Origin of the sequence: Neobacillus niacini (genome assembly GCF_023715415.1) — a bacterium.
GTDB classification, from domain to species: domain Bacteria; phylum Bacillota; class Bacilli; order Bacillales; family Cytobacillaceae; genus Neobacillus; species Neobacillus niacini_C.
The window spans coordinates 1-115,343 of sequence record NZ_JAMBOB010000011.1; the positions used below are offsets into that span (position 1 = coordinate 1).

104 protein-coding genes, 4 tRNA genes, 1 rRNA gene, 2 pseudogenes and 1 riboswitch (1 of these 112 running past the window's edge) are annotated in these 115,343 nt (G+C 38.0%); of the genes and pseudogenes, 85 read left to right on the plus strand and 26 right to left on the minus strand.

Going from position 1 to position 115,343, the window contains the following annotated elements:
* The 8 genes from M3189_RS22005 to dnaA form a co-directional block, all read right to left on the minus strand.
* Nucleotides 1-104, minus strand: a 16S ribosomal RNA gene (locus M3189_RS22005); the annotation flags it as partial.
* 316 nt (nucleotides 105-420) lie between these two features.
* Nucleotides 421-2,997, minus strand: coding sequence for a DNA gyrase subunit A (gyrA, locus tag M3189_RS22010; RefSeq protein WP_251638006.1), 2,577 nt, complete (start codon nucleotides 2,995-2,997; stop codon nucleotides 421-423).
* A 116-nt stretch (nucleotides 2,998-3,113) separates the two neighbouring features.
* Nucleotides 3,114-5,036, minus strand: coding sequence for a DNA topoisomerase (ATP-hydrolyzing) subunit B (gyrB, locus tag M3189_RS22015; RefSeq protein WP_251638014.1), 1,923 nt, complete (start codon nucleotides 5,034-5,036; stop codon nucleotides 3,114-3,116).
* Between the two features lie 69 nt (nucleotides 5,037-5,105).
* The gene (remB, locus tag M3189_RS22020; protein WP_251638016.1) at nucleotides 5,106-5,354 is read right to left on the minus strand and encodes an extracellular matrix regulator RemB; all 249 of its coding nucleotides are present in this window, start codon (nucleotides 5,352-5,354) and stop codon (nucleotides 5,106-5,108) included.
* A 9-nt stretch (nucleotides 5,355-5,363) separates the two neighbouring features.
* Complete coding sequence (recF, locus tag M3189_RS22025) at nucleotides 5,364-6,482, minus strand: DNA replication/repair protein RecF (RefSeq protein WP_251638018.1); 1,119 nt, start codon at nucleotides 6,480-6,482, stop codon at nucleotides 5,364-5,366.
* 20 nt (nucleotides 6,483-6,502) lie between these two features.
* Complete coding sequence (gene yaaA / locus M3189_RS22030; RefSeq protein ID WP_251638020.1) at nucleotides 6,503-6,718, minus strand: S4 domain-containing protein YaaA; 216 nt, start codon at nucleotides 6,716-6,718, stop codon at nucleotides 6,503-6,505.
* A 103-nt stretch (nucleotides 6,719-6,821) separates the two neighbouring features.
* The gene (dnaN, locus tag M3189_RS22035; protein WP_251638022.1) at nucleotides 6,822-7,958 is read right to left on the minus strand and encodes a DNA polymerase III subunit beta; all 1,137 of its coding nucleotides are present in this window, start codon (nucleotides 7,956-7,958) and stop codon (nucleotides 6,822-6,824) included.
* 209 nt (nucleotides 7,959-8,167) lie between these two features.
* Nucleotides 8,168-9,514 carry a chromosomal replication initiator protein DnaA gene (gene dnaA / locus M3189_RS22040; RefSeq protein WP_251638023.1) on the minus strand — a complete coding sequence of 449 codons (1,347 nt, stop codon included), beginning with the start codon at nucleotides 9,512-9,514 and terminating at the stop codon, nucleotides 8,168-8,170.
* Nucleotides 9,515-10,210: 696 nt separating this feature from the next.
* Here dnaA and rpmH point away from each other — a divergent pair.
* The 11 genes from rpmH to M3189_RS22095 all read left to right on the plus strand — a co-directional run bounded on the left by rpmH (nucleotide 10,211) and on the right by M3189_RS22095 (nucleotide 20,345).
* Nucleotides 10,211-10,345, plus strand: a complete 135-nt coding sequence (gene rpmH / locus M3189_RS22045; protein WP_063255153.1) for a 50S ribosomal protein L34 — start codon at nucleotides 10,211-10,213, stop codon at nucleotides 10,343-10,345.
* A gap of 83 nt (nucleotides 10,346-10,428) precedes the next feature.
* The gene (gene rnpA / locus M3189_RS22050) at nucleotides 10,429-10,773 is read left to right on the plus strand and encodes a ribonuclease P protein component (protein WP_251638026.1); all 345 of its coding nucleotides are present in this window, start codon (nucleotides 10,429-10,431) and stop codon (nucleotides 10,771-10,773) included.
* Between the two features lie 146 nt (nucleotides 10,774-10,919).
* Complete coding sequence (spoIIIJ, locus tag M3189_RS22055) at nucleotides 10,920-11,696, plus strand: YidC family membrane integrase SpoIIIJ (RefSeq protein WP_251638028.1); 777 nt, start codon at nucleotides 10,920-10,922, stop codon at nucleotides 11,694-11,696.
* Entirely contained in the window at nucleotides 11,693-12,313 is a 621-nt protein-coding gene (gene jag, locus M3189_RS22060; RefSeq protein ID WP_251638030.1) for an RNA-binding cell elongation regulator Jag/EloR, read from the plus strand. The genes spoIIIJ and jag overlap by 4 nt, the downstream gene beginning before the upstream one ends.
* 283 nt (nucleotides 12,314-12,596) lie before the next feature.
* A complete protein-coding gene (gene mnmE, locus M3189_RS22065) occupies nucleotides 12,597-13,982 on the plus strand; it encodes a tRNA uridine-5-carboxymethylaminomethyl(34) synthesis GTPase MnmE (RefSeq protein WP_251638032.1) in 1,386 nt (461 codons plus the stop codon).
* 44 nt (nucleotides 13,983-14,026) lie between these two features.
* Nucleotides 14,027-15,916 (plus strand): tRNA uridine-5-carboxymethylaminomethyl(34) synthesis enzyme MnmG, encoded by a 1,890-nt coding sequence (mnmG, locus tag M3189_RS22070; RefSeq protein ID WP_251638034.1) that lies wholly within the window; start codon nucleotides 14,027-14,029, stop codon nucleotides 15,914-15,916.
* Nucleotides 15,917-15,943: 27 nt separating this feature from the next.
* Nucleotides 15,944-16,660, plus strand: a complete 717-nt coding sequence (gene rsmG / locus M3189_RS22075; protein ID WP_251638036.1) for a 16S rRNA (guanine(527)-N(7))-methyltransferase RsmG — start codon at nucleotides 15,944-15,946, stop codon at nucleotides 16,658-16,660.
* A 112-nt stretch (nucleotides 16,661-16,772) separates the two neighbouring features.
* Entirely contained in the window at nucleotides 16,773-17,660 is an 888-nt protein-coding gene (gene noc, locus M3189_RS22080) for a nucleoid occlusion protein (RefSeq protein WP_251638038.1), read from the plus strand.
* A 240-nt stretch (nucleotides 17,661-17,900) separates the two neighbouring features.
* Entirely contained in the window at nucleotides 17,901-18,662 is a 762-nt protein-coding gene (locus M3189_RS22085; protein ID WP_251638041.1) for a ParA family protein, read from the plus strand.
* Nucleotides 18,655-19,512, plus strand: a complete 858-nt coding sequence (locus tag M3189_RS22090) for a ParB/RepB/Spo0J family partition protein (RefSeq protein WP_251638043.1) — start codon at nucleotides 18,655-18,657, stop codon at nucleotides 19,510-19,512. Before M3189_RS22085 ends, M3189_RS22090 begins: the two co-directional genes overlap by 8 nt.
* 110 nt (nucleotides 19,513-19,622) lie before the next feature.
* Nucleotides 19,623-20,345, plus strand: a complete 723-nt coding sequence (locus tag M3189_RS22095) for a DUF554 domain-containing protein (RefSeq protein WP_251638045.1) — start codon at nucleotides 19,623-19,625, stop codon at nucleotides 20,343-20,345.
* Nucleotides 20,346-20,402: 57 nt separating this feature from the next.
* Here the strand turns inward: M3189_RS22095 and yyaC are convergent, their stop codons facing one another.
* Nucleotides 20,403-21,020, minus strand: a complete 618-nt coding sequence (gene yyaC, locus M3189_RS22100) for a spore protease YyaC (protein WP_251638047.1) — start codon at nucleotides 21,018-21,020, stop codon at nucleotides 20,403-20,405.
* Nucleotides 21,021-21,350: 330 nt separating this feature from the next.
* On the opposite strand from yyaC, the gene M3189_RS22105 reads away from it, so the two are divergent.
* The 11 genes from M3189_RS22105 to dnaB all read left to right on the plus strand — a co-directional run bounded on the left by M3189_RS22105 (nucleotide 21,351) and on the right by dnaB (nucleotide 32,331).
* On the plus strand, nucleotides 21,351-22,235 hold the full coding sequence (locus M3189_RS22105) for a mechanosensitive ion channel family protein (protein WP_251638049.1): 885 nt from the start codon (nucleotides 21,351-21,353) through the stop codon (nucleotides 22,233-22,235).
* A 15-nt stretch (nucleotides 22,236-22,250) separates the two neighbouring features.
* Entirely contained in the window at nucleotides 22,251-22,448 is a 198-nt protein-coding gene (locus M3189_RS22110; protein ID WP_095247385.1) for a DUF951 domain-containing protein, read from the plus strand.
* A 75-nt stretch (nucleotides 22,449-22,523) separates the two neighbouring features.
* Nucleotides 22,524-24,521, plus strand: a complete 1,998-nt coding sequence (locus tag M3189_RS22115) for a molybdopterin-dependent oxidoreductase (protein ID WP_251638051.1) — start codon at nucleotides 22,524-22,526, stop codon at nucleotides 24,519-24,521.
* Between the two features lie 166 nt (nucleotides 24,522-24,687).
* A complete protein-coding gene (ychF, locus tag M3189_RS22120) occupies nucleotides 24,688-25,788 on the plus strand; it encodes a redox-regulated ATPase YchF (RefSeq protein WP_251638058.1) in 1,101 nt (366 codons plus the stop codon).
* Nucleotides 25,789-25,964: 176 nt separating this feature from the next.
* A complete protein-coding gene (rpsF, locus tag M3189_RS22125; protein ID WP_045519104.1) occupies nucleotides 25,965-26,252 on the plus strand; it encodes a 30S ribosomal protein S6 in 288 nt (95 codons plus the stop codon).
* Nucleotides 26,253-26,318: 66 nt separating this feature from the next.
* Complete coding sequence (gene ssb / locus M3189_RS22130; protein ID WP_251638217.1) at nucleotides 26,319-26,852, plus strand: single-stranded DNA-binding protein; 534 nt, start codon at nucleotides 26,319-26,321, stop codon at nucleotides 26,850-26,852.
* A 55-nt stretch (nucleotides 26,853-26,907) separates the two neighbouring features.
* On the plus strand, nucleotides 26,908-27,150 hold the full coding sequence (gene rpsR, locus M3189_RS22135) for a 30S ribosomal protein S18 (protein ID WP_221827735.1): 243 nt from the start codon (nucleotides 26,908-26,910) through the stop codon (nucleotides 27,148-27,150).
* A gap of 250 nt (nucleotides 27,151-27,400) precedes the next feature.
* A complete protein-coding gene (locus M3189_RS22140; protein WP_251638060.1) occupies nucleotides 27,401-28,348 on the plus strand; it encodes a YybS family protein in 948 nt (315 codons plus the stop codon).
* A 23-nt stretch (nucleotides 28,349-28,371) separates the two neighbouring features.
* Entirely contained in the window at nucleotides 28,372-30,345 is a 1,974-nt protein-coding gene (locus M3189_RS22145) for a DHH family phosphoesterase (protein WP_251638062.1), read from the plus strand.
* Nucleotides 30,342-30,791: a 50S ribosomal protein L9 gene (rplI, locus tag M3189_RS22150; protein ID WP_251638064.1), complete on the plus strand. Its 450-nt coding sequence runs from the start codon at nucleotides 30,342-30,344 to the stop codon at nucleotides 30,789-30,791. Before M3189_RS22145 ends, rplI begins: the two co-directional genes overlap by 4 nt.
* 190 nt (nucleotides 30,792-30,981) lie before the next feature.
* Nucleotides 30,982-32,331 (plus strand): replicative DNA helicase, encoded by a 1,350-nt coding sequence (dnaB, locus tag M3189_RS22155; protein WP_251638066.1) that lies wholly within the window; start codon nucleotides 30,982-30,984, stop codon nucleotides 32,329-32,331.
* 316 nt (nucleotides 32,332-32,647) lie between these two features.
* Here the strand turns inward: dnaB and M3189_RS22160 are convergent, their stop codons facing one another.
* A complete protein-coding gene (locus M3189_RS22160; RefSeq protein WP_251638068.1) occupies nucleotides 32,648-33,550 on the minus strand; it encodes a nuclease-related domain-containing protein in 903 nt (300 codons plus the stop codon).
* Between the two features lie 195 nt (nucleotides 33,551-33,745).
* Between M3189_RS22160 and M3189_RS22165 the strand changes: the two genes are divergently transcribed.
* The 17 genes from M3189_RS22165 (at nucleotide 33,746) to M3189_RS22245 (ending at nucleotide 50,894) form a co-directional block, all read left to right on the plus strand.
* Complete coding sequence (locus M3189_RS22165; protein ID WP_251638070.1) at nucleotides 33,746-35,038, plus strand: adenylosuccinate synthase; 1,293 nt, start codon at nucleotides 33,746-33,748, stop codon at nucleotides 35,036-35,038.
* 270 nt (nucleotides 35,039-35,308) lie between these two features.
* Nucleotides 35,309-35,384 (plus strand) — tRNA-Lys (locus M3189_RS22170).
* Nucleotides 35,385-35,440: 56 nt separating this feature from the next.
* Nucleotides 35,441-35,512: transfer RNA gene (locus M3189_RS22175), tRNA-Glu, on the plus strand.
* Nucleotides 35,513-35,576: 64 nt separating this feature from the next.
* A tRNA-Asp gene (locus tag M3189_RS22180) sits at nucleotides 35,577-35,653 on the plus strand.
* A gap of 8 nt (nucleotides 35,654-35,661) precedes the next feature.
* Nucleotides 35,662-35,734: transfer RNA gene (locus M3189_RS22185), tRNA-Phe, on the plus strand.
* Nucleotides 35,735-36,127: 393 nt separating this feature from the next.
* Nucleotides 36,128-37,588 carry a peptidoglycan DD-metalloendopeptidase family protein gene (locus M3189_RS22190; RefSeq protein ID WP_251638072.1) on the plus strand — a complete coding sequence of 487 codons (1,461 nt, stop codon included), beginning with the start codon at nucleotides 36,128-36,130 and terminating at the stop codon, nucleotides 37,586-37,588.
* A 163-nt stretch (nucleotides 37,589-37,751) separates the two neighbouring features.
* The gene (gene yycF / locus M3189_RS22195) at nucleotides 37,752-38,462 is read left to right on the plus strand and encodes a response regulator YycF (protein WP_251638074.1); all 711 of its coding nucleotides are present in this window, start codon (nucleotides 37,752-37,754) and stop codon (nucleotides 38,460-38,462) included.
* 8 nt (nucleotides 38,463-38,470) lie between these two features.
* The gene (gene walK / locus M3189_RS22200; RefSeq protein ID WP_251638075.1) at nucleotides 38,471-40,294 is read left to right on the plus strand and encodes a cell wall metabolism sensor histidine kinase WalK; all 1,824 of its coding nucleotides are present in this window, start codon (nucleotides 38,471-38,473) and stop codon (nucleotides 40,292-40,294) included.
* A complete protein-coding gene (locus tag M3189_RS22205) occupies nucleotides 40,291-41,613 on the plus strand; it encodes a YycH family regulatory protein (protein ID WP_251638076.1) in 1,323 nt (440 codons plus the stop codon). The genes walK and M3189_RS22205 overlap by 4 nt, the downstream gene beginning before the upstream one ends.
* A complete protein-coding gene (locus tag M3189_RS22210; RefSeq protein WP_251638077.1) occupies nucleotides 41,600-42,385 on the plus strand; it encodes a two-component system regulatory protein YycI in 786 nt (261 codons plus the stop codon). Before M3189_RS22205 ends, M3189_RS22210 begins: the two co-directional genes overlap by 14 nt.
* An 18-nt stretch (nucleotides 42,386-42,403) precedes the next feature.
* Nucleotides 42,404-43,198, plus strand: coding sequence for an MBL fold metallo-hydrolase (locus tag M3189_RS22215; protein WP_251638078.1), 795 nt, complete (start codon nucleotides 42,404-42,406; stop codon nucleotides 43,196-43,198).
* Between the two features lie 128 nt (nucleotides 43,199-43,326).
* Nucleotides 43,327-44,556: a S1C family serine protease gene (locus M3189_RS22220; RefSeq protein WP_251638079.1), complete on the plus strand. Its 1,230-nt coding sequence runs from the start codon at nucleotides 43,327-43,329 to the stop codon at nucleotides 44,554-44,556.
* A 256-nt stretch (nucleotides 44,557-44,812) separates the two neighbouring features.
* Nucleotides 44,813-45,292, plus strand: a complete 480-nt coding sequence (gene rlmH / locus M3189_RS22225) for a 23S rRNA (pseudouridine(1915)-N(3))-methyltransferase RlmH (protein ID WP_095247402.1) — start codon at nucleotides 44,813-44,815, stop codon at nucleotides 45,290-45,292.
* A 172-nt stretch (nucleotides 45,293-45,464) separates the two neighbouring features.
* Complete coding sequence (locus M3189_RS22230) at nucleotides 45,465-46,544, plus strand: CdaR family transcriptional regulator (RefSeq protein WP_251638080.1); 1,080 nt, start codon at nucleotides 45,465-45,467, stop codon at nucleotides 46,542-46,544.
* 141 nt (nucleotides 46,545-46,685) lie between these two features.
* The gene (locus M3189_RS22235; RefSeq protein WP_251638081.1) at nucleotides 46,686-47,861 is read left to right on the plus strand and encodes a glycerate kinase family protein; all 1,176 of its coding nucleotides are present in this window, start codon (nucleotides 46,686-46,688) and stop codon (nucleotides 47,859-47,861) included.
* 157 nt (nucleotides 47,862-48,018) lie between these two features.
* Entirely contained in the window at nucleotides 48,019-49,479 is a 1,461-nt protein-coding gene (locus tag M3189_RS22240; protein ID WP_251638082.1) for a glycoside hydrolase family 5 protein, read from the plus strand.
* A gap of 110 nt (nucleotides 49,480-49,589) precedes the next feature.
* Complete coding sequence (locus M3189_RS22245; RefSeq protein ID WP_251638083.1) at nucleotides 49,590-50,894, plus strand: extracellular solute-binding protein; 1,305 nt, start codon at nucleotides 49,590-49,592, stop codon at nucleotides 50,892-50,894.
* A gap of 16 nt (nucleotides 50,895-50,910) precedes the next feature.
* Here M3189_RS22245 and M3189_RS22250 read toward each other — a convergent pair whose 3' ends face one another.
* On the minus strand, nucleotides 50,911-51,111 hold the full coding sequence (locus tag M3189_RS22250; RefSeq protein ID WP_251638084.1) for a hypothetical protein: 201 nt from the start codon (nucleotides 51,109-51,111) through the stop codon (nucleotides 50,911-50,913).
* 758 nt (nucleotides 51,112-51,869) lie between these two features.
* On the opposite strand from M3189_RS22250, the gene M3189_RS22255 reads away from it, so the two are divergent.
* From M3189_RS22255 to pdxA, 8 genes are all read left to right on the plus strand, one after another.
* Nucleotides 51,870-53,201 (plus strand): ABC transporter substrate-binding protein, encoded by a 1,332-nt coding sequence (locus tag M3189_RS22255; protein WP_251638086.1) that lies wholly within the window; start codon nucleotides 51,870-51,872, stop codon nucleotides 53,199-53,201.
* An 80-nt stretch (nucleotides 53,202-53,281) separates the two neighbouring features.
* Nucleotides 53,282-54,232: a carbohydrate ABC transporter permease gene (locus M3189_RS22260; RefSeq protein ID WP_251638087.1), complete on the plus strand. Its 951-nt coding sequence runs from the start codon at nucleotides 53,282-53,284 to the stop codon at nucleotides 54,230-54,232.
* Entirely contained in the window at nucleotides 54,233-55,075 is an 843-nt protein-coding gene (locus M3189_RS22265; protein WP_251638089.1) for a carbohydrate ABC transporter permease, read from the plus strand.
* Between the two features lie 46 nt (nucleotides 55,076-55,121).
* The gene (locus M3189_RS22270) at nucleotides 55,122-56,654 is read left to right on the plus strand and encodes an alpha-N-arabinofuranosidase (protein ID WP_251638091.1); all 1,533 of its coding nucleotides are present in this window, start codon (nucleotides 55,122-55,124) and stop codon (nucleotides 56,652-56,654) included.
* A 210-nt stretch (nucleotides 56,655-56,864) separates the two neighbouring features.
* Entirely contained in the window at nucleotides 56,865-57,491 is a 627-nt protein-coding gene (locus tag M3189_RS22275; RefSeq protein ID WP_251638093.1) for a YesL family protein, read from the plus strand.
* Between the two features lie 158 nt (nucleotides 57,492-57,649).
* Entirely contained in the window at nucleotides 57,650-59,383 is a 1,734-nt protein-coding gene (locus M3189_RS22280) for a sigma-54-dependent Fis family transcriptional regulator (RefSeq protein ID WP_251638094.1), read from the plus strand.
* A 237-nt stretch (nucleotides 59,384-59,620) separates the two neighbouring features.
* Nucleotides 59,621-60,928 (plus strand): four-carbon acid sugar kinase family protein, encoded by a 1,308-nt coding sequence (locus M3189_RS22285; RefSeq protein ID WP_251638096.1) that lies wholly within the window; start codon nucleotides 59,621-59,623, stop codon nucleotides 60,926-60,928.
* Nucleotides 60,929-60,998: 70 nt separating this feature from the next.
* Entirely contained in the window at nucleotides 60,999-62,006 is a 1,008-nt protein-coding gene (gene pdxA / locus M3189_RS22290) for a 4-hydroxythreonine-4-phosphate dehydrogenase PdxA (protein ID WP_251638098.1), read from the plus strand.
* Nucleotides 62,007-62,058: 52 nt separating this feature from the next.
* Here pdxA and M3189_RS27030 read toward each other — a convergent pair whose 3' ends face one another.
* On the minus strand, nucleotides 62,059-62,121 hold the full coding sequence (locus tag M3189_RS27030) for a hypothetical protein (RefSeq protein WP_285889783.1): 63 nt from the start codon (nucleotides 62,119-62,121) through the stop codon (nucleotides 62,059-62,061).
* A gap of 54 nt (nucleotides 62,122-62,175) precedes the next feature.
* Here M3189_RS27030 and M3189_RS27345 point away from each other — a divergent pair.
* The 3 genes and pseudogenes from M3189_RS27345 to M3189_RS22305 form a co-directional block, all read left to right on the plus strand.
* Nucleotides 62,176-62,295 (plus strand): annotated as a pseudogene (locus tag M3189_RS27345) (GntP family permease); the annotation flags it as partial.
* Between the two features lie 266 nt (nucleotides 62,296-62,561).
* Nucleotides 62,562-64,493 (plus strand): fructose-1,6-bisphosphatase, encoded by a 1,932-nt coding sequence (fbp, locus tag M3189_RS22300; protein ID WP_251638101.1) that lies wholly within the window; start codon nucleotides 62,562-62,564, stop codon nucleotides 64,491-64,493.
* A gap of 96 nt (nucleotides 64,494-64,589) precedes the next feature.
* Nucleotides 64,590-65,603: an alpha/beta hydrolase gene (locus M3189_RS22305; protein ID WP_251638103.1), complete on the plus strand. Its 1,014-nt coding sequence runs from the start codon at nucleotides 64,590-64,592 to the stop codon at nucleotides 65,601-65,603.
* A 182-nt stretch (nucleotides 65,604-65,785) separates the two neighbouring features.
* On the opposite strand, the gene M3189_RS27235 is transcribed toward M3189_RS22305, so the two are convergent.
* Both M3189_RS27235 and M3189_RS22310 read right to left on the minus strand, forming a co-directional pair.
* Entirely contained in the window at nucleotides 65,786-65,980 is a 195-nt protein-coding gene (locus tag M3189_RS27235; protein ID WP_353057483.1) for a hypothetical protein, read from the minus strand.
* Nucleotides 65,981-66,010: 30 nt separating this feature from the next.
* Nucleotides 66,011-67,663 (minus strand): M20/M25/M40 family metallo-hydrolase, encoded by a 1,653-nt coding sequence (locus tag M3189_RS22310; protein ID WP_251638105.1) that lies wholly within the window; start codon nucleotides 67,661-67,663, stop codon nucleotides 66,011-66,013.
* 184 nt (nucleotides 67,664-67,847) lie between these two features.
* Nucleotides 67,848-68,030: riboswitch (Lysine riboswitch) on the plus strand.
* 81 nt (nucleotides 68,031-68,111) lie between these two features.
* On the opposite strand from M3189_RS22310, the gene M3189_RS22315 reads away from it, so the two are divergent.
* From M3189_RS22315 to phaC, 7 genes are all read left to right on the plus strand, one after another.
* Nucleotides 68,112-68,912, plus strand: coding sequence for an ABC transporter substrate-binding protein (locus M3189_RS22315; protein ID WP_251638107.1), 801 nt, complete (start codon nucleotides 68,112-68,114; stop codon nucleotides 68,910-68,912).
* A gap of 70 nt (nucleotides 68,913-68,982) precedes the next feature.
* Nucleotides 68,983-69,666 (plus strand): amino acid ABC transporter permease, encoded by a 684-nt coding sequence (locus M3189_RS22320; protein ID WP_353057480.1) that lies wholly within the window; start codon nucleotides 68,983-68,985, stop codon nucleotides 69,664-69,666.
* Nucleotides 69,663-70,385 carry an amino acid ABC transporter ATP-binding protein gene (locus tag M3189_RS22325; RefSeq protein ID WP_251638109.1) on the plus strand — a complete coding sequence of 241 codons (723 nt, stop codon included), beginning with the start codon at nucleotides 69,663-69,665 and terminating at the stop codon, nucleotides 70,383-70,385. Before M3189_RS22320 ends, M3189_RS22325 begins: the two co-directional genes overlap by 4 nt.
* 255 nt (nucleotides 70,386-70,640) lie before the next feature.
* Nucleotides 70,641-71,276, plus strand: a complete 636-nt coding sequence (locus tag M3189_RS22330) for a YczE/YyaS/YitT family protein (RefSeq protein WP_251638110.1) — start codon at nucleotides 70,641-70,643, stop codon at nucleotides 71,274-71,276.
* 244 nt (nucleotides 71,277-71,520) lie between these two features.
* Nucleotides 71,521-71,925: a polyhydroxyalkanoic acid synthase subunit PhaR gene (locus M3189_RS22335; protein WP_251638112.1), complete on the plus strand. Its 405-nt coding sequence runs from the start codon at nucleotides 71,521-71,523 to the stop codon at nucleotides 71,923-71,925.
* A 48-nt stretch (nucleotides 71,926-71,973) separates the two neighbouring features.
* Nucleotides 71,974-72,717, plus strand: coding sequence for a 3-oxoacyl-ACP reductase (locus M3189_RS22340; RefSeq protein WP_251638115.1), 744 nt, complete (start codon nucleotides 71,974-71,976; stop codon nucleotides 72,715-72,717).
* A gap of 80 nt (nucleotides 72,718-72,797) precedes the next feature.
* Complete coding sequence (gene phaC, locus M3189_RS22345) at nucleotides 72,798-73,874, plus strand: class III poly(R)-hydroxyalkanoic acid synthase subunit PhaC (protein WP_251638117.1); 1,077 nt, start codon at nucleotides 72,798-72,800, stop codon at nucleotides 73,872-73,874.
* 216 nt (nucleotides 73,875-74,090) lie between these two features.
* Here the strand turns inward: phaC and M3189_RS22350 are convergent, their stop codons facing one another.
* From M3189_RS22350 to M3189_RS22360, 3 genes are all read right to left on the minus strand, one after another.
* Complete coding sequence (locus tag M3189_RS22350) at nucleotides 74,091-75,755, minus strand: peptide ABC transporter substrate-binding protein (RefSeq protein ID WP_251638119.1); 1,665 nt, start codon at nucleotides 75,753-75,755, stop codon at nucleotides 74,091-74,093.
* A gap of 184 nt (nucleotides 75,756-75,939) precedes the next feature.
* Nucleotides 75,940-76,347 (minus strand): cupredoxin domain-containing protein, encoded by a 408-nt coding sequence (locus M3189_RS22355; protein WP_251638121.1) that lies wholly within the window; start codon nucleotides 76,345-76,347, stop codon nucleotides 75,940-75,942.
* Between the two features lie 112 nt (nucleotides 76,348-76,459).
* Nucleotides 76,460-77,158 (minus strand): peptidoglycan recognition protein family protein, encoded by a 699-nt coding sequence (locus M3189_RS22360; protein ID WP_251638123.1) that lies wholly within the window; start codon nucleotides 77,156-77,158, stop codon nucleotides 76,460-76,462.
* Between the two features lie 162 nt (nucleotides 77,159-77,320).
* Here M3189_RS22360 and M3189_RS22365 point away from each other — a divergent pair, with 162 nt between their 5' ends.
* Nucleotides 77,321-77,461 (plus strand): YrzI family small protein, encoded by a 141-nt coding sequence (locus tag M3189_RS22365; RefSeq protein WP_251638126.1) that lies wholly within the window; start codon nucleotides 77,321-77,323, stop codon nucleotides 77,459-77,461.
* A gap of 51 nt (nucleotides 77,462-77,512) precedes the next feature.
* Here the strand turns inward: M3189_RS22365 and M3189_RS22370 are convergent, their stop codons facing one another.
* Nucleotides 77,513-77,881: a VOC family protein gene (locus M3189_RS22370; RefSeq protein WP_251638127.1), complete on the minus strand. Its 369-nt coding sequence runs from the start codon at nucleotides 77,879-77,881 to the stop codon at nucleotides 77,513-77,515.
* Between the two features lie 26 nt (nucleotides 77,882-77,907).
* On the minus strand, nucleotides 77,908-78,273 hold the full coding sequence (locus tag M3189_RS22375) for a DUF3899 domain-containing protein (protein ID WP_251638129.1): 366 nt from the start codon (nucleotides 78,271-78,273) through the stop codon (nucleotides 77,908-77,910).
* Between the two features lie 338 nt (nucleotides 78,274-78,611).
* On the opposite strand from M3189_RS22375, the gene M3189_RS22380 reads away from it, so the two are divergent.
* From M3189_RS22380 to M3189_RS22400, 5 genes are all read left to right on the plus strand, one after another.
* The gene (locus M3189_RS22380) at nucleotides 78,612-80,285 is read left to right on the plus strand and encodes a peptide ABC transporter substrate-binding protein (protein WP_251638131.1); all 1,674 of its coding nucleotides are present in this window, start codon (nucleotides 78,612-78,614) and stop codon (nucleotides 80,283-80,285) included.
* A gap of 175 nt (nucleotides 80,286-80,460) precedes the next feature.
* The gene (gene opp3b, locus M3189_RS22385) at nucleotides 80,461-81,387 is read left to right on the plus strand and encodes an oligopeptide ABC transporter permease (protein ID WP_251638133.1); all 927 of its coding nucleotides are present in this window, start codon (nucleotides 80,461-80,463) and stop codon (nucleotides 81,385-81,387) included.
* A gap of 4 nt (nucleotides 81,388-81,391) precedes the next feature.
* A complete protein-coding gene (gene opp3C, locus M3189_RS22390) occupies nucleotides 81,392-82,546 on the plus strand; it encodes an oligopeptide ABC transporter permease (protein ID WP_251638135.1) in 1,155 nt (384 codons plus the stop codon).
* 19 nt (nucleotides 82,547-82,565) lie between these two features.
* Nucleotides 82,566-83,621 (plus strand): ABC transporter ATP-binding protein, encoded by a 1,056-nt coding sequence (locus M3189_RS22395; protein WP_251638137.1) that lies wholly within the window; start codon nucleotides 82,566-82,568, stop codon nucleotides 83,619-83,621.
* Nucleotides 83,618-84,547: an ABC transporter ATP-binding protein gene (locus M3189_RS22400; RefSeq protein ID WP_251638140.1), complete on the plus strand. Its 930-nt coding sequence runs from the start codon at nucleotides 83,618-83,620 to the stop codon at nucleotides 84,545-84,547. The genes M3189_RS22395 and M3189_RS22400 overlap by 4 nt, the downstream gene beginning before the upstream one ends.
* An 85-nt stretch (nucleotides 84,548-84,632) precedes the next feature.
* Here M3189_RS22400 and ilvA read toward each other — a convergent pair whose 3' ends face one another.
* Together ilvA and M3189_RS22410 are read right to left on the minus strand one after the other, a co-directional pair.
* Nucleotides 84,633-85,862, minus strand: coding sequence for a threonine ammonia-lyase (gene ilvA, locus M3189_RS22405; protein ID WP_251638142.1), 1,230 nt, complete (start codon nucleotides 85,860-85,862; stop codon nucleotides 84,633-84,635).
* 146 nt (nucleotides 85,863-86,008) lie between these two features.
* Nucleotides 86,009-87,844: a M6 family metalloprotease domain-containing protein gene (locus M3189_RS22410; protein ID WP_251638144.1), complete on the minus strand. Its 1,836-nt coding sequence runs from the start codon at nucleotides 87,842-87,844 to the stop codon at nucleotides 86,009-86,011.
* 243 nt (nucleotides 87,845-88,087) lie between these two features.
* On the opposite strand from M3189_RS22410, the gene M3189_RS22415 reads away from it, so the two are divergent.
* From M3189_RS22415 to M3189_RS22425, 3 genes are all read left to right on the plus strand, one after another.
* Nucleotides 88,088-88,549 (plus strand): DUF3052 domain-containing protein, encoded by a 462-nt coding sequence (locus M3189_RS22415; protein WP_251638221.1) that lies wholly within the window; start codon nucleotides 88,088-88,090, stop codon nucleotides 88,547-88,549.
* Nucleotides 88,550-88,888: 339 nt separating this feature from the next.
* On the plus strand, nucleotides 88,889-90,067 hold the full coding sequence (locus tag M3189_RS22420; RefSeq protein WP_251638146.1) for a ParM/StbA family protein: 1,179 nt from the start codon (nucleotides 88,889-88,891) through the stop codon (nucleotides 90,065-90,067).
* Nucleotides 90,068-90,079: 12 nt separating this feature from the next.
* Nucleotides 90,080-90,670 carry a hypothetical protein gene (locus M3189_RS22425; RefSeq protein WP_251638148.1) on the plus strand — a complete coding sequence of 197 codons (591 nt, stop codon included), beginning with the start codon at nucleotides 90,080-90,082 and terminating at the stop codon, nucleotides 90,668-90,670.
* 40 nt (nucleotides 90,671-90,710) lie between these two features.
* On the opposite strand, the gene M3189_RS22430 is transcribed toward M3189_RS22425, so the two are convergent.
* The gene (locus tag M3189_RS22430; protein ID WP_251638158.1) at nucleotides 90,711-91,427 is read right to left on the minus strand and encodes a sulfite exporter TauE/SafE family protein; all 717 of its coding nucleotides are present in this window, start codon (nucleotides 91,425-91,427) and stop codon (nucleotides 90,711-90,713) included.
* A 267-nt stretch (nucleotides 91,428-91,694) separates the two neighbouring features.
* Between M3189_RS22430 and M3189_RS22435 the strand changes: the two genes are divergently transcribed.
* Nucleotides 91,695-92,915: a dicarboxylate/amino acid:cation symporter gene (locus M3189_RS22435; protein WP_251638160.1), complete on the plus strand. Its 1,221-nt coding sequence runs from the start codon at nucleotides 91,695-91,697 to the stop codon at nucleotides 92,913-92,915.
* 36 nt (nucleotides 92,916-92,951) lie between these two features.
* Here the strand turns inward: M3189_RS22435 and gdhA are convergent, their stop codons facing one another.
* Nucleotides 92,952-94,334, minus strand: a complete 1,383-nt coding sequence (gene gdhA / locus M3189_RS22440; protein WP_353057481.1) for an NADP-specific glutamate dehydrogenase — start codon at nucleotides 94,332-94,334, stop codon at nucleotides 92,952-92,954.
* A 143-nt stretch (nucleotides 94,335-94,477) separates the two neighbouring features.
* Here gdhA and M3189_RS22445 point away from each other — a divergent pair, with 143 nt between their 5' ends.
* Entirely contained in the window at nucleotides 94,478-95,383 is a 906-nt protein-coding gene (locus tag M3189_RS22445; protein WP_251638162.1) for a LysR family transcriptional regulator, read from the plus strand.
* Between the two features lie 30 nt (nucleotides 95,384-95,413).
* Here M3189_RS22445 and pepT read toward each other — a convergent pair whose 3' ends face one another.
* On the minus strand, nucleotides 95,414-96,640 hold the full coding sequence (pepT, locus tag M3189_RS22450; protein WP_251638164.1) for a peptidase T: 1,227 nt from the start codon (nucleotides 96,638-96,640) through the stop codon (nucleotides 95,414-95,416).
* Between the two features lie 111 nt (nucleotides 96,641-96,751).
* On the opposite strand from pepT, the gene M3189_RS22455 reads away from it, so the two are divergent.
* On the plus strand, nucleotides 96,752-96,922 hold the full coding sequence (locus M3189_RS22455) for a hypothetical protein (RefSeq protein WP_251638165.1): 171 nt from the start codon (nucleotides 96,752-96,754) through the stop codon (nucleotides 96,920-96,922).
* 109 nt (nucleotides 96,923-97,031) lie between these two features.
* Here M3189_RS22455 and M3189_RS22460 read toward each other — a convergent pair whose 3' ends face one another.
* Nucleotides 97,032-97,979 (minus strand): nuclease-related domain-containing protein, encoded by a 948-nt coding sequence (locus M3189_RS22460; RefSeq protein WP_251638167.1) that lies wholly within the window; start codon nucleotides 97,977-97,979, stop codon nucleotides 97,032-97,034.
* A 162-nt stretch (nucleotides 97,980-98,141) separates the two neighbouring features.
* Here M3189_RS22460 and M3189_RS22465 point away from each other — a divergent pair, with 162 nt between their 5' ends.
* The 13 genes and pseudogenes from M3189_RS22465 to M3189_RS22525 all read left to right on the plus strand — a co-directional run bounded on the left by M3189_RS22465 (nucleotide 98,142) and on the right by M3189_RS22525 (nucleotide 111,533).
* On the plus strand, nucleotides 98,142-98,765 hold the full coding sequence (locus M3189_RS22465; RefSeq protein ID WP_251638169.1) for a TetR/AcrR family transcriptional regulator: 624 nt from the start codon (nucleotides 98,142-98,144) through the stop codon (nucleotides 98,763-98,765).
* Nucleotides 98,766-98,777: 12 nt separating this feature from the next.
* Entirely contained in the window at nucleotides 98,778-99,662 is an 885-nt protein-coding gene (locus M3189_RS22470; protein ID WP_251638172.1) for an ABC transporter ATP-binding protein, read from the plus strand.
* A gap of 6 nt (nucleotides 99,663-99,668) precedes the next feature.
* A complete protein-coding gene (locus M3189_RS22475; protein ID WP_251638180.1) occupies nucleotides 99,669-100,466 on the plus strand; it encodes an ABC transporter permease subunit in 798 nt (265 codons plus the stop codon).
* Between the two features lie 20 nt (nucleotides 100,467-100,486).
* Nucleotides 100,487-101,284 (plus strand): ABC transporter permease subunit, encoded by a 798-nt coding sequence (locus M3189_RS22480; protein WP_251638182.1) that lies wholly within the window; start codon nucleotides 100,487-100,489, stop codon nucleotides 101,282-101,284.
* Between the two features lie 69 nt (nucleotides 101,285-101,353).
* The gene (locus M3189_RS22485) at nucleotides 101,354-101,698 is read left to right on the plus strand and encodes an ASCH domain-containing protein (RefSeq protein WP_251638183.1); all 345 of its coding nucleotides are present in this window, start codon (nucleotides 101,354-101,356) and stop codon (nucleotides 101,696-101,698) included.
* A gap of 104 nt (nucleotides 101,699-101,802) precedes the next feature.
* Nucleotides 101,803-103,533, plus strand: coding sequence for an ABC transporter ATP-binding protein (locus tag M3189_RS22490; protein ID WP_251638185.1), 1,731 nt, complete (start codon nucleotides 101,803-101,805; stop codon nucleotides 103,531-103,533).
* Nucleotides 103,534-105,393 (plus strand): ABC transporter ATP-binding protein, encoded by a 1,860-nt coding sequence (locus tag M3189_RS22495; RefSeq protein ID WP_251638187.1) that lies wholly within the window; start codon nucleotides 103,534-103,536, stop codon nucleotides 105,391-105,393.
* A gap of 48 nt (nucleotides 105,394-105,441) precedes the next feature.
* Entirely contained in the window at nucleotides 105,442-106,641 is a 1,200-nt protein-coding gene (locus M3189_RS22500) for an MFS transporter (protein WP_435368115.1), read from the plus strand.
* A 296-nt stretch (nucleotides 106,642-106,937) separates the two neighbouring features.
* Nucleotides 106,938-108,116, plus strand: a complete 1,179-nt coding sequence (locus tag M3189_RS22505) for an ABC transporter substrate-binding protein (RefSeq protein WP_251638189.1) — start codon at nucleotides 106,938-106,940, stop codon at nucleotides 108,114-108,116.
* Nucleotides 108,117-108,203: 87 nt separating this feature from the next.
* Nucleotides 108,204-109,082 carry a branched-chain amino acid ABC transporter permease gene (locus tag M3189_RS22510; RefSeq protein ID WP_251638191.1) on the plus strand — a complete coding sequence of 293 codons (879 nt, stop codon included), beginning with the start codon at nucleotides 108,204-108,206 and terminating at the stop codon, nucleotides 109,080-109,082.
* Nucleotides 109,083-109,096: 14 nt separating this feature from the next.
* Nucleotides 109,097-110,072, plus strand: a pseudogene (locus M3189_RS22515) (branched-chain amino acid ABC transporter permease).
* The gene (locus tag M3189_RS22520; protein ID WP_251638195.1) at nucleotides 110,047-110,826 is read left to right on the plus strand and encodes an ABC transporter ATP-binding protein; all 780 of its coding nucleotides are present in this window, start codon (nucleotides 110,047-110,049) and stop codon (nucleotides 110,824-110,826) included. The pseudogene M3189_RS22515 and the gene M3189_RS22520 overlap by 26 nt, the downstream one beginning before the upstream one ends.
* Nucleotides 110,826-111,533, plus strand: a complete 708-nt coding sequence (locus M3189_RS22525; protein WP_251638197.1) for an ABC transporter ATP-binding protein — start codon at nucleotides 110,826-110,828, stop codon at nucleotides 111,531-111,533. Before M3189_RS22520 ends, M3189_RS22525 begins: the two co-directional genes overlap by 1 nt.
* 53 nt (nucleotides 111,534-111,586) lie before the next feature.
* Here the strand turns inward: M3189_RS22525 and M3189_RS22530 are convergent, their stop codons facing one another.
* A complete protein-coding gene (locus M3189_RS22530) occupies nucleotides 111,587-113,395 on the minus strand; it encodes a TIGR04190 family B12-binding domain/radical SAM domain protein (RefSeq protein WP_251638199.1) in 1,809 nt (602 codons plus the stop codon).
* A 277-nt stretch (nucleotides 113,396-113,672) separates the two neighbouring features.
* Here M3189_RS22530 and M3189_RS22535 point away from each other — a divergent pair, with 277 nt between their 5' ends.
* The 3 genes from M3189_RS22535 to M3189_RS22545 form a co-directional block, all read left to right on the plus strand.
* Complete coding sequence (locus M3189_RS22535; RefSeq protein WP_435368116.1) at nucleotides 113,673-114,086, plus strand: transporter; 414 nt, start codon at nucleotides 113,673-113,675, stop codon at nucleotides 114,084-114,086.
* A gap of 98 nt (nucleotides 114,087-114,184) precedes the next feature.
* Nucleotides 114,185-114,661, plus strand: a complete 477-nt coding sequence (ybaK, locus tag M3189_RS22540) for a Cys-tRNA(Pro) deacylase (RefSeq protein ID WP_251638200.1) — start codon at nucleotides 114,185-114,187, stop codon at nucleotides 114,659-114,661.
* A gap of 80 nt (nucleotides 114,662-114,741) precedes the next feature.
* Nucleotides 114,742-115,343 carry the 5' portion of a PRK06851 family protein gene (locus tag M3189_RS22545; RefSeq protein ID WP_251638203.1) on the plus strand. It continues 520 nt past the right edge of the window, so only the first 602 of its 1,122 coding nucleotides appear in the window; its start codon is at nucleotides 114,742-114,744; its stop codon lies beyond the right edge, outside the window.

Genomic DNA, 115,343 nt, shown 5'->3' on the forward strand with positions numbered 1-115,343 from the left:
CCGCCGCTAACCAAGAGGTGCAAGCACCTCTTGATTCGCTCGACTTGCATGTATTAGGCACGCCGCCAGCGTTCGTCCTGAGCCAGGATCAAACTCTCCAAGAAAGTTGATATAGCTCATTTGTTACGTTGGCTTAGCTTTTAAAAAAAAGCTAAAAAATTGTTTGTTGACGTTCTTGTTTGTTTAGTTTTCAAAGACCAATCTTTCAATATCGCTCAGAAGCGACTTTATTAATATATCATCTATTAATATGAATGTCAACGTTTAATTGTTTATATGTTGCTTTACAATTAATTATCTTGCCGACTCAAATGAGTATACCAGCATTAATACTATCAATCAAGAGAAAAATATCAAATAGCGAAAAATTAATGAAAAAGGAGCACCTAGCTTAACTAGATACCCCTTTTTCATTATTATTTATTCTTCAGTAGTATCAGAGCTATCATCATTAGAATTTAACTCATTTCCTGCAGTATCTTCTTCTGTTTGAGTTACTGCCTCTATGCCTTCTGTTCCATCTATTTCTTCAGTATCCTCAAAATCTGCTTCTTCTGAAACATCTTCTTTTTCTACTTTCGCAACAGTGGCAACAAAATCATGCTCGTCGCCTTTGATGCTAATTAATTTAACACCTTGAGTGTTACGTCCCATAGTCGAAATGCCAGCTACATCAATACGAATAAGGACACCGCCAGTAGTGATTAACATTAAGTCTTCTTCACCTGTAACAGCTCTTACAGAAACTAGAGGACCATTTTTTTCAGTAACGTGGCATGTTTTAATACCTTTTCCGCCTCTTCCTTGAATGCGGTATTCCTCTGCTGGTGTTCGTTTACCATAGCCGTTCTTCGTAACAATAAGGACGCTGCTATTTTCCTCGAGCACCTCCATACCAACTACCTCATCATCACTGTCTAGGGTAATCCCTTTAACACCCGTTGCAGTTCTGCCCATTGACCTGACATCTGTTTCTGGGAAACGGATTAGCATTCCCTTTTTAGTCCCAATGATCATATGTTTGGACCCATCGGTTAAACGTACAGAGATGAGTTCATCCCCTTCACGAAGACTTAACGCTATGAGACCATTATTACGAATATGTGCAAATGATGTTAGAGGTGAACGTTTAGAAACACCCTCTTTGGTTGTAAAGAATAAGTACCAGTCATCCACAAATTCCTCAATCGGAATGATGGCATTAACCCATTCTCCCTTTTCCACTCCAAGAAGATTGATAATTGGCAGACCTTTAGCCGTACGGCTGTACTCAGGAATTTCATATCCCTTTGAACGATAAACCTTTCCTTTGTTGGTAAAGAAAAGAATAGTATCATGGGTAGAAGTCGTGATTAAATGCTCAACAAAATCATCTTCGTTTGTCCCCATCCCTTGTATACCTCGGCCGCCTCTCTTTTGGGCGCGATATGTTGAAACAGGGAGACGTTTAATATAGCCATTATGTGTTAAAGTAATAACAATATTTTCACGTGGAATGAGATCCTCATCTTCAATATTCTCAATTCCTCCTGTTACAATTTCAGTTCGGCGCTTATCATTAAAACGCTCTTTGATTTCAAGTAATTCTTCACGAATGATTTCAAGTACCTTTTCTTCATCCGCTAAAATAGCTTTAAGCTCAGCGATTAGCTTTACTAAGTTTTGGAATTCTTCCTCAATTTTCTCTCTTTCTAAACCAGTTAAACGCTGCAAGCGCATATCTAGAATTGCTTGAGCTTGCTTTTCAGAAAGGTTGAATTGTGTCATCAAACCTTCGCGTGCAATATCTGTTGTCTGCGAGCCTCGAATTAAACTAATAACAGCATCCAGATTGTCCAATGCAATCCTTAAACCATCCAAAATATGCGCACGTGCCTCTGCTTTACGAAGCTCAAACTCTGTCCTTCTACGAATAACTACGATTTGATGGTCTAAATAATAGACTAAGCATTGTTTTAGATTTAACACCTTTGGATGGCCGTTTACAAGAGCTAATGTATTGATTCCAAAACTAGTTTGCAGTGATGTTTGTTTATAGAGATTATTTAAGAGGACATTTGCATTTGCATCTTTACGAACCTCAATAACAATCCTCATTCCATTACGGTCTGATTCATCCCGTAAATCTGTAATGCCTTCAATTTTTTTATCGCGATGTAATTCTGCAATTCTCTCAACTAATTTTGCTTTATTAACTTGATATGGCAGCTCATTAACAATGATAACTTCTTTGCCATTTGATTTTTGTTCAATTTCTACTTTTCCGCGAATGGTTATAGACCCTCTGCCTGTTTCATATGCTTTACGAATACCACTCCTGCCAATGATGATTCCTCCGGTTGGAAAATCCGGACCAGGAATGATTTCCATTAACTCTTGAATCGAAATTTCCGGATCACGAGAAACGGCTAAGACACCATCAATAACCTCGCCAAGCTGGTGTGGTGGAATATTCGTAGCCATACCTACAGCAATACCCATAGAACCATTTACTAGCAGGTTAGGGAATCTAGCAGGTAAAACGGAAGGCTCTCTTTCCTCACCATCATAGTTATCTTGAAAATCAATCGTATCTTTGTTTAAATCTCTTAATAATTCCATTGATATTTTAGACATTCTCGACTCTGTATAACGCATCGCTGCAGCCGAGTCACCATCTACTGATCCAAAGTTACCATGACCGTCAACAAGCATATAACGATAGTTAAAGTCTTGCGCCATCCGTACCATTGTTTCATAAACGGCAGAATCTCCATGAGGGTGATATTTACCGATTACATCCCCAACAATACGAGCTGACTTTTTATAAGGCTTATCAGCATGTATTCCCAAATCATGCATAGCGTATAAAATACGGCGATGAACTGGTTTTAATCCATCTCGAACATCTGGAAGGGCACGAGAAACAATAACACTCATTGCATAATCAAGAAATGATGTTTTCATTTCTGTACTGATATTAATATCTTTTATTTGAGAATTTGGTGTTTCTGCCATAATAGTACCTCCTATTTTGGTGACAATCTGCCTTTTACTAGTCATCCTAGTTCCAAGATAAACGAAAAAAGGAGGATAGTGGTCACCCCTCTATCCTTTTCTATATACGCTTTTCTTTAAATATCTAAATTCTTAACGTATTGTGCGTTTGCTTCTATGAAGTTACGACGTGGTTCTACTTTGTCACCCATTAACATTTCGAATGTTTCATCTGCTTCAATCGCATCTTCAAGACTTACTTGAAGCAATGTTCTATTAGAAGGATCCATTGTCGTTTCCCATAATTGTTCAGGATTCATTTCTCCTAAACCTTTATAACGTTGGATATTAGGCTTTGGCTGACTTGGAAGCTCAGCGAATATTTTCTCCAGCTCTTTGTCATCATAAGCATATCGAATCTTTTTCCCCTGCTGTACTTTATATAAAGGCGGCTGTGCGATATAGACATAGCCAGCTTCTAAAATTTTTCGAATATAACGGTAAAAGAAAGTTAACAATAGAGTTCGAATATGAGCACCATCAACATCCGCATCCGTCATAATGACTATTTTATGATATCTGGCTTTTGCAATATCAAAATCTTCTCCAATACCTGTTCCAATTGCCGTTATCATCGAACGAACCTCGTTATTAGATAGAATCCTGTCTAAACGCGCCTTCTCAACATTAAGAATTTTTCCTCTTAATGGCAGAATAGCTTGGAAATGACGGTCACGGCCTTGTTTTGCTGAACCACCTGCAGAATCACCCTCAACGATGTACAATTCACTAATTGAAGGGTCCTTTGAAGAACAATCTGCTAATTTCCCGGGTAAACTTGAAACTTCTAAAGCACTTTTACGGCGCGTCAGCTCTCTTGCTTTCTTTGCAGCCATTCTCGCTCTTGCAGCCATTAATCCTTTTTCAATAACTTTTCTTGCTACTGAAGGATTTTCCAATAGAAATTTATCAAAGTGGCTAGAAAATAATGAATCAGTAATGGTCCTAACTTCAGAGTTCCCAAGCTTTGTCTTTGTTTGCCCTTCAAATTGTGGGTCAGGATGTTTAATCGAAACAATAGCTGTTAATCCCTCTCGAACATCTTCTCCGGTTAGGTTCGTATCATTTTCTTTTATCAAATTATTTTTTCTAGCGTAATCATTAATCACTCGGGTTAAACCTGTTTTAAAGCCTGACTCATGTGTCCCGCCTTCATAGGTATGGATGTTATTAGCGAAAGAATATATGCTTTCGGTATAACCCTCATTGTATTGAAGGGCTACTTCAACGCTGATGCCATCGCGTTCACCCTCAATAAAGATTGGTTCATCATGAACGACTTCTTTTGTGCGGTTTAAATGCTCTACATAGGATTTAATCCCGCCTTCGTAGTAGTATTCATTCTGTTTATTTTCCACACGGTTATCTTTAATCGTAATTTTAATCCCTCGATTTAAGAATGCGAGTTCGCGGAGACGAGTTGCCAGAATATCAAACTCATATTCCAATGTTTCAGTGAAGATTTCTCCATCTGGTTTAAAGTGAGTAATCGTACCTGTTTTATCCGTCGTTCCAATTACCTCTAGTTCTTTAGCTACAGCTCCACGTTCGAATTTAATGGCGTAAATATTACCGTCACGATGGACATAGACCTCTAAATTGGTAGAAAGCGCATTAACAACTGACGCACCTACACCATGCAGACCACCAGAAACCTTATATCCGCCGCCGCCAAATTTACCTCCGGCATGAAGAACAGTCATAATAACTTCAACCGCTGGCCTGCCCATTTTTTCCTGAATGCCAACAGGAATCCCACGTCCATTATCTTTAACCGTTATACTATTATCTTCTTCAATGATGACATTGATTTCGTCGCAATAACCAGCCAAAGCTTCATCAATACTGTTATCTACTATTTCCCAGACAAGATGATGAAGGCCTTTTCCACTAGTTGAACCAATGTACATACCAGGTCTTTTTCTAACAGCTTCTAGACCTTCGAGAACTTGTATTTGATCGGCACCGTATTCTTGTTCCTCGACTAATTTTTGTTCCATTGTCATATTGTTCACCCCGCACTTTCATTCAAAAAATACTCTATACACCTAAAATGAAAAATAATAATTTCAAAATTCCTGCATTTCCTTTTGATTTGAACGTTTTTTTAATGTTCCGGAAGATATAGGGGATAAATAAACCTTGTCATATGTAATTACGACGGATTTAAAGGGGTTTTTTGAAAGGTTAACGAGCTTTTCCTTATGCTGTTTTAAGAATTCCTCAAGTAAGTTTGATGAATTCACGCACCCTTTATCAAGAATGGCGATGATATCCTTCGCCCTGATATTTAAATCTTCCCCAACATGTATATACACACTTCCACCTCAATTAACTTTTTTGATAAAACCAGACTCTACTTCAAAAGTCGAAGCCTCTTTTAATGTTTGATGATGGATGCCGTCAACGCTAGTTGTTGTAACGAATGTTTGGACTTTCCCCTGTATGGTATTAAGCAAGTGTGACTGACGATAGTCATCTAATTCAGATAGGACATCGTCAAGGAGTAAGATTGGATATTCGCGAATTTCTGAATGAATTAACTCAATTTCGGCAAGTTTAACAGAAAGCGCGGTTGTTCTTTGCTGGCCCTGTGAGCCAAACGTAGAGACATCTCTCTCATTGACAAAAAACAACAAATCATCACGATGAGGTCCGAATAGGGTTGTTCCTCGTTCTATTTCCCTTGTTCTGACTTTGCTGAATTTTTCTTCGAAGCATGCTTTCATTTTCGACAAATCTTGATCTTCTAATACATCCACTGATGGTTTATAGACAATTTCCAATGATTCTAGTCCTCGAGAAATGCCTTTATGAATAGGTTTAGCCCAATTTTCAAGCAAATGAAGAAATTCAAATCTTTTTAGTACAATTCTCACAGCCATATCGATAAACTGTTCCGTGAGAATTTCAAGCATGGTTTGGTCGGTCTGTTTTTTTATTTGCAGCATCTTCAAAAAATGATTACGTTGTTGAAGTATTTTTTGATACTGACTCATATCATGTAAATAAATGGGCGAAACCTGCCCAATTTCCATATCAATAAATCGCCTTCTTATTTGAGGGCTGCCTTTAACTAAATTTAAATCTTCTGGTGCAAACATGACTACATTCATGTTCCCAACATATTGGCTTAATTTTCGCTGCTCCATATGATTGCATCTAGCTCTTTTACCCTTTTTAGAAATAATTAATTGCAAGGGCAAAGAATTGTACTGTTTTTGGACCCTTCCCTCTATTTTAGCATACTCCTGATCCCAGCGAATAAGATCTTTATCATTTGAGGTTCGGTGGGATTTAGCCATTGCTAAAACATAGATAGACTCCATGACATTTGTTTTCCCCTGGGCATTTTCCCCAAGTATCACATTAACTTTATTTTCAAATTCAACTGATAGGCTCTCATAATTTCGATAATCTCTTAGCGCTAATTGTTCAATATACATGAAAACGACACAACCTTTAGTTACTCGGTTATCAAAAATTCTCCGTGACCAGGAATCCTCACTTTATCTCCCACTCGAAGCTTTCTACCTCTTCTTTGATCTTGTTCACCATTAATAAAAATATCGTTTTCACCTAAAAACCATTTGGCCATACCGCCAGATTGGATGACGTCAGCTAATTTAAGAAATTGTCCTAACGTAATAAACTCAGTATTTAGCTTTATTTCTTCGGGCAATGTTTTTCACTCATTTCTAAAATGGTCTCAATACTTTATTTTACTAAAAAAAGATAAATAAAGAAAGTCACCAAAATCATGGTGACTATTTGTAAAGTTCATCCTAGTAAGTTCTAACTGGCAAAATCAACTGAAGTGTTGTCTCGTCATGCAGCGGTTTAATAACAAACGGGCGCATAGCACCAGTAAAACTCACTCTAATATCTGTACCTTCGAGTGCCTTTAAGGCATCCATCATATATTTAGCGCTAAAGGAAATCTTTAATTCTTCTCCATCAATCGACTGACTTTGAATTTCCTCGACAACTTTTCCTACTTCAGGTGTGTTAGAAGAAATTTCAATTACACCGCTATCTATCGTTGAAAGTTTGACTACATTGTTTCTACCTTCACGAGCTAATAGGGAAGCACGATCAATGGCATGAAGGAATTCCTTCGTATTAACAATGATTTCTGTTTTACTTTCATCTGGAATTAGTCTAGAAGTATCAGGATAATTCCCTTCAAGCAGCCTTGAGAAAAATAACAGATGCTTCGCTTTAAACAAAATTTGATTTTCAGTAATAACGATATCAATTAATTCATTCGAGTCATCAATGATTTTACTCAATTCATTCAAACTCTTACCAGGAATTACTACATTGTAGCTTTCGTTATTTTCCGTTTCAATTTTTGCCTTTCGTAATGCCAGGCGGTGACTATCTGTTGCAATACAGTTTAATTCACCGTTTTCGATCTTCCAGTTTACACCTGTCAAGATGGGACGTGTTTCTGAGGTGGACACTGCGAAAAAGGTTTGGCGAATCATCATTTTTAACAAATCGGTAGCTATGTGAAACTTATTACTTTCTTCGATTTGTGGCAGGTGTGGGTATTCCTCTGCATCAAGTCCGTTCAAGTTAAATTCTGATTTACCAGAACGAATAACAGTCTGTAAAGACCCTAGTACTTCAATTTCAACACTATCTGTCGGTAATTTCTTAACAATCTCACTAAAGAATTTTGCTTGAAGGACAATGGAACCACTTTGTTTAATCTCAACGATTTCGTCTCCATCTTCCTCATTAGGAATAAATGATTCAATTGAAATATCTGAATCACTTCCTGTAAGGGTGACTCCCTCGCTTGTAGCTGTAATTTTAATTCCCGTCAGTATTGGAATGGTTGTTCTTGATGTAACAGCCTTCATTACATCTTGGACACTTTGAACAAGACGGTCCCTTTGGATGATAAATCTCATATCAAAATCCTCCCAGCAATTTTTTATTTCTAAGTACGAATAAATCTAATTTCTGCAACATATAATAATAAGTTTTTTAAAAGAAAAAATAGTAGAAGTACTAGTAGGGCCTGTTAGTATGTGGATAACCCACTCTTTGCAATGGAAACACAGTCTATCAACATGTGGACAGACTGTGTATAAACAGGGATGAGTTATTCACAATTACACTAAACTTTCAACAGCTCATTTAATTCTTTCATCTGCTTTTGCAGCTGTAAGTCAGTTTGCATTAGCTTGGATATCTTTTCATGGGCATGGATGACAGTCGTATGATCACGTCCTCCAAACTCTTCTCCAATTTTTGGCAGAGAATAATCGGTTAATTCCCGTGACAAATACATAGCAATTTGTCTAGGAAAAGCGACAGATTTTGTCCGTTTTTTCGCTTTAAAATCCTCAAGCTTAACACTGAAGAGTTCACCGACTGTTCTTTGGATTTCATGAATCGTGATTACCCTTGGCTTTGAACTTGGAATGATATCTTTTAAAGCTTCGGATGCTAGATCTGCATTAATATCCTTATTGATTAAAGAGGAATAGGCAACAACACGGATTAATGCGCCCTCTAGCTCTCTGATATTTGTATCAATTTGATTTGCGATATAGAGCATTACTTCGTTTGGAATATCTAAACCTTCTGCCTTTGCCTTTTTCCTAAGGATGGCAATTCTTGTTTCCAAATCTGGTGGAGTAATATCCGTAATTAATCCCCATTCAAAGCGTGAACGAAGGCGATCCTCTAGTGTCGGGATTTCCCTTGGCGGACGGTCACTTGAGATGACGATTTGTTTGCTCTCTTCATGAAGAGTATTAAAAGTATGGAAAAATTCCTCTTGTGTTGATTCTTTTCCTGCCAAAAATTGAATATCATCAATTAACAGCACATCGACATTTCGATATTTATTGCGGAATTCTACCGCTTTATTATCACGAATAGAATTAATAAATTCATTCGTGAATTTTTCTGAAGATAAATAAACCACCTTAGCGTTCGGTTTATGCTCTAAGACGTAATGGCCAATTGCATGCATTAAGTGTGTTTTACCTAATCCAACGCCCCCATAAATGAATAAGGGGTTATAGGCTTTTGCTGGTGCTTCAGCTACAGCAAGGGATGCAGCATGAGCAAATCTGTTGCCAGAACCAATAACAAACGTATCAAACAAGTATTTAGGATTTAATATATTTTGCGGAAACTCATGTTGATCTTCCTCTTTTTTTGCCTTTTTTGCTGGCAATAATAAGTCTGGGTCTTCCTCTTTTTGATTTTGCGGAATAATGAACTTAACTGATAGCTCTTCACCAGTAATTTCGTACAGAATACCAGCAATTAACTGGGAATAACGCTCCTCGAGCCAATCACGTGCAAATTCATTAGGAGCAGTGATCACAAGTAGATTGCCTTGAAGGGAATGGGCCTTTGTAGACTTCAGCCAGGTGTCATAACTAGGTTTGCTAATTTTCTTCTCAATATTGGCTAGAGCAGCATTCCAAAGATCCGCAATATTCTCCAACGGTTGTCCCTCCTTTTTTTTCTTTTATCTATCTATAGAAATGCAATTTGCAGTTTGTTTTTCGTCTAGACTCCATATATAGTGATATTTTTTCACAAAGAGTTAGGAAGTATCCTCATTCGAAATGAACAAAAGTTCTGTGAAAAAACAACGTTATACAAGCTGTATAACCTATTAATTTATAAATATACGAAACATTGGTTGTGGAAAAACATATTATAGGAAATAAAGTGGAGTTTCGACAATATCCACCGCTTGTGGACAAGTTTCTGCAGTATGCCAGAATAACTTGTCCACACCTTATCCACAATTTGTGGATAACATTTATTTGAGACGAAGTTATTCAGAGTGAAAACACAAATATAATATCAAATAAAAGGCAGACGTGCAATGCCTTTTCATAGTTTATCCACAATGAAAGCAGTCTGTGATTAAAACTTGTCCACAAGTAGTGTGTCTTGTGCAAAAACTGTCAATATCTTGTGAAACTGTGTAAAAAAAGTCGAAAAAAATATCCACAGGTTAATTTTTAATAGGATTTTTGGAAAATGAAAATTTCATGAAGGAAAAAGATCTCACTGCAAAAAATTTAGATGCTGGGGAACAATATTATAGGGACGGTTGACAATATTGGGGTCACTCTTTATAATAAGTTAGACTGTCTTTAACAGCTATTCCTCAGGGAGGTGTCATATAATGAAAAGAACGTATCAACCAAATAAACGTAAACATAGTAAAGTTCATGGTTTCCGTAGTCGTATGAGCAGTGCTAACGGACGTAAAGTTCTAGCACGCCGTCGCCAAAAAGGAAGAAAAGTATTATCAGCTTAGGCCACTGAAACATCAGTGGTCTTTTTTCTAATAAAAGTATCTTTCAGAGTGGAAAGATTTTTGTATAGATGGAAGGTGTTTTCATGAAGAAAGAATTACGGATTAAGAAGAATAAAGAATTTCAAGAGGCATTTCAAAAGGGACAATCATTCGCAAATCGACAATTTGTTGTTTATAGTCTGAAGAAAGAGGATCAAGACTATTTTCGAATTGGCCTGTCTGTCAGCAAGAAAATTGGAAATGCTGTAATGAGGAATCAAATAAAAAGATACATAAGACAAGCTGTTTTCGAATTGTCAGATTTACTTTTACCAGGTAATGATTACGTCATTATTGCTAGAAAACCTGCTGCCGAAATGGACTTTTTCGAAGTGAAAAAGAGCTTAACCCATGTTTTTAAGGTTGGTAAGGTTTTAAAGAAGAAGTAGTCAGCCAAAATAATGGTGCACACTTAAAATTTATAAGACAAATTATTCTAAAAGATGGTAAAATACCTATGAAATATTCAATTAGATATTTATTAAAAAGGGTATTACTTAAATAGTATATATATTGTTCAAGGAGGAAAATTCGGTTGAAGAAACGAATATTACTTTTGATTGGTATCGTTTCTGTTTTTCTGTTTTTAACAGGGTGTACAGAAATTAATAAACCAATTGATGCTGAAAGTACAGGTTTTTGGAACGAATATATTGTATATCCGCTCTCCTGGGTAATTGTGAAAGGGGCAGAAATCCTTGGTGGCAGCTTTGGATTTTCATTGATTGTCGTTACCATCCTAATTCGATTAGCCATTCTACCATTAATGATAAAGCAGACGAGAAGCTCCAAAGCCATGCAGGCATTGCAGCCAGAAATGAAGGCTCTTCGAGAAAAATACAGCTCCAAAGATCAAAAGACACAACAGAAATTACAACAAGAGACGATGGCACTTTTTCAAAAGCACGGAGTAAATCCGATGGCGGGATGTTTTCCATTAATCGTCCAGATGCCTATCTTAATTGGTTTCTACCATGCCATTTCAAGAACAAGAGAAATTGCTGATCACAGTTTCCTATGGTTTGATCTAGGAGACAAGGATCCTTTTTATATCTTACCGATTATTGCAGGTATCACTACATTTATTCAGCAAAAATTGATGATGGCCGGACAAGAGCATAATCCGCAAATGGCGATGATGCTTTGGATGATGCCGATAATGATTGTCATTTTTGCTTTTAATTTCCCTGCAGCCCTTTCCTTGTATTGGGTAGTAGGAAATCTTTTCATGATTGTTCAAACCTATTTCATTAAAGGACCGGATTTGAGAAAGGCGCAGGAATCCGGTAATGCGGGAGGAGCAAAAAAGTGAAACAAGTAACTGCTACCGGACAAACTGTCGAAGAAGCAGTGGAATCAGCTTTAGCTCAATTAAATACAACAAAAGACCGCGCAGATGTAGCTATTATCGATGAAGGTAAAAAAGGTTTTTTTGGAATTTTTGGTTCGCGTCCAGCTGTTGTTAAGGTCACGGTGATTATTGATCCAATTGATGAAGCAAAGAAGTTTCTGCTTCAGGTTAGTGAACAAATGGGAGCTCCCATCAGTATTGAAATTAAACGCGATGGAAAACAAGTTTTGTTCGTTATGACTGGAGAAAAGATTGCTCTTTTGATTGGAAAAAGAGGACAAACATTAAATTCGCTGCAATATTTAACGCAGCTTATCATTAATCGCTTTTCCAACCAATACTTAACGCTAATTTTAGATGCAGAAGATTACAGAAATCGAAGAAATGATACGTTGAATCAATTAGCTCATCGTCTTGCACTAAAGGCTTTAAAGACTGGCAGGGATGTAGCTTTAGAACCAATGCCTTCATACGAGCGTAAAGTCATTCACACAGCTTTATCCAATAACAAACGTGTAAAAACCTTTTCAGATGGATCGGATCCACACAGACATATCGTTATTTCACCAGTTAAATAAAATAGTGAGAAAGACATCCTTTGCCGAAGGATGTCTTTTTTTTGCGTGTTGTCGAAATTTAGATGTAAATAGTATCTGTTTATAACAATTATATGAAATCTCTTGTTTTATTGTTATTCACATGTGGATAAGTTAAAATAATACGTAGTTATTAAACAGGCTGTGGATAATTAGCAAAAGAGTTTCTAGTTTTTCAGATGAGGATTTTATGGTATTCTAATGATTTGGTGTAAATAATATCCGGTTATATATAGATTAATTTTAATAAAGAGTGGTGAAGGTAATGGAATTTGATACGATAGCTGCTATATCGACACCAATGGGTGAGGGAGCAATTGCAATTGTACGATTGAGTGGCGATGATTCCATTAAAATTGCGAATCAAGTTTTTCGAAGTATCGGTGGGAAAAGGCTGACAGAAGTTCCGACACATACGATACATTATGGGCATTTAATTGATCCAAAGAATGAGCAAGTAATTGAAGAAGTAATGATATCGGTGATGAAGGGACCAAAAACCTTTACAAAAGAGGATGTAGTGGAAATAAATTGCCACGGAGGAATTGTTTCCGTTAATCGAGTTTTGCAGCATGTATTATCCTATGGAGCTCGACTAGCAGAACCAGGTGAATTCACGAAACGGGCATTTTTAAATGGACGGATTGATTTATCTCAAGCTGAAGCTGTAATGGATTTGATTAGAGCCAAAACAGATCGGGCGATGAATGTAGCACTCGGACAGATGGAAGGGCGTTTATCAAAATTAATCAGAGGATTGCGCCAGGAAATTTTAGAGATACTCGCACATGTTGAAGTGAACATAGATTATCCAGAATATGATGATGTCGAAGAAATGACTCATAAAATGCTATTAGAAAAAGCCATGTATGTTCGAGATGAACTTAAAAAACTGCTGCAAACCTCCCAACAAGGAAAAATATTGCGTGAAGGGCTTTCGACTGTCATTGTAGGGCGACCAAACGTTGGGAAATCTTCGTTATTGAATAGTCTTGTTCAAGAAAATAAAGCAATTGTAACGGATATACCTGGAACTACCCGTGATGTCATTGAAGAGTATGTCAATGTACGAGGGGTGCCGCTTAGACTACTGGACACTGCAGGAATTAGAGAAACAGAAGATATTGTCGAACGAATCGGAGTAGAAAAGTCTCGACAGGTTTTAAAAGAAGCTGATTTAATCTTGTTAGTGTTAAATTATGCTGATAAATTTACAAAAGAGGATGAAAACCTTTTTGAAGCTGTTAAAGGCATGGATGTAATTGTCATAGTCAATAAGACCGACCTCACGCAGCAAATTGATATGGATCGTGTGAAGGAATTGGCAAGAGACCATAAGATTGTCACTACTTCATTATTAGAGGACCGTGGCGTGGATGAGCTTGAGGAAGCCATATCCTCCTTATTCTTTGCAGGTACAATTGACGCTGGCGATATGACGTATCTATCGAACAGCCGCCATATTGCTTTGATTGGTCAAAGTTTGCATACAATAGAAGAAGCGATAACTGGAGTAGAAATGGGAACTCCAATTGATATAGTTCAAATAGATATTACGAGAACGTGGGAATTACTTGGCGAAGTAATCGGTGAAAGTGTACACGAAAGTTTAATTGATCAGCTATTTTCACAGTTCTGTTTAGGTAAATAAGAAAAGCGGAGCTAGACAATAGTTTTTGAAAGAGGAGGAAAGAGATGTCATACGAAGCAGGTAATTTTGACGTTGTGGTCATTGGTGCCGGACATGCTGGCTGTGAGGCGGGCCTTGCGGCGGCACGAATGGGCGCAAAAACATTAATGATTACGATTAACCTCGATATGGTGGCCTTTATGCCTTGTAATCCATCAATTGGCGGACCAGCTAAAGGGATAGTTGTCCGGGAAATAGATGCACTAGGCGGGGAAATGGGTAGAAATATAGATAAAACACATATTCAAATGAGAATGTTGAATACTGGAAAGGGTCCTGCAGTCCGTGCGTTGCGGGCGCAGGCAGATAAAATTGACTATCAGTCCGAAATGAAAAAAGTGATTGAAGACACACCAAACCTAACACTCCTTCAAGGAATGGTTGAAAGACTGATTGTTGAGGACGGCGTCTGTGTTGGGGTGATTACAAAAACAGGTGCGGTTTACCGCGCTAAAACAGTTGTCATTACGACAGGTACCTACCTTCGCGGGGAAATTATTCTCGGTGAATTAAAGTATTCAAGTGGTCCAAATAACCAGCAGCCATCCATTAAGTTATCGGAACATCTTGAGGAACTTGGGTTTGAGTTGGTGCGTTTTAAGACAGGAACTCCGCCGCGGGTTAATAGTCACACCATTGATTACAGCAAGACAGAGATACAGCCAGGTGATGAAACTCCGAGAGCATTCTCATATGAAACGACTACGTTTATTACTGACCAGCTGCCATGTTGGTTGACATATACAAATGAGAAAACACATTCGTTGATTGACCAAAATCTTCATCGTTCACCCATGTATTCTGGAATGATAAAAGGAACCGGTCCGCGTTATTGTCCATCAATTGAAGATAAAGTGGTCCGTTTTAATGATAAGCCGCGTCACCAAATTTTCCTTGAACCAGAAGGCAGGAAAACACATGAGGTTTATGTCCAGGGCTTGTCGACTAGTCTGCCTGAAGATGTTCAGCAGCAACTCCTAAGATCCATTCCAGGATTAGAAAATGTCCAAATGATGAGATCTGGATATGCAATTGAGTATGATGCGATTAATCCAACACAGCTTTGGCCGACACTCGAAACAAAGGTGATAAAAAACCTCTATACTGCTGGTCAAATTAACGGTACTTCCGGATATGAGGAAGCCGCGGGGCAAGGGATTATGGCAGGAATCAATGCCGGACTAAGTGCACTCGGAAAAGAGCCATTGATACTAAGCCGTTCAGATGCTTATATTGGTGTGTTAATTGACGACTTAATCACGAAAGGAACAAGCGAACCCTATCGTTTGTTAACATCGAGAGCAGAATATCGCCTACTTCTGCGCCATGATAATGCAGACTTACGTTTAACTGAAATTGGTCACTCGATTGGTCTGATACCAGAGGATCGATATCAAAGATTTTTAGCTAAGAAAGATGCAGTTGAGGCGGAGAAGGAGAGACTTTCAACGATTCGATTAAAACCTTCAACAGAAGTTCAAGAGCTTATTCGAAGTACTGGCGGCAGTGAGCTTAAAGATGGAATCCTTGCTGCAGATTTATTGAAACGGCCTGAAATGACCTATGAACACATTGAAAAGCTGACACCTAGTGAAGTGGAATTAGATCAGGATATTAAAGAGCAGGTAGAAATTCAAGTTAAATATGAAGGATACATTGAAAAGTCATTACAGCAGGTTGAGCGCTTAAAGAAGATGGAGAACAAGAAAATTCCTGAAAATATCGATTATGATTCCATTTCAGGACTTGCAAATGAAGCGAAGCAAAACTTAAAACAAATCAAACCATTATCACTTGCACAAGCTTCAAGAATCTCCGGTGTAAACCCGGCCGACATTTCAATCCTCCTTATCTATTTAGAACAAGGAAGAATAGCGAAAACAAGTAATTTATAATTTTTTTAAAAAGAGGAAGTTTTGCTGATGAACATCGAACAATTCAAATCTATGCTGCTTGAAAAGGGGATTACCCTTAGCGATAAGCAGTTAAATCAGTTTGAACAATACTTTCATACCTTGGTTGAATGGAATGAGAAAATGAACCTAACGGCTATCACCGAGCAAGGTGATGTCTATCTAAAACATTTCTACGATTCCATTTCTGCTGCGTTCTATTTTGATTTCACGCAGCCTCTCCATCTCTGTGATGTTGGTGCAGGTGCAGGATTTCCAAGTATTCCATTGAAGATTGCTTTCCCTCATTTAGAGGTGACAATCGTTGATTCATTAAATAAGCGAATTTCCTTTTTAAATCATTTAGCAAATGTATTAAAATTGGAAAAGGTTCACTTCATTCATGATCGCGCTGAGACTTTTGGGGTTAATCCTTCCCATAGGGAGTCCTATGATCTTGTGACAGCGAGAGCCGTTGCAAGAATGTCAGTTCTTAGTGAACTTTGTCTTCCTCTTGTGAAAGTTGGAGGTCATTTCGTCGCAATGAAGGCAGCACATGCGAATGATGAATTAAGTGTGGGACAGAAGGCTATCACTACACTTGGAGGTAAACTAGAGCAGATGTTTACCTTCACTTTACCGATGGAAGAAAGTGAAAGAAATATCCTTGTGATTAAAAAGGAAAAGCAAACGCCAAAAAGATATCCGCGAAAACCAGGTACACCAGGTAAAATGCCAATTGAATAATTGGGTAAAGAGTGGATTATTTTTTGTTTAAATTAACAACGGGTTTTGGCAGGAAGAAAACAGTTAGATAGCGAAATAAGTAATAGGGAGTTTCGTAAAGGTGGTGTTGGGGATGAAGAATTCGTTTTCACGCTTTTTTGGCCTCGGCGAAAAGGGAGATCAAAAGGTTGAGTTAGAGAAAGAGCTTGAAACGGAGTTAGAAGAAGAAGAGCTGGATGCTGCAAAAAATGAGGAAATAAAAAAGATTCCGATTGATAGTATTGTTCCAAATCGTTTTCAGCCTCGAACCGTATTTGATGATGAAAAAATAGAGGAATTGTCACGAACAATCCATACTCACGGAATCATTCAGCCAATTGTAGTGCGCCAGTTTGAAGGAAATTATGAAATTATTGCCGGAGAGCGCCGCTATCGTGCGATGAAGAAGCTTGGCTGGGCTGAAGCACCAGCAATTATAAAAAATTATTCAGACACAGAAACTGCTTCTGTTGCTCTTATTGAGAATCTGCAGAGGGAAGAACTATCGCCGATTGAAGAGGCAATTGCCTACGGAAAGCTTCTTGAACTGCACAATTTAACGCAAGAAGCACTTGCACAGCGGCTTGGAAAAGGTCAGTCAACGGTTGCAAATAAGCTCAGACTTTTAAAGCTGCCAGAGCTTATTCAAGAATCCTTATTAAATAAAGAAATAACAGAACGGCATGCACGAGCTCTGATTCCGCTTAAGAATCCTGAGAAACAGGTACTGCTTTTACAAGATATAATCGAAAAGAATCTTAATGTAAAGCAGACAGAAGATCGAGTTGCCAGGATATTAGAAGAGAAGAATCAGAAGCCAAAGCCAAAGAGAAAAGCATTCAGCAAAGATATGAGAATTGCTGTAAATACCATTCGGCAATCGTTAACCATGGTTTCTGATAACGGGATTAATCTCGATTCGGAAGAAGAAGAATTTGAAGAATATTATCAATTTACAATAAAAATTCCAAAGAAAAAATAAAATAATCACAAAATGGGACCAGACTTTTAAGTAGTTTGGTTTTTATTTTTGTATCATGATAGTCACTTTTTGTAAAATAATGTAAAATTTTATTTTTATCTTCACTAATATTTCTTCAAAAAAAATAACAATAAATCAGTTTCATGATAAAATAAATTGCATAGAAATTTTACTTTACTAGTTTTACTTATTTTTATTACTAATTCTAAGTATTTTATTTGAAACAAGGTAGGTGACATCGTGGGCAAAACCATTGCAATCGCGAATCAAAAGGGCGGAGTTGGAAAAACGACGACCTCTGTCAATCTAGGCGCCTGCTTAGCATACATTGGAAAAAAGGTTTTATTAGTTGACATTGATCCACAAGGGAATGCAACAAGCGGAATTGGAATTGAAAAAGCAGATGTAGAACAATGTATATACGATGTTTTAGTAGATGATGTGGAAGCAAAGGATGTTATTAAACCAACATCCGTTGAGAATTTATATGCCATTCCAGCTACAATTCAGCTTGCAGGAGCGGAGATTGAGCTGGTTCCTACTATCTCAAGAGAAGTCCGATTAAAGCGGGCTCTTGAAGAAGTCAAAGATCAATTTGATTATATTATTATTGATTGCCCGCCTTCATTAGGATTATTGACTCTTAACTCCCTAACTGCTTCTGACTCTGTGTTAATCCCTGTTCAATGTGAATATTATGCTTTAGAAGGTTTGAGTCAATTATTAAATACAGTACGCTTAGTACAAAAACACTTAAACCAAGATTTGAAAATAGAAGGCGTATTATTAACGATGCTCGATGCCCGAACCAATTTAGGCCTTCAAGTCATCGAAGAAGTTAAAAAGTATTTTCAAGACAAAGTATATAAAACCATCATTCCAAGAAATGTACGTCTAAGTGAGGCTCCGAGTCATGGCGAACCAATTATTAATTATGATTCAAAATCTCGTGGAGCAGAGGTTTATTTAGATCTAGCAAAGGAAGTGGTCTCAAATGGCTAAAGGTTTAGGGAAAAAAGGCATAAATGCGTTTTTTACAAATATCGAAGCCGGTAAGGAAGAGACTGTCCAAGAAATTAGTTTGAAAGAATTGCGTCCCAATCCTTACCAGCCAAGAAAAACTTTCCAACAAGAGGCCATTGATGAGTTAAAGGCTTCTATTTTAGAGCATGGAATCCTCCAGCCTCTTGTGGTAAGAAAAAGCATTAAAGGGTATGAAATAGTTGTTGGAGAAAGACGTTTTCGCGCTGCTAAGGAAGCAAAGCTAGATACTGTTCCGGCTGTTGTTAGAGAGTTATCTGAGCAGCAAATGATGGAACTAGCGGTATTGGAAAATCTTCAGCGAGAAGATTTGAACCCGATTGAAGAAGGACAAGCATACCAAACCTTAATGGAAAAGTTAAAATTTACGCAAGAAGAAGTAGCGAAGCGTTTAGGAAAAAGCCGCCCTCATGTAGCCAATCATATCCGTCTTCTCTCTCTTCCTGCTAAGATTCAAGAGTTAATTTCAAATGAAAAAATTTCAATGGGTCATGGACGAGCACTCCTTGGATTAAGACAAAAGGCGAAGCTTCCTGCTATAGTAGATAAAATAATTCAGGAATCGTTGAATGTTCGCCAACTTGAAAAACTCATCCAACAATTAAATGAAAATGTTCCACGTGAAACAAAAAAGCCAGAAAAGAAAAAGGATGTGTTTATCCAGGAGCGTGAACACTTCCTTCGTGAACGGTTTGGTACAACGGTAAACATTAAGAAAACCAAAAATAAAGGAAAAATAGAAATTGAATTTTTCTCTGAAGACGATTTAGAACGAATCTTAGAAATGCTAAACAAGGAAGAAGCTTATTAAACCATCATGGGATGGTTTATTTTTTTTTCAAAAAAGAACTTTCCAACACCACCAAAAAGTGATAGGTTAATACTATAAATTTCGAGATTCGAAGAATAGGTGAATAGACAATGTTCTTATTAGGTACGCTTGTAAACGGATTGTTAATCATTATTGGGGTAATTATTGGTAAACTATTGAATCGAATTCCAGAAAGCATGAGAACAACCGTCATGTATGCTATTGGCTTGTCGGTAATTGTGCTCGGATTACAGATGGGGTTAAAGAGTGAGAATTTTCTGATTGTGATTGTCAGCTTAGTTATGGGGGCTGTTTTTGGCGAGCTTATGCAATTAGAAGAGAAGCTGAACCAACTTGGTCTTTGGCTAGAGAAAAAAATGGGTTCGATTGGCTCGACTGGAAAAGGCAGTATTGCGGAAGGATTTGTTACAGCAACCTTAATCTTTGTCATTGGGGCGATGGCAATCATAGGGGCACTAGATAGTGGTATCCGCGGTGATCATGATGTCTTGTATACAAAAGGCCTCATAGATGGTTTCACATCGATTATTTTAACGACTACTCTTGGGGTAGGTGTTATTTTTTCAGCGATTCCTGTTATGCTCTATCAAGGAATCATTGCACTATTTGCCACCCAAATTAATACGTTTATTCCCCAAGTACTGATGGATCAATTTATTGTTGAAATGACAGCGACAGGCGGTGTCATGATTTTTGCCATCGGTTTGAATCTCACTGGATTAGTGAAAATTAAAGTAGCAAATCTCCTCCCTGCTATTGCGGTGACTGGTTTTATTGTTACGGTTCTCTATCTATATAATCTTTATTTGTAGTGTTTTATCATATATGAAAAAATAAAAGAGCAATTGGATTTAATCCTGATTGCTCTTTTAATTGGTTTTTTTATGCTCTTGCTGTGCTAGTTCTTGCAGTCTGCCTTTTGTATGAAGAATACTTGCCTGATAAATACCATTTGCGATGGTTTTTGCCATTTTCATCACCAGGTTAAGCCGTGTATTTTGTAAGACGAAAAACTCCATAAACCCGCTTACGTTGACGATACCGGTTATGTGGATATTTCCCACTGCAGGAAGCTCTTTATTTACACCAGCTCCAGGTTTAACCGGGCCATCACCTACCTGGATAACTCCAACATTTTTCATTCGTCCTAAACAGGCATCAATCCCAATAATATAGGGATCATGGTGTTTTATGGTTATTTCTTGTAAACGTTCATTTAGATTTACAGCATGAATGGGCTCATCTAGCGTACCATACACATGGAAGGAAGAAATGTCCTTATCCTCTAAAAGTGATCCAACAAGTGGTCCTAGTGAATCTCCGGTTGAGCGGTCAGTTCCAATACAAAAAAATACGATTGGACGCTCCGTATTCCTTGGCAGGAACTTTAATAGTTCCATTGAAAGATTTTCAACAGCTTGAAAATCATCATATGGTATTCGCTGCGTAGTAGCCCTCCTATCCAAGAAACTAGGTTTCAGATTCATAAGTCCACTCCTCGGTCTGTACTTACTTTTTGTCTAGCTACAGCGCCTAGGGGCTCTAAGGTCTAAGCCAATCCGTCAAGAAGGTCAAAGAGCAACCTTCTCGCCAGCTCGTCTTATGCCTGTCGCCCCTGGGAAAAAATGAATTGCTTTTTTCCTTGGGCAAGGCGCTTCCGCTTTTCTTTTTAACAGTATACGGAAAATTCCGAAAATCTATACGTGGTCAAGCAAAGAATTCCAGTTGAAAAAATGAATCATTCACAATACTATAAAGTACAAGGGATTCTTGGTAAAATAAGTGTGATGCATCAGGTAGAAGGAAGGGGTGTATAGATGAGTTCTACTCAAAGGATTATTCAAAGATTTATTGATAAATTTCAAAATGAAGATACATGGCTTGCCATAGGGGAAGGGTTACTTAAGATTATTGCCATTATGATCGTTGCTAAAATTCTTATTAAGTTAGGCAGTATAGCGATTGATAATATTTTTAAAATAAGAACTCGTTCACCACTTAAGACTTCAGAACGCAGGGAAGAGACTTTATCAAAGCTTCTCGATAACGTACTTACATATGTTGTCTATTTTATTTCCTTTATGATGATTCTTTCCGTCTTAACCATCGATGTAAAAGCACTGATTGCTGGTGCTGGGGTTGTTGGACTCGCCGTTGGTTTTGGAGCACAGAGTCTTGTCAAAGATGTAATAAGCGGTTTTTTTATTATTTTTGAAGATCAATTTTCAGTAGGAGACCATGTTCGAATTGACCAGTTTGAAGGAACCGTTCAAACCATTGGGTTACGAACAACAAAGTTAAAAAGCTGGACAGGTGAGGTCCACATTCTGCCGAATGGAAGTATCATTCAAGTAACAAATTTCTCATTAAATAATAGCCTTGCGATTATCGATATATCGGTAGCGTATGAAGAGGATATTGATAAGACGCAAAATGTCATCAGGGATTTACTGGAGAAGATGCCAGATCAATATGAGGAATTAACGAAGGCACCTGAGCTACTAGGCGTTCAAACCTTAGGACCTTCAGAGATTGTTTTGCGAATTGTTGCCGAAACCCTGCCAATGAAGCATGCGGGTGTTACAAGGAAAATTAAAAGAGATGTTAAAGAATGTTTAGATGCTCATGGAATTGAAATTCCATATCCACGTATGGTCATGTACTCAAAGAATGCTGGAAATAACACTGAACCTGGTGTTTAAAAGGAGCCGATTTCAATGGAAGAAAAAGAATTTGGGTTAAATGATGTCGTTGAAATGAAAAAGCAGCATCCATGTGGGACAAATCGTTGGAAAATTATTCGCATGGGGATGGATATTCGCATCAAATGTGAAGGCTGTGATCATAGTGTAATGATTCCAAGGCGTGAGTTTTCTCGGAAAATGAAGAAAATATTGGTGAAGCATGAACAGTAGTTCGTGCTTCTTTTTTTTGCTTAAATATATTATCCTATTAAAAAAGTAGATAGATTATTTTGGGGGTGAGGGAATTTGGCTGAGGTTTTGAAATCAGCATGTCCTTTAAATTGCTGGGACAGCTGTGGTCTTCTTGTAACAGTTGAAAATAATAAAGTAATAAAGGTTGAAGGTGATCCCTCTCACCCGATTACAAAGGGGAAAATTTGCGGCAGAGGAAGAATGCTCGAAACAAGGACCAATTCTCCTGAACGGATTCTTTATCCTTTAAAAAAGGTGAATGGAGAATTTCAGCAAATTTCATGGAATCAGGCACTTGATGAAATTTCGCTTAAGTTAAAGGAAATTAAAGAACAATATGGTTCCACTGCTGTCCTTCATAGTCATGATTATGCAAACAACGGGGTACTGAAAAATTTAGACCAACGTTTTTTTAATAGTTATGGCGGCGTCACAGAGATTTATGGATCACTTTGTTGGGGTGCAGGAATTGAGGCGCAAAAGTGGGACTTTGGTGATGCTTATGGTCATGAACCAGAAGATGTTCTAAATAGTAGAAACATTATTATTTGGGGAAGAAACGTCGCACGGACCAATATGCACTTTTATGAAAAGCTCCTAGAAGCAAAGAAAAAGGGTGCGAAAATTTATGTGATTGATCCACTCTATAATGCAACTGCGAAAATAGCAGATGAATATATATCAATAAAACCTGGAATGGATGGTTTATTAGCTGTAGGTATTATAAAGGAAATACTTCGATTAGGTCTCGAAGACCGTGAGTTTATTTCCCAGCATTCATCTGGATTTGAAGATTTAGAAAACCTCATTGATACTATTTCTTTAGAAAAAATTAGTGAAATGACAGAAGTACCTATTGAAACAATCCGCTTTTTAGCAAAAGTGTTTAGTGAAAAACCAACATCAACTTTTATGGGACTTGGACTGCAGCGCTACAAGAACGGTGGGAATACTATCCGCTTGATTGATGCTCTTGTTGCGGTAAGCGGAAATATTGGTATAGCTGGCGGTGGAGCTAATTATGCCAATCTCCAGGTAGGTCAAAGCTTTGATGTTGGGAATTTAACGATGAATCATCGCAAGACCAGCCATAGACAGTTTTCAATTATGAAGCAGGCTGAGGAAGTACTCGCTGCTGTTGATCCGGAAATAAAGATGATTATTGTCACCTGTGGCAATCCTCTTACACAGGTTCCGGATTCATCCATCGTAGAAAAGGCCTTTTCATCTGTTTCAACGCTAGTTGTGATTGATCATTTTATGACTGATACAGCGGTATTGGCTGACTATGTTTTGCCAACTACAACATCATTTGAGGAAGAGGACATTTATTATTCTTCTATGTATCATCACTATGTTAACTATGGTTCGAAACTTGTTTCGTCTCCTGGGGAAGCTAAATCTGATTTATGGATTTGGACACAGCTGGCAGAGAAACTTGGATTTGGAGATGATTTTAAGCTTTCAAGAGAGCAGTTGCTGGAAATGTCTCTTCAGTCTTTAGCTGAAAAGGGAAAAACTGTAGTTGAGCTTAAAGAGAAAGGTACTCTTGAATTGCCGGTAAAGCGAGTTCCATGGGAGGATTTCAAGTTCAAAACAGCTTCTGGAAAATATGAATTCACCTCTATAGATAAGGGTGAAGAAGGTAAGTTGGCATTAGCAGTTCCTGAAGAATCCAAATGGAATAATGCCGAGCTGGCTGAGAAATATCCATATAACCTATTAACCATCCATCCATTAAGATCAAACCATTCTCAAAATTATCATCTTTTTTCTAAAGCACCAAAGCTTAAGATTGAAGTTGCAGAAAATATTGCCGCTGAAAAAGACCTTAGGGATGGTGATAAGGTTAGAGTATGGAATGGTCGTGGAGAAGTGAAAGGCTATCTTTCCATTTTACCAAAAGCACACCCTAACACGATAAATATCGATGAGGGAATTTGGAGACAGTTTGGCGGTTCCGTTAATAACCTAACCTCAAGCAGAGAATCTGATAACGGACTTGGAAGTACCTTGTACGATTGTTTGGTGAATATTGGGAAAGTAAACTAACTGCTGCTTATCGCAGCAGTTTTTCTGATTTAGCCTAAGTGACTAGAGCTTCCGTCTTTCTTTGCTTGTCTTTTTACAGCCTAATGCCTATAATTGTGAGAGGCTTTTTAAAATTAAAGGACATTATTTTATTAAAATAGATTTGACTTTTAGAGGAGTGAAAGTTATGGCATTAACAGCAGGAATTGTAGGACTGCCGAATGTTGGTAAGTCTACATTATTTAATGCAATCACACAGGCTGGAGCTGAATCAGCAAACTATCCATTCTGTACGATTGATCCTAACGTAGGAATTGTGGAAGTACCAGACCACCGTCTCAATAAATTGACTGAGCTTGTTCAGCCGAAAAAGACAGTTCCCACTGCATTTGAATTTACGGATATTGCAGGGATTGTAAAGGGTGCAAGTAAAGGTGAAGGATTAGGAAACAAATTCTTATCACATATTCGCCAAGTAGATGCAATTTGCCAGGTTGTGCGTTGCTTTGCGGATGATAATATTACCCACGTTTCAGGGAAAGTTGACCCTATTTCAGATATTGAAGTTATTAACTTAGAATTAATTCTTGCGGATATGGAATCTGTTGAGAAACGAATTAGCCGAGTGGAAAAATTAGCGAAGCAAAAAGATAAAGAGGCAGCTGCTGAGTTTGAAGTGCTCTCCATGCTCCGTGATGCATTTGAAGCTGAAAAGCCGGCACGTACGGTTGAATTTACCGAAGAACAGTTAAGAATCGCAAAAATGCTTCATCTCTTAACGATTAAACCAGTCCTTTATGTGGCAAACGTTGGTGAAGATGATGTAGCGGATCCATCAAATAATGAATATGTTCAAAAGGTTCGTGAGTTTGCAGCTGCAGACAATGCCGAAGTAATCGTGGTTTGTGCGAAGATTGAAGAAGAAATTGCAGAACTTGAAGGCGATGAAAAGCAAATGTTCCTTGAAGAACTTGGAATTGAAGAATCGGGACTTGATCAATTAATTCGTGCAGCTTATAACTTGCTTGGATTAGCTACCTACTTTACTGCAGGTGTACAGGAAGTTCGTGCCTGGACATTTATACACGGCATGAAAGCTCCACAATGTGCAGGAATCATTCACTCTGATTTTGAACGTGGATTTATCCGTGCCGAAACAGTTTCTTATGATGACCTATTAGCAGCTGGAAGCTATAATGGCGCTAAAGAAGCAGGAAAAGTCCGTTTAGAAGGAAAAGAATATCTAGTAAAAGACGGAGACGTCATTCACTTCCGTTTTAATGTATAAATTGATTAGCCTTGCGTTTGCAAGGCTTTTTACATGGAGAGACTTATAATGGAAAAACTAGAATTTGTGAACAACCTTGCTTTTCTTGATTAACTATGCTAAAATTTTACCTTGTGAGTAATGAATAATTGCTCCTTGCCCAAATGGGCCGTTTAGACCAAAAGGAGGTGACTGTGATGAATAAGTACGAAATCATGTACATCATCCGCCCAAATATTGAAGATGAAGCGAAAAAAGCTCTTGTTGAGCGTTTCAACGGAATTCTTCTTGAAAACGGTGCGGAAACTGCTGAAACAAAAGATTGGGGTAAGCGTCGTTTAGCTTACGAAATCAACGATTTCCGTGATGGTTATTACGAAATCGTGAAAACTACATCTTCAGCTGACGCGGTACAAGAATTTTCTCGTCTTGCGAAAATCAGCGAAGATATCATTCGCCATTTAGTAATTAAAGAAGAAGCTTAATATAAATATATTTTGGCCAGAATGTTTCACATGAAACATTCTCCAAAAGAAAAGGAGTTGATTCTGATGATGAATCGTGTCGTGCTTGTTGGCCGTTTAACAAAAGATCCTGATTTGCGTTATACACCAAACGGGGTTCCTGTTGCTACCTTTACTTTAGCTGTTAACCGTCCGTTTTCTAGTCAGGCAGGTGAGCGTGAAGCAGACTTTATTAATTGTGTTGTTTGGCGTAAACCAGCTGAAAATGTGGCAAACTTCTTGAAAAAAGGCAGTCTTGCAGGTGTGGATGGTCGTATTCAAACCCGCAACTATGAAGGACAAGATGGTAAGCGTGTTTACGTTACTGAAGTTCAGGCGGAAAGTGTTCAATTTCTTGAACCGAAAAATTCGTCTGGCGGCGGTGGCGGAAGAAGCGACAATGATCATTTCGGTGCACCACCAAGGGAACCGCAAGGAAATCCTTATGGCGGCGGCAATCAGAATCAACAACGCCAATATCAAAGTAATAACAACAATAACAAAGGTTTTACTAAAGTGGATGATGATCCGTTCGCAGGTAACGGTCAGATTGACATCTCCGATGATGACTTACCATTTTAACGTAAGCTTTTAACGAGCGATTTTAAAATAAACAGTAATAAAGGAGGGAATTTTCATGGCAGGTGGAGGACGTAAAGGCGGACGCGCGAAGCGCCGTAAAGTATGCTATTTTACAGCAAATGGTATCACTCGCATCGATTATAAAGAAGTAGATTTACTTAAAAAGTTTATCTCTGAACGTGGAAAGATTTTACCACGTCGTGTAACTGGTACAAGCGCGAAATATCAGCGTAAACTAACAGTTGCAATCAAACGTGCACGTCAAATGGCATTATTACCATTCGTTGCAGGTGAATAATAAAGCGTAAGCGCCTTGCACAGGGGCGACAGGCATAAGACGAGCCGGCAAGAAGGTTGTTTTTCACCTTCTTGTCGGATTGACTTAGACCTGAGAGCCCCTAGGCGCTGAAGCTAGAATAAAACAAAATTCGAGCAGCTCGGGGAAACCCTTGCTGCTTTTTCTTTTTATATTGCAGATTTGTTGAATAGTGGTGCGTATCTAGCTAAAATTAAGAAATAGGGTTTTTTGAATTAATTGGGGTGAAGCAGTGAAAAATGTTCGTAAATTAACTGAAGGTGCTATCCTTTTAGCAGCCTTTGCCGTTTTATTATTACTTACCATCTATGTCCCGCTTCTTGGAATGATTGTAAACTTATTCTTAGCTGTACCGTTCATGCTCTTTGCAGCCAAGAATGATGGGAAAAGTATTTTTGTTTTTATCATCGCCTCCCTTCTACTATCATTCATTGTGGGAAGTATTATGTCGCTGCCATTGACACTTGCCTATGGAACAACAGGAGTCGTAATCGGTTACCTTATTCAAAGAAAAAAGAATATGGGTGTTCTATTCATCGCAGGTACGCTTGTCTTTTTAGTCAATTTAATTATTATTTATGCATCAAGTATTGTGCTTTTTAAAGTAGATATGATCACGGAAATGATTGAAATAATGCGTGAATCACTCAATGTTTCCGCAGATATCATGAAGAATTTTGGGAATACGCAAGACTCAGAGAAGGTGTTGGAGCAATTTAATAATGGATTAAACTTAATTAAAACGCTAATCCCAACTTTATTTGTTCTCTCTTCTTTTTTCATTGTATTGATCATGCAGCTCGTTTCTTTCCCAATCATAAAAAGATTTGGGGTTAAGGTAGAAAAGTGGAAAAGCTTTAAAGACATTTCTTTGCCAAAAAGCATATTATATTATTTTCTTCTTACTCTAATTCTCAGTATGTTTATGAAACCTGAGGAAGGTACCTTCTGGTATATGGCAATTATCAATATGACTTACATCCTGCAATTTTTAATGGTTCTGCAAGGATATACGTTTATATTTTATTACCTCGACCAAAAGGGTGTTTCGAAAGCTATTTCTATTACAATAGCGATTGTCTCTTTCATCATTCCAATTTTCCTTTATATTGTAGGGATATTAGGTATAATTGACTTAGGCTTTGATTTACGAAAAGGCTTTACGAAAAAAGAGAGATGACTACTGTTTAGGAGCTGAAAAAATTGCCTGCATTTATTGAAAAACGCTCGATTCGTTATCCTTTTTACGGGCTAATAGGCATTACAGTGGTGCTACTCATTGTTTTGGCCAACTATAATTGGATACTCAGCTTGGTGGGATTACTTCTCATCATCCCGCCGCTGTACTATATGATAGTCATCGAAACCAGCCAAAGAAAAGAGATGGAAGAATATATCTCCACCCTTTCGTACCGAGTGAAGCGGGTAGGCGAAGAAGCGCTGATGGAGATGCCGATTGGAATCATGCTCATTAATGATGAGTACTCTATTGAGTGGACGAATCCATTTCTTTCCTCCTATTTTGATGAAGATACTCTAATTGGAAAATCGCTCTATGAAATAGCTGAAACGCTGATACCATTAATCAAGCAAGAAGTAGAAACGGAAATCATTACTCTGCATGAGAGAAAGTTCCGAGTCATCCTTAAGAGTGAGGAAAAACTCCTCTACTTCTTTGATGTAACAGAGCAAAAAGAAATTGAAAAAATGTATCATGACGAACGTACTGTTATTGCGGTTATCTTCTTAGATAATTATGATGAACTCACACAAGGTATGGATGACCAAATGCGTGGAAGTATTAACAATATGGTTACTTCAACCCTAAATAAGTGGGCCCAGGACAACGGTATTTTTCTTAAAAGAATTTCATCTGAACGTTTTATTGCTGTTTTTAATGAGGCAATATTGCTGCTTCTGGAAAAAGGAAAGTTTACTGTCCTTGACGAGATTAGAGAAATGACTTCTAAGCAGAATATCTCCTTTACACTCAGTATTGGTGTAGGTGCCGGGACACCTTCTTTGCCTGAGTTAGGTGTATTAGCGCAATCGAGTCTTGATCTAGCCCTTGGACGCGGCGGAGATCAGGTAGCCATCAAACATCCTAATGGCAAGGTGAAATTCTTTGGCGGTAAAACAAATCCAGTTGAAAAACGGACAAGAGTGCGTGCACGTGTCATTTCTCATGCATTAAAGGATCTAATTACCGCAAGTGATAAAGTAATTATTATGGGTCATAAAAATCCTGATATGGATTCTATTGGTTCCTCCATTGGTATATACAAGGTTGCTCAAATGAATCAAAAGGATGCCTACATAGTTTTAAACCCTCAAGAAATGGATGGCGCAGTGCATAGACTCATGGGAGAAATTCGCCAACAAGAGCAATTATTTTCTCGATTCATTGGTCCAGAAGAGGCATTGGAAATTTCAACAGAAAAAACATTGTTAGTTATCGTAGATACCCATAAGCCTGCGCTCGTCATTGAAGAAAGACTGCTAAATAAAATTGATAATGTTGTGGTAATTGACCATCATCGCCGTGGAGAAGAATTTATAGCAAATCCAGTTCTTGTTTATATGGAGCCATATGCTTCCTCTACTGCCGAGCTTGTAACCGAATTTCTTGAATACCAGCCAAAACGCGGTAAAATAGAAATGATAGAAGCAACGGCACTGCTTGCGGGGATCGTGGTAGATACGAAAAGCTTTACCTTACGAACAGGTGCTAGAACCTTTGACGCTGCCTCCTATTTACGAGGCCAAGGGGCAGATACCATCCTGGTTCAGAAGTTTTTAAAGGAAAGCGTTGATACGTATATTAAGCGGGCTAAATTAATTGAATCAGTCCTATTTTATCGCGACGGGATTGCGATTGCTAAAGGAGATGAAGGTGATCTTCATGATCAGGTCTTACTCGCTCAGGCAGCAGATACACTTCTGACTATGGATGGTGTAGGAGCCTCCTTCGTGATTGCAAAGCGGAATGAGGGTCTGATTGGGATTAGTGCCAGATCATTAGGCAATGTAAATGTCCAGGTCATTATGGAAAAACTACAAGGCGGCGGGCACCTGACAAATGCTGCCACCCAGTTGACGGGCATCTCCATAACAGAAGCAGAAAGACAATTAAAGCTAGCAATTGAAGACTATTTTGAAGGTGGGAAAAAAGAATGAAGGTAATTTTTCTAAAAGATGTAAAAGGAAAAGGTAAAAAAGGTGAAGTAAAGAATGTTGCGGATGGATATGCGCATAATTTCTTAATTAAGCAGGGTCTTGCAATTGAAGCGAGTAATGCAAACATCAGTACACTTGAGGGTCAAAAGAAAAAGGAAGACAAGCGTGCGGCAGAAGAGCTTGCTGAAGCTAAAAAGCTTGGAGAACAGTTAGAAAAAATTACTGTTGAGCTATCTGCTAAAGCGGGTGAAGGCGGTCGCCTTTTTGGCTCAATTACGACGAAACAAATTGCGGAAGAACTTCAAAAGAAACACAGTATTAAAATTGATAAGCGCAAAATGGAATTATCTGATGCCATTCGTACATTAGGTCATACGAAAGTTCCAGTTAAGCTTCATCATGAAGTTGTAGCTACTTTAACTGTTCATGTAAAAGAAGTAAATTAATTTCCAGTTCAAATTTTAGATAAACATGTTAAAATGATAAAAGTTAAGAGAAAAAGGAATTACACCTTTTCTTAAGTGAGTGACGTGATCGGTTGAGGCTGGTCACTTTTCTTTATTATGGAGATAATTAGTTCTAATACTATTACTATATAAATAAATTATCCTCTTCAAATTAGGAGGTTTTTGATAGATGAATGATTTATATGCTGATCGTCTGCCACCGCAAAATATTGAAGCCGAACAGGCTGTATTAGGTGCGATATTTTTAGAGCCCTCTTCTTTAACGGTAGCCTCCGAAGTCTTAATACCAGAAGACTTTTATCGTGCTGCCCACCAAAAGATATTTAATGCTATGCTGAAGCTGAATGACGAAGGTAAGGTTGTTGACCTTGTAACGGTAACCGAGGAATTAGCAGCAGCAAAGCTCATTGAAGATACTGGCGGAGTAAGTTATTTAAGTGAATTGGCTAGCTCTGTTCCAACAGCTGCTAATATCGAATATTATGCGAGAATCGTAGAAGAAAAGAGTTTGCTTCGACGCTTAATACGAACAGCAACGGAGATTGCATCGGATGGCTATTCTCGTGAAGATGAAGTGGAAGCACTTTTAAGCGAAGCTGAGAAAAATATCCTTGCTGTGGCTCAGCGAAAAAATGCTGGTTCGTTTCATAATATCAAGGATGTCTTAGTTCGTACGTATGACAACATTGAAGAAATGCACAACCGCGTAGGGGATATTACCGGTATTTCAACTGGATTTGCTGAGTTAGACAGGATGACAGCAGGGTTCCAGCGGAATGATTTAATTATTGTCGGTGCCCGTCCTTCTGTTGGTAAAACAGCCTTTGCCTTGAATATTGCAGCCAATGTTGCAACAAAAACAAATGAAAATGTCGCCATTTTTAGTCTCGAGATGGGTGCAGAACAGCTTGTTATGCGTATGCTTTGTTCGGAAGGAAATATCGATGCGCAAAGGCTGCGTACCGGTTCCCTTACGGATGATGACTGGGGCAAGCTGACGATGGCCATGGGAAGCCTGTCAAATTCGGGGATTTTTATTGACGATACACCTGGGGTTAGAATTAGTGATATCCGTTCAAAATGCCGTCGTCTGCAGCAAGAGCATGGCTTAGGCATGATCCTAATCGATTATTTACAGTTAATCTTAGGAAATGGCCGCTCTGGCGAAAACCGTCAGCAGGAGGTTTCGGAGATTTCCCGTTCCCTAAAACAATTAGCGCGTGAGCTTAAGGTTCCTGTTATTGCCCTTTCTCAGCTTTCCCGTGGTGTCGAGCAGCGTCAGGACAAGCGTCCGATGATGTCCGATATCCGTGAATCTGGTTCGATTGAGCAGGATGCCGATATCGTTGCCTTCTTATACCGTGATGATTACTACGATAAAGAATCCGAGAATAAAAACATCATCGAAATCATCATCGCAAAGCAGCGTAACGGCCCAACAGGTACCGTTTCGCTGGCCTTTGTGAAGGAATACAATAAATTCGTAAACCTGGAGACACGGTACGATCCAAGTGCCTAGCTCCTTTAGAGAAAGCTAAGCTAGCCAAATTTTTGGCTAGCTTTTTTTGATAGATTGGTTGATTAAATGTGCCTTAATAGATCTGATTAGCCATTTTTTATGAAATTGAAGGAGAATCGTGCCCCTGAGCTGTAAAAAAGAGTAATAGAGGGAACGATACTAGGAGAATCGTGCCCTTAAGCTGTAAAAAAAGATAACAGAGGGAACGATACTAGGAGGATTTTTCCCTTAAGCTGTAAAAAGTGATAGCAGAGGGAACGATACTAAGAGAATCGTTCCTTTAAGCTGTAAAAAGTAATAGCAGAGGGAACGATACTTATTGTTTAACGTAGTGAGAGGCCCTAGCTTTGCCTAAAAGGACAAAGTTTTTAGTAAGTACCCTTCGAATTGCCTTCTTTGACTTAATAGAACCGCACCAGTCATAGATGTTATCAACTGTAATTTTTTTATCTGGAAATAGTAAGCTAAATTCATTTACACTTCTTAATATAGCTTCCTCAGCCTCCTCTATACATCCACATTTCTTACATATCAATGTCTCATCTGTTAAAAAGGTACTGCAATTCAGACAAGTTATACCCTTTTTCAACGTTTCAAAGTTGTATGGAGGTAATTTCGGATAGGGAGACTCAATTATATGCAAATCCGCTAATTGTGTGGCTAACTGAAAATACTTTTTGTGTAATTTTATTGGTCCTGAATTTAGCTTTTTTAAAAAGCGATTAAGCTGGGTTGGAAAAATAATAGCCGGGTGTTTTGAGGGTATATATAAGTGGAACTCGGGGTTGTTGAAGATAAGATAGGATTCAATCGTAAAATGGTATCCTAATTCGTGAAGTAATTTATTAAATAAGGTTTCACAGCGTTCTAGTTGGTGTAGTGGGTTCTTTTGCAGGACACCTGCGGGGTTATACCATTTATCATCCTTGACAACGTAATCCCCTTCAAAATTTTTTACGTCTAATGGGTAGACCTTTTCATAAGCAAGGATTAACGTATCAATTTGAAAAATGGATTGGTTATATTCAAGTAATAAGTCATGTAGAACTATCCAATGATCAGTAAGATTTAGGAGCCAAATATCGCTTCTTACTTCGCCTTCATATCCTTTACTGATTGCCCAAAAATGTTTTTTATCATTTTCTGAAAAATCCATTCTAGCATTTAATAAGCGATAAAGCACTAATTCCAACGGTTCTGATCTCTGTTTAAAAATCATATAACACTTCATTCCTTTGATACCTATTTTATGGAAAACCAACTTCCAATACAAGCTAGATTCATAAATTAATATTTTACGAACATATTTTAATAAATTAATATAAATCGTTCGTGTTTTATTGACTTTTACCGGTATTAATTGTTAAAATTGTCTGTGGAAAAAGAAAAGCGTATTTAATTTGGAGGTGCCTATATGACGTCAGTAGTGGTAGTTGGTACACAATGGGGAGACGAAGGAAAGGGTAAAATTACCGATTTCCTTTCTGAGAATGCAGAGGCAATTGCTCGATATCAAGGTGGAAATAATGCGGGTCATACCATTAAATTCAACGGAGAAACATATAAATTACACTTAATTCCATCTGGAATCTTTTATAAGGAAAAAATCTGTGTAATTGGTAATGGGATGGTTGTTGATCCTAAAGCACTTGTTGCTGAGCTTGCTTATTTACACGAAAAGGGTATTACAACCGATAACCTCCGCATCAGTAACCGTGCGCATGTTATCCTCCCTTACCATTTAAAACTTGATATTGTTGAGGAAGAAAGTAAGGGTGCCAATAAAATTGGAACTACCAAAAAGGGAATCGGACCTGCTTATATGGATAAAGCAGCACGCATTGGAATCAGAATTGCTGACCTCCTTGAGCGTGACGTTTTTGAAGAAAAGCTTGAACGAAACCTAGCTGAAAAAAATCGTTTGTTCGAACGAATTTATGAGACAGCAGGATTCACTAAAGAGGAAATCCTAGATGAGTATTTCGAATATGGACAGCAAATTAAACAATATGTTTGTGATACATCTGTAGTGTTGAATGATGCACTAGATGAGGGCAAACGAGTTTTATTTGAAGGCGCTCAGGGAGTTATGCTGGATATTGACCAAGGTACGTATCCATTCGTAACATCTTCTAATCCAGTTGCTGGTGGAGTTACAATTGGCTCTGGTGTAGGCCCATCAAAAATCACACATGTTGTGGGAGTTTGTAAGGCATATACATCTCGTGTTGGTGACGGACCGTTTCCAACAGAGTTACATGATGAAATTGGCAGTCAAATTCGTGAAGTGGGACGTGAATATGGTACAACCACTGGACGTCCACGTCGAATTGGCTGGTTTGACAGTGTAGTTGTTCGTCATGCACGTCGTGTTAGCGGCTTAACGGACCTTTCACTGAATTCCATTGATGTGTTATCTGGTCTTGATACATTAAAAATCTGCACAGCCTATAGCTACAAAGGTGAACTGATTACTGAATACCCTGCAAGCCTTAAGGTGTTAGCAGAGTGTGAACCAGTCTATGAAGAGCTTCCAGGATGGTCTGAGGATATTACAGGAGTTAAAACATTAGATGAATTGCCTGTAAATGCACGCCATTATGTTGAACGTGTAACACAGCTTACTGGAATTCCATTAACTACTTTCTCTGTAGGGCCAGACCGCAATCAAACAAATGTTGTTCGCAGTCCTTGGAGACAAATTTAATCATGAAAAAGCCCTCATTTCCTGAGGGCTTTCACTTTTAAAAATCTTTTTTTAAAAAAGTATTGTACTTTACATACAAGCCGTGTTATTATAAAAAGCGTCGTCACAAACGAGACAGCTAATGACGAGCCATTAGCTCAGTTGGTAGAGCAATGAGCGACGCTTCATGAATAAGCTTCGAATTGTACACGCCGAGCTGCTACTTGCGTTATTTACTGAGGCGGGGACATCTGACGACGGTAATAAATGTTTAGGGAACTATTCTAGTACGAGCCATTAGCTCAGTTGGTAGAGCATCTGACTTTTAATCAGAGGGTCGAAGGTTCGAGTCCTTCATGGCTCACCAAGTTATTTTCATTAGAAAATAACCAAGTTATTTTTGTAAAAATAACTTTCAATAATGGCCCCTTGGTCAAGTGGTTAAGACACCTCCCTTTCACGGAGGTAACACGGGTTCGAATCCCGTAGGGGTCATTGGCATTTGGTTGTTGGCAAAACATCGGCAAGCCCGGTGGCTTGCTGACAATCAATATCATATGGTCTGGTAGTTCAGTTGGTTAGAATGCCTGCCTGTCACGCAGGAGGTCGCGGGTTCGAGTCCCGTCCAGACCGCCATAAAAAATGGCTCAGTAGCTCAGTCGGTAGAGCAAAGGACTGAAAATCCTTGTGTCGGCGGTTCGATTCCGTCCTGAGCCATTATAAAAAAAGAAGCTTGCTGATGTAGGCTTCTTTTTTTTATTTGTTACAAATGTAATGTTGTTGTAATAAAATATCCAATTATTTACATGGTTTTGGCGGAAATTGTCTGCTTATGTAAAATCTGGTCCTATTCTATTACCTCCTAAAACGCTGATATAATAACTTTTACCTACGAAAATAGGAAAAAACACGTAGATAATCTCCCTCCTTCAAACTCCTACGTTTGTAGTAAAATGTCAGCTATTATACAATTTTGTTACATTATCAAGACTAATCGTTATTAAAATAGAAATTATGTTAAAGTTATAAAGTAGAAAAAGTGGGAAATTTCTTTTGTAGTTATAAAGTACTAGATTAAGAGAGTTGTTTCCGTAATTTAGGAGGATTCCAATGTTATTTAATAATAAAGGAAATACATCAAGTAAATTAAAGAAAAAACAATCTTTGAAAAGCGTTGTTATGACAGCGTTTGCTGCTTCCGTACTCATATTCAGCAGCGTGTCTGCAAGTGCTGCAGGGGCATTCAAACTAACGACTGTTTACCATGTATACAATGATCAACAATATATAGGGACGGTTTCTGATAAAGAGCTTGTTGAAAACATTGTCGAAGAAAAGGAAAACAAGCTAAGAGAATCCATTAAGGATAAGGACTTAAACTTTGGCTCAAATATTGAGTACATAGAGGAACAGGTTTTTAATTCAACGGTAAATGATAAAGAAACGATTCAAAAACTTGATGGTGCCATTCAGATTCAAGCTGAAGCTTCCACCATCGTTATTGAAGGAAAGCCTGTTGCTTTCTTGAAAAACCAAAAAAGTGCTGAAGATGCTATTAAACGACTTAAACTTACCTATGTGACACAAGCTCAACTAGATGAAGTAGAAGCTAGAAAAGCTGCACCTGAAGCTGTAATACCACCATTAACTGAAAATGAAACTCGTATAGTAGACGTAAGAGTAGCTCAAAATGTTTCATTTAATGTAGAAAAAGTTTCACCTGACAGAATTTTGTCGACTGAAGATGCAGTGACATTCTTACAAAAAGGTACATTAGAAGAAAAGAAATATATAGCTCAAGAAGGCGATGTTCTAGGAACGATTGCCAATAACCACGGATTAACATTAGATCAGTTTCTTGGATTAAATCCTGGACTTACAGAAGATACTGTAGTGAAAATTGGCCAAGAGGTTAATGTTACAGCATTAAAGCCATATCTTGAAATAATTGTTGATAAAGAAGTAAATCAAAAAGAAGCAATAGCTTTTGCTAATGAAGTAATTGAAGATGGCAATATGCCAAAAGGTGAATCAAAAGTGCAGCAAGAAGGTAAAAACGGCGAACGTTCTGTTAACTATCGTATTTCAACTCTAAATGGTGCAGTCACTAGCAGCGTTGTAACAAGTGAGGTAGTACTTACTGAGCCAGTTAATAATATTGTTGTAAAGGGAACAAAGGTTATTCCTTCACGTGGATCAGGGACTCTAGCATGGCCTGTTTCCGGTGGATATATCTCTAGCAAGCAAGGCTATAGATGGGGGAAAAGTCATAAGGGTATCGATATTGCAAGACCAAGTAATCGAACAATTAAGGCAGCCGATAATGGTAAGGTCGTATCAGCAGGTTATGACGGCGGTTATGGAAACAAAATTGTGATTGACCACCAAAATGGCTTACGTACTGTGTATGCGCACCTAGAGTCCATTGGTGTAAGTGTTGGTCAAACAGTTTCACAAGGCTCAGCAATTGGTATAATGGGTTCAACTGGAAACTCTACCGGCGTACATTTACATTTCGAAGTATACAAAAATGGTGCACTTCAAAATCCATTAAATTATGTAAATCGATAATTTCACATCATTCAAAAGAGTCTCTACTAGTACTAGAGGCTCTTTTTGTGTTAAATACTACTAATAGATGAATTGCAGCTGAAACAATGGTAAAGTAAACTAGAGTAGAAATGCCAATTATATTTTTATATAGATTATTTTATAAAACAAAGGAGCAATGGGTATGGAAAAGAAAATTCTCGTGGTGGATGATGAAAAACCGATTGCGGATATTTTGCAGTTTAACTTAAAAAAAGAGGGTTACGATGTTTACAGTGCTTATGATGGAAACGAAGCTCTCCAGATGGTAGAAGAAGTGCAGCCAGACTTAATTCTCTTAGATATTATGCTGCCTTTAAAAGATGGCATGGAGGTTTGTCGCGAAGTCCGTAAGAAATATGATATGCCGATCATTATGCTGACCGCTAAAGATTCGGAAATAGATAAGGTATTAGGCCTTGAGCTTGGTGCAGATGATTATGTAACAAAACCTTTTAGTACGAGGGAATTAATCGCAAGAGTAAAAGCGAATCTGCGTCGACATCAGGTGGTTATTTCTCAGACAGATGAGGAAGTTGAAACAAATGAAATTGAAATTGGTTCACTTACCATCCATCCAAATGCATATGTTGTTTCAAAACGCGGGGAGACGATTGAATTAACCCACCGTGAATTTGAACTGCTTTACTATTTGGCAAAGCATATTGGGCAGGTAATGACAAGGGAACATCTGCTGCAAACCGTATGGGGCTATGATTATTACGGAGACGTTCGGACAGTGGATGTAACGGTTCGCCGTTTACGTGAAAAGATTGAAGATAACCCTAGCCACCCTACGTGGATTGTCACTCGCAGAGGAGTGGGCTACTATTTGCGTAACCCAGATCAGGAGTAATAGACTACATGAAAAAGGTTAGTTTTTTTCGTTCTATACATGTAAAATTCGTCATTATCTACGTATTGCTGATTTTAGTAGCGATGCAGATTATTGGCGTTTATTTTGTCAGGCAGCTTGAAGAAACATTGAGGACTAATTTCCAAACCTCTATAAAAGAACGTGTTAATTTACTTGCCTACAATGTGGTTGAAGAAATGGAAAGAAAAAGGACTCCTGAAGATCCTACTCTTGAGGAAGAAATTAAGAAAATTCTTCGCGATTTTGAATCTGCTGATATTTTTGAGGTTAGGGTGATAGATGCGAAGTCACGTAAAATTCTCGGTACCTCCGATGCAAACCAGGGGCTTGTCGGACAAAGGACAACAGAGCTGCGGATTACGCAGTCCATCAATCTTGGCGAAGACTCGAGTAGTATCAGAATTGATAAAAAAGGCGGACATCGGATATGGGTCCTTTCGACGCCAATCAAATCGGGCAATAATGTGATTGGTGCTATTTATTTGGAAGCCAAAATAGAAAATGTATTTACCCAAATGAAAACCATTAATGGTATTTTTGCAACGGGTACAGGTATTGCCTTAGCAATTACAGCTATCTTAGGAATCCTGCTTGCACAGACCATAACCAGGCCGATTACAGACATGAAAAAGCAAGCACTAGCGATGGCAAAAGGGAATTTTTCGCGAAAAGTAAGGGTATATGGGCAGGATGAAATTGGAACCTTAGCACTTACCTTTAACAATTTAACGAAAAAGCTCCAAGAAGCTCAGGCCATGACTGAGGGAGAACGGAGAAAGCTATCTTCCGTTCTATCCTATATGACAGACGGAGTCATTGCGACGGACCGAAAAGGCAGAGTCATCTTAATCAATGAACCGGCAGCAGAAATGCTGAATGTTTCACGTGAAACAGTTCTCTCACAGCCAATCCTTTCTCTATTAGGATTAAACGATACAAATACATTTGAAGATTTATTAGAAGAAAAAGAATCGTTAATTCTTGATTATAGTACCAAAAAGGAACCCTATATTCTTCGCGCCAACTTTTCAGTTATTCAAAAAGAGACCGGTTTTGTTAATGGATTAATTGCGGTTCTTCACGATATAACCGATCAGGAAAAAATTGACGCAGAAAGAAGAGAGTTTGTTGCCAATGTATCACATGAGTTAAGAACACCGCTCACAACGATGAGAAGCTACTTGGAGGCTTTGGCAGATGGTGCCTGGAAAGATGAAGAGATTGCGCCTAACTTTTTAGAGGTAACACGGACCGAAACGGAAAGAATGATTCGCTTAGTCAATGACCTTCTTCAATTATCCAAAATGGATAGTACAGATTACCGACTCTCAAAGGAATGGGTGAATTTTGTCGATTTCTTTGACCGTATTATTGATCGTTTTGAAATGTCAAAAAATCAAAATGTTAGCTTTCAAAGATTACTGCCAACTCATGCAATCTTCGTAGAAATTGATGAAGATAAAATGACACAGGTCCTTTACAATATAATATCGAATGCACTTAAATATTCTCCTGAAGGCGGACAGGTTACTTTTTCAATAAAAGAGGAAGAAGAAAAGATTGTTGTTAGTGTCTCTGATGAAGGAGTAGGAATTCCGAAGGAGAATATTTCTAAGATTTTTGATCGTTTTTACCGTGTGGACAAAGCGAGAACGAGAAAATTAGGTGGTACAGGTTTAGGATTGGCCATTGCAAAGGAAATGGTTAATGTTCATGGCGGGATGATTTGGGCTGTTAGTGAAGAAGGAAGAGGAACGAAAATTTCCTTTTCACTGCCATACGAGCAATCTGAAGAGGATGAATGGTCATGAGATATGAAAATAGCAAATCAGTCATATTAACAATTCTCATACTGGTTAGTATTGTGTTAACCTGGAATCTTTGGACGTACCAGCCTAATTTTGACATGATGGAAAATGGTAATAATGTTGCGGAGGTAACGTTAAAAGAAAAACGCGAACTTCATGAGGTCATTACCCCTGATCTTGTGTTATTTCATAGTAACGGCCAGCATAATGGAACCACCAATGCCGCTCTACTTAATCAGATTATGAGTGAAATAAGGAAATGGTCTTTCTATGACGTTAAAAACTACTCTGAAAATGTAGAGGATATCAAAGAATTAGTACATGGAAATGGCAATGCGGAGATTGTCTTTCCAACGGACATTCCGATTGAAATTTATCGAAGTGTCCTAAAATTTGAGGAGAAAAGAATTCCTGCCTTCCATTTCAATCGAATGATTATTAGCGTTGAGAATTCAGAAAAGGGAAATGGGATTGTATATTTCGTTTCTGGCGATTACCAGCAAGTTTTTATAAGCCATATTTCCCCTGGGTTATTAAATGAATTCAACCGTGATTTTTTTAAAAATAGAGAGCAATATCAGCGCTATTTCGCTTATGAGGCAACAGCGCAGCGGACTATATTTATTCCAGATGGAAATGTAGAAATGACGGAATATACGTATCTACCTGTCGTCCTTAATTCGGAGGCATTCAAAGAAGCATTGTTTAGTGACCCGAGTTTTGTCCAAAGGGGAACAGTTTCTGGGGTAGAAGAATTTAGTGATGCCTCAAGTAAGATGACGGTTAATCATGATACCAATATGCTGCTTTATATAAATCCTACGAGAGATTCTAATTATGTTGACAACGTGTATGATTTATTAATGAGGAGCATTGATTTTATTAATGGCCATGGCGGTTGGACCGACCCTTATCGATATGTAGAGAAGGATGTAAAAGGGAAATCTGTTACGTTCCGTTTGTATAATAATGATGGTTATCCTGTCTTTAGTGCGAACGGCATGTCAGAGATTCAAGAGGTTTGGGGCAGGAATGAGATTTCAAAATATGTTAGACCCAATATAGCTTTAGAGCTTCCATTAACAACGGAAATGGTAAAGGTAACCCTTCCAACAGGGTCAGAGGTAATGGGATATCTCAAAAGTAAAAAGAATTTTAAACCAGAATTACTAGAACAACTTGTTTTAGGATACGAGATGACAAGGGATAAAGGTGAAAATAAACTGATTCTCCTAGAGCCTGCTTGGTTTTACCGCTATAACCAGACATGGGGACAAATCACGAAGGATGACCTGGGGGGATTGTTACATGGATTGGAGTAAAATTAAGACGATTTTTATCTTAACGTTCCTGATATTAGATGTTTATCTATTATTTCAGTTTATGAAAGTTAGAGATGCAAATCAATACGAAGTCATTACAGAGTCTTCTTTTGTAGAAAAGCTAGAGGCCGAGGAAATTCGCTATAAAGAGCTGCCAAAGGCACCGATTGAGGACCAGTATCTAAGTGCTAAGCCCAAAATGTTTACGAAGGATGATGTAACAAAACTTAAAGGGCAAATAGTGCTTTTAAAAGAACCTAGCACAGCACTGATGGTGAAGTTAGATAAGCCAATTGCTTTAAAACCAAAATTTGAAGCAGCTGAGTTAACATCTTTTATTAAGGATAATGTTTTGTACGGCAGCCAGTATAAATTTTGGAAGAAAGATGAAAAGAAAAACACCATCATCTACTTTCAACAGTATGAGAATATGAGTTTATATGAAAACCTAAGCGGAATGCTTACATTTCAAATTGATGATCATAATCAAATAATATCCTATGAACAAACCTACCTAGAGGATATTGCAAAAATGACAGAAAAGAAGGAAATCCTTCCTCCTTTAAAGGCATTGGAAACCTTGCATCAAAAAGGTGCCCTAATGCCAAAAAGTAAAATTACAAAGGTTGAACTTGGTTATTCAACATTAATTCAGCTTGCGGCTTCACAAGCTTTGGCACCCACATGGCGATTTGTGGTGGATGATAAAGAAAGTCTTTATGTTAACGCACTAGAAGGACAGATTATAGAATTTAACAGCGATGAAAAATAGGGATGTGGAGTGAAAAGTATGTCATTACGTTATAGCATTTTAGCGAGCGGAAGTACGGGGAATTCGCTTTATGTTGAATCAGACGAGCATTCCTTTCTAGTAGATGCAGGATTTAGCGGGAAACAAATGGAGGCATTTTTTCAACATATAGATCGAGATATCAGTAAATTATCAGGTATTTTTGTTACCCATGAACACAGCGATCATATTAAAGGGATTGGTGTATTGGCCCGTAAATATAAACTTCCAGTTTATGCGAATGAAAATACTTGGCGGGCAATGGAACGGAATGTTGGAGATATTCCAACAGAGCAAAAGATGATTTTCAGCACAGAAAGTGTAAAAACCTTTGGTGCAATAGATATTGAATCTTTCGGGGTCTCACATGATGCAGCAGAGCCGATGTTCTATGTATTCCATCACTCAGGCAAGAAGTTGGTTTTAATCACAGATACAGGCTATGTAAGTGATCGGATGAAAGGAATCATATCGAATGCAGATGCCTATATTTTTGAGTCAAATCATGATGTGCAAATGCTCAGAATGGGTAGATATCCTTGGAATATTAAACGAAGAATTCTAAGCGATGTTGGACATGTTTCGAATGAAGATGCAGCGATTGCGATGAGTGAGGTCATCGGGGACAATACAAAGCGAGTGTATCTTGCCCATTTAAGCCTTGATAACAATATGAAGGACTTAGCAAGGATGTCAGTAGCACAGACGCTGCAAAGCCAAGGTTTGATTGTTGGCGAGCAGTTTGACCTCTACGACACAGATCCTAAGGTTCCAACAATTTTAACAGCAGTATAGATTAAGAACAATGATACTTGATTGGTATCTTTGTTCTTTTTTTTATAAAATGAAAGTGGACAGAGTATAATTGTAAGTATAAGCCAAAATAAATGGTAGTTGCTTAATGAAAGGGAGACGTGGTGAAAATGGGTTATTATGATGATCATTCACAAGGGCGTTACCAAGAAAAAAGTGGAAATAGTAGAGGGTACTTTTTTGCTAGTATCGTTGGAGCGATATTAGGTGCCATGCTTGTTGTTATCTCCATCCCAGCATTATCCAACCAGGGTTTTCTACCCTACAATGTACAGCCCAATCAAAGTCAGAATGGCACAAATAATAACAATCAGGACAATTTTATTCAACAGCAGGTGTCCTATGATGTAAATACGGATACAACAAAGGCCATTGATAAGGCTGCGGATGCAGTAGTTGGGATTAATAATATCCAAAATTCAAATTTTTGGTCCGATGAGTCGGGTGACAACCAAGGTCCTGCTGGTACAGGCTCAGGTGTTATTTATAAAAAGGCAGGAGATAAAGCATACGTCGTAACCAACCAGCATGTAGTAGAAGGTGCGACACAGTTAGAGGTCACGTTAAATGATGGTACAAAAATACCTGCAAAATTGCTCGGAGGCGATGTCTGGACTGATTTAGCAGTTCTTGAAATTGATGCCGCCAAGATTAAAAAAATTGCTGAGTTTGGTAATTCAGATGCCTTAAAAATGGGTGAACCTGTTATGGCAATCGGAAATCCGCTCGGGGCAACCTTTTCTGGTTCTGTTACACAAGGGATTATTTCAGGAATCAATCGAACCATTCCAGTGGATATCAATCAAGATGGCATTATGGATTGGAATGCGGAGGTATTGCAAACAGATGCAGCGATTAATCCTGGTAATAGCGGCGGTGCGTTAATTAATATTGGCGGGCAGCTGGTTGGAATCAACTCAATGAAAATTGCCCAAAGTGCTGTGGAAGGAATTGGATTATCGATTCCTATTAACTCTGCAAGACCAATTATTAATGACCTGGAACAGTTTGGTGTAGTGAAACGTCCATATATGGGAGTGGATTTGAAGTCTGTGGCTGAAATTCCTGGGTATTATCAAGAAGAAGCTTTAAAATTACCTAGAGATATTAACTACGGAGTAGCTCTTCGCCAAGTGGTTCCAAATTCTCCTGCGGCACAGGCTGGATTACAAGAGCTGGATGTAATTGTCGAAATGGATGGAGAAACCATTCATGACGTCATTGATCTTAGAAAGCATTTATACCAAGAGACCAAAATTGGTGACCAGATGGAAGTAAAATACTATCGAGAAGGAAAGTTAAAAACGACTACAATAACGCTGGCTGAAGATAGGTCATAGTGAAAAGGGCAGAAAGGTGTAACCACCTTTCTGTTTTTAATGGGTGTGAATGAGCTTAAAACATTTCCAGTATTATTTAAAATAACTGGGGATAACTTATCAACAGGCTGTGAATAGTGTCGAAATACAGCTGTATATATTGTGGCGAACAAATGATTCCATACAAGATGTGGATAAAAAATGTGGACATGTGGATAACTTCTGTGGATATCTTGTTTGTAAACTGTTTGTAATATAAAAAAGAGGGTTGTGGATTGTGAATATCTCGATTGTCAGTGTTGGTAAATTAAAAGAAAAATATTTGAAAATGGGAATTGATGAATATTTAAAGCGATTGAATTCGTATGCAAAAGTGGAAGTCATTGAGGTCGCAGACGAAAAGGCGCCAGAAGAATTAAGTGAGTTGGAAATGATTCAAGTGAAGCAAAAAGAGGGAGAAAGAATATTGGCTAAGATTAGCCAGGATACATATGTGATTGCATTAGCGATCAATGGAAAAATGCAATCCTCTGAAGAGCTCGCTGATACGTTGGACAAACTAGCCACGTATGGGAAAAGCAAGATTGCCTTTGTTATCGGCGGGTCGTTAGGATTAAGTGAAGAAGTACTAAAACGGGCTAACGAAAAGCTTTCTTTTTCAAAAATGACCTTCCCCCATCAACTGATGAAATTAATATTAGTGGAACAGATTTATAGAGCCTTCAGGATAAACCGTAATGAACCGTATCATAAGTAAATGAGGTTTTATATCTCTAAACTAGTAAAAGCCAAGAATAACAAGTATGTATATTTCTGCCTTATTTGTGTGGGTTTGAGGGATTATTTGTATAAGGTCGGATGATGGAGGATTTTAATGTATGATGTCGAATTAGTTGTTACTAGGTATAGGAAGGAGAGGTGTTATTTTAATGCTCACAAAAGAAATGGCTGATATTCTTGTCAAGGAAACGATGAGAAGAGTTGGACGGAATATTAACATTTTTGACCGTAACGGTATCATTTTAAGCTCAGGTGAAAAAAATAGAATTGATATGTTTCATGAAGGTGCTTTTGAAGTTGTGCAAACGAAAAGTCCACTCATTATTACAAATGCTGAAGTGGATAAATACCGCGGCGTAAAGAAAGGCATTAACCTGCCAATATTTAATCAGGACAAAATTATTGGTGTTGTTGGTATTTCTGGGATTCCGGAAGAAGTACAAGAATTTGGCTCATTAGTCGTTTTGATGACAGAGTTATTAATCAAACAGCAGCTCCTATCTAATGAAGTGGAATGGAAATTTAGAACAAGAGAAAGCATTATGGATGAAATACTGTCTGAAAAGCAAAATCATTTGAAGATAACCCAAAAATTATCCGTTCTAAATATTAGTTTGTCCCCGCCATATTTTCCGATTGTTATTTCGTTAACCCAGGGGAGAAATAATACCCAGACCTTGATGTCAAATATATATAAAGATATTGAATCGATTTTATATGTATACTCATGTATTTATGCTTTTAATGACTCACAGACCTTTTTACTTTTATTGGGTTCGAAATCTGTGAATGAGAAGAATCGATTGATGGACCAGCTTGAAAGATTTATGGTAAACCGATTTAACCAAGTTTCTATTTCAAGCGGTTATTTGGCTGAGCAGTTTGACCAAGTCCGTGATAGTTTTAAACAACTAAAGCTTGCTTTGCAGTTATCAACTGAGAGAAGGATCCATTTAAGAGACTATGAGATTCAGCTCCTATTAAAAGAGGTAAACGAAGTAGAGCGAAAACGAGTTAAAACTAGGATTCAGCAGCAGCTTACCCCAGAATTGAAAGAGACTTTAAGAGAGCTTTTTAACAATGATTTAAATGTTCAAACTACAGCTGATGCCCTCTTTATCCATCGTAACACCCTATTGTACCGATTAAAGAAGGTACATGAAATAACAGGATATAACCCAAGGAAATTTCATGATGCAATTGTATTGCAAATGTCTGAATGGTTGTAGAAAAATGACAGAGTTGTACGAAACCTCCAAAAAGTAAATGAATTTTAGCCTGTTTTATTGTTAGATTTAACCATATTATATTAATATTATGAATTTTATAATAGAACTAGGCACAAAAGAGGCTGGTTGGAGGTTTATAAAATGAAAATCCTGATAATGCCTGATTCCTTTAAAGGCAGTTTGTCAGCAATTGATGTAGCAAGATCGATTGAAAATGGAATTAAAAAAGTAAATGCTGATACAGAAACAGTTGTCATTCCAATGGCAGATGGAGGAGAAGGCACATTACAAGCTTTAGTAAATGCAACAAATGGGGAAATCGTGAAGGCTGCTGTCCTTGATCCGTTAGGAAGAGAAATCAATGGCTACTATGGAATCATGGGGGATGGATCGACAGCAGTAATAGAAATAGCGATTGCTTCTGGACTGCCATTATTAAAGGAAGAAGAAATGGATGCTTTGAATGCATCAACATTTGGAACCGGCCAGTTAATTATGCATGCGCTTAAGAACGGTGCCACCTCATTTATCATTTGTTTAGGTGGAAGCGCTACAAATGACGGTGGAACGGGCATATTGAAAGCATTAGGATATAAGTTTTTGGATCACGAAGGCAAGGAGCTTAATGAAGGCGGGCTTTCTTTACGAGATTTAGCTTTTATTGACGAATCTGATGTGAGTCCGTTAGTTAAACAGGCAAAATTTCGAATTGCTTGTGATGTAAATAATCCTTTTGTAGGAAGCAACGGCGCATCCTATATATTTGGACCGCAAAAGGGAGCAACCCCAGATCAAATAGTACAGCTTGACCAATCATTACAGGTTTTTGCTGATGTTATTTATAAACAAAAAGGAAAGCGGATTCATAATCTTAAAGGTGCCGGAGCGGCCGGAGGTACAGCAGGCGGGCTAATATCTCTCCTAAACGCAGAACTCCAGCAGGGTGTTGAATTGGTTATGGAAGCGTTAAAATTGCAGGAACTGGTGGAAAACGGGAAATTTGACTTTGTTCTTACAGGGGAAGGAAAACTAGATTATCAGACGGGATATGGAAAAGTAATTGCAGGGGTCACCAAGCTGTGTAATCCAAGTGATATTCCCGTTATAGCGCTTTGCGGGCAAATTGACGCAGAGGGTTCAATGATAAACGAAGTCGGTTTAACGGCAGCTTTTAGTATTACGAACGGGCCAATGAGCCTGGGTGAGGCGATGTTCAACACGAAAAAATTGTTAGAACTGTCAGGTGAACAGATCTTCCGCTTATTTTTAGCTGGAAGTCTAAATAATAAAAATATTCATTCCAAACATATAACCTGAAGTAATTCGAAAGCGTTAACATGGTAAAATTCTCTATGCCTATTAAGGGTGGTGATGGTGGAACCAATATGGCGGTATCACAGATAATGGTTAATGTTTTTAGAAATCAAAGCTTAAAGTTAAGAAATTCAATATTTTAAGTGGATGGGTGATTGACATGGATCTATTAAAAGTAATTCAAAATAGGATCACGGATTCGGCCGGAAAAACTGTGAAACTGCGGGGAACTTGTATTGGCGGCTGGATGAACATGGAGGATTTTATAAACGGCTATACCGGATCGGAGCATGGTTTACGACATGCTATGTCAGAAGTGTTGGGTAAAGGAAAGGCTGAGTTCTTTTTTGAACGGATGCAGCATTATTTCTTTGGGGAAGATGATATAAAGTTTATCAAAAGCTGGGGTGCTAATACGGTTCGTCTCCCTTTGAATTACCGCCATTTTGAGGACGATGAAATGCCATTTAAATACAAAGAATCGGGTTTTAAAGTGTTGGATAAAGTTCTTAACTGGTGTGAAAAACACGGTTTGTATGTTATTTTGGACCTTCATGCAGTTCAAGGATTCCAAAATACTCACTGGCACTCAGATAATGATATCAGGCACAGTTTCTTTTGGCATGATAAACACTATCAAGACAGATTTGTTGCTTTATGGGAGGAATTTGCACGCCGATATCGTGGTAAAGCGGTTATTGCTGGTTATAATCTAATGAATGAACCGTGTGTAAATACACCGCACGGGGATTACCCACAAACATTCTTTTCCAATTATAAACCGGATTGGGAGCGTATGAATCGCATATACAAAAGAACGGTTGACGCTATTCGCAAAATTGATCCAGATCATATTATTTTTCTTGAAGGAGATAACTACTCAAAGCTGTTTGACGGTCTCGAAGCTCCATTTGCTGGAAATTTGGTTTACAGCAGTCATAATTATACAGCAGCTGGATTTGGTCCAGGAGCATATCCGGGGGTGTCTGATGCTAAAACAGCCCGAATTGAAAGCGGCGTATATTGGGATAAAGAAAAACAAATACAGGTATTTAAAGAGCATCAGGGGACTAAATTTGCAGAGAACTACAATGTTCCTCTCTGGGTTGGTGAGTTTGGCTCAGTTTATAACGGCACTGCTGGAGAAGTTCCATACCGATTGGCTGCCATGGATGACCAAATTAGTATATTTGAAGATTTTGGTGCTCATTGGACGACATGGACTTATAAAGATGTTGGTGTTATGGGAATTGCAATGCTTGATCCAGAATCTGAATATATGCAGCGTATTTCCTCAATTATTAGAATGAAGCATCGATTGAATACAGACGATTGGATGATTTGGCTCCCTGGTTATGAGGCGAGAGCGACGATTGACAGCTTAGCAAAGCATCTTGAAGATGTGATTGAAGATCCTAATATTAATCACAGCTTTAACGTAGCTGCCTTGTCCCAGTCTATTTTAACAGTCTATACAGGTGCATTGATTCAGCCGGCATACGCTAAAATTTTCAAAGACTTGTCTGAAGAACAAATGGACAAGGTTATGCAGTCATTTGCATTTAAGAATTGTAATATTAATGATGGGTTGCTTAATATATTAAAAAAATATACAAACTAGTTTTTTAAATTACTAGAATCTACGATTCTATCACAACGCTTGTCTCTAGTAGTTTTGTATAAAAATACAAGGAAGGGTTGATTAGTTTGAAGAAATTATCGTTATTAGTTATGGCTCTTTTATTTGTGAGTGTACTTGCATTAGCAGCATGCTCAAGTGATAAGGAGACCGCCGGACAAGGTGCGGGAGATCAAGACACGCAAGATCAAGGTACTGCGAACAAAGGTTCAGATGAAGAGATTGTACTTGATTTTTGGCACTTTGATCCAGGTGCAAGAATGGAAATTTATCAGGAGGCAGTCAATCGTTTTGAGGCAGAACACGAGAATGTAAAAATAAATATGTTACAAATTCCAAATGATCAATATAAACAGCGCGTAGTCGTCGCGATGTCAGGAGGAAAGGCCCCTGATGTATTTGCCAGCTGGGGCGGCGGATGGTTAGAAGAGTTTGTAAATTCCGGCCAGGTCATGGACTTAACGGATGAGGATATTGAATTTGATAAGTTTGTCGATGTTGCACTTGCTAACTCCAAGTTTAATAATCGAGTTTATGGTCTTCCATTAGGTATCTCAGTTTATAATTTCTTTTACAATAAAGAAATCTTTGAAAAACATAATTTAGACGTTCCAGAAACATATGATGAGTTCCTAAATGTTATTAAGGTATTAAAGGATGGCGGTCTTTATCCAATTGCTATAGCCAATCAGCCAAAGTGGCCTGGTGCTTTCTACTTAATGTACTTTGCTGACCGATTAGGCGGAGAGGAAGTATTCCAAGGGGCATACCGCAGAACTGGAAAAGGGTTTGACGATGAAGCTTATGTACAGGCAGGTAAATATATTCAGGACTTAGTAAAAATGGATGCCTTTAACCCAGGTTTTAACGGTCTTCCTTATGATGCAGGTTCTGCGAGACAGCTTATTTACTCTGATCAGGCTGCGATGATGCTTATGACAAGCGGATTTGTAAATAATGTTCGTCAAGAATTCCCTGAGTTTGAAGAAAAAATGGGAGTGTTCCAATTCCCAACAATTGAAAATGGAAAGGGTAACCCATCAAACCTCAGTGCTGGTATATCACCAACCTGGTCTATTAAAAAGGATACAAAGCATCCTGAACTAGCCGTTGCGTTTCTTAATGAGTTAACTAGTTTAGTAACAGCTCAAGATTATGTAGACCGTTCTGGTAATGTTGTTGCCATTAAAGGTGTAGAAGTAAAAGACCCTTGGGTAAAAACCTTTACAGAATGGGTAAATGAGGCGAATTCAATTCAATTCCCGTATGACCAAACCTTACCACCTGAATTAGCAGAGGTTCATAAGAATACAACATTTAATCTTTTCGGTCTATCTATTACACCGGCAAAAGCAGCAGAGGAAATGGAGAAAATGGCAAAAGAAGTATTGAAATAAGTAATGGAGGAGAAAGCTAGTCTTTTAGCTTTCTCCTCTTCTCTTCTTCGATGATTTTTATTTCTGGATTAAAGTGATCGGCTACTACTCTTTCAGTTTCTCTTTCAAACGGTTCTGCCCCGTTATAGTAGGCATTACGGTTAATATAAACCGGTTGCTCAACTGTAGAGGAATTTTTGGATAATCTGAATAGATAAATTAAGATACTTCTCCACAAAGGGTGGGGAAGTATTTTTTTTATTTCCCCGTTTTGTGGGGATTATGTGCAACCAATTATTTTACGAAGATTTCTAAGTCTTCAGCTGGTACAAGGCTTTTTTCTATCAAACCAAGTCTCAATAATTTGGCTATCCGTTTCCTTCTCCAGGTCTGTTTCAGACTCACTTACTATTACACAGGCAATTATAGTTTCTGAATGAGCATCAACCTGCACATCTTTTGTACACTGTTTCTACCTTACTTAATGTATTCCACAAGCAGTATCAGTATTATTTTTATGTTGAATTTAAAAAAGTTGGCAAAGTGTTTTAAAGTGCAACTATTTTAGAAAGTGAGATGAAAATACACTAAAAAGCATTGCATAATAAAACAATATATAATAAAATCACTTTAAGACAACATTTTCATAATGTTTAGAAAAAACAAATAAAATTGTTTTGCTAACATTTAAGGGATTATGATCTGCTAATTGGTATAAGGATTTTTATGGAAATGCAAAGAATTAAAGCATTAATAGATAGTTATTTTGAAAGTTTATAAAATAAAAAGAGTTTAAACTAATCGTTAAATCTATTAGATAGAAATTTAAAGTTCGAATAGAAACTTTTATGATAGCGCTTTATAAAAAATGTTCAATAAGTGTAACGAATATAAGTGATAAATATAATCTTTAAGGGGGTGGTTAACAAGAACTTGGATTATTGGTGAAATTCATCAGTTGGATTAATTAACCAAATAATAAGGGGGAAAGTAAAATTGAGTAGATTATTTTACTTGGGTTTTTCTATGCTTTTGGTAATAAGTATTGTATTGAGCGGATGTAGTAGTGGTGGAGATAAAAAAGTCAATTCAAATGGTAATTCGGAAGCAAGCAATGGAACTAATAAAGCACAAGAAATGACATTTTGGACATTTCAAGGGCTACATATTGATTTTTTTGAAGATGCTAATAAAAGATGGAATGAAGCGAATCCGGATCGACCTATAAAGTTGAAATTGGAGTCATTCCCTTATGATGATATGCATAATAACCTTTTGTTAGCTCTTCAATCAGGTGTTGGTGCACCTGATATTGTAGATATTGAAGTCAATCGTTTTCCAAACTTTTTGCAAGGTGATATTCAGTTAGAACCATTGAACGACATAATTGAACCAGAAATCGATAGTTTCGTAAAATCTAGATTCGAAGTTTATGGAAAAGACGGACAATATTATGGAGCGCCAACCCATGTTGGAGCCTCAGTGGCATTTTATAACAAGGAGATATTTGAAGAAGCAGGCGTAAGTCCTGATGATATCAAAACATATGATGATTTTATTGAAATTGGAAAAGTGATCAAATCTAAAACTGGAAAACCTATGCTACCTATATTCACTAACGGATTTTGGGAGTTTTACCCAATGATAAGTCAAAAAGATTCAGATTTCTTTAACAGTAAAGGCGAGGTAACTTTAGATAACAAAAAAAATGAGGAAGTATTACAGTATCTTTATGATTTAATATATAAACATGATATTGGTGTGCTTGCTCCAGGTGGACATCATGAAGATGAAGAATTTTTTGCTTTCATGAATGATGGTGGAGCTGCCTCTTTGATTATGCCTTCTTGGTATGCGAGTCGTTTTGTAAGTTACATGCCAGACCTAGCTGGAAAGATGGTAATAAAACCTATGCCAGCTTGGAAAGAAGGGGGAAATCGTTCTGCTGGAATGGGTGGAACTGGTACTGCTGTTACAAATCAAGCGAAAGATGTTGAATTAGCAAAAGAATTCTTAGCATTTGCCAAATTGTCAAAAGAATCGAATATCAAAATTTATGAACTTTTAGGTTTCGACCCTCCTCGTCATGATGTTTGGGACTCTCCGGAGTTACGAGAGCCTAATGAATTTACTGCATACTTTGGTGATGGTCTATTTGATATGTTAATGGGAATTAAAGATGAAATTAATCCGCTTAATATTACAAAGCTAACACCAATGACAAGGGATTTGATTGAAACCAATGTATTGCATAATACTCTTAGAGAAAAAACGCAAACTCCTGCCGAAGCTTTAAAACAAGCAGCAGATGAGTTACGTAGCAGGTAAATAAGATAACATTTTTTTATAGCAGGTTAGGGGTAGTTCAAAAACATATCCCTAACTGCTGATACAAGGAGGATTGACAAATGAGGCAAGACTCTAATCTAATTACTAAATCAGGGAATGTATTAAAAAATGTAGTTTATTCACCCAAAAAAAGTTTATTTTATTCACAAAGATTAGCACCTTATGTGTTTATCGCTCCTTTCTTAGTGATTTTTTTCGGGTTTTATTTTTACCCTGTCAGCTATACCATTATTATGAGTTTTCAAGAGATTTTACCCGGTCAAATAAGGTTTATTGGATTTGATAATTACGCGAGGTTATTTAATCCTACTTTCTATAAAGCGTTATATAATACAACATTATACACGTTTTGGACAATTGTTATTCTAATCCCCTTACCATTAATTATGGCGATTATTTTAAACACAAAGAAGATGAAAGCGAAAACCTTTTTTAGGGCTTGTATCTTTATTCCATCCTTAACATCAACAATTGTCGCAGGTGTTATTTTTCGATTAATGTTTGCAGAAACAGAGACTGCATTTGCTAACTCATTTCTCTCATTTTTCGGTTTTGATTCAGTTAATTGGAAACAAAATGGAGCAACACTAATGTTTTTGATGGTTGGATTGGCATCATGGAGATGGATGGGTGTAAATATGATTTATTTTTTGACAGGTCTACAGAACATTCCAAAAGAAATGTATGAAGCAGCTGAGATAGATGGCGCCAATGCATTTAATAAATTTCGGCACATTACCATTCCATTCTTAAAGCCTGTAACAGTGTACGTGTTAACTATTACGTTATTTGCAGGTTATAAAATGTTTGAGGAAGCTTATGTCTTTTGGGAAATAAATTCTCCAGGAAACATTGGATTGACACTAGTAGGGTATTTATACAAAGAAGCTTTTCAATATAATCAACTAGGTTTTGGTTCAGCGATAGGTGTAACATTATTAGTTATTGTTGCTATTTTAGGTTTTATTCAGTTGAAGCTGACAGGATTTAGTAGTAATGGAGGTAAATAGATGAGTAGACAGAAACAAAAAAAGTTAGGAACAATATTATTACTTTTGTTCATGCTTATACCTCTAATTATTGCCGTTTTTCCGTTATTAGCATTGACTCTGGCTTCTTTGAAACCATCTACAGAATTAATGAGGTATGGACTAAATATTAAGCCGCAATTTGAATTGTGGAGTTTGGACAATTATACTTATTTGTTTACAGAAGGTAGAGTATATTTTCATTGGTTTAAAAATAGTATCATTATTTCATTATTTTCAACCGTATTAGCATTAATATTTTCCTCCATGGTTGGGTATAGTCTAGCGATGTACAGGTTTAGAGGACAAGGTATCGTGATGTTTTTAGTTTTATTGATTATGATGATTCCTTTTGAAATACTAATGCTGCCATTATTTAGGATGATGATTTGGTTGAAAGCTGTAGATACCTATGCGGGTGTAATATTACCAATGATAATTCATCCATTAGCAATCTTTTTCTTTAGACAATATTCACTAGGATTACCTAAGGAACTGATGGATTCTGCAAGGATAGATGGATGCACAGAGTATGGTATTTTCTTGCGAATTATGCTTCCATTACTGAAACCTGCATATGGAGCAATGGGTATTTTATTAGCATTATTTAGTTGGAACAATTTCCTTTGGCCATTAGTGGTATTGCGTACAAAAGAAATGTTAACGCTGCCTATTGGGCTGGCTGGCTTACTTACTCCGTATGGAAATAACTATGATGTATTAATTTCTGGTTCTGTTTTAACAGTACTTCCAATCATCATTGTATTTATTTTTGCACAAAAATACTTTATCGAAAGTCTTTCTGCAGGAGCAGTTAAAGGATAAATGGATAGATTTTAGAAATTATTTAAACTAGGAGTGAATTAGAAAAATGAAATCATTAATTAATGTAAATAAGAATGATAAAAATGAGGTAATTAGTAGACATATATATGGGCATTTTGCTGAGCATTTAGGCAGGTGTATTTATGAAGGTGTTTGGGTAGGTGAAGATTCACCGATCCCGAATACACGTGGTATACGAAATGATGTAGTAGAAGCATTGAAAAAATTGAATATTCCTAATGTGCGTTGGCCAGGTGGCTGTTTTGCAGATGAATATCATTGGAAAGATGGAATTGGTCCAAGAGAATCTCGCCCAAGTATTGTTAATAATAATTGGGGAAAAGTAACAGAAAATAATCACTTTGGAACTCATGAATTTTTAGACTTTTGTGAGCAATTAGGTACTGAACCATATATTTGCGGAAATGTCGGTAGTGGTACAGTTCAAGAAATGCAAGAATGGGTTGAATATATCACATTCGATGGCCAATCTCCAATGGCAGATTTACGTAGAAAAAATGGCAGAGAAAAGCCATGGAAGCTAAAATATTTTGGAATTGGAAATGAGAACTGGGGTTGCGGAGGTAGAATGAGGGTCGAATATTATGCTGACCTTTATCGTCGTTACCAAACATTTGTAAGAGACTATTCAGATACTCCAATTTATAAAATTGCATGTGGACCTAGTGAAGCTGATTATCATTGGACTGAAGTGATGATGCGTGAGGGCGTAGGTCGGACAGAACCTTATCAGGATAATGTTATGACGAATGCATGGGAGCATTACCGTCCTGAAATGCATGGTCTTTCACTTCATTTTTATACTCGTAACAGGGCAAATTATGAATCTGCTACAGAATTTACTGAAGAAAACTGGTTTGACTATATGAGAAGGACCCTTGTAATGGAAGAATTGATTCAAAGGCATACCGCTATTATGGATAAATATGACCCTGAAAAAAATGTTGATTTGATAATTGATGAATGGGGAAGTTGGTTTAAAGTAGAGCCGGGAACAAATCCTGGATTCCTTTATCAGCAAAATTCATTACGTGATGCCCTTATAGCGGGTATCAATCTAAATATTTTTAATAACCATTGTGACCGCGTGCATATGGCAAATATCGCCCAACTTGTTAATGTTTTACAATCAGTAGTATTAACAGAAGGTGAAAAAATGCTTTTAACACCAACATATCATGTTTTTGAAATGTATAAAGTACACCAAGATGCGAAATTACTGCCGGTGAGTGTAAGCACAAGAAATTATTCTTATGGAGAAGAAAGTCTTCCAATGCTTAATGTTTCAGCATCTCAAGATGATTCGGGTAAGGTACATATTTCTATTTGTAACTTAAATCCAAATAATTCTGAACAAGTTACTGTAAATCTTGAGGGTTTAAGCGAATTATCTTCTGCCACTGGACGTTTATTAACAGCTGAGGCAATGACTGAGCATAACACGTTTGAAAATCCAAATAGAATAGAGCCAGTTACTTTTAATGAGTTAGAATTAAAAGAAAATGAACTGTCCTTAACGATTCCATCCAAATCAGTACTAGTTATTGAAATACAATAATAAATAGTTAAATGATAGAAAGAAAGAAAACTCTCTTACCTTATTTGGTGTTTATTAAGAGAGTTTTCTTCTTTAAATCCCTTAACCATAACAATCATAATCATTTTACTGATTAATGTTTTTCGTATTTTCCTTATTACAATGGAAATTGTAAGATAAATTACTAATATCTGAACTACTACCTGTGGGATTCCGGAGGGGGATAATTTTATGATAGAGAATATGATTACAAAGGTTAATGTTATAGGGGATTGGGTTTTTCGTTTAGTTTATGTTAATATACTCTGGTTGTTGTTTAGCCTATTGGGATTAGTTATTCTAGGTATATTTCCTGCTACTGCATCTATGTACACTGTTATTAGAAAATGGTTGAATAATGAGGATGTAGCTACCTTTCGAGTTTTTACAGAAACATATCGAAAAGAATTTATTCAGATGAATAAAATAGGTTGGTTATTGGCATTAATGGGATTAATTCTTTATCTTGATTTTATATTTTTAGGGAATATGCAAGGGATATTTTTTAATATATTAACGTTTATTTTGTTACCAATTACGTTCATATACTTTTCCGTTCTCTTTTTTATTTTCCCTGTGCTTGTTCATTTTAAATTAAATAAACTTGAGTATGTTAAATATGCTTTTATAATAAGTTTGTCATACCCACATTATACTTTGTTAATGATTATAGGATCAATAATCTTGTTGGTACTATTTATAACTTTTCCATTATTATTTCCATTGTTGAGTGGAAGCTTTATAGCACTTCTCAATATGTCAGTTAGTAAATTGATATTTAAAAAAGTGGTTCTGTTAAAGCTTAATGTTAATTCGTGATATCTTGCCTAGCTTAAATATATCTGTAATAGTAGAGAAAGAAACCATTACGGAAGCATGGAAAAAGTGTTAGCTAAAAATAATTATTAAAAGATGGTAAATTAAGCAAGGGTGATAGGGAAATGATTAAGGCATTGGCAATTGTCCCTTATGAGGGATTGTATGAAGTAATGAAAGAAGTCACACAAGATGTTAATGATATTGAGCTTCAGATTGAATTAGGGAACTTAAATGAAGGAGTGGCCATTGCGAAAGATGCTGAAAAAAATGGTTTCCATGTCATTATAAGTCGAGGGGGGACAGCTTCATTAATTCAGGAGGCTGTATCTATACCAGTGATTGATATTCAAGTTTCTGGGTATGATGTTTTACGTATTCTAACCATGGTTAAGGGATTTTCGCAAAAAGCAGCGATTGTGGGATTCTCAAATATCACACAGGGTGCTGGTACAATATGTAAGCTCCTAGATTTTGATATTAAAACGTTAACAATTAAAAAGGAAATAGAAGTAACAGAAACGTTAGCGAATTTAAAAAATCAAGGTTATGAAGTTGTAATAGGCGATGTGATCACGGTACAGTTTGCAAAAGAGTTAGGTTTGACAGGGGTTTTAATCACTTCAGGCAAAGAGGCTATTATTGAAGCATTAGAAGAAACGAGAAGAATCTACAAAGTCTTTTCACAATTACAACAGGACGTTTCTTTCTATAGAACCATTCTCAGTTGTAGCAAGCAAGCAATTGCAATTCTTAACAAAGATAAAGATATATTTTATAGTAATGAGCGCTTTACTAAAGATATTAATTGGATGAAGGTAAAGAATTCGGATACTATCAATAATTTAATACAAGAAATAGTCATTACAAGGAAAAAGATTATAAAAATGGTACACCTGAACGATTCACTTTGGAAAATAACAGCATGTTTAAAAGGAAATTATATTGTTCTATTTATAGAAAATAACCTGACTAATGAGTCTACTATCCGAGAGGGGATTTATGTAAATGCAATTGAAATCCATACCCCAGATTCAACTTTCTCTCCTTTTTCAGGAAAGAGTGAACAGATTCAAAATGTCTTGAAGAAGATTGAGCAATACAGTAAAAAGGATGATGCTGTGTGGATTTCTGGCGAAAAGGGAAATGGGAAGTCAAAAGCTGCTCAATTAATAAACCAAAATAGAAGGTCACAAAGTGAGCTATTTATTACTATAAATTGCGAACAATTAACAGCAGAACAACTTAAAGAAATGAATGAAGGCCTTTTCTTAACATTAACTGATGGTGTTATTTTTCTAAGAAACATTCACAAATTAAACCTATATGTTCAAAAGGAACTCTATCAAGTTTATACAAATGGAAATGGTAAAAAACTAAAATGGATTGTGTCTTCCGACGAGAATATGGAAGACAAGGTGAAAAGTGGTTCTTTCCATCAAGAATTGTATAAAGCGTTGGCGAAACTAACAATATATATACCACCAATACGTGAACGTAGGGAGGATATTAAGGATTTAGTCCATCTATTTATTTCTGAATTACATCCCAAGTATGGAAATGGAGCCATAGGGATTCGTCAGGAAGCCATGGAAGAGATTCTAAAGTATAGTTGGCCGGGAAATGTACAACAACTTAAACAAGTAATCGAAGAATTATTTTTACAATCTCATACTTATTATATTGAAAAAGAAGAAGTTGAGGCACTTTTGGGACGAATAGAACTTAAGGGGAAGAAAGATGGTCTATTCGTACAGATTGATATAAATGGTACATTAGAGGAAATAGAAAAACAAGTAATCAGAAAAGTACTAGAAGAAGAAGGGTTGAACCAATCGAAAGCAGCTAAGCGATTAGGGATTAACCGTTCAACATTATGGCGCAAGCTAAAATAAAGCTTGTGCCTTTTTTATTCACTTTGTGATGCAAATAGCAACACGTGTGAAACGAAAAAATCAATATCATTAAAAATATTGCCAAATGCAACATATTGTTTTATGATAAGTGTAGGCGTTTTAGTTATTGTTTAAATATGCAGATTATAAGTATATAAGTATTTCAAAAAGTATGGGTTAGAACAAAGTATAAAAATTAAATTCTATAAACTTAGTAGTAAAGGGGCCGGGATGTAGGTGAAACTAGCGGTAGTCGCAGATGATTTAACGGGTGCAAATGACACGGGAGTTCAATTTGCAAAAAAAGGTTTAACCACAACAGTGCTATTTTCATATACACAGTTACAACCGTCACATCTTACCGAAGATGTCATTGTTTTAAATTCAGACAGTCGAGCAATAGAGGCTAGAATGTCTTATAACATCGTTTTTAATCTATCGTCACAATTGAAGCAATTAGGTGTTTCTAATGTTTTTAAAAAGATAGATTCAACAATGAGAGGAAATATTGGTCCAGAGATTGATGCAGTAATGGATGCTTTTAACTATAAGATATCGTTTGTAGTACCTGCTTTTCCAAAGAGTAATCGAATGACTATAAATGGAGAGCATTTTGTAAATGGTGTCTTATTGGAGAAGGCTGAAATGGCGAAAGACCCTGCAAGCCCAGTAAATGAAAGTTATCTACCTAAATTGGTGCAGAAACAAAGTAAGAGGGGAGTTGGGCTAATTTCAATCTCTCATGTTAGAAAAGGAATTGACCACTTATCAAAAATCATGAAGGAATTATCCTTGTGTGACACTTCGAAGATCATCATTATCGATGCAACGACGGATGATGAACTTGAAATTATCGTAAAAGCAGCACAAGCTCTACAAGAGAAATTTCTTTGGGTGGGTTCAGCAGGAATTGCTTCACACATCTTTTACAGAGGGGCCCAGGAAAATGTTTTAAATACGATTAAAGTTCATGACCGAAATCCTGTATTAGTGGTTGCGGGTAGTGTAAATTCCATTACTCATAAGCAAATTCAGGTCCTTAAAGAAAAAAATGAAGTAGCAGAAATTGTTATATCTCCTGGAGAATTCTTTTTTGAGGATAGGAGGAAACTTGAAATTGGTCGTATTGTTAATGAAAGTAAAGCATTGCTAGATAAAGGCAGTTTAGTCGTAACCACGAACCGAGACCAGGAAGTAATAAGGAAAGTAAAGGATTTACAACGTGAACTTGGTTTATCAAACTACGATGTTGGAAATATAATAGCCAATTCAATGGGAGTAATTGCTGGTCAACTAATTGAAAGCAAGAAAATTTACGGTACTGTTTTAACAGGTGGAGATATTGCAGGTGCTACATGTAAAGTGTTACAAGGTGAAGGGATTCGAGTCATTGGTGAAGTAGAGCCTGGTATACCTTATGGAAAACTCTTTGGAGGATTATTTGATGGCATTCCACTTGTCACTAAAGCAGGTGCGTTTGGAACCCACCAAGCACTTTCTAAGGCTCTTCAAAAGGTTACAGAATTAAGTACACGTACTCATTGAGTACTAATATAGAAATTTATTACTGATTTTTACTTGTCCAAATAAGAGATATTTACGGGAGGAATTATAAATGACTAGCTATAAACCAAGTATTGCGATTACAATGGGAGATCCTTCTGGTGTCGGACCTGAAATTATCGTTAAATCTTTAAATGATAAATTCATTTATAATATCTGCAGTCCATTTGTTGTAGGCGACTTAAAAATTTTAAAAAGAGCTTTACACGTAACAAATATCGACCTTGAAGTAAACAGCATTACCAATCCAGGGGAAGCAAAGTCCCAATATGGCACCATTGATATAATTGATCTCGATTTAGTTTCTGAAGATTTACCATGGGGACAAGTTTCTCCAGAAGCTGGAAATGCTGCTTTCCGTTATTTAGAAAGAGCTATTCAATACGCAAATGAAGGACATATACAAGGGATTTGTACAGCACCTTTAAATAAAGAAGCGCTTCATAAAGCTGGGCATATTTATCCGGGTCACACTGAGATTTTAGCAGAATTAACAAATACAAAGGATTTTGCTATGATGCTCTCTGCACCTGCCTTAAGAGTCATTCATGTGACAACACATATTGGACTCTTTGATGCGATTCATAAAATTAATGCTGAACGTCAATATACGGTTATTAAACTTGCACATGAGACATTACAAAAGGCAGGAATTGAGTCTCCTCGAATTGCAGTTTGTGGAATTAACCCACATGCTGGCGAAAATGGACTTTTTGGTTATGGTGAGGAAGAAGAAAAGATCGTTCCGGCTATTGAAAAGGCACTAGCAGAAGGAATAAATGTTCAAGGACCACTTCCAGCAGATACATTATTCTTTAGAGCAAGACGCGGAGACTTTGATATTGTTGTTGCACAATATCACGATCAAGGTCATGGACCAATTAAAGTGTTAGGTCTAGAGGCAGGAGTAAATATAACAGTAGGACTTCCAACTATTCGTACAAGTGTTGATCATGGGACGGCTTTTGATATCGCTGGTAAAAATATTGCGGACGAGCAATCATTAAAAGAAGCACTACGTATGGCAGTTGAATTAGCTCCAAAGACAAACACGTATTAAGGGCTTTATACAAAAAAAGGATTGTTCAGAAGAACAATCCCTTTTTTACATGCTACATAAACATATCCAAGATTAGGACTCCAACAAGTCCAACTAAAGAAATTATCGTTACCATGATCGACCAGGTTTTAATGGTTTTTCCAATCGTTAGGTTAACTCAATTCCGAGCAGCAGACTATATTCTGAAGTAATTAATTCTGCAGGAATCATCATTTTAATCACGGGTGCTGGTGGTGCCTTTGGAGCAGTAATCAACAAAAGTGGTATTGGTGACTATCTGATTGCTACATAGAAGAAACAAAATACAATTGGAACTGTGAAGTGTTTGCTACAGCTTGTTTTAAATTAATTATACCGAAATAGCCCAGTCCAAAAACCGGGCTATTTAGTATGTAAATCTATAGTAGTTACAACTTCGCATGTTACCCACTGTTTAAGAAACTGGTTGACAGAGGGATTCTATAAAGTAAAATAACTATTATTTGAGTTTTTAGATAATATAAATAATTATACTTAATCTGCGAAATGGTAAATATTGAAAGGGGATACATGGTTTTGAACTCAACATATTTAGATTTACTTGTCCAAAAATATGATTGTGAAGAAAAAGTGATAACTGAAATTATTAATCTAGAAGCGATTCTTAATCTACCAAAGGGGACAGAACATTTTGTCAGTGATTTACATGGGGAGTTTCAAGCTTTTCAACATGTGTTAAGAAATGGTTCAGGGAATGTAAAAAGAAGAATCAGAGACTTGTTTCAAGATGTTTTATTTGAAAAAGAAATTAATGATTTTGCGACATTAGTTTATTATCCTGAAGAAAAATTAATATTAATGAAAAGTCATTTTGGCAATGAACAAGAATTAAACCAATGGTATATCGTAATCATCGAGCGGATGATAAGGCTTATTTCTCATGCATCCTCGAAATATACTCGTTCGAAATTACGAAAAGCATTACCGAGTCAATTTGTGTTTATTATAGAGGAGCTGCTATATAAAACGAATCAATCTGCAAATAAGGAGCGATATTATAAAGAAATTGTTGAGCAGATTATCTCCTTAGGTCAGGCTGATAAACTCATAACAGGGCTTGCGTATACCACCCAAAGATTGGTTGTCGATCATCTTCATGTAGTGGGGGATATTTATGATCGTGGACCTGAACCTGATAAAATAATGGAAACTCTAATTAATTATCATTCCGTTGATATTCAGTGGGGAAACCATGATGTACTATGGATTGGTGCTTTTGCTGGTTCAATGGTTTGTCTTGCTAATATCATTCGTATCTGCGCAAGATATGACAATCTGGATATTATTGAAGATGTATATGGAATCAATCTTAGACCTCTGCTGAATCTTGCGGAGAAATACTATGAGGATAATCCGGCCTTCAGACCTAAGGTACATTCGAATCAGAAACTATCTGATCATGAAACATTACAAATAACGAAAATTCATCAAGCCATTGCGATGATTCAGTTCAAACTCGAAATGCCTATTATCAAGAGACGCCCGTATTTTAATATGTCAGAAAGGCTTTTACTTGAGAAAATTGATTATGAAAAGAACGAAATAACGATTTATGGGAAAACCTATAAGCTGGAAAATACTTGCTTTTCCACGGTAAATCCAGACCAGCCTGATCAATTATTAGAAGAAGAAAAGCAGGTTCTGGAAAAATTATTATTTTCAGTCCAGCATTCAGAAAAGCTGGCCAGACATATGAATTTCCTTATGAAGAAAGGGAGTCTTTATTTAAAATATAACGGGAATTTATTAATACATGGTTGTATTCCTTTAGATGAAAAAGGGAATATGGAAAAAATGGTTATCGAAAATAAAACCTATTCAGGTCGTGAATTACTTGATGTTTTTGAACGGTATTTACTGCATGCTTTTGCACACCCTGAAGTGACAGATGATCTTGCTACTGATATGGTCTGGTATTTATGGACAGGAGAATATTCATCACTCTTTGGAAAAAGAGAAATGACCACTTTTGAGAGGTACTTTATTAAGGACAAGGCAACCCATAAGGAGAGAAAAAACCCATACTACTATTTACGTGAGAATGAAGAAATTTGCCAGAAAATCCTAACAGAATTTGACCTAAATCCTGAACACGGTCATATTATCAATGGGCATACACCAGTTAAAGAAATAGAAGGAGAAAATCCAATTAAAGCAAATGGTAAGATGATCGTAATCGATGGAGGTTTCTCCAAAGCTTATCAATCAACAACAGGGATAGCAGGATATACGTTACTATATAATTCCTTTGGTATGCAACTGGTCGCCCATAAGCATTTTAATTCAAAAGAAGATGTCTTACTTAACGGGACAGACGTTTTATCAATTAAAAGAGTGGTAGATGAAGAGTTAAAGAGAAAAAAGGTTAGAGAAACGAATGTTGGAGAGAAATTATTACAGGAAATCTCTATTTTGAATACTTTGAGAGAATATCGCTATATGAATTGACCCCAATTTAAACTGTTTTTTGTAAGTGTTATTTCAAGCTACTTTCACCCCCGAATAATGTCGATAACTTCGACATTATTCGGGGTGTGACAGGCAATGTCTTTAGGAGAAACTATTGGGGAAAGAGGGGAAAGGATGATTATTGGATTAGTAGTATTAGCAGGTTTGCTCTTAATAGGATTTGTATACGAACAGGTTTCGCGGCGCAGTGATGGGAAAAGACTCCTTACCGGTGAAATGATTGATGTTGGCGGCTATCGTCTCCATCTAACAGATGCTGGTCAAGGTGGGCCCACGGTCATCATTATTCATGGTGCGGGTGATAGCTCTTATTCATGGATACATATTCGTAAAGAATTATCTAAGTTTACTAGAGTTATTACTTATGACCGTGCAGGTATGGGCTCAAGTGATCCCGGCCCCGTGCCAACTCCGGAACATACCATCAAAGAACTTAAGAACCTACTAGACAAGATTGGTGCCCCTGGACCATATGTACTTGTGGGTCATTCCCTGGGAGGGCTGATTGCCCGACTCTATGCTTTAAAATATCCTAATCAGGTGGCTGGCTTAGTATTCTTAGATTCGTCACATGAATTTCTAAAGGATGATGCCAAGTTTAAGCAGGGTTTTGCCATCATCGGTTTTATGCTGAAAATACTAAGACTGATGTCTCCATTTGGTATTCCTCGATTCTTTGGTAATATTCTAGGCATTATACCGATGTTTGTTAATGAACTTTCCTATTACAAACAGCAGCTTAGTGCCGAGGAATACAAGCAATGGAAAGAGATAGTTTACAGTGTTTTTGCCAGAAGGACAGCGGAGGCGGAATTCAAAGGTGCATGGGCACACTTAAATCAAGCTGCGAATCAATTAAATAACGGTATGGAAAAACCACAGTTTGGTGACCTTCCAATCGCTGTTGTAAGCAACCCAGGATTTGGTGCTCAATGGACCGAGATGCAAAGAGAACTGGCCTCCCGTTCCACTAACCATATCCATAAGATTAGTGATCGAAAGGGACACAGTCTGCAAATGCCACGACCCGAATATGTTATGGAAGCAGTCCATCACGTAGTTAAACAAGCACAGGAACGTAAGAATTAATAAAAAACGCTCTTCGGCTGAGATAGCCCAGAGCGTTTTCGATTTCATTATTATACTTGTTATTTCATCTAATTAAGCAAATAAGTCATTTAACCTTGCAATTTCTTAATCGTTGATTGTTACATTTCGTTAAGCAAATACTTTTACATATAACTCATATCATGTATTCATTTTATTCATATTTAAATTGGTAATTCACCAGATATATACTGGATAAACTCACGAACTGCAGGTGAAGCGTATTTCTTTTTCTTAGATATAAATCCTAAATTCCAAGGGAAGGTGGGATTAACGATTTGAATCGACTTGATAAAATCCTGACCGACTATATTTGCAATAGGTTTTGGGAAAATTGAAATTCCCAAGTTCTCGTTAATGGCCTGTAGACTGGTCTACAGGCTTTTTGGTCAATTATTTAATAGTTTTTGAATTACGAGGTTTGTTAGATTTGGTACGACTTCAAGTGAGTAGGTCATTTCCATTCTTTCATGCTTCTTGTGAGCATCTAAACCATAAGGGCCGATATTGATTACAGGGACATTGATATCGCGAATGTCTTGATAGTCGACAAAGAGCTTGGCACCCCAGCTAGGGTTGTTGTTTGTTTCGGCACTAATGCCTGCTTCATCGTCACTTAAGGCCACGAAACTCATATCGGAAATATAAGGAAAAAAGTTTCGTGTCACAATCGGATATTGATAGTGTGGTTGGATTTCTTCGACTGCTTCGTCTAATGCTGTAATTAAAGCAAGCTCGTCAGTTGTTTTCCCCGTCAATTCAATTCGCGGAGAGTACAGGGATGAGTAGAACAGAATAATCGCTGGATTTTTATCCTTCATCCATTTCCAGGCTTCCTCTACCACTTTTGCCGAAAACATACGCGTATCCAGTTCCTTATTTTTTAACAGCTTTTCTTTAAATTGACTCATATGTGTCGTGAACGTTTCACCGTTCTCATCGATTAATAATTTTTCCATTTCCTCGTACGTCATCACTCTAGGCTTCCAAGGATGTTGTACATATGGTTCACCGCTTAATGTGCTGTATTGCTTATACCTTTCTTCAAAAGAAGTAAGGGCATTGGTAAAAGCAATCATAGCTTGTTCCCTTAACTTTTCAAGCACGTCCTTTGGAGACCAGGAATGAATAAAGAAATTATAATAAACATAGGCTGCTAAGGCAGTTTGAACTGTATAAGACGGCTTCAAATCTGTTTGTTTTAACGAAACAGGCGGCACGGTCGTCTCACCAAACGCTTCGTTACAAAGCTCAGGGTTGTAATTGATTTGCCTTGTCAGTTCGGCCGCAATAAAGTTGGGATCGAGTCCCTCAAAGGCAGAGCCTACATGTGTTTCTGCCCCCGTAATAAAGAACGATGGCAGCAGCTTTCCGACAGTCCCCTTGTAGATATAGCGATTTTCGTCGCCTTCATATCTTGGTGAAACGAAATCAGCATTAATCGCAGCTGCATAGTTAAAACCATGCTCCTCTTTCCAGCGTTTCAATGTTTTCAAAGCCGAAAGTACACCATGTGAACTGTCCTCCTCGTCACACTCCGATAAGAGGACTATGTTTCCGTCTAATTCTTCAGGATGCATAGAATAGTAGTTTAAGAGATATAAGTGACTGGCAACCCCGCTTTTCATATCAAGAACGCCTCGGCCAAATAACCAATCCCCCGAATCTAAATGTTCTTTAGCAGCAGCCGGAAGCTGTTCAGTTTTTAGTGATTCCATAAGTTCGTCAGGGAAGCAAGCCTGGTCTTTTAATTGATTGAAATCATCAATCCCAACTGTGTCAATATGGCCCATCAAAATCACCGTACGGTTGCTATTTCCCTTTGTTCCTTTAACAAAAGCAAGAACATTATAACGCTCTTGATCATCGTTGAGTGTTTGTTCTAAAACAAGATGGCTGGGGTTTTGTGAAAAATAGGGCATAGCAGAAATCATAAAATATAAAGATTGAGCAATGGCCTTTTCGCCATTGGTATTAACGACACTTTCAATGTTTACGAGCTGTTTCGTGAATGTCAACACATCTTGACGACATTGCAACATACGCCTGACCTTCTTTTCTAGTAAATTAGTATTTAGAAAAAATGTATCTCAGAAGATAAAACCCGTCAAGTCTTTTAATTTGGATAAAAATACAATCGAAATTATTATTGCACTTGTTAGAATATTTCTTTATACTAAAGAAAGTTTCGTTAAACTAAATATAAAATCCTCATCTTTAAGCATTAGATGGGGTAGAGGTCGCGATTGTTAATAGTATCCTATTGGAGATTTAGTGAAATCTATGAAAATAGGAAAAAGGATCAATTGCCGAAGCTTCTGATATCACTTCATTCAGAAAGCTGGGTTTGCACTCGAATAGGGGCAAAACTGTCACAGTTCCTTGGAATTGTGGAGAACTATCTTCACCAATGCTAACCGATGAGGGTGTGCAGGACACCGTCATATTCACATTGACGGTGTTTTTTTAATTACCTAGGAGGGAATATTTATGAAAAAAATTGCAATTTTATTCGTTACAGCATTGATGTTGATTTTAACTGCTTGCGGAACAGAGAAGAGTGATGGGGCAGAAAAGACAGCAAAAGAAAGTGGTTCTAAGCAGGAGTTAGTAAAAAAAGGTGCGTTAACCTTCTCAATGACAGGGCAGTATCCACCGTTAAACTTTAAGAAGGATGGTAAATTGACTGGATTTGATGTTGAAATTGGAGCAGAAATTGCCAAGAGAATTGGGCTTGAGGCAAACCCTGTAACCAATCCATGGGAAACGATTATCCAAGGATTAAAGGCAAAGAAATATGATGCCATTATCGGAAGTATGACTGCTACACCAGAGCGTGATAAGCAAGTTGATTTCACCAATCCATATTATTTATCTGGTGCACAGATTTTTGTAGCGGAAGGCAATTCGGATATTCAATCAAAAGAGGATTTAAAAGGCAAAAAAATTGGTGTAATTCAGGCTAGTACGTGGAAAGACATGGCCGAGGAATTATCTGATCAAGTGAAGGGCTACCCAACAGACGTCAATGCACTTCAAGATTTGGCGCTAGGACGCTTAGATGCGGTGATCACTGATAAAATTGTCGGTGTTAGTGCAAAAAATGAAAAAGGCTTAGAAATCAAGGAAATAGGCGAATTACTGAATGAAGACCGTGTAAGTGTAGCTGTTGCAGAAGGAAACAAAGAGCTTGCTGAGCAAATTAATGAGGCCATCCAATCGATGATTGACGATGGTACGTATGAAAAGATTAGTATGAAATGGTTTAATACAAACATCATGGAAAAGTAAGATTGGGAAATTTTTTAGTGTAAGCACCTGATGTAGGTGCTTGCACTATGCAATGAAGGAGGTACGCATCGTGATTTTTTTAGAAAATATTATCAGTATTTTTAGTGAACATGGAATTGCTTTTTTGAAAGCTTCTTGGATGACAATCGCCATAACAGCAATCTCGTTATTATTTGCGATGGTGATTGGTTTAATTTTTGCGGGCTTTAAGATTTCCACTAGTAAAATACTAAATTGGATTGCAGATATCTACATTGGTATTATTCGTGGAACGCCTCTCATTGTTCAGATTATGTTCCTTTATTATGGACTTGCCAATATAGTGAACCTGGACAGCTTTACGGCCGGAGCTCTGGCATTAGGTGTTCATACAGGTGCCTACATTGCAGAAATTTTTAGAGGAGCTGTACAATCCATTGATCGAGGACAGATGGAAGCGGCTAGGTCACTCGGAATGCCCTACTCTCTTGCAATGAGGAGAATTATTTTCCCACAGGCTTTCAAAAGAGCAATTCCGTCTCTAGCGAATCAGTTTATTATTGGCTTAAAAGATTCTTCCCTTGTTGCCTATATTGCTGTGACGGACCTATATAACACGGCACTTAGTGTCCAAGGTGAAAACTATATGCCTTTTGAAACGTATTTTGTTGTAGGGGTCTATTATTTGATTATCGTCCTGATTTTTACATGGGTTGCTAATCGAATTGAAAAGAAAATGGATGTCAGCAAACCTAAGGAGGGCATAATCGTATGATTAAAATTAGCAATCTTTCAAAATCCTTTGGTAAGCTTGAAGTATTAAAAAATATTAACCTAAGTGTAGACGAGAAAGAGGTAGTTGTTCTTATCGGTGCCAGCGGCTCTGGAAAAAGTACGCTCCTTCGCTGCCTAAATTTTTTAGAAGTGGCAGAGCGCGGTGACATTATCATCGATTCTGAAAAAACAGACCTAGCAAAAACAAACTTAAATAAGGTAAGAGAAAAGGTAGGAATGGTGTTTCAGCATTTCAATCTTTTCCCCCATAAAACAGTAATAGAAAACATTACTGAGGCACCGATTTTTGTAAGAAAAGAAACAAAGGAAGCAGCGAGTTCAAAAGCAATGGCCCTTCTTAAAAAGGTAGGCTTAGAGGATAAGGCCAACTACTATCCTGAACAATTGTCCGGCGGGCAAAAGCAGCGGGTAGCGATTGCGAGAGCACTAGCAATGGAACCAAAAGTGATGCTTTTTGATGAGCCGACTTCAGCATTGGATCCTGAGCTTGTTGGTGAAGTGCTTCAGGTAATGAAGGATCTAGCACGTGACGGGATGACGATGGTGATTGTGACACATGAAATGGGGTTTGCGAAAGAAGTAGCGGACCGAGTCATTATGCTTGCAGACGGAAATATTATTGAAGAAGGACATCCAAATGATATCTTTGTCAATCCAATACATGAACGGACTAAAAGGTTTTTAAATCAAATATTGTAGAATGTAATAAAACCTACCTTTGGGATAGTAAAGGTAGGTTTTTTACTATTTATTAAGTGTAAACCTCATATTACAGCATCACGGAGAACCTTACTATTAAAGTGTATTCCAATACCTGGTCACGTATGGTTTATGTCGAGATTTGTAGAATAAAAGATTCTTATAAAAATATTTCCATTTAATTTGTATAGTTACCATTAAAACAGATATGGTATAGTAGTTTAGTTAAAAAGTCTCGAGATTATAGGTGAAATGATGAGAAAAGAATGGATTCTTCGCTGGTCTTTTTTTGTTTTTGGACTACTTGTTTTAGCGTTAGGTGCTGCCTTAACCATTGAAGGAAAATTGATAGGAGCAGGCCCCTGGGATGTCTTTCATTATGGGATGTTTCTGAAGCTGGGGCTGACGATAGGCACATGGTCAATCATAATAGGATTTCTATTGCTTACCGCTGCCTCCATTGCAACGAAAAAGGTACCTAAGATTGGTTCGTTTTTAAATATGCTGTTACTTGGTTTATTCATAGACTTCTTTATGTGGCTTTTGCCAGGTGTCGATAGTTATATTGGAGCACTATTTTTCTTTTTCTTAGGAGTTATTTTAATGGGGTATGGAGTTGGGCTCTATGTTTCTGCTGATTTGGGTTCAGGTCCACGAGATAGTATAATGCTCCTGATTGTGGACAAAACAGGCTGGAGTTTACAATGGGTCCGTAATGGAATGGAAGTTCTCGTCCTGATTCTCGGTTGGGTATTAGGGGGACCAGTTGGAGTTGGATCGGTGATGATTGCCTTTTTCTTAGGTCCAATTGTCGGCTTTTCCATACCGCAATGCAAAACACTTCTAATGAATTTACTTGTAAAACAAGAACACCAAAAACTAGCAGCTTAAAATAATTAGACATGCAGTAGCGGTTGCAAATGATTATTGGAAATAAAGGAAGTTGGACAAGGGACCAATCCCTTGTTCTTTTTTTTGATTTCATCACGGTAAAATGGGGGTATTTGCGAAAAAGGGAGGATTTTGTCAATAAAGGAAGAAAAGTATTTAGACAATTTTCAATAATTAATCTTTAATTATTTCCATATAGTTAGTATGATTGAAACGTCTAGAAAGATATAAGGAGGAAACAGATATGAACCAAAGCTTTAACTTTTATGAAATGTGGAAGGATTATTATTCCCAAACCAGTAAATTATTCGATGAAAAAATCAGCCAGGACTTCCCTTCCGAAGGGATGGGGCAAATTTTGGAGATGAATCTTCAATTTAAAAAAATGATTGATGAGTCAACATTAAAGTACTTGGAGTTTATGAATGTACCAAGTCGAAATGACATTGCGAACATTTCTTCATTGATTGTTAATGTGGATGCAAAAGTAGATGATTTAGAAGAAAAATTAGAAGAGAAATTGGACAGCCAAGATGTTCAGGAGTCATTTAAAGCAGAATTGACTCAATTAAAGAAGGATATGAAGGGCTTAGATACTAAATTGAATCAAATCCTTACCGTGTTAAAATCACAAGAAAAAGTGAAATAGAAAAGTATTACATATTTTTTTCAACTACTATAGATGAGGTGGATAATGATGACAGGATTAAAGGATAAAGTAGCAATCGTTACAGGCGGCAGCAGAGGAATTGGAGCGGCAATTGCATTGGAACTAGCTAAAAATGGTGCGAAGGTTGTCATTAACTATAATACTCGCAAAGAATTAGCGGATAGAATTGTTGCAGAAATCAATGAATTCGGCGGAGATGCTTATGCCATTCAAGCAGATGTTTCAGAAAGTAATGAGTCAGCATACCTTGTTCAAGAAACAATCAATCATTATGGCAAACTAGATATCCTGGTTAATAATGCAGGAATTACAAGAGACAGCACGTTTAAAAAATTGACTGAAGAAGATTGGAGAGAAGTAATCAATGTTAATTTAAACAGTGTTTACAACAATACTTCTGCAGCTTTACCATATCTTCTTGAATCAGAAGCAGGCCGCATTATCAACATCTCTTCTATTATTGGACAGGCTGGCGGCTTTGGACAAACCAACTATGCTGCTGCAAAAGCAGGACTAATTGGCTATACTAAATCTCTCGCTCTTGAACTTGCTAAAAGTAACGTAACCGTTAATGCAATTTGCCCAGGATTTATTGGAACTGAGATGGTCCAAGCGATTCCTGAAAAGGTTCTTGCTGGAATCGTTGAAAAGGTACCACAAAAACGTTTAGGCAAACCAGAAGAAATCGCTCGTGGTGTTGTCTTCCTATGTAAAGATGGTGACTATATTACTGGTCAGCAGTTAAATATTAATGGTGGACTTTACATGTAAGTGTCATGAAGGCACAGATTGATTAATAAATTGATAGAGTAAATAAATCATGTAAGGAGTGAACAGTCATTAGCGTACTTATGCCAGCCGATTGGAATGAACTGCTCGAATTTACACCTCCGCAATACAAGGAGATGTATCAACGAGCATTAAGAGCAAGTCAAGTGCTAACAACAGATGCTGAACCGGAAGTTGCACCAACACCGAAAGAGCTTGTGTGGACAAGAAATAAAACAAAGCTTTATCGCTATATTTCTGAAAATCCAAAAAAACATAAGACTCCTCTTCTATTGATTTATGCCCTTATTAATAAACCTTATGTAATGGATTTAACAAAGGGTGGTAGTTTAGTAGAATTCTTAGTTAATCGCGGTTTTGATGTTTATCTTCTTGACTGGGGTGAGCCAGGTTACGAGGATCGAAATATGAAACTAGATGATTACATTATGGACTTTATCCCACGTGCTGTTCGGAAGGTACTGAGAAAATCAAACGTGGATGAAGTTTCAATTCTGGGTTATTGCATGGGTGGAACCATTACAGCTGCATTTGCCGCACTTCACCCTGAATTGCCAATCCGAAATCTTATTTTTATGACAAGTCCTTTTGATTTTGAAAAGACAGGTACGTATGGCGAGTTATTAAATGAAAAATATTTTAATATTGATAAGGTAGTAGATACCCTAGGGGTTATTCCACCTGAAATGATTGACTTTGGGAATAAAATGATCAATCCAATGGGAACAAACTATGGACCATTTATTAGTCTTTATGAACGTGCCGATAATGAAAAGTTCATAAAGAGCTTTAAGCTATTGCAAAAATGGTTAAACGACGGTATTCAATTCCCAGGTGAAGCCTACCGTCAGTGGATTAGAGACTTTTATCAGCAAAACAAACTGATAAAAGGAGAAATGGTTATTCGTGGTAAGAAGGTTAACCTTGAAAATATCAGAGCGAATGTGCTCAACTTATCTGGTAAAAATGACCTCATTGCCCAGCCACACCAAGTGGAAGCATTGATGAATGTTATTTCTAGTGAAGATAAAGAATATAAATGTTTGCCAGTGGGTCATACATCGATTACATTTGGCTCTCAAGCTACAAAAATAACCTATCCAACCATTGCTGATTGGTTAGAAGAACGATCCAATTAAATAGTCTAATGGAAGTGTCCCAGATGAATCTTGTGGGGCACTTTTTTTTGAGAAAACAACATAGCTATAGTGGTAAAGATAATTATATTAAATATTCAGGTAATATACAAGACAAGATTCCCGAATATGTATGAAGTCAATTCAATCATCAATAGAAAAAAGGGAGAAATACCAATTGGCATTTCTCCCTTTTTGTCATTTTAATAAAAGAAAATTTTACTCTTCGCCTACGTCAGCCCATTTATATTCGTATGTTGCACCGAATGGGTTCACAAACACACCTTGAACTTTTGGTGAAATCAATTGTGCACGAGAAGCTTGGTATACAGGCGCAATGGCTGCATCTTCAAATAGCACTTTTTCAGCTTCTAGGAAGTTTTTGTAACGTGCTTCTTGGTCAGTCGCAAGTGTTGAAGCTGTATCTTTTACTAGCTTGTCATATGTTGGGTTAGAATAACCTGTCCAGTTGTTTCCACTGTCCGTCGTCCATAGGTTCATGAAGGTATATGGATCAAGGAAGTCAGGGCCCCAACGAGAAAGCTGAAGCTGGTAATCCATCGCTGTGTCTAAAGCAAGACGCTGCTTTTTCGGTACTTGTTTGATCGTAACCTTTAATCCTTCTAAATTCGTTGAAAGCTGGTTAGCAACGTATTGAACAAGGTTCTTTGTAGTCTGGTCATCATCTGCTAAGAACTCAAGTTCAACTGTATCAGTTCCTAACTCTGCCAATCCTTTTGCCCAGAATTCCTTCGCTGCCGCAAGGTCATATTTCACAAGGTCACCGCTTACTTTACGGAAATCCTCTCCTGAACCTGGCATTGGCGTGAAGTCTCTTGGAACCAATCCATTCGCTGCGATGGATCCATTGTTTAAGATTTCTCCTACTAGTGCATCTTTGTCAAATGCACGGCTAAGTGCAGCACGGATATTTTTATTTGCTAATGCTTCTGATTTTGTTTGATTAAACTTTAAGAAGTAAACGAATGTATCTGCTGCAACCGCATAGTCCTCACTAGTAGAATATTGGTCTACTAAATCGGATGTTAAATCCATACGATCAACGGTTCCTTCTTCATATAGATTTAGAGCAGTTTGTGGATCTTTAACGACTTTGAACGTTAATTTATCCATTTTCACTGTTTTTGCATCCCAATAATCTTCGTTCTTCACAAGTTCCCATGAATCACTTGTGTTTGACCAGTTGGACATAACGTATGGTCCGTTGGCTAATAGGTTTTCAGAACTTGATGCAAATTTATCGCCTTTTTCTTCTACAAACTTTTTGTTCATTGGTAAAAATGTTCCGAAGGTTGTTAGTGTTTCAAAGTATGGTGTTGGATTTTCTAATTCAACAACAAGTGTGTAATCACCTTCAGCTTTTACGCCAAGTTGATCCACTGCCATTTCACCTTTGGTAATTGCAGTAGCATTTTTGATAACGCCACTAATCATGTACGGTCCGTATTCGGATTGTGTCGCAGGATCAACGGCACGCTGCCATGAATACACGAAATCATGCGCTGTTACCGGGTCACCATTTGACCATTTTGCATCCTCTCGTAATGTAAAGGTCCAAGTCAGACCATCTCCACTTACTTTATGTTCTTTTGCAATTCCTGGTGTAGCCTGTGTTTTTTCATCTAGTCGGTATAGACCTTCCATTGTTGCGGCTAAGTAGATGAAGGAAGACTCATCCGTAGCCAAAGATGGGTCCATTGAAGGAATGGCTTCAGGATTTAAAAAGTTAAGTACTTTTTCTCCCTTTTCCTCCTCTTTCGCATCTGTGCCTGCTGGTTCCTTTGATTCATCCCCGGAACAGGCGGCAAGTAAACTTAGTAACAATCCAAATGTTAAAAGCAATAACCAATGTTTGACCTTCATTCGTTTTCCCCCTAAAGTAATTAATTCTGAATATTATCTATCTACAGAAAATTGAGACTCTAGGAATGATTATACTCATTAACTTGTTTTCTTGTAAAGTATTGTTGGATAATTTAGGTAGTGAATTATTAGCATAGATTAGTAGGAAAACAAAAAAAGCCCTAAAAATCAGGCCTTTTTCATATTAGTCTATAACTTTTAGTGAGATTTTCATTGCTTCATGGTCATCAGTAGCACCACAAATAGTAGAACAAGTTAATTCATATTCCCCTGTTTTATCAGCAGTAAATACAGAAGGAGTGTCAGCTTTGAGCTCAATTCCTAAGTCCTCACTGCTAATCGTATGCATTCCTTCTTCGTTTACTAAATTAAGTTTAACCTTCGACCCTTTTTTGATAGTTAATTCTTTATCAGAAGCGAATTCCCAGTTTGTTGCAGTGATTGTGAATTCCTCAGCATCTGTTGCAGTTGTTGATGCATCCGCTGTTTTTGCTTCTTCTTTAGGAGCTGCTTCTTCCTTTGCTCCTCCGCATGCTGCTAAACCAAATAGGATTGCCCCCATTATTAATACTAATAAACCGAACTTCTTCATCGTATGTAGTCTCCTTTTCCTCTTTGTTTTTACTCTTTTAATTTAAGGTATTATGTCATTGATTTCCTTGACCTAGGTCAAGAAAATCAATGTTTTAAGAGGAAAGGAGATTTTATCGCCCAGTTTCTACTATTTCTTCCATCTTATCTGATATGAGGGGATAGAAGTTGGCCTTAGCACTATTTGTAGAATTACCACCAAAGAAACCAGTACCAGGGCATGATTTAACATTGTAACTAGCTGTGGCATCTAAGACTCTTTCTTTGGTTTTTAGATGCCACCAATGGTGATAGGTAATACTGTCAATCGAAGGGACAAGCCCAAACTTTAAACAAAGCAAAGCATTAATGTAAACAATGGTTTCCCTTTGTTCCTTCGTCATGACATCCTGCCCGATATCAAAGTTTCCAACATGCTCGATGGCAATGCCAACAGAATTAGCCTTTGGACCAATGGTTCCTTCGGGAGCGGTGTTAAGTGGCCTGGATACTGCCACTGTGCCGTCTGGAAAGGTGGTAATATTTTGAGCGATATTACTCCAGCCCATTGTTTTCCTATGATGATTCTCCATCCCCATCAACATGCGCAAATGATTAGAACCATTAAAGTGCTTATAGGATGGCAACCAGGTATGATGCTGTTGGATTAGCCGAATTTCTCGGCTAACTTGGCTGTTAGCTAACCAATCCCTAAATTCCTCTCTCGTCATAAGGATATGCTGTCCTTGGACTTCAGCTGCATGGACTGGGGCAATCGGCAGGAAAAATAAAGAAATAATGACTCCAATAACAAGTACAAGGCTTTTTCTCATGTTGGTATCCTTTCAAATCTTTTAGGTATAGTTTGTAGATTGTCCATAGGAATATTCTTTAAAAGGATTAAAAAAATCCAACACTTCGCTCCCTTTAACCGTTATCTAAATGAGGACGATAATAAAACTAACCAAATTAAATTTGAGAAGGAGGAAAGAACCATGACCTTAAATATTCTCTTTTTCACCATAATGATAAAACCCCGTAAAGTCACACTTAATGAAGCGATTCATAGAGAGCTGGTTGAAAAACGTATGCAGGAGAATTTGGATCGGCGTATTTACATGATGGGTAGGTATTAAGACTTATAAAAAAAGAGACCGAAATGAAAATTCGGTCTCTTTTGCAAATTGCTATACTTCAAATTCACTCATTAAAGCATGCGTATTATCTTCACTGTCTTTAAAAAAAGCCATCCATGTTTCCGTTTGCCCCATTTTTGCAATCAGGTGCGGTTCGTCGATAAAAGTAATTTCCTTATTCAACAATTCTTCATAAGATGCATGAATATTTTCAACTTGAAAATAAATAACAGAGCTGGATTGAGCAAATTCCTCATTCTCAGGAACACTTAGCAAAAGACGTAAACCGTTGCAGTCAAAGAATGCTAATCCGTTTGAAGAAAATAAATGTGGAAGTCCGAGTAGTTCTTTATAAAACAGTACGGCGCGATCTAAATTCTTAATAGGTACTGCAATTTGTCCAACCTTCTGAATCTCCATAGATAGATACTCCCTTGCAGATTATTTTATAGTGCATAGTATAGGAAAAGTAAAAAAATCAGCAGCACGAACAAAGAAATAACTTGGAATTTAAGACTTTGATAGATAGAAGCATTAAAGTTCTCAGAAGGAAGTGGTCTATCTAGATATTCTTCGAGATAACCATTTCGTGTAAACATGATACTTTTAAATCTTCTAAACCCAAAGGTAACTCCGTCAAAAAAGCCTCCCTTTGAGGTATACATAAATAAAACAATAATCAAATAAACAAAACAAAGGTAAAATAACGAATTAATAAAGTGAAGGAGATTATAGTCAGCTGCAAAAATTAGAAAGAATAAACAAGTTAATAAAAGATTGATCAGAAAAAACTTCCATTTATTCTTGAACATGTTCATTCACCTTTTCATTTTTAAAATTATTTTAGACTTCTAATAAAGAATAAAGGTATTTTAACTCAATACGTGTAGAAAGTATACTTTATCTGCTTTTTACCTACTAAAAAAGAAAGCGCATTCCTTATTTTAGAATAAATTTATTTAGGTTAATAACAGGAAAAGTATTGCTATATCAACTGTAATGTTGTTGTAATCTATAATAGTATAATAATTTTTTGACTCTTTTATATATTTAGTCTTTACAAGAGTAGTAGAAAAATAGTATGATTTCCTTAGCTTCTTTTTTAAGAGCGAATTTACAGAAAAATAAAACAATAGGAGGTCATTTTTTTATGAAGAAAAAGTATGCATGGCTTTTAGCCCTTAGCCTAGTGTTAAGCATGTTCTTAGCAGCTTGCTCTGGCGGCGAAAAGGAAACAGCTGATAATGATAAGAAACCAGCTGACAAAGATGAGCCTAAAGTTGAACAAGTATTAAACTTTGTTAATGGTGACACGATTCCTTCTATGGACCCTGGTATGGTAACAGATGAATACGGTATCCAATTCACATCTGCAATCATGGAAGGTTTATACCGTCTTGACGAAAGCGGAAAATCGGTTGAAGGTATGGCAACTAAACACGAAGTAAGTGAAGATGGTAAAACTTGGACTTTCACTTTACGTGAAGATGCAAAATGGTCAAATGGTGACCCTGTAACTGCTAATGACTTCGTTTTTTCTTGGCGTCGTGCAGTAGACCCAAATCAAGGATCTGAATATGGTCCATACATGATGGGCGGCGTTATCAAAAACGCAACTGCTGTTAATAAAGGTGAAGTTCCTCTAGATCAATTAGGTGTTAAAGCTGATGGCGATTACACTCTAGTTGTTGAACTTGAAAATCCAACTCCATATTTTGAATCTTTAACAACTTTCGCAACCTTCTTCCCATTAAATGAGAAGTTTGTTACGGAAAAAGGTGACACTTATGCAACTAGCGCTGATACATTATTATCTAACGGACCATTCAAGTTCTCTTCATGGACTAGTACCGCTAACGAGTGGGAATTAGTTAAGAACCCTGATTACTGGGATGCAAAAACTGTAAAATTAGAAAAAATGACTTATGTAGTTGTAAAAGAAGCACAAACAGCTGTTGACTTATATGAAAAAGGTGAAGTTGACCGTGCTGGTTTATCATCTGACCTAGTTGATACATACTCAACTCATGATGATTACACAGTACAACCTGATAACTCTGTATTCTATATTAAGATGAACCAAACTAAAAACCCGGCTCTTAAGAATGTAAACCTACGTAAAGCAATCTCTAGAGCATTTGATAAGCAAGCATTAGTTGATGAAATCTTAAACAACGGTTCTATCGTTGCTAACGGTTTAGTGCCAAAAGATTTCGTTCCAACTCCAGATGGTAAAGATTTCCGTGATGCTAGTGGCGATCTTGTAAAATTTGACGTTAAAGAAGCACAAAAGTTCTGGGAAGAAGCTAAAAAGGAACTTGGAACAGATACAGTTTCAGTCGAATTCCTTGGCGGAGACAATGATGTTTCTAAAATGATGAACCAATATCTTGCAAACCAATTATCAACTAACCTTCCTGGCTTAAAAGTTACTTTAAAAGAAGTACCATTTGAACAACGTTTAGAATTAGACACAGCTATGGATTATGACATGCAGTTTGCTGGATGGGGCCCTGACTTCCTTGATCCATATACCTTCATGAACCTTTGGTTAACTGATGGTGGAAACAACCAAATGGGCTATTCAAACCCAGAGTATGATAAATTAATCAATGAAACTGCAACAACTTTAGCTCAAGATACAGAAGCTCGTTTTGATAACTTCTTAAAAGCAGAAAAAATCCTATTTGAAGATGCAGCAATTGCTCCTGTTTATCAAAGAGCTGGCGCATTGTTAGTATCTCCGAAAGTACAAGGTGTGTTTACAAACCAATTCGGACCAACTTACGAATACAAATGGGCTAGCGTTGGTGCTGAAGAATAATCTGCATTAAAAAAGTGTATATAGTACGCTATCTATTAAAATTGAAGGGAGTGTATGCTGTTAAAGCATATACTCTCTTTTCTCCTGTTTGGACTTGAATATTCCGATTATAACAAAAATTTATAATCGACTAGATATAACATATAATATAAAGAGAAATTTAGGAGGTGCAAACATGACTCGATATTTACTCCGTCGCGTATGGTATATGCTAATAACATTATTTATTATTGCGACATTCTCGTTCTTTCTTATGAAAATCTTGCCGGGGAGCCCGTTACAGGCAGAAGATAAATTGACTGAGGAACAAAAAGAAATTATTTTAGAGAAGTATGGATTGAATGATCCGATACCCGTTCAGTATGCCAAATATCTTGGCGGACTTGTAAAAGGTGATTTGGGAGTATCCTTTAAGTTTGATAATACACCGGTAACAACAATCTTGTTTGATAGAATCGGGCCATCTGCACTATTAGGTTTTCAAGCATTAGTGATAGGCTCTATCTTGGGAATATTACTTGGATTAATGGCCTCAATCTTCCGAAATAGTCCGATTGACTTTTCATCCACAATCATTGCGGTTATTGGAACCTCGATACCTTCGTTTGTATTTGCAGGATTATTACAATATGTTTTTGCAGTGAAATTAGGCTGGTTCCCGGTTGCTCTTTGGGGCACACCTGCACATACCATTTTGCCAACAATCGCTTTGGCCATTCACCCGATGGCAACAGCTGCACGTTTCACAAGGACAGAAATGGTAGAAGTATTGCATTCCAATTACATCATCACTGCACGTGCTAAAGGTGTTGCTGAATCTGGAATTATTTTAAAACATGGATTACGTAATGCACTTATCCCGTTAATTACAGTATTGGGTCCAATGGCAGTTGGTCTGATGACTGGCTCAATGGTTATTGAGCAAATTTTTGCGATTCCTGGTATTGGTGAGCAATTCGTTACATCTGTAATGGTAAATGATTACCCAACCATTATGGGTACGACATTGTTATTTGCGTTTGGCTTTATTGTAATTATCTTAATCATTGACCTCCTATACGGATTAATTGATCCTAGGATAAGACTAGCAGGGGGGAAATAAGTAAATGGATAAAAATAACCTAAAAAATATACCAAAAGATTTATTTGTCCCTCTTGTTCGTAAAGAGGATACGAGTGAAAAGATTTCAGCTCCCAGCAGAACATTTTTTCAGGATGCGAAAAGAACCCTTTTCAGTAATAAACCTGCTGTTTTTAGCATGATTCTTATCCTGTTTATTATCATCATGAGTATTGTCGGTCCGTGGATGAACAATTATGGTTCCGATGAACAGGATTTAAAAAGGGCAAAAATGCCTCCCCGTGTACCGGCTTTTGAGAATGTCTCTTGGCTTGGTATGAATGGTACTTTATCTGGAACGTTCCAAGGTAAAGATGTTCAGCAGGCATCGGCAAAGGCAAAGGCAAGATTCGATAATAAAGAAGAGTTTATTGATCTTGAAGTCATTAATAAAGGTGACGGCACTAGAAATTCTGCTGAAGTGAAAGCTACCTATCGTATTTATGAAGCGAAAGATATGAAAGACACCTATTTCTGGTTCGGCAGTGATGCCTTAGGGCGTGACCAATGGACAAGGCTTTGGGAAGGTACAAGGGTTTCTTTAATTATTGCTTTTGTTGCTGCACTTCTTGACCTTGTCATTGGAGTTTCTTATGGTGGGATTTCTGCCTTTTATGGTGGAAGAGTTGATAATATCATGCAGCGAATTGCCGAGATTTTAGTGGGTATTCCTAACTTGGTCATTATCCTCTTAATGATGCTTGTTCTTAAACCAGGTATTATTTCGATTGTTATTGCGTTGTCTATAACAGGCTGGATTGGTATGTCAAGGATTGTCCGTGGTGAAGTATTAAAGTTAAAAAATCAAGAGTTTGTTTTAGCTTCAAGAACTTTAGGAACATCTAATGGTACGATTATTCGGAAACACTTGGTTCCAAATATCAGTGGTATTATCATTATTAACACAATGTTTTCTGTTCCAGGTGCAATCTTTTTTGAAGCATTCTTAAGCTTTATTGGATTAGGTATTGTTCCTCCAGATGCTTCATTGGGTTCATTAATTGACCTTGGGTTTGATAACCTCAGACTTTATCCATATATGCTAGTGTTCCCGGCAATTGTAATCTCTGTTCTTATGATTGCATTTAATATCGTTGGTGATGGCTTGAGAGATGCATTCGATCCGAAAATGCATAAATAAGAAGGTAGGTGTTTAATAAATGAGTAAATTATTGGAAGTCAAAGATTTAAAAGTATCATTTAACACCTACAATGGTGAAGTGCATGCTGTTCGAGGTGTTACCTTTGATTTAAATAAAGGTGAGACGTTAGCAATCGTAGGTGAATCTGGTTCAGGGAAGTCTGTAACCTCTAATGCGATTATGAGACTTCTTCCAGAGCCGCATGGCTTTATTAAAGAAGGACAAATCCTCCTCGAGGGAGTAGACCTTGCTAAAAAAACAAGCAAAGAAATGCAAAAAATCCGAGGCAAAGACATTTCTATGGTTTTCCAAGATCCAATGTCGTCTCTAAATCCGACTATGAAAATTGGTTATCAAATCATGGAAGGTTTGATGAAGCATCAGAATATGAGCAAAACAGAGGCGAGAAAAACTGCTCTTGAGCTATTAACACTTGTTGGTATTCCTAGGCCGGATGTACGTATTAATCAATATCCACACCAGTTCTCTGGCGGTATGCGTCAACGTGTAGTAGTAGCGATTGCATTAGCATGTAATCCCAAAATCTTAATTGCAGATGAGCCTACTACAGCTCTTGACGTAACGATTCAAGCTCAAATCTTAGAACTGATGAAGAGTATCCAACAAAAAACGGATAGTGCGATTATTTTTATCACGCATGACCTTGGTGTTGTAGCAAACGTTGCAGACCGTGTAGCGGTCATGTACGCTGGAAAAATCGTTGAGATTGGGACAGTAGATGATATTTTCTACAATCCTAAACACCCGTATACTTGGGGATTAATAGGCTCGATGCCAACATTGGATAGTTCCGATGAAGAGCTTTTTGCTATTCCTGGCAGCCCGCCAAACATGCTTACCCCTCCTGTAGGAGATGCTTTTGCTCCAAGAAATCATTTTGCTTTAGAAATTGATACAGTTATGGAACCGCCTATGTTTAAGGTTTCAGACACACATTATGCGGCAACCTGGCTGCTGCATCCAGATGCGCCTAAAATTGAGCCGCCTGCTGCCGTTAAGCACAGGATGCAAGGTTTTGCTCAAACAGGTACTAAGGGCGGTGGAAAAAGGTGACAAGAGAAAAATTACTTGAAGTGAAAAATTTACAAAAACATTTTGCAGTTGGTAAAAAAAATACCATTAAGGCTGTTGATGGTGTTAGCTTTGATATTTTTAAAGGTGAAACCTTTGGTCTAGTTGGGGAGTCTGGCTGTGGAAAGTCTACAACCGGCAGAACCATTATCAGACTTTACGATGCAACGGGCGGAGAAGTTAAATTTAATGGTGAAGATGTTCACGGAAGAAAGAATAAGTCCGAACTGCTTAAATTTAACCGCAAGATGCAAATGATTTTCCAAGATCCATCTTCTTCATTAAATCCACGTATGACCGTTTTGGATATTATTGCTGAGGGTCTTGACGTTCATAAACTCGTAAAGAATGAGGCAGAACGAAAGCAAAAGGTTGAAGAATTATTGGAATCGGTTGGTTTAAATAAAGAGCACGCTACTCGTTTCCCACATGAATTTAGTGGCGGTCAAAGACAGCGTATTGGAATTGCTAGAGCGCTTGCGGTTGACCCTGAGTTTATTATTGCCGATGAACCTATCTCTGCATTGGATGTATCCATTCAGGCACAGGTAGTCAATCTGCTTAAGAAACTCCAAAAAGAACGTGGATTAACGTACTTGTTCATTGCCCATGACCTTTCAATGGTTAAATATATTTCTGACCGTATTGGCGTTATGTATATGGGGAATCTAGTTGAACTAGCTGAAAGTGATGAATTATACAATAATCCAATTCATCCTTATACAAAATCATTGTTATCAGCTATTCCACTACCGGATCCAAGATACGAGCGTGCTCGTAAGCGTATTGCTTATGATCCTACTGTACATGGTACAGATGGTGATTTTGAGCTTAGAGAAGTAGTTCCAGGACACTTCGTACGCTGTACAGCAAAGGAATTTGAAAGATACCAAAATGAGCAAAAGTAAAATAAATAGAACGATGAGAATACTTCTACTAAAAAATCCTTACTTATAAAAAAGTAAGGATTTTTTTACGTGTGATTGTAACAGATTAGAAATGATTCATTTCTACGATGTAGTTCTTCTCTTTAAGAACTTTATACAGCATGTCGATATGGTCGTTATTCTTTGTTTCTACGGAAATTTCCAGGCCTGCATACCCTGGATAAATATTTTTACCCATATGATTGAGATTCACGGTTTGAATGTTTGCATCTAAATCCGTTAGAGCACTTAGCACCTTTTGAAGCTCTCCAGGTTTGTCCTTTAAGGTGATAGTAAAGGCAGCATACCGACCTGACTCCACTAAACCTCGTTCGATGATCCTTGAAATAAAGTTCATATCAACATTTCCACCACTTAAAACGGCCACAACCTTCTTTTCTTTTATCTTTACTTTTTCATATAGCAGCGCTGATAGTGAACAAGCACCTGATCCTTCTACTAACAGCTTATTTCTTTCTAAAACCATTAGCATCGTTCTAGCAATCTCCATTTCATCAACACAAAAAATATCATCGACATATTTTTGGGCGATATCAAAAGTTCTCAGTCCAGGTTTTTTAACAGCTATCCCATCTGCCATCGTGGGTGTTGATTCTACCATTACAGGTTTGTTTTCAAATAATGACTGTTTCATACTAGGACAGGCCATTGCCTGGACACCATATACAGCGATATGAGGGTTTTTCTCCTTCACAGCCATCGCAACCCCTGCAATCAGTCCGCCGCCTCCTACAGGGCAAATAATAGCCTCTACATCGGGAAGCTGATCTAGTATCTCCAATCCAACCGTACCCTGACCAGCGATGATGGCATCATCATCAAAAGCATGGATAAAAGTAGCATCTCTTTGTTCTTTAAGCTCTAAAGCATAGGCAAGGGCATCATCAAATGTTGCTCCCTCTAACAGCACCTCGGCACCATATTGCTTCGTAGCCAGCACCTTACTAAGCGGTGCCCCTTTTGGCATCACAATCGTACAGTCAGCACCCAGCATTTGACTTGAATAAGCAACACCTTGTGCATGGTTGCCTGCTGAGGCCGCTACAACCCCCTTGTCAAGTTCTTCCTTTGAAAGAGATAGTAACTTATTATAAGAGCCTCTCGCCTTAAAAGAACCCGTTTTTTGGAGGTTCTCGAGCTTTAAATGTACTTCGTTATGAGCGAGGTGACTAAAGGTTTTAGAGTAGTCCAGAGGCGTTGTATGGATAACCCCCTTCATCTTCTCACGGGCAATAATGATGTCATCTACATTCACATTACTTCCTCCTGTTGTCATACTTTTCCTTAGGATGTGCTGATAAAGGTAAACTATGAAATATTTCCGTGAAATTATTCTAATATAAAAGGAGAAAGGGAAGGATCTTACTTAAAGAAAGGAAAGAAAAACCTGAGCCCATAGGACTCAGATTTTTTTAACAAAAATTACTTTTTCTGACCTTCATCAAAACTATAATAGAATTTTGCTGTGATAGAACCATCAGCGTTTTCTTTAATGTCGGTTACATGAATTCCAGAGTCTGCTGGAATAGTGCTATTGCCCTTCCAGAAGTAGTAGGAGCCAGTATGGACATTAGAAGAGTTTGGAGTAATTTTCGCGCCTGACTTGAAGAAGTCTCCGGCGTTACCGCGGTTTAAATTCTTTTCCAATTCATATAATCCATCGGCTTGCAGGACAGATAAGCCATAATGAGTGACCACTGTTCCATTGCTAGCTGTTTCAGATTGATTATACTGGAAGCGCTTGTTCATCCAGTTTTCAACGTTGTTTGGACGGAAGCCAGCTGTTTGATAGAGGTTAATAATATTCTCATCGACATGCCATGCTAATAATCCGTGAGAATCTTCGCCCTGACGTACTAATCCTTTATTAAAGCCATCCTGCTGTACGTTTTCAAATAAGAAGTACTCAGTACCATGGGAACCAGGAACTTCCATTTTTACGATTCCATTTTCTGCATTTGCCTTATTAATAGCTGGTAAAGTGAGCTCCTGCACCCCATCTGTAGGTGTTACATTAATAGGATCAGCCCAGCCAAGGAAAACCTTTGAGAATGGATCGAAATGAGTTGGAGAGTTACCAGAGTATGCGTTATTGTTTGGATAACGCATCCATGAACCACCAGCCATCATTGAGTAGTTTCCAACACCTTCAGAAGTATAAACAGTGTCATAGAAATCTGGTAAACCTAAAGCATGGCCAAATTCATGAGCATAAACCCCAGCTTGGGCAGGATATGGACCCGTTTTAGAAGCTTCATCATAGCTGCCAGTTGTTAAATTGAAACCAGCTACGTTACCGCCAATAGCAGGCTGGATATTGTAGTTATTTACGATTACACCGTCATACGTCATATCTTCTGCAACAGTCTTATTGATCCAATCACCTTGATTCATTCCAGCATGAACATCTGCTGGTTTACCAGTTTCATAGTATTTACCATAGTATAATGCACTTAATAAACTCCATTTATGAGACCAGAATTGAGCAGGGTCCCGGCTCCATTCAGCGCCTGTTCCCTCGTGAACAACGAAAACGTTAGGAACTTCGCCGTTTTCAGCATATTTAGAGAAGTCTACCTGAGCGTCAGCAGCTTTCAATAGGTCACGAACGAATTCTCCTGTATGAGCGTCCCCATTTACGTTACCTAGGACGTAATTTCCGTTCTCTGCATATGTCCCTTCTTGGTCTAAATAGTAAGAAGCTCCCTTTGGAAGTTCTACCCAAGCGAAATCAGTATTTTCGTTGCGTACCAAGTTAATTTTTCCATTACTAGACTCTTTATAAGCATTTTGCATGGTACGGTCAATTGGAGCTTGAACTCCATCATATTCAGCATATTGTTTAAAATCGTTCAACTCATATGGGTTGTATTCGGTTCCGAAAATTAAGTCCTCATAGTATTTAGCAGGAACTTGTCCAGGTAAGTCACCAACTGGCTCATCGCCTTTTTTATATTTTGCAAGAATAACTAGAACAGGTACATCACCTGTTGCTTCTTTATATGCTACATGATTGTCTCCAGGCTCCTGGAATTTAGTTCCTATATTAGCCTTCTCTGCAGGGTCAACCTTTGATAAGTCAACTCCAAGTTCTTTCGCTTTTGCAGCTAGTTCTGGAGAAGCTCCAACAAAGTCAGCTGGGCTTAGAGTGTATGTACTTTTTGTTGTTGATGGTGCTTCAGTAGGTTGAAAGCCTGCTGCCACAATACTTCCAGCTAGTGCTAGAGTTAGACCGGTCTTTGATAGTACTTTTAACATGAGCGTCACTCCTAAAATTATTTGGGAATTATAATATATCAGAATTATCAGATATATAAGAGGGACAAAACACCTGATTTCTCTTTATATTTAGAGAGGCGAAATACCTAATTGCAAGCATTTTATAGAGATTTTAGTTTTTTATAACAGGTTTAGTAGATAGGAAGAAGGAGAAAAATTATAAAGTTATGAAAGTTTGTGTATACTATGATGGAAGATACATATAGAAGGGCAGGTCTAAATATGTCAGAAGCCACTCCTGTATTAAAAAAGCTGAATTTTAAGGACCAAGGGCAGTCAGTCTTAATCATCAATGCTCCAAAAGAGTATGATGTTATTAAAGCTGCGTTTGAAGGTGAAGTCCATCAGCAGGCAACACTTGCGATGTATGATTTTGTTCAGGTGTTTGGTTCTAGTAATGAGGAACTTCAATCGAATGCTAAAATTGCAGCTGTCAATGTGAAGGATGATGGCTTATTTTGGCTATGCTATCCTAAGAAGTCATCCAAGACCTATAAAGGATCCGATTGCAGCCGTGACACGGTCACAGGCATGCTTTCTGAAGAAGGATATGAACCAGTTCGCCAAATTGCGATTGACGATGATTGGTCTGCATTAAGGTTCCGTAAGCCTGAGAAAATTAAGAAAATGGTTCGAGATTTTGCTGTGACTGTTGAAGGCATTAAACGGACGAAGAAGAAATAGATCCCTTACCCATAGGGGTCTATTTTTTTGTATACAGAATATGTATACATGTTTACGGAAAATGTACACTTGTTTACAATCTTGTATACATCGTGTTTACAAAAATGTTTACAAGTTTACAAATGCGTGTACATGTTGGTATAGAGCCATGTAAACGCATTTGTCATTGTTGTATACAGAAATGTATACAATGTTTACGTAATGTTTACAATTTTACACTTTCATTTCTTTTTGTCTGGGATATTGAAGAATCTAGCAAACTTCTATACTCTTATACTAGAGAAGTTAGATACATATCTTCATTAACATCTAAATTAATAGAATGAAAGGATGACAATTTTGAATAATACTAGAATTGCAGCCATTGATGTAGGAAATGATTCAATTAAGGCTATTTTTGGAGAATTAGAATATGAACTTAATATCCCAAATATTATCGCCAGGGACACGGAAGATCGCCCTGTTATTGGGATTGAAGAATTAGATGAGAAAAATCCACTCGATGGTATCCACGTGAAAGTGCACTCTCCTGCGTTGAAGGAAAATAATGCTATTTATCGTGTCGGGAATCTAGCAACTAAAAGCAACAATGGTACTGAATTAGACCCTGGAAGCAGCAAGTCTGAGGAAGACCAAACATTAATTCTGCTCTTTACTACCTTAGCATTGGATGCTGTTAAAGAAGGTAATAAAAATAATTTCCGCCAAACAAAAAACATCATTGATGCGAATTACACACTTGGAACTGGCCTCCCCCTTCGTGAAGTGAAGGAAGGTAAGGATGCAGGCTACCGTTCCAAGTTAATCGGTTCTGTTCACCAAGTAGAATTTCTTGTTACACCTAAATACCAGGGCTTAAAAGTAAATATTAAGTTTGATGAAATCAAGGTATACCCTGAAGGATTTGCAGCTTATATTAACCTCGTAATGGATAATAACTCAAAAATCATCAATAAAGACTTAATCGATAAACGTATCTTGATTCAGGATATTGGCGGACTCTCAACAGATATCGCTGTAATTAAAAATCGTAATGTCGATGATGATAAGGCACAGGGCTTTAACCTAGGAGTATCAGAATCATTAGAACAAATCCGTGAAGAAATCAGATCTAAGCACGGTGTTGAGCTAGACAGCCGCCGTGATGTGGTTGAGATTATCACCAAGAAAAATGACCGCAATCATATCATGGTAAAAGGAAGTAGAACAAGTGTTCATGATATAACGGACCGTATTTTACTAGATTTAGCAAAGAAACAATATCGATTATTACGTAATGTTTGGTCAAAAAACTCCCAAACAGAAATTTGCTACTTTGTCGGCGGCGGTGCTACTGTATTAAAGGATTATCTTAAAACATTAAATAACAATCTTGATGGTTATAATATTGACTTCTTTGAAGATGAAAAAGAAAGCATATGGATGATGGCAAATGCCTATTATAAGCTGATTCAAGATTTTGTAAAAAAAGCTGAGAAACAAAAGGTTGAACAAGTCAAAAAACCTGTTACCAATTAATAGGGTGATGATATGAAAAAGGCTGGAACACATGAAATTCAGCGGGGGCAGGCCATTTCATTCCGTGTCCCTTCCGATACACCTGACCACTTGGTTAAGAAACTGCAAAAGTTAAAGGAAACAGAAAGAAGAAATTTTTCCAGCAAGATTGCAGAGTTCGTGATGGAGGGTGTCAGTAACGTTAATGCAAGAGAACGCGAGATGATTAATGTCCCGCTTCCAAAAAAGCTAACGAAGGCACAGCGTGACTGGTTAAAGCACGAGCATTCAGAGGCGTTATTGGGAAGTATTATCTATCAACTAATAAATGACCCAGTCCGCTCTACTGCCCTGCTTGCGGGTTTAAATAGCAGTTCACTAGATATCGATGAGGCATTATATCTCCAAGAGGAAAGTGTTCCTGAAATCCATTCTTATCGTGACCATGACGGCGCCGTCGAGGAAATCGCTGCTTCTATTGATGTAAGCGATATGGATGATGATGATGACTTAGACGGATTTGATTGGGAAAACGCCAAACCAGTAGTGGAAGAAGAGAAGGTTGAAGAAGAGCCTGATTTAGATGATCTACTTGGCGGATTTTTGGCGAGTATGAATAAATAGAAAATGGGACCCGGGTTAATAGGGTCCCATTTCTCTATTATTACTGAATCCAAAGTTTAAATAACCCTTCTGTTACGCCTAAGTTATACATGTAGTAAATACCAAATATAGTACTAATCACACCTGTAACCTGGGTAAGGGTTTTATTCAAGCTTAATTTTTTTGCACTAAAAACAAACGGAATCCCAATCAAGGTAGTAAAGAAAAGCATTCCTATGACGGTACCCACTCCAAAAATAAGGATATAGATTGCACCCTCCCAGGCGTTATTTACTGTGCTCATGGTAAGGACTACCATTGCTCCGCTTCCAGCAAGACCATGAACGAGGCCGATAAACATCGATTTAAGATATGAAACCTTTCTATGCTGGTCATGATGCTCGTGGGCGCCTCTGTAATCATGGGAATGGACATGTTTATGTAATTCACCATCATGTTCATGCTTATGTAAATGAATTTGTTTAAAAGATAGGATCGTAGTAATCCCAAGATAAACTAGCATAATTCCTACTAAAAACTCCATTGACATAGCCCATTTTTCTGGGATTTCGCCTTTCATGAGTATCAGAATAATTCCAATTATAAATAATGTTGCAGTGTGGCCTATTCCCCAATACACACCGGCTAATGACGATCGCAATAACTTTTTACTTTGGCTGGCAATGGTTGATACTGCAATAACATGGTCCGGTTCAATGGCATGTTTGATTCCGAGTACCAATCCTAATCCAAGAATGGAAAGTAAACTTATCTCCAATCAAATCTCTCCCTTTTTTACGAAACATTTGCTCCATTATAGCACATAAAATGGGGTAATAATGGTTATAAAAGGCTTAAGGAATAGGAGATGAAAAAATTTGAATTTTCCACATACCAACAAAGTAAGGAGAGATTTATTCTAAAAACCTTGGGATTTTTCTATGAAACTCCTTTAAATAAACTTATAATGAATAAGAAATACTATGCAAAAATAATATCTTTTATTCTATTGAAGTATAAGTGTAAGGAAGGGAGTAATCTCAAAATGGAAAAATTAAAGAGTTATCGTTTTCCTATTATACTATTGCTATCCATTTTGCTTGGAGCCATTATAGGTTTGGTCATGAAGGAAGACGCGGTCATTTTTCAGCCAATTGGCGATGTCTTTTTAAATCTATTATTCACGATTATCGTTCCGCTGATATTCTTCACCATTTCCTCTTCAATTGCAACAATGAATGGTGCCAAAAGATTAGGGAAAATTATTGGCTGGATGTTTGGAACCTTCTTGTTTACAGGACTTATTTCGGCAATTTATATGTATTTTGTTGTAAAGTTCGTCAATCCTGGTGAAGGTGTTAATTTAAAACTTGTTAAACCAGAAGCGGCGGAGGAGTTAAATCCAGTTGCACAAATCGTTAAAACCTTTACAGTGCCTGATTTTGTTGAAATATTTTCTAGAAGCAATATGCTGGCGCTTATCGTGATTTCTATTCTGGTTGGATTTTCTGCACAATCAGTTGGCGAACGCGGCAAGCCTTTTACCAGCTTTTTAAGCTCAGGTTCTGAGGTGATGATGAAGGTTGTATCCTTGATTATGTATCTAGCGCCAATCGGGCTTGGAGCTTACTTTGCCACGCTGGTTGGACAGTATGGTCCGATTTTATTAGGCTCCTATATCAAAGCAGGTATTACTTATTATGTTGCTTCGATTGTTTATTTCTTTATTGCCTTTACAATTTATGCCTTTATGGCGGGCAAGGGAAAAGGAATCCGAGTGTTTTGGAGTAATATGCTGGCACCTTCGATTACCGCGCTGGCAACTTGTTCTAGTGCTGCGTCTATACCCGTTAACTTAGAGGCTTCAAGAAGAATGGGAATCAAGCAAGACATTCGTGATACAACGATTCCTTTAGGAGCAGCTTTGCATAAGGATGGATCTGTTCTTGGCGGCGTATTAAAAATCGTCTTCCTGTTTGGGATTTTTGATATGAATAACACTGGTATTGGAACGTTTTTCTTAATTATCTCTGTGTCTCTTTTGGTCGGAGCGGTTATGGGAGCAATTCCAAGCGGCGGTATGATTGGGGAAATGTTAATCCTAAGCTTATTTGGATTCCCACCTGAGGCATTACCAATTATCGCGGCGATTTCTACGTTAATTGACCCTCCTGCTACGATGCTGAATGCTAGCGGCGATAATGTTGCAGGGATGATGGTTTCGAGAATGGTGGAAGGCAAGAATTGGCTTAAAAAAACGGCATAACATAAGGGTGCTCCATCTCGGAGCACCCTTATGTTTTTAGATAACACCCTGTGCAATCATTGCATCTGCTACTTTTAAGAATCCTGCAATATTGGCACCGACAACTAGGTTGCCTGGGTAGCCATACTCTTCTGCAGCATTCATGCTGTTACGATAGATGTTGATCATAATTTGGTGTAATTTTGCATCAACTTCTTCAAATGTCCATGATAATCTCTGGCTATTTTGCGCCATTTCTAGAGCAGATACCGCTACACCGCCGGCATTTGCTGCTTTTCCAGGGGCAAATAGAATATCATTTTCTAAAAATACTTCAATCGCTTCAAGAGTAGATGGCATATTAGCACCTTCTCCAACCGCTTTTACGCCATTAGAAACAAGTAGCTTAGCTGCTGTGTGGTCAATTTCATTTTGAGTTGCGCAAGGTAAAGCAATATCACATGGAATCGACCAAATACCTGAGCATCCTTCGAAATATTGAGCTTCTGGATGCTCAACAACATATTCGCTAATTCTTTTACGTTCCACTTCTTTAATTCGTTTCACCGTTTCAAGCTTGATGCCTGATGGATCATAGACAAATCCATTTGAATCACTGCAGGCAACAACCTTTGCTCCTAATTGGGTTGCTTTTTCAATCGCATAGATAGAAACGTTTCCTGAACCAGAAACAACTACTGTACTTCCTTCAAAGCTAAGGCCTTTGTCAGCAAGCATTTCGTGTACAAAGTATACAGTCCCGTAACCAGTGGCTTCCGTACGCCCCAAACTGCCGCCATAACCAAGTCCTTTGCCCGTTAACACACCTGCTTCATAGCCACCGCGGATTTTTTTGTACTGTCCAAACATATATCCGATTTCACGAGCACCTACGCCGATATCTCCTGCTGGTACATCGACATCAGGTCCAATATGTCGGTAAAGCTCTGTCATGAAGCTTTGTGTAAAGCGCATGATTTCGCCATCTGATTTTCCTTTAGGGTCAAAGTCAGAACCACCCTTGCCTCCGCCAATTGGCTGACCAGTAAGGGAGTTCTTAAGGATTTGTTCGAATCCGAGGAATTTAATAATGCTTAAATTCACTGATGGGTGGAAGCGTAATCCGCCTTTATAAGGTCCAATTGCACTGTTAAATTGAACACGGAAACCGCGGTTGACTTGAACCTTACCTGAATCATCCACCCAAGGAACACGGAAAGAAATGACTCTTTCAGGTTCTACGATTCTTTCAAGGATACTTTGCTCCATATATTTTGGATGTTTTGTAAAAACAGGAATCAGTGAGTCAAAAATTTCCTTAACGGCTTGTTGAAACTCAGATTCATATGGATTGCGGCACATAACTGTATTAAACACCTCATCCACATATTGAAGTGCTGTACTTTGATTATCTTGTTTTAACTGTTCAATTGTTTTCACGTTTATCCACCTCTTTAAAGTAAAATTAAATTTTTAAATTATTAGAATATTAATAAGGAATATTTTATAATTAAATAACAATCTAAACAATGCTAATAATAGATAATATTAATCTCAAAATGAGATGAATGGAGGTGAACTCTTTGGAATTACGACAAATACAATACTTTATGGAAGTGGCCAAGCGGGAACATGTTACCGAGGCAGCCTTGGCACTGCATGTGGCGCAATCAGCCGTCAGCAGGCAAATTTTCAATTTAGAAACAGAGCTTGGCGTAAACTTGTTTATCCGTGAGGGACGAAATGTCAAACTGACGATGATCGGTCAGATGTTTCTAGAACATATGGAACAGGCGATGAAGGTAATCGAGGAGGCTCAGCGGGAAATTGAAGAATACCTGGATCCCAAGAAGGGTACGATTCGAATTGGATTTCCCAGCAGCCTAGCGTCCCATACCCTTCCAACCACCATTTCAGCCTTTCGTGAACACTATCCTCAGGTGAAATTTCAACTTAAACAAGGTTCTTATAGTGAGTTGATTGAGGGTGTTATTAATGGTGATTTTGATATGGCGTTAATTGGTCCTGTTCCAAAACAGGAGAAAAAGGTGTTAGGGACAACATTATTTACAGATAATATTGTGGCACTCCTGCCCTCTACTCATCCTTTAGCAAATGAGAAAGCGATAAAATTAGGTCAACTGCGTGAGGATTCCTTTGTTTTGTTTCCAAAGGAATACGTATTACGGGAAATCATCATTCGTGCTTGTGAGCAGATTGGTTTTCAACCAAAGGTGTCCTTTGAAGGCGTGGATACGGACTCAATAAAAGGATTGGTATCTGCTGGCCTCGGAATCACCTTAATTCCTGAAATTACCTTGGTGGATGGGTTTCCTCGTTCAACCGTTAAGATACCGATTATTGAGCCTGAGGTTACCCGTACGGTCGGAGTGATTATCCCGAGGGAACGGAAGATGCTCCCTACGGTCAGGCTTTTTTATGATTTTTTAAAGGATTTCTTCTCAAGGCTAGACCGATATCAAATGTAAAAGCCCAACTTTTTCCAGTTGGGCTTCATTTTATGCTTTTTGCTCAAATAGTTTTGTTATTTCGATGACAGTGTTTGTTGCCTTTATCATGTTATCGACGGAAATAAATTCATACTTTCCATGGAAGTTTTCCCCGCCTGTAAAAATATTTGGAGTTGGAAGCCCCATATAGGATAGCTGAGAGCCGTCTGTACCACCGCGGATTGGTTTGATCAGCGGTTTAATGTCGAGGTTCTCCATTGCCTGTTGAGCGATGTCAACAATCTCCATGACCGGTTTAATTTTTTCACCCATATTGTAATATTGGTCTTTTAATTCTAAGGAAATGGTATCTTTGCCGTATTTTTCGTTCAGCAGGCCGACAATAGTGCTCATTCTGTTTTTTCTAGCCTCAAAAATTTCTTTATCATGATCTCGAATTATATAGTACATCTTCGTTTCTTCAACATCCCCGTTAAAGGAAATCAGATGATAGAAGCCTTCATAACCCTCTGTATGTTCAGGTGCTTCTAGTGGTGGCAGCTGGCTATGTAATTCCATGGCAATCTTCATTGAATTCACCATTTTGTCCTTCGCAGAACCTGGATGAATATTGGTTCCTTTGATGGTGATTTTTGCTGCTGCCGCATTGAAGCTTTCGTATTCTAACTCCCCGAGCGGACCGCCATCCACGGTATAGGCATACTTGGCATTGAACGCCGCAACGTCAAACTTATGTGGCCCTCTGCCAATCTCCTCATCCGGCGTGAACGCAACGCGGACCTTACCATGCTTAATTTCTGGATGTTGAATCAAGTGAGCCATTGCTGTCATGATTTCGGCAATCCCCGCTTTGTTGTCTGCACCTAGCAGAGTCGTGCCATCCGTTGTGATCAACGTGTGACCTTTGTAGCTTGGTAACGCTGGAAAATCCTTCGTTGACATGGTGACGTTTGGATTAAGTTTGATATCCATCCCATCGTAGCTTTCAATGATTTGTGGGTTCACGTTGGTTCCCGTGAAATCCGTTGCGGTATCGACATGAGCAAGGAATCCGATGGTGGGCACATCTTTATCACTATTGGAAGGCAGGGTCGCCATCACATAGCCATTCTCATCAATAGTAACCTCTTCCATCCCAATCGACTTTAACTCCTCCACCAGCATATTGGCCAATGTGAGCTGTCCTGGTGTCGAAGGACAGTTTTCATTACTCTCATTCGACTGTGTATCCACCTTAACATAGGAAGTAAACCTTTCAATCATCTCATTCTTCACGTTTGCAGCACTCCCCTTTCAATTTTTTACCACTTAATAATAGCATGTTAAGCGGGCAGGGTGGAAATCGGAGTTTGGGGTTGATGAAAATAGGTAATTTAGGTTGGTTACTTGGCGGATAGCAGAAAATACTTGCGGATGGCCGAGAATACTTGCGGATGGCCGAGAATACTTGCGGATGGCCGAGAATACTTGCGGATGGCCGAGAATACTTGCGGATGGCCGAGAATACTTGCGGATGGCCGAGAATACTTGCGGATGACCGAGAATACTTGCGGATAGCCGAGAATACTTGCGGATAGCCGAGAATACTTGCGGATGGCCGAGAATACTTGCGGATAGCCGAGAATACTTGCGGATGGCGAGAAATACTTGCGGATAGCAAGTTATCCTATTTTTTTCTGAAGTCCATTTTATACATGCGATCTTTATATGTCCCTGAACCAATTAAATTCATGCCGTTTAGTATCCGATTCGCTGTATAAATGTCCACACCCAAAAACTCTCGACACTCCGAATTAGTAATCGTCCTCTTCACCACTAAAAACCACTCGACCAAGGTCCCCTGATGAGCTAGATGATTGTTCACCTTACAAGATGGACAGTGCCAGGTCCTAGGTAATTTAATCATCCCTATCTTCCCACAATTTACACACCGCACTCCAGGTAGAACATCACCGACTGGAATTTGATACGATTCACAAATGGGTTTTGGTATATAGGTTTGATGACTAGTCAGCAGTTCCTTAGAAAGCCTATGAAAAGCTGCATTATCTAGGCCTTTCCCTTCCTGAGGAAGACTTTTGAAAAAGGGTGGGATCAAGTTTGGAAATAAAATCTTGGTAGTGGGTGGGGGAATTTCCACATGCTGCTTGGGATAGGCTAATACAATAGCACCATAAAGAGGTAAATCGATATTTCGCTGTGAAAGCCAAGCTGACATAAGCTCCATATTCCGTTCTAATTGCACCACTGGGCTCTCATAATACTTAATTTGTCCGTCCTCCCGATTTTGAATAAGCTGGGGCGGATTATCCCTGAATTCTAAACTGCCGGACATATTTTTGGTTTCTAAAATAACGCCAAAATAGGGTGTTTTGAAAAGATGGTCCATTTGAAAGTTGGTATCTGAAGAAAGAGATAAGTCGTGGAAAATGTTGTTTTTGAATGGAAATCGGTACTTTTGAAGGACCTCAACAACCCTTTGTTCGCCTCCAATACCTGCCTCAATAATCGATTGTTTGGATGCAAGAGTAGACACCATAGGATGCGTAGTGGAAAGTCTGCTTTGGGCAGCAATCAAGCCCTTTAATGTAAGTGAGTCTGAACGTTCTTTCATATTTCACCTCCATATGTATCCTAGCACATCCTTCCCTTTAAAAATATGAACTTCATAATTTTGTAAAAAATTTAACTTGTCTAGTATTGACCAGGTGAGTCAATGGGAGTAAACTGTGATTGACTGAAGTGGTCAACAATAAATGAAAAGGAGGCTGCCGGTTTGTTTTCGAAGTTTTTTAACCTAGATCCTGAAAAACAGGACCGAATCATTAACGCTGCAATTAAGGAATTTGCCCTAAAGGGGTATGATAACGCCTCGACAAATGAAATGGTTAAGGAAGCTGGTATTTCAAAGGGACTTCTCTTTCATTATTTTAAAAATAAAAAGCAGTTGTTTTTCTTTTTGTTTGATTATTGCTACAACCTTGTTGCCGATGAATTTTATAAAAAGATCGATTTAGACGAAACAGACTTTTTTAAAAGGATTCGTCAGGCGGTACAAATCAAAATGGACCTGCAAACGAAATATCCAGACATCTTAACGTTTATCCAAGAAGCATTTATGCAGGATTCCCCAGAAATAAAAGACGAGTTTGATAAAAAGAAACAGGAACTCAACGCCGTGAATATAGGGATTATCTATGATGGAATCGATCTCGCAAAATTCAGGGATGATGTCGATGTTCAAAAAATAGTAAAAGTCATTTCTTGGACCTTTGAAAAAATGAGTGATGAGGAGCTCTACAAAGCGAAGATGGTCCCTGGTCACAAAATTGATTATGATAGGGTCTTTATGGAAGCGGAAGAGTACTTTGAGATTTTCATTAAATGTTTTTATAAATAGGGGGCTGGGACGATGAATGTGATTGAGATTAAGAATCTAACAAAAACTTATGGCAAAGCAAGAGGAATCAGCGACATCAGCTTTAACGTTGAGGAAGGTGAAATTTTTGGCTTTATCGGTCCGAATGGTGCCGGGAAATCGACCACGATTCGGACACTCCTTTCACTCATTTACCCTACCAGCGGCAGTGCGACTATTTTTGGGAAGGACACTGTCCAGTTTGCTCCAGAGATTAAAAAGGAAATTGGTTATTTGCCATCTGAAGTTTTCTATTATGACAATATGAAGGTCAAGGATTTATTAAACTATTCAGCTAGTTTTTACAAAAAGGATTGCAAGAAGCGGATAAAGGAATTAGCCGAGATTATGGATTTGGACCTCAACAAAAAAATTGACGACCTTTCACTGGGAAATAAAAAGAAGGTCGGGATTGTTCAGGGGTTGCTTCATGAGCCGAAGCTGATTATTCTTGATGAACCAACGAGTGGATTAGACCCTCTTATGCAGCAGAAATTCTTTGAACTGCTTGAGGAAGAGAATAGAAAAGGTGCGACAATTCTCTTTTCCTCTCATATCCTAACGGAGGTTCAGCGCTTGTGTAATCGGGTTGCGATTATTAAAGAGGGCAAGATTGTTACCGTTGAAAAGATAAGTACCTTGAAAGAAAACACCTATAAAAAGTTTAAAGTTGAGACAAAGTCTACCCTAGATCCTGCTTATTTTAACCTCAAAGGTGTAAATAAGCTAGAAACAAAGGATAATATGACAAGCTTTTTATTTAAAGGAAATATTAATGATGTAATGAGAAAAATAGCGGACATCGAAATTAGCAATCTATGGATTGAAGAGCCAGACCTTGAAGAGATTTTTATGCACTACTATGAGAAGGAGGCTTAAAAGACGATGAACATTTTGTTGCATGAATTGAGGGCTTATCGGAAGTCTACAATTATTTGGACGATATCATTAGTTGCTATTGTAGCACTGTTCATGTCATTTTTTCCTTCTTTTACAAAGGATACAGAGGAGTTTACAAAGCTGCTCGAAGGATATCCGGCACCACTAAGAGAAGCATTCGGCATTAATCTCGATAATTTCTTTTCGATTCTTGGGTTCTACTGTTATGGACTATCCTTTGTGACGCTTTGCGGAGCGATTCAGGCTATGAATCTAGGAACGAGTATAGTCAGTAAGGAGGTCCGCGAAAAAACAGCTGACTTTCTGCTAACAAAGCCTGTTACACGGACCGCTGTTTTAACGAACAAATTATTGGCAGCACTGATTTCAATCATTCTAACCAATATTGTTTATGTAGCAGCGGCCACACTCATTGCCTCCCAAGTGAAAACGGAGGATTTTAGCGTGAGTATTTTTATCCTCCTTTCATTGACAGTCTTTTTCGTACAGTTGATTTTTATAGCAATTGGAATCATCATTTCTGTGATTGTTTCAAAGATAAAATCTGTGCTGACTATTTCACTGGCAACCGTTTTTGCCTTTTACTTTTTAGGAATGTTTAGCGCTACTTCCGGTGATGAAGTGAAACGATATCTTTCTCCATTTAAATATTTTGACACTGCTTATATCATCGAAAAGTCTAGTTATGAAACCTCCTTTTTGATTACCGGAGCAGTTGTTATTGTTTTAGCGATTGGGGCTAGTTTTTTCATTTATACCAAAAGGGATATTCACTCGGTTTAACAAGGAGGAGTGAGGATAGGATGAATATATTTTTAAAGGAAATGAAGTCACATAGAAAATCGCTTATTTTTTGGAGTATTGGTATGTTTCTTATGGTTGCTTCAGGAATGGTTAAATATGAGAGTCTAGCTTCTTCTGGTCAGCCAATGAATGATATGCTGGCGGGAATGCCTAAATCGATGCTGGCTGTTTTAGGTATAGGTGATTTTGATATTTCAACTGCAACAGGTTACTACGGGTTACTGTTTATCTATTTGCTCTTAATGGCGACCATTCATGCTGCGATGCTGGGGGCAACGATTATTGCAAAAGAAGAGCGCGACAAAACCTCTGAGTTTTTATTTGTTAAACCCGTATCAAGAAATCGGGTTATTACAGCAAAGCTATTGTCAGCATTCCTAAATATCTTACTCTTAAACTTGGTTACCTTTGTTTCATCAGTTGGATTGGTGGGGAAATTCAGCAATGGTGAAGTGGTTACCAAGGATATTGCCATTACAATGGTTGGTATGTTTATTTTACAGCTCCTATTTATGGTAATCGGCAGCTCCCTTGCAGCTATTAAAAAGAAATCAGAAAGTGCAGCCTCCTTAGCAACCGGTGTTCTTTTGCTTACGTATGTCATTTCGGTTGCGATTGACTTGAATGAGAATATAGAAAGCTTAAAATACCTCACTCCGTTTAAATACTTTGAAGCAAAAAATGTGATGTTTGGCGGAGGGTTTGAATTCATCTTTGTCCTATTATCATGTGTTCTGATTGCTGTTCTTACGTTGGCGACATTTTTATTTTATAAAAAAAGAGATTTGAATGTGTGAGTATGCTTTTTAATAATATGGTGATAGTGTAAAATAGGGAAGATGAATTGGAAATGGGAGGAAAAGTATATGCAAAATGAAAACACTACACTACCGCCAAAGACATGCTCAGTTGACCGTTTAATTACCATGGAAAGTGATATTAAATTGGTGCTTTCCGGTAAGAAGAGTGCAACAAGACGAAATGGAAGATATGCCGATCCAGGCGAAATCATGACGCTTGATGGACAGAAGTTTGTTGTAGAGCGAGTTTACTCACAAAGCTTAGGTGAACTAACAGATGATGACGCACGCAGTGAGGGCTTCTCAACTGTTGAAGAATATAAGCAATCCATTCTTGCCTATCATCCTGGAATGCCATGGCTTCCGCACATGCGTGTTTGGGTTCATGAGTTTCGCCCGCTAGAAGATTAAGTAAAAGTATGAGTTCTTTTCATAGAACTCATACTTTTTTTTGCTATAATATCTCTATCATAATGTTCAAAAGATTTCCAAAAGAATGTTGGGGTGAGGAATTCATGGGGTTTTTAGCAAAATACATAAGGAAATATTGGAAGTCTTTTAGCTTAGCTGTTTTATTTTTAACCTTTGAAGCGATTAGTGATTTGATGATGCCAACGATTATGGCGAAAATTATTGATGTTGGTGTCGCAGGCAGAGATTTAGAGTATGTACTTAAAATGGGTGGATTAATGCTATTGATTACGCTTTTTGGTGCGATTGCGGCTTCAACTAGAAGTATCATTGCCAGCAACGTCTCACAAAGCTTTGGGTCAGAGTTAAGGTCAGACTTATATAAAAAAATTCAAACGCTGTCCTTCAAAAATATTGACCGATTTGAACGTGCATCTTTAATCACAAGGCTGACCAATGATGTCACTCAGGTGCAGGTTTTTGCGAATGGCTTAATGCGAATTTTTGTTAAATCTCCGTTGTTGGCGATCGGAGGATTAATTATGGCTACGCGGTTAAACCTCCATTTATCGGTTGTATTAATTGTTGTTGTCCCGATTGTGGCCATTTTTATCATTTTAAACCTTAGACTTGGATTCCCTATGTTTTCAAAAGTACAGAAGGCGCTTGACCGGGTAAATGGTGTGATGCGTGAATATTTGTCCGGGGTGCGTGTTGTTAAAGCGTTCAACCGTTTTGATGTCGAGGTAAATAAATTTGAGAAAACAAATGATGATTTTAAAAAGCAATCGATCGCTGCTACAAGGCTAATGGCTGTGTTCAGCCCAGCGATTATGCTGACCGTTAACCTTGGAATTGTTGCTGTCCTCTGGATTGGCGGCTTTGGGGTGACGAATGGCAATGTCCAGGTTGGTCATATAATTGCTTTTATTAATTACATGACGCAAATTCTGTTTTCATTGATGATGATATCGATGGTATTTAATATGTTTGTCCGTGCCAAAACTTCAACTGTAAGGATTAGTGAAGTATTTGTTCAGGAGGATGATTTAACTTGGAAGGATGAAAAAGAAGAAGCCCCTATTGGACAAGGGAAAATTGAATTTGATCATGTATCTTTTTCTTATGAAGGGACAAGCGGTGACCCAGTGCTAAAAGATATTAACCTGACCATCCTGCCAGGAGAAACCGTTGGAATCATTGGTTCGACAGGCTCAGGCAAAAGCACTCTTGTCGGCTTAATTCCCCGTTTTTATGATGTGAGTGCCGGCAGTATCAAAGTAGATGGTGAGGAAATTCACCTTGTGGATCCTAAGAGACTAAGAGAAAAGATTGCTTTTGTCCCGCAGAAAAATATTCTTTTCACCGGAAGTGTTGAGGAAAATATTAAATGGGGAAAAGAAGATGCTTCAATGGAGGAAGTAGAAAAGGCGGCAGAGATTGCCGGTGCACATGATTTTATCGCTTCCTCCCCTGAAGGATATCAAACAAGGATAGGTCAAGGCGGGGTAAACTTTTCAGGCGGCCAAAAGCAGCGAATCTCGATTGCAAGGGCATTAATTAAAAACCCAAAGATTTTAATACTAGATGATAGCACGAGTGCGGTTGACGTTACCACGGAGGCAGGTATTAAGGCTGGATTGAAAAAGTATGCAAAAGGTCTGACGTGCCTCCTTATTGCCCAGCGGATCACCTCCATCATTGACGCAGACAAAATTGTTGTCATGGACCATGGGGAAATTGCTGGTGTAGGAAAACATGAAGAATTAATAAGAGACTGTAAGGTTTACCAGGAAATCTATCAATCACAAGTAGGTAAGGAGGTGGCACTCTAAATGGCGAAGGAAGCTAATCAATCCAGTAACACACCACCTCCCCTCTCGCTTCCCGGTAGGCCGGGCTTTGGAGGCCATCGTAGAGGTGCCCCGATTGTAAAACCAAAAAACTTTAAAGAGACAATAAGAAGGTTATGGCATTATTTTGGCAATGAGCGAAAAATGCTTAGTATTGTGTTTTTGTTCATTCTTTTCAGTTCAGCATTATCGCTCCTCTCTCCGTTCTTAATCGGGAAAGCGGTGGATGCGATAAATCTCGGCAACAAAGTAGATTTTAATTTTCTTGAAGTTATGATTATTATCCTAATATCTGCCTATATTTTAGATGGTGTCTTGACGTTTTTGCAGGGGTGGCTGATGGCCGGTGTTTCCCAGCGGATTGTAAAAAGGCTCCGAGATGCATTGTTTAGAAAACTCCAAAACCTCCCCGTCTCCTTTTTTGACAAGCGGACTCATGGAGAATTAATGAGCAGGCTATCAAACGATATTGATAATGTCAGCAGTACCATCTCGCAATCGACGACACAGTTGATGTCAGGTGTCATTGTAATTTTAGGTTCATTTATTATGATGTTAATCCTTAGTCCGATTTTGACTGTGGCAAGCTTGCTGACCGTTCCCCTTGTTTTTCTCTTAACCAAGACAATTGCAAAAAGAACGAGTGTCTATTTTAAAGAGCAGCAAATTCAGCTTGGGAAGTTAAATGGGCAAATAGAAGAAACGATTTCAGGAATTGAGGTTGTAAAGGCATTTAATCATGAGGATAAGGTTATCTCTGAATTTGAAGAGGTCAATCAAAAACTGCGTGAGGTTGGCCTTAAGGCGCAAATTTGGTCCGGCTTTCTTATGCCCATCATGAATGTAATTAATAATTTAGGTTTTGCGATTGTAGCCGTAACAGGAGGGTTCCTTGCTGTTAAGGGTATGATTACGATTGGTGCCATTGCGAGTTTTATTACCTATTCGCGGCAGTTTGTCCGGCCGCTTAACGACCTTGCCCAAATTTTTAACATGCTGCAGTCTGGTGTTGCTGGTGCGGAGCGGGTTTTTGAGATTCTCGATGAGCAAGAGGAGCCTGATGATCAAAAGGATGCCATTGTGCTAGACAAGCCGAAAGGGCATGTTGTTTTTGAAAACGTCAGCTTCGGCTACCGCGGGGATGTTCCGATTTTAAAAAATGTCAGTTTTGAAAGTGATATTGGCAGCAGCACGGCATTAGTGGGGCCAACCGGAGCGGGAAAAACGACGATTGTAAATTTATTGACACGTTTTTATGACGTCACAGAGGGCAGAATTTTATTAGATGGTCATGATATTAGAGAATATACACGTGACAGCTTAAGAAGCTGCTTTGGATTTGTTCTCCAGGATACCTATCTGTTTTCAGGCAGCATTAAGGAAAATATTAAGTACGGAAAGCCTTCAGCAAGTGATGAGGAGGTCATCCATGCTGCGAAGATGGCCAATGCAGATGCTTTTATTCGACGATTGCCTAATCAGTATGAAACATCTCTTTCAGAAAATGGTGGAAACTTAAGTCAAGGGCAGCGCCAGTTGATTGCCATTGCCAGGGTTATTCTTGCAAAGCCCGCTGTATTAATTTTAGATGAGGCGACAAGCAGTATTGATACACGTACGGAGCTTCATATTCAAGAAGCACTGCTTACCTTAATGGAGGGGCGGACTAGTTTTATTATCGCTCACAGGTTAAATACGATTCGAGATGCCGATAGCATTATGGTGATTGACAATGGCCAGATTCTTGAAAAAGGAAATCACGGCGAACTTATGAACCAACAAGGGAAATACTATCATATGTTCTTTAACCAATTTAAAAATGTAGAAATCGCTGTTGATTAATGGAAAATTCATTAGTAGGGAATAATGAAGTTTAAAAGGGGGCTGGTTATGAAAAAAGAAATTTCAAATCGGAAATTACTCTGGGTTTCCGGAACAGGCTGGATGTTTGATGCATTGGATGTGGGCATGCTTTCCTTCATTATTGCAGCATTGAGTGTAGAATGGAACTTAACGTCTGAGCAAATGGGCTGGATCGGAAGTATCCAATCAATCGGAATGGCTGTAGGAGCCTTGATTTTTGGATTAATGGCAGACCGAATTGGCCGGAAAAATGTCTTTATCATTACGTTATTATTATTTTCAATTGGAAGTGGAATTTCAGCCTTTGCGACATCCATTACCGTATTCCTTATCTTAAGATTTTTTATTGGAATGGGTCTTGGCGGTGAGCTTCCCGTTGCTTCGACACTCGTTTCTGAAAGTGTTCCTGCCGAAAAACGAGGACGGATTGTCGTGTTACTAGAAAGCTTTTGGGCAGCTGGCTGGCTGCTGGCTGCGGTTATTTCTTATTTTATTATCCCGAAATTTGGCTGGTCGACGGCCTTGTTAATTAGTGCAACACCTGCATTGTATGCTTTGTATTTACGGGTTGGATTACCCGACTCTCCTAGATTTGAAGCGATAAAGGATAAAGAGAAGATTTCTGCATTTCAAAGTATCGCAAATCTATGGACGAATGAATATCGCCGCCGTACAACGATGTTATGGATTGTGTGGTTTTGTGTAGTTTTCTCCTATTATGGCATGTTTTTATGGCTACCAAGTGTGATGGTATTAAAAGGTTTTAGTCTAATCAAGAGTTTTGGGTATGTGTTAATTATGACCCTTGCTCAATTACCAGGATATTTTACGGCTGCTTGGGCGATTGAAAAATTCGGCCGGAAATTTGTATTGGCTGTCTACTTAATTGGAACAGCAATCAGTGCTTTTCTATTTGGAAATGCAGAGTCAACGACACTGTTAATTACGTCTGGTATTCTTTTATCTTTCTTTAACCTTGGGGCATGGGGTGGATTATATGCCTATACTCCGGAACAATATCCAACGATTATCCGTGGAACGGGTTCAGGATCGGCGGCGGCATTTGGCCGATTAGGCGGAGTACTTGGACCGTTATTGGTTGGTTATTTAGTGGCACAAAGTACATCCATTTCCACCATCTTTACAATCTTTTGTATCTCCGTTTTCATAGCTGCTTTTGCGGTTATCTTTTTGGGGAAAGAGACGAAAAATAAAGTATTAGTATAATATTTAGTTGAGAGAGATTTCGATAAGGGAATCTCTCTTTTATTATTTAACACTGCCTCATTTTATCCCTTTAAAGGGACAAAGTTAATTGGATTGTTTTTAATCCTATGTCTATAGTAGGAAATTATTAAAATATTTATTTTTCAGAATTATAGTAAAATAACGCATTTTACTACTAGACGGAAAGGAAATTATTTTGGTACAATGTTTTCAGAATATTATCTTTTTTTAAACATCTTTTTGGATAAACATCGAGTGAAAAGGGGAATTTTATTCAAAAATAGGGGGTATAGACGGTGAGAAAGAAAAAACTTGCAGGTATTTTTATGTCGTTCATGATGGCGGCAGGTGTGTTGGCAGGCTGTGGTGGTTCATCGAGTACAAGCGGTGAAAAAGACGGAGAAACCATAAAAATTGGTGCCAACCTTGAGCTTTCCGGCGGTGTAGCTTCTTACGGCCAGTCAATTGAAGAAGGTATCAAATTAGCATTGGAAGAAATCAATAAAGAGGGCATTGATGGGAAAAAGTTAGAGCTTGTAACCTTCGATAATAAATCGGATGCTGCTGAAGCAACAAGCGGTACAACAAAGTTAATCAGCCAAGATAAGGTAGCAGCTATTATCGGTGCAGCCACTAGTACTAACACATTAGCACAAGTACAAATCGCTCAGAAAAACAAAATTCCACTATTAACACCAACTGGAACAAATCCAACTATTACAAATAAAGACGGCGTCCTAAGTGACTATGTTTTCCGTACATGCTTCATCGATCCTTTCCAAGGAACTGTTGCGGCTAACTTTGCTTCTAAAGATCTTAAAGTAAAAAATGCGGCAATCATTATCGATAGCTCAAGTGACTATGCAAAAGGACTTGCAGCAGCCTTCACTGAGGCATTTGAAGCAAATGGCGGAAAAATCGTTAAAGAAGAAGCATATGTTGCGAAAGATACAGATTTCAATGCAATCTTAACCAACATTAAATCTTCAAACCCAGATTTTATTTTCCTTCCTGGATATTATGAGGAAGTTGGCTTAATCATTAAGCAAGCTCGTGCTCTTGGTATTGAAGCTCCATTTATGGGCGGCGATGGCTGGGATTCTCCTAAACTAGTAGAAATCGCAGGTAACGATCCATTAAACAATACATTTATTACAAACCACTACTCTTCTGGTGACTCTGATCCAAAGGTACAAGATTTTGTGAAAGCGTTTGAAGCAAAATATAAAGGTAAATCTCCTGATGCCTTCAATGCATTAGGTTACGACTCACTTTACTTCCTTGCAGATGCAATTAAGCGTGCTGGAAGTGCTGACCCTGAAAAAATCCAAAAAGCACTTGAAGAAACAGATGGTCTGCAATTAGTATCTGGAACGATGAAGCTTGATAAAAACCACGATCCAATTAAATCTGCCGTAATCCTTGAATACAAAGGCGGAAAGCAAGAATTTAATACAAAGGTAGACCCAGAATAAAATATTGAACAAGAGAATAGGGAGCGATAGTGTCTCCCTATTCCTTATTTAGATGACATTTTCCTTATTTTAGGAGGAGACTTAGACATGGAATTTTTACAACAGCTGGTCAATGGGGTGTCGTTAGGCAGTATCTATGCCTTGATTGCTCTTGGTTACACGATGGTTTATGGAATTGTAAAATTAATTAACTTTGCCCACGGAGACGTCTTCATGGTCGGAGCATTTATCGGTTTTTATTCTATTACTATATTAGATTTAGGATTTTTCCCTTCCTTGCTTATTTCCATGGTAGTGTGTGCCATCTTAGGGGTTCTCATTGAAAGAATCGCCTACAAACCTTTGCGTAATGCCACGAGAATTGCGGCGCTTATTACCGCAATTGGAGTATCATTGTTAATTGAATATGGAGTCATTTATGTTCGAGGTGCCCAGCCAGAGGCATATCCAGGTGACTTAATCCCGGCAACAAGCTTAGATTTCCTTGGAGTAAAGGTGAGCAGTCAGTCACTTTTAATCTTAGGTACTTCTGTAGTATTAATGATTCTTTTACAATTTATTGTTCATAAAACAAAAATTGGAAAAGCCATGCGTGCTGTTTCTCATGATATGGATGCAGCAAGATTGATGGGAATTAACGTTAACAATACCATTTCTGCAACTTTTGCAATTGGTTCAGCGTTAGCGGGTGCAGCTGGTGTTGCTTTCGGAATGTATTATACAAAGATTGAGCCATTAATGGGAATTATCCCAGGTCTTAAAGCCTTCGTTGCTGCCGTTTTAGGCGGTATTGGAATTATTCCAGGTGCAATGGTTGGCGGTCTGTTATTAGGTGTCATCGAGTCACTTGTAAGTGCTGCAGGCTTCTCACTTTGGCGTGATGGTGTGGCATTTGTCGTATTGATTTTAATTTTGATTTTCCGTCCAGCCGGTTTATTCGGTAAAAATGTACGGGAAAAAGTGTAAGGGGTGCTATAGCGATGAATATACTCAAACATGCGAAAGGTTTTTGGTCATCAATCGTTTTAGCCATTGTTTTTGGTGTTGTGATGCAATTTTTAATTACCGGAGAAATAATTAACTTCTTCTATGTGAACACACTATACTTTATTGGTATTAATATTATTCTTGCTGCCAGCTTACATTTGATTATTGGAATTACTGGACAGTTTTCGATTGGACATGCAGGCTTCCTGGCTGTGGGTGCATACGCCTCTGCCATTATTACGATGAAACTAGAACTGCCCTTCTCTCTTAGTCTATTAGCAGGAGGAGTAGCAGCTGCAATTGCAGGCTTAATTATTGGAATCCCTACACTTCGGCTAAAAGGAGATTATCTAGCGATTGCCACACTTGGGTTTGGCGAAATTGTCCGGATTGTCTTTTTAAATATTGAATATGTTGGCGGAGCAAGCGGGATGACGGTTACCCAGCTTACGACTTGGCCATGGTTATTTGGAAGCATCCTTCTAACACTTATCGTCATTAGAAACTTCACTAATTCAACACATGGGCGAGCGTGTATTTCTGTCAGAGAAAATGAAATTGCCGCTGACGCCATGGGGATTAACACTACGTACTATAAGGTTGTCGCATTTGCCATCGGAGCCTTCTTTGCTGGTGTCGCAGGCGCTTTGTATGCACATAACTTTTTCATTATCCAGCCGACAAACTTCGGTTTCTTAAAATCCTTTGATATTTTAATCTTTGTTGTTCTTGGCGGGTTAGGAAGTTTGTCAGGAGCCGTTTTATCTGCAATCCTGCTAACGATTATTTCCACCTTCCTGCAAAGCTATCCAGAATTACGGATGATTATCTATAGCTTAGTGTTGATTATGATGATGCTTTACCGTCCACAGGGACTAATGGGAACAAGAGAATTGACCTCATTCTTTAAGTTTGGAAAGTCTGCAAAAAGGGGGATTAACTCATGACAGCAAAAACACCGTTGCTTAAAGTAAATAATGCAGGCATCCGCTTTGGCGGATTAAAGGCTGTTTCAGATGTGAACCTCGAGTTAAAGCAAGGTGAATTAGTAGGGTTGATTGGACCAAATGGAGCCGGTAAAACGACTTTTTTCAACCTGTTAACAGGTGTATATGTGCCTACCGAAGGCAGTATTGAATTAGATGGGGATAAACTAAATGGTTTAGCACCCTATAAGATTACCAAAAAAGGAATAAGCAGAACCTTTCAAAACATTCGTTTGTTTAGTGAACTGTCTGTGCTCGATAATGTAAAGGTGGCTTATCATTCATTAGCCAAGCATTCCATTTTGAGTTCAATCTTCCGTCTCCCAAAGCACTTTTCGGAAGAAAAGTATATGGAAGAAAAGGCGATTGAGTTTCTAAAGATATTTAATTTAGATAATGTTATGCATGAAACAGCGAAGAACCTTCCGTACGGTCAGCAGCGCCGTCTAGAGATTGCAAGAGCGCTCGCAGCCAATCCGAAACTATTGCTCCTGGATGAACCTGCAGCGGGTATGAATCCGCAGGAAACAGAAGAATTAATGAATTTAATCGCGTTAATTCGCAAAAAGTTTGATTTAACCATCCTTTTGATTGAGCATGATATGCTCCTTGTAATGGGGGTATGTGAACGGATTTATGTACTAGACCACGGTCAGCTTATTGCAGATGGGACTCCTGAACAAATCAGAAACAATCCAAAAGTCATCGAAGCGTATCTTGGGGAGGAGGTTTCGTAATGCTTAAAATTGAGGATATTAACGTATATTATGGAGTTATTCATGCCTTAAAGGGCGTCTCACTTGAAATTAATCAAGGGGAAATTGTAACCCTGATTGGAGCAAATGGTGCCGGAAAAAGTACACTGTTAAAGACAATTTCCGGCTTACTTAAGCCGAAGAACGGAAACATCTTGTTTGAAGGGCAATCTATATCAGGTAAGGTAGCGCAGTCCATTGTGAAACAAGGTCTATCACATGTTCCTGAAGGCCGTCGAGTGTTTGCTAACATGTCTGTAGAAGAGAACCTTGAATTAGGGGCTTATTTACGGAAGGATAAGCAAGGGATTAAGGATGACTTTGAAAAGGTCTATAAGCTATTTCCCCGCCTGCTCGAACGGCGTAAACAGTTGTCTGGTACGCTATCTGGCGGTGAGCAGCAAATGCTGGCAATGGGCAGGGCCTTGATGGCACGTCCGAAGCTCTTATTATTAGACGAACCATCAATGGGACTCGCTCCACTTTTAGTTAAGACAATTTTCCAAATTATTGAGGAAATTAATAAGTCAGGGACTACAATTCTGTTAGTTGAGCAGAATGCAAACATGGCGTTATCCATTGCTGACCGCGCCTATGTAATCGAGACTGGAAAAATCGTGATTTCAGGCTCCTCCGAGGAGTTAAACCAAAGCGATCAAATCCGAATGGCTTATTTGGGCGGCCATTAATAGCAGTAAAAAGACGTGTGAGTTTATATTCACACGTCTTTCCTTTTAGATTATTAACCTTTAATTTTCTGCTGGTGTGTTTCTAGTTTGAATTGATGACGAAGCTTAGGCTGTAAGGCATGTTTAATTTTTGTTGCATACTCTTCATACAGCTGCTCTAAACCAACTAATGCCAGGGAAAAGAAATTTGCGTAATTCTTTTGTACTTCCCATTTCAGCTCGTTCTTACCACAAATACTATATTTGTTTAATTCCTCAATTTCCTTCTGGATTAAGTCCAATTCTGCCTTCTGCTCTTCTTCAGGCAGCGAAAGAACATAATCTATTTTTTCAATATAAGCTTGTGATTTTTCAATTTTGCCCTTGATTTCATCGTAGCCACTTTGGTCAATTAGACCGTATTTTAACTTAAATTCATTTAATTTTTGAGCAGAATCATACGTAGATCTTACGATATCATCACGTGTCATTTGAGTTGTTTCATAGCTAAGCATATGCTTCCAGGATGGCTGAGTAATCGCCTTGCGGTGGTCCTCAAGGGTATGACAGAATTTTTTAAAGCCGTGAAGCTCTGGATTTTCAAAGGCTGGGCTTGCTGGGTCAAGGAACGGTGCAAGCGGTGCTACAAAGTAGAATAGTCTAGGGTCCTGATTACAAGCAAGGTGGATTTTCTCACAGAAATCAATGTTATCAATTGCACTTTGATACGTTTGACTAGGAATACCTGTCATAAAGAACAAGTCTATCTTTTTAGCACCATGTTTTAGGGCAAAGCTCAGCGTTTCAATTACTTTAGGATTTGTACAATTGAATTTTCCATTATAACGTCTGATTTTTTCATCATGTGTTTCAAGGGTGATCTCAATGCTGTATTTAGAACAGCTGTCGTTCATCATTTGGAAAAACTCTTCGCCTGCATATTGGAATAATTCAAAGACAATTTCATTTTTAAGATTTAGCTTCTTTAGCCGGCTAAAGAACTCTTTTACATATTCACGTCCGCCTTGCCTTAGGTCATGCAGGATAAAGATTGGGGCTCGGCTGAAGCGTGAAATAAACTGCATGTCTTCAATAAGCTTCTCTGGGGAACGTAAGGCAAGCGAACTTCTTCCGCAGTTTTGATCATAGGCATCCTTTGAACCGCCGCAGATGAGACAGTTTTGCGAACAGCCTCTTGCTGTAAGTAAAGCGGTGTTAGGATATTCAAGCCAGCCTTTGTATGGCAGTGGATCTAAGAAATTACGATACTTAAACACGGAACGGACAGTATAGCGATAGCCAGGCACGTCAAGATCATCTAAATCCTTCGGTACATACGTAATCGGATTATAGCCAATTTCACTGCCTTTTTTCCAGGTCAAGTTCGGAATGTCGGCATAGTGAGTATTTCCGAGTTCTAATTTATTCATCAGCAGTAGCATAAGCTTCTCTGTTGAATCTCCGCGCATGACAAAATCAATAAATGGGTATTCAATGAGCTCTTTATGATAATAGGTAGCGGATAAACCTCCGAAAATCATCGGTGTATCAGGATGAAGCTTTCTAACAATCTTCGCAAGTTCGATACTGCCGTGTGCATGTGGCAGCCAGTGCAGGTCAATCCCAAATGCTCTTGTTTTGATTTTTCTTAGCTTCTTTTCTACATCGAACTTCTCACTCATCAGCATTCGGTTTGCAATATTGATAATTTTAACGCGAAGACCGAACCGTTCTAAATAGTCAGCAATACTTGTTAACCCAATTGGATACATTTCAAATACTGGTGATGATGGGACTACGTCGCTAATGGGTCCTGCTAAGAGGGAATTTTTTCGAAAGTCATAAACACTTGGTGCGTGTAAAAGGACTAAATCATACTTCATATAAGCCACCCTTTTCTATTTTTATCATATATAGTAGTTATTGTGAAAAAGTTCACATGATTTCTGTGTATTAACTGTGACAAAGGGATAAACCTGATAAATGGTTTCCCCATTCACAACTGTAAGTATTTTCTAACTACCTTTATTTTACTATAATGATGGATTTATAGAGTGACAAACGGGTGACAACAATGTGGAGATTCGGTGGAAATAAGTTAAAACCAAATAAACGAGTGAGCATATTTTAAAGGGAAAGCACATAAAGGAGGAATATGTCTTGAATTATTATGGTTATCCCAATCAGTATGGAATGTATCCCGGTTTAGAACCGAGCCAACAGCAGGATCGGTTTGGTGGGGGGCAGCAGCCTGGATTCCCTCCCCCTGGATTTGGTGGTGGACAGCAAGGTTTCCCGCCATTTGGAGGAGGACAACAACAAGGTGGGGCACCATCTACACCACCACCTTCGTACACGCCGCAAGAATCAGTTTCTGCATTCGCTGTTGACCCTGGTGCGATTAGAGGCTGTCTCTACCGCTTTACCTTTGTTTGGCTGAATAGTGGCAATAGCTTCTGGTTTTATCCAACCTTTGTTGGAAGAGATTCAGTTGCCGGATATCGTTGGAGAAACTTCCGCTGGGTATATTATGGAACAGACCTTAGGAGAATTCGATCATTTAGATGCTCATAAATTTTTAAAAATTGGGGTAGTGAACCATAGGGTTCATTACTCTGTTTTTTGTACGTGAAATTGGTATAATCATTGTAAAAAATTAAAGGATGAGGAAAATGGCAAAGGTCAAGACGAATGCTATTCGGATTCTGGATAGCAAGAAGATAGCCTATGAGGTGCTTACATACGATAATCAGGATGGAAAAATTGATGGGGTGTCAGTAGCCGGGAAAATTGGAAGAGATTCAAAGGAAGTATATAAAACGCTTGTCGCTCAAGGAGCGAGTAAAAGTATCTATGTTTATGTAATACCGGTTGAGGCGGAATTGGATTTAAAAAAAGCGGCGAAGGCTGCTGGAGAAAAGAATGTAGAGATGATTCCGGTTAAGGATATTTTGAAATGGACCGGATATATCCGGGGCGGCTGTTCACCGATTGGGATGAAAAAAGAGTACAAGACCTATATAGACGATAGCTGCTTAGTGCTTGAACAGATGGTTGTCAGTGCTGGGAAAATAGGCGTCCAAATTGTCATTAATCCAAAAGTGTTAGTTGATCTGACAAAGGCTGAAACATTTGATGTTAGAAAATAATTTAATAGGCATTCACCTATAAAACGTGCATGGCATAGGATATGGGGGAAATGAAATTACGCTATGTCACGTAAAGGAGAGTGTTCAGTGTGGCAGGTAAGATAAAAAATTATTTTGCAGGCGGGAATACCGCAAAAGGATTCCATAGCCTATATGATTCAAACCTTCAAGGACTCGAACGAATCTATATTCTTAAAGGCGGTCCTGGGACAGGAAAATCCTCACTGATGAAGAAAATTGGCAATGAATGGGTCGGAAAAGGGTATGATATCGAATACTTACATTGCTCATCAGATAATAGTTCCATTGATGGTGTTATCATTCGTGCCTTAAAGGTAGGAATCGTTGATGGAACAGCTCCACATGTCATCGAACCTAAGGCCCCAGGTGCTGTAGAACAGTATATTAATTTGGGAGAAGCTTGGAATGCAAAAGCACTTGCTGCCGAGAAAAAGAATATTGAACGGTTAACAAACCAAATTAGTGCCTCCTTTCATCTAGCCTACTCCACCTTTAAACAGGCACTGGATGTTCATGATGATTGGGAGAAAATTTATATTGAGAACATGGATTTTGAAAAAGCAGACCAGTTGACTAATAAATTAATTCAGTCCTTTTTTGGCAAGTTAAAAATAAATAAGCAATCTGATATCCGCCATCGATTTCTAGGGGCGGCAACACC

Coding starts and splice junctions, on each gene's coding strand:
- gyrA (WP_251638006.1), bottom strand. CDS start 2,997: ATGGCAGAAACACCAAATTCTCAAATAAAAGATATTAATATCAGTACA.
- gyrB (WP_251638014.1), bottom strand. CDS start 5,036: ATGGAACAAAAATTAGTCGAGGAACAAGAATACGGTGCCGATCAAATA.
- recF (WP_251638018.1), bottom strand. CDS start 6,482: ATGTATATTGAACAATTAGCGCTAAGAGATTATCGAAATTATGAGAGC.
- dnaN (WP_251638022.1), bottom strand. CDS start 7,958: ATGAGATTTATCATCCAAAGGGACCGTCTTGTTCAAAGTGTCCAAGAT.
- rpmH (WP_063255153.1), top strand. CDS start 10,211: ATGAAAAGAACGTATCAACCAAATAAACGTAAACATAGTAAAGTTCAT.
- rnpA (WP_251638026.1), top strand. CDS start 10,429: ATGAAGAAAGAATTACGGATTAAGAAGAATAAAGAATTTCAAGAGGCA.
- mnmE (WP_251638032.1), top strand. CDS start 12,597: ATGGAATTTGATACGATAGCTGCTATATCGACACCAATGGGTGAGGGA.
- mnmG (WP_251638034.1), top strand. CDS start 14,027: ATGTCATACGAAGCAGGTAATTTTGACGTTGTGGTCATTGGTGCCGGA.
- rsmG (WP_251638036.1), top strand. CDS start 15,944: ATGAACATCGAACAATTCAAATCTATGCTGCTTGAAAAGGGGATTACC.
- noc (WP_251638038.1), top strand. CDS start 16,773: ATGAAGAATTCGTTTTCACGCTTTTTTGGCCTCGGCGAAAAGGGAGAT.
- M3189_RS22090 (WP_251638043.1), top strand. CDS start 18,655: ATGGCTAAAGGTTTAGGGAAAAAAGGCATAAATGCGTTTTTTACAAAT.
- M3189_RS22095 (WP_251638045.1), top strand. CDS start 19,623: ATGTTCTTATTAGGTACGCTTGTAAACGGATTGTTAATCATTATTGGG.
- yyaC (WP_251638047.1), bottom strand. CDS start 21,020: ATGAATCTGAAACCTAGTTTCTTGGATAGGAGGGCTACTACGCAGCGA.
- M3189_RS22105 (WP_251638049.1), top strand. CDS start 21,351: ATGAGTTCTACTCAAAGGATTATTCAAAGATTTATTGATAAATTTCAA.
- M3189_RS22110 (WP_095247385.1), top strand. CDS start 22,251: ATGGAAGAAAAAGAATTTGGGTTAAATGATGTCGTTGAAATGAAAAAG.
- ychF (WP_251638058.1), top strand. CDS start 24,688: ATGGCATTAACAGCAGGAATTGTAGGACTGCCGAATGTTGGTAAGTCT.
- rpsF (WP_045519104.1), top strand. CDS start 25,965: ATGAATAAGTACGAAATCATGTACATCATCCGCCCAAATATTGAAGAT.
- ssb (WP_251638217.1), top strand. CDS start 26,319: ATGATGAATCGTGTCGTGCTTGTTGGCCGTTTAACAAAAGATCCTGAT.
- rpsR (WP_221827735.1), top strand. CDS start 26,908: ATGGCAGGTGGAGGACGTAAAGGCGGACGCGCGAAGCGCCGTAAAGTA.
- rplI (WP_251638064.1), top strand. CDS start 30,342: ATGAAGGTAATTTTTCTAAAAGATGTAAAAGGAAAAGGTAAAAAAGGT.
- dnaB (WP_251638066.1), top strand. CDS start 30,982: ATGAATGATTTATATGCTGATCGTCTGCCACCGCAAAATATTGAAGCC.
- M3189_RS22160 (WP_251638068.1), bottom strand. CDS start 33,550: ATGATTTTTAAACAGAGATCAGAACCGTTGGAATTAGTGCTTTATCGC.
- M3189_RS22165 (WP_251638070.1), top strand. CDS start 33,746: ATGACGTCAGTAGTGGTAGTTGGTACACAATGGGGAGACGAAGGAAAG.
- M3189_RS22190 (WP_251638072.1), top strand. CDS start 36,128: ATGTTATTTAATAATAAAGGAAATACATCAAGTAAATTAAAGAAAAAA.
- yycF (WP_251638074.1), top strand. CDS start 37,752: ATGGAAAAGAAAATTCTCGTGGTGGATGATGAAAAACCGATTGCGGAT.
- walK (WP_251638075.1), top strand. CDS start 38,471: ATGAAAAAGGTTAGTTTTTTTCGTTCTATACATGTAAAATTCGTCATT.
- M3189_RS22205 (WP_251638076.1), top strand. CDS start 40,291: ATGAGATATGAAAATAGCAAATCAGTCATATTAACAATTCTCATACTG.
- M3189_RS22210 (WP_251638077.1), top strand. CDS start 41,600: ATGGATTGGAGTAAAATTAAGACGATTTTTATCTTAACGTTCCTGATA.
- M3189_RS22215 (WP_251638078.1), top strand. CDS start 42,404: ATGTCATTACGTTATAGCATTTTAGCGAGCGGAAGTACGGGGAATTCG.
- M3189_RS22220 (WP_251638079.1), top strand. CDS start 43,327: ATGGGTTATTATGATGATCATTCACAAGGGCGTTACCAAGAAAAAAGT.
- M3189_RS22230 (WP_251638080.1), top strand. CDS start 45,465: ATGCTCACAAAAGAAATGGCTGATATTCTTGTCAAGGAAACGATGAGA.
- M3189_RS22235 (WP_251638081.1), top strand. CDS start 46,686: ATGAAAATCCTGATAATGCCTGATTCCTTTAAAGGCAGTTTGTCAGCA.
- M3189_RS22240 (WP_251638082.1), top strand. CDS start 48,019: ATGGATCTATTAAAAGTAATTCAAAATAGGATCACGGATTCGGCCGGA.
- M3189_RS22245 (WP_251638083.1), top strand. CDS start 49,590: ATGGCTCTTTTATTTGTGAGTGTACTTGCATTAGCAGCATGCTCAAGT.
- M3189_RS22260 (WP_251638087.1), top strand. CDS start 53,282: ATGAGGCAAGACTCTAATCTAATTACTAAATCAGGGAATGTATTAAAA.
- M3189_RS22265 (WP_251638089.1), top strand. CDS start 54,233: ATGAGTAGACAGAAACAAAAAAAGTTAGGAACAATATTATTACTTTTG.
- M3189_RS22270 (WP_251638091.1), top strand. CDS start 55,122: ATGAAATCATTAATTAATGTAAATAAGAATGATAAAAATGAGGTAATT.
- M3189_RS22275 (WP_251638093.1), top strand. CDS start 56,865: ATGATAGAGAATATGATTACAAAGGTTAATGTTATAGGGGATTGGGTT.
- pdxA (WP_251638098.1), top strand. CDS start 60,999: ATGACTAGCTATAAACCAAGTATTGCGATTACAATGGGAGATCCTTCT.
- M3189_RS22305 (WP_251638103.1), top strand. CDS start 64,590: ATGTCTTTAGGAGAAACTATTGGGGAAAGAGGGGAAAGGATGATTATT.
- M3189_RS22310 (WP_251638105.1), bottom strand. CDS start 67,663: ATGTTGCAATGTCGTCAAGATGTGTTGACATTCACGAAACAGCTCGTA.
- M3189_RS22315 (WP_251638107.1), top strand. CDS start 68,112: ATGAAAAAAATTGCAATTTTATTCGTTACAGCATTGATGTTGATTTTA.
- M3189_RS22325 (WP_251638109.1), top strand. CDS start 69,663: ATGATTAAAATTAGCAATCTTTCAAAATCCTTTGGTAAGCTTGAAGTA.
- M3189_RS22330 (WP_251638110.1), top strand. CDS start 70,641: ATGAGAAAAGAATGGATTCTTCGCTGGTCTTTTTTTGTTTTTGGACTA.
- M3189_RS22335 (WP_251638112.1), top strand. CDS start 71,521: ATGAACCAAAGCTTTAACTTTTATGAAATGTGGAAGGATTATTATTCC.
- M3189_RS22340 (WP_251638115.1), top strand. CDS start 71,974: ATGACAGGATTAAAGGATAAAGTAGCAATCGTTACAGGCGGCAGCAGA.
- phaC (WP_251638117.1), top strand. CDS start 72,798: ATGCCAGCCGATTGGAATGAACTGCTCGAATTTACACCTCCGCAATAC.
- M3189_RS22350 (WP_251638119.1), bottom strand. CDS start 75,755: ATGAAGGTCAAACATTGGTTATTGCTTTTAACATTTGGATTGTTACTA.
- M3189_RS22355 (WP_251638121.1), bottom strand. CDS start 76,347: ATGAAGAAGTTCGGTTTATTAGTATTAATAATGGGGGCAATCCTATTT.
- M3189_RS22360 (WP_251638123.1), bottom strand. CDS start 77,158: ATGAGAAAAAGCCTTGTACTTGTTATTGGAGTCATTATTTCTTTATTT.
- M3189_RS22365 (WP_251638126.1), top strand. CDS start 77,321: ATGACCTTAAATATTCTCTTTTTCACCATAATGATAAAACCCCGTAAA.
- M3189_RS22370 (WP_251638127.1), bottom strand. CDS start 77,881: ATGGAGATTCAGAAGGTTGGACAAATTGCAGTACCTATTAAGAATTTA.
- M3189_RS22375 (WP_251638129.1), bottom strand. CDS start 78,273: ATGTTCAAGAATAAATGGAAGTTTTTTCTGATCAATCTTTTATTAACT.
- M3189_RS22380 (WP_251638131.1), top strand. CDS start 78,612: ATGAAGAAAAAGTATGCATGGCTTTTAGCCCTTAGCCTAGTGTTAAGC.
- opp3b (WP_251638133.1), top strand. CDS start 80,461: ATGACTCGATATTTACTCCGTCGCGTATGGTATATGCTAATAACATTA.
- opp3C (WP_251638135.1), top strand. CDS start 81,392: ATGGATAAAAATAACCTAAAAAATATACCAAAAGATTTATTTGTCCCT.
- M3189_RS22395 (WP_251638137.1), top strand. CDS start 82,566: ATGAGTAAATTATTGGAAGTCAAAGATTTAAAAGTATCATTTAACACC.
- ilvA (WP_251638142.1), bottom strand. CDS start 85,862: ATGACAACAGGAGGAAGTAATGTGAATGTAGATGACATCATTATTGCC.
- M3189_RS22410 (WP_251638144.1), bottom strand. CDS start 87,844: ATGTTAAAAGTACTATCAAAGACCGGTCTAACTCTAGCACTAGCTGGA.
- M3189_RS22415 (WP_251638221.1), top strand. CDS start 88,088: ATGTCAGAAGCCACTCCTGTATTAAAAAAGCTGAATTTTAAGGACCAA.
- M3189_RS22425 (WP_251638148.1), top strand. CDS start 90,080: ATGAAAAAGGCTGGAACACATGAAATTCAGCGGGGGCAGGCCATTTCA.
- M3189_RS22435 (WP_251638160.1), top strand. CDS start 91,695: ATGGAAAAATTAAAGAGTTATCGTTTTCCTATTATACTATTGCTATCC.
- M3189_RS22460 (WP_251638167.1), bottom strand. CDS start 97,979: ATGAAAGAACGTTCAGACTCACTTACATTAAAGGGCTTGATTGCTGCC.
- M3189_RS22470 (WP_251638172.1), top strand. CDS start 98,778: ATGAATGTGATTGAGATTAAGAATCTAACAAAAACTTATGGCAAAGCA.
- M3189_RS22475 (WP_251638180.1), top strand. CDS start 99,669: ATGAACATTTTGTTGCATGAATTGAGGGCTTATCGGAAGTCTACAATT.
- M3189_RS22480 (WP_251638182.1), top strand. CDS start 100,487: ATGAATATATTTTTAAAGGAAATGAAGTCACATAGAAAATCGCTTATT.
- M3189_RS22485 (WP_251638183.1), top strand. CDS start 101,354: ATGCAAAATGAAAACACTACACTACCGCCAAAGACATGCTCAGTTGAC.
- M3189_RS22490 (WP_251638185.1), top strand. CDS start 101,803: ATGGGGTTTTTAGCAAAATACATAAGGAAATATTGGAAGTCTTTTAGC.
- M3189_RS22495 (WP_251638187.1), top strand. CDS start 103,534: ATGGCGAAGGAAGCTAATCAATCCAGTAACACACCACCTCCCCTCTCG.
- M3189_RS22500 (WP_435368115.1), top strand. CDS start 105,442: ATGAAAAAAGAAATTTCAAATCGGAAATTACTCTGGGTTTCCGGAACA.
- M3189_RS22510 (WP_251638191.1), top strand. CDS start 108,204: ATGGAATTTTTACAACAGCTGGTCAATGGGGTGTCGTTAGGCAGTATC.
- M3189_RS22520 (WP_251638195.1), top strand. CDS start 110,047: ATGACAGCAAAAACACCGTTGCTTAAAGTAAATAATGCAGGCATCCGC.
- M3189_RS22525 (WP_251638197.1), top strand. CDS start 110,826: ATGCTTAAAATTGAGGATATTAACGTATATTATGGAGTTATTCATGCC.
- M3189_RS22530 (WP_251638199.1), bottom strand. CDS start 113,395: ATGAAGTATGATTTAGTCCTTTTACACGCACCAAGTGTTTATGACTTT.
- ybaK (WP_251638200.1), top strand. CDS start 114,185: ATGGCAAAGGTCAAGACGAATGCTATTCGGATTCTGGATAGCAAGAAG.